Annotated in this window: 77 protein-coding genes, 2 tRNA genes and 1 other RNA gene; 31 read left to right on the forward strand and 49 right to left on the reverse strand. The window is 69.2% G+C overall.

From position 1 onward, the window contains the following. Positions 1 to 212 precede the first annotated feature (212 nt). Together D9T14_RS03610 and D9T14_RS03615 are read left to right on the forward strand one after the other, a co-directional pair. A complete protein-coding gene (locus tag D9T14_RS03610; protein ID WP_119160780.1) occupies positions 213 to 374 on the forward strand; it encodes a DUF5679 domain-containing protein in 162 nt (53 codons plus the stop codon). Positions 375 to 571: 197 nt separating this feature from the next. Next, complete coding sequence (locus D9T14_RS03615) at positions 572 to 1540, forward strand: hypothetical protein (protein WP_126464218.1); 969 nt, start codon at positions 572 to 574, stop codon at positions 1538 to 1540. Here the strand turns inward: D9T14_RS03615 and D9T14_RS03620 are convergent. Then, complete coding sequence (locus D9T14_RS03620; RefSeq protein ID WP_119160782.1) at positions 1537 to 3669, reverse strand: ATP-dependent DNA helicase UvrD2; 2133 nt, start codon at positions 3667 to 3669, stop codon at positions 1537 to 1539. The genes D9T14_RS03615 and D9T14_RS03620 overlap by 4 nt on opposite strands. A gap of 117 nt (positions 3670 to 3786) precedes the next feature. Here D9T14_RS03620 and D9T14_RS03625 point away from each other — a divergent pair, with 117 nt between their 5' ends. The 3 genes from D9T14_RS03625 to recD are packed head-to-tail and all read left to right on the forward strand — an operon-like array spanning position 3787 to position 12279. Further along, positions 3787 to 7077, forward strand: a complete 3291-nt coding sequence (locus D9T14_RS03625) for an exodeoxyribonuclease V subunit gamma (protein ID WP_170175689.1) — start codon at positions 3787 to 3789, stop codon at positions 7075 to 7077. Then, positions 7070 to 10474: a UvrD-helicase domain-containing protein gene (locus D9T14_RS03630; RefSeq protein WP_119160784.1), complete on the forward strand. Its 3405-nt coding sequence runs from the start codon at positions 7070 to 7072 to the stop codon at positions 10472 to 10474. Before D9T14_RS03625 ends, D9T14_RS03630 begins: the two co-directional genes overlap by 8 nt. Beyond that, complete coding sequence (gene recD, locus D9T14_RS03635; protein ID WP_119160785.1) at positions 10471 to 12279, forward strand: exodeoxyribonuclease V subunit alpha; 1809 nt, start codon at positions 10471 to 10473, stop codon at positions 12277 to 12279. Before D9T14_RS03630 ends, recD begins: the two co-directional genes overlap by 4 nt. Before the next feature lie 16 nt (positions 12280 to 12295). On the opposite strand, the gene nudC is transcribed toward recD, so the two are convergent. The 3 genes from nudC to D9T14_RS03650 are packed head-to-tail and all read right to left on the reverse strand — an operon-like array spanning position 12296 to position 19856. Beyond that, positions 12296 to 13204 carry an NAD(+) diphosphatase gene (nudC, locus tag D9T14_RS03640; RefSeq protein WP_119160786.1) on the reverse strand — a complete coding sequence of 303 codons (909 nt, stop codon included), beginning with the start codon at positions 13202 to 13204 and terminating at the stop codon, positions 12296 to 12298. Positions 13205 to 13215: 11 nt separating this feature from the next. After that, a complete protein-coding gene (locus D9T14_RS03645) occupies positions 13216 to 16545 on the reverse strand; it encodes an ATP-dependent helicase (protein ID WP_170175688.1) in 3330 nt (1109 codons plus the stop codon). After that, complete coding sequence (locus D9T14_RS03650) at positions 16542 to 19856, reverse strand: ATP-dependent DNA helicase (protein WP_170175687.1); 3315 nt, start codon at positions 19854 to 19856, stop codon at positions 16542 to 16544. The genes D9T14_RS03645 and D9T14_RS03650 overlap by 4 nt, the downstream gene beginning before the upstream one ends. Before the next feature lie 277 nt (positions 19857 to 20133). Between D9T14_RS03650 and D9T14_RS03655 the strand changes: the two genes are divergently transcribed. The 3 genes from D9T14_RS03655 to D9T14_RS03665 all read left to right on the forward strand — a co-directional run bounded on the left by D9T14_RS03655 (position 20134) and on the right by D9T14_RS03665 (position 21815). Further along, positions 20134 to 20340, forward strand: coding sequence for a cold-shock protein (locus tag D9T14_RS03655; RefSeq protein ID WP_119160789.1), 207 nt, complete (start codon positions 20134 to 20136; stop codon positions 20338 to 20340). Positions 20341 to 20550: 210 nt separating this feature from the next. Then, complete coding sequence (locus D9T14_RS03660; RefSeq protein WP_119160790.1) at positions 20551 to 21519, forward strand: PP2C family protein-serine/threonine phosphatase; 969 nt, start codon at positions 20551 to 20553, stop codon at positions 21517 to 21519. Between the two features lie 71 nt (positions 21520 to 21590). Then, on the forward strand, positions 21591 to 21815 hold the full coding sequence (locus D9T14_RS03665; RefSeq protein ID WP_119160791.1) for a DUF3107 domain-containing protein: 225 nt from the start codon (positions 21591 to 21593) through the stop codon (positions 21813 to 21815). A 20-nt stretch (positions 21816 to 21835) separates the two neighbouring features. Here the strand turns inward: D9T14_RS03665 and D9T14_RS03670 are convergent, their stop codons facing one another. Beyond that, a complete protein-coding gene (locus D9T14_RS03670; protein ID WP_170175686.1) occupies positions 21836 to 22582 on the reverse strand; it encodes a ferritin-like fold-containing protein in 747 nt (248 codons plus the stop codon). Positions 22583 to 22820: 238 nt separating this feature from the next. On the opposite strand from D9T14_RS03670, the gene D9T14_RS03675 reads away from it, so the two are divergent. Then, entirely contained in the window at positions 22821 to 24314 is a 1494-nt protein-coding gene (locus D9T14_RS03675) for a DEAD/DEAH box helicase (RefSeq protein WP_119160793.1), read from the forward strand. Positions 24315 to 24365: 51 nt separating this feature from the next. Here the strand turns inward: D9T14_RS03675 and trpS are convergent, their stop codons facing one another. Together trpS and D9T14_RS03685 are read right to left on the reverse strand one after the other, a co-directional pair. Further along, complete coding sequence (trpS, locus tag D9T14_RS03680; RefSeq protein ID WP_119160891.1) at positions 24366 to 25478, reverse strand: tryptophan--tRNA ligase; 1113 nt, start codon at positions 25476 to 25478, stop codon at positions 24366 to 24368. A gap of 229 nt (positions 25479 to 25707) precedes the next feature. Beyond that, positions 25708 to 26589, reverse strand: coding sequence for a PHP domain-containing protein (locus tag D9T14_RS03685; protein WP_119160794.1), 882 nt, complete (start codon positions 26587 to 26589; stop codon positions 25708 to 25710). Between the two features lie 101 nt (positions 26590 to 26690). Here D9T14_RS03685 and D9T14_RS03690 point away from each other — a divergent pair, with 101 nt between their 5' ends. Then, entirely contained in the window at positions 26691 to 27161 is a 471-nt protein-coding gene (locus D9T14_RS03690; RefSeq protein ID WP_119160795.1) for a DUF2505 domain-containing protein, read from the forward strand. 283 nt (positions 27162 to 27444) lie between these two features. On the opposite strand, the gene D9T14_RS03695 is transcribed toward D9T14_RS03690, so the two are convergent. Beyond that, the gene (locus D9T14_RS03695; protein ID WP_119160796.1) at positions 27445 to 27948 is read right to left on the reverse strand and encodes a hypothetical protein; all 504 of its coding nucleotides are present in this window, start codon (positions 27946 to 27948) and stop codon (positions 27445 to 27447) included. A 78-nt stretch (positions 27949 to 28026) separates the two neighbouring features. On the opposite strand from D9T14_RS03695, the gene D9T14_RS03700 reads away from it, so the two are divergent. Then, positions 28027 to 28491: an Rv3235 family protein gene (locus tag D9T14_RS03700; protein WP_119160797.1), complete on the forward strand. Its 465-nt coding sequence runs from the start codon at positions 28027 to 28029 to the stop codon at positions 28489 to 28491. A 66-nt stretch (positions 28492 to 28557) separates the two neighbouring features. On the opposite strand, the gene secA is transcribed toward D9T14_RS03700, so the two are convergent. The 4 genes from secA to D9T14_RS03720 form a co-directional block, all read right to left on the reverse strand. Further along, a complete protein-coding gene (gene secA, locus D9T14_RS03705; protein WP_445648494.1) occupies positions 28558 to 31353 on the reverse strand; it encodes a preprotein translocase subunit SecA in 2796 nt (931 codons plus the stop codon). A 198-nt stretch (positions 31354 to 31551) separates the two neighbouring features. Further along, a complete protein-coding gene (gene hpf / locus D9T14_RS03710) occupies positions 31552 to 32148 on the reverse strand; it encodes a ribosome hibernation-promoting factor, HPF/YfiA family (protein WP_119160798.1) in 597 nt (198 codons plus the stop codon). 159 nt (positions 32149 to 32307) lie between these two features. Continuing rightward, positions 32308 to 33063 (reverse strand): ComF family protein, encoded by a 756-nt coding sequence (locus tag D9T14_RS03715; RefSeq protein WP_126464216.1) that lies wholly within the window; start codon positions 33061 to 33063, stop codon positions 32308 to 32310. A gap of 252 nt (positions 33064 to 33315) precedes the next feature. Next, positions 33316 to 33882, reverse strand: a complete 567-nt coding sequence (locus D9T14_RS03720) for a YqgE/AlgH family protein (protein WP_232012499.1) — start codon at positions 33880 to 33882, stop codon at positions 33316 to 33318. A gap of 214 nt (positions 33883 to 34096) precedes the next feature. On the opposite strand from D9T14_RS03720, the gene D9T14_RS03725 reads away from it, so the two are divergent. Next, entirely contained in the window at positions 34097 to 35911 is a 1815-nt protein-coding gene (locus D9T14_RS03725) for a BCCT family transporter (RefSeq protein WP_119160801.1), read from the forward strand. 247 nt (positions 35912 to 36158) lie between these two features. On the opposite strand, the gene ssrA is transcribed toward D9T14_RS03725, so the two are convergent. From ssrA to prfB, 10 genes are all read right to left on the reverse strand, one after another. Then, positions 36159 to 36527: a transfer-messenger RNA gene (gene ssrA / locus D9T14_RS03730) on the reverse strand. A 90-nt stretch (positions 36528 to 36617) separates the two neighbouring features. Further along, complete coding sequence (locus D9T14_RS13840) at positions 36618 to 37052, reverse strand: excalibur calcium-binding domain-containing protein (RefSeq protein WP_119160802.1); 435 nt, start codon at positions 37050 to 37052, stop codon at positions 36618 to 36620. A gap of 232 nt (positions 37053 to 37284) precedes the next feature. Further along, positions 37285 to 37584, reverse strand: coding sequence for a PfkB family carbohydrate kinase (locus D9T14_RS03740; RefSeq protein WP_119160803.1), 300 nt, complete (start codon positions 37582 to 37584; stop codon positions 37285 to 37287). After that, a complete protein-coding gene (locus D9T14_RS13580; protein ID WP_170175685.1) occupies positions 37523 to 37705 on the reverse strand; it encodes a hypothetical protein in 183 nt (60 codons plus the stop codon). The genes D9T14_RS03740 and D9T14_RS13580 overlap by 62 nt, the downstream gene beginning before the upstream one ends. 68 nt (positions 37706 to 37773) lie before the next feature. After that, positions 37774 to 39723 (reverse strand): DUF2207 domain-containing protein, encoded by a 1950-nt coding sequence (locus D9T14_RS03745; RefSeq protein ID WP_119160804.1) that lies wholly within the window; start codon positions 39721 to 39723, stop codon positions 37774 to 37776. A 32-nt stretch (positions 39724 to 39755) separates the two neighbouring features. Next, on the reverse strand, positions 39756 to 41678 hold the full coding sequence (locus D9T14_RS03750) for a DUF2207 domain-containing protein (RefSeq protein WP_119160805.1): 1923 nt from the start codon (positions 41676 to 41678) through the stop codon (positions 39756 to 39758). Between the two features lie 23 nt (positions 41679 to 41701). Further along, positions 41702 to 42181, reverse strand: coding sequence for an SsrA-binding protein SmpB (smpB, locus tag D9T14_RS03755; RefSeq protein ID WP_119160806.1), 480 nt, complete (start codon positions 42179 to 42181; stop codon positions 41702 to 41704). 158 nt (positions 42182 to 42339) lie between these two features. Next, entirely contained in the window at positions 42340 to 43257 is a 918-nt protein-coding gene (gene ftsX, locus D9T14_RS03760) for a permease-like cell division protein FtsX (RefSeq protein ID WP_220451968.1), read from the reverse strand. A 48-nt stretch (positions 43258 to 43305) separates the two neighbouring features. Continuing rightward, entirely contained in the window at positions 43306 to 43992 is a 687-nt protein-coding gene (gene ftsE, locus D9T14_RS03765) for a cell division ATP-binding protein FtsE (RefSeq protein WP_119160807.1), read from the reverse strand. Positions 43993 to 44141: 149 nt separating this feature from the next. Beyond that, positions 44142 to 45260, reverse strand: coding sequence for a peptide chain release factor 2 (gene prfB / locus D9T14_RS03770; RefSeq protein WP_119160808.1), 1119 nt, complete (start codon positions 45258 to 45260; stop codon positions 44142 to 44144). Positions 45261 to 45595: 335 nt separating this feature from the next. On the opposite strand from prfB, the gene D9T14_RS03775 reads away from it, so the two are divergent. From D9T14_RS03775 to D9T14_RS03810, 8 genes are all read left to right on the forward strand, one after another. Continuing rightward, positions 45596 to 46492 carry a transporter substrate-binding domain-containing protein gene (locus D9T14_RS03775; RefSeq protein WP_126464215.1) on the forward strand — a complete coding sequence of 299 codons (897 nt, stop codon included), beginning with the start codon at positions 45596 to 45598 and terminating at the stop codon, positions 46490 to 46492. A 185-nt stretch (positions 46493 to 46677) separates the two neighbouring features. Further along, on the forward strand, positions 46678 to 47484 hold the full coding sequence (locus D9T14_RS03780; protein ID WP_374955771.1) for an amino acid ABC transporter permease: 807 nt from the start codon (positions 46678 to 46680) through the stop codon (positions 47482 to 47484). A gap of 16 nt (positions 47485 to 47500) precedes the next feature. Next, positions 47501 to 48268 (forward strand): amino acid ABC transporter ATP-binding protein, encoded by a 768-nt coding sequence (locus tag D9T14_RS03785; protein ID WP_147383045.1) that lies wholly within the window; start codon positions 47501 to 47503, stop codon positions 48266 to 48268. A gap of 645 nt (positions 48269 to 48913) precedes the next feature. Then, positions 48914 to 49726, forward strand: coding sequence for an ABC transporter ATP-binding protein (locus D9T14_RS03790; RefSeq protein ID WP_119160895.1), 813 nt, complete (start codon positions 48914 to 48916; stop codon positions 49724 to 49726). Then, positions 49723 to 50388 (forward strand): ABC transporter permease, encoded by a 666-nt coding sequence (locus D9T14_RS03795; protein ID WP_119160811.1) that lies wholly within the window; start codon positions 49723 to 49725, stop codon positions 50386 to 50388. Before D9T14_RS03790 ends, D9T14_RS03795 begins: the two co-directional genes overlap by 4 nt. Then, a complete protein-coding gene (locus tag D9T14_RS03800; protein ID WP_119160812.1) occupies positions 50385 to 51146 on the forward strand; it encodes an ABC transporter permease in 762 nt (253 codons plus the stop codon). Before D9T14_RS03795 ends, D9T14_RS03800 begins: the two co-directional genes overlap by 4 nt. Further along, positions 51101 to 52042, forward strand: a complete 942-nt coding sequence (locus D9T14_RS03805; RefSeq protein WP_119160813.1) for an ABC transporter substrate-binding protein — start codon at positions 51101 to 51103, stop codon at positions 52040 to 52042. Before D9T14_RS03800 ends, D9T14_RS03805 begins: the two co-directional genes overlap by 46 nt. A 203-nt stretch (positions 52043 to 52245) precedes the next feature. Further along, positions 52246 to 52319 (forward strand) — tRNA-Val (locus D9T14_RS03810). Between the two features lie 312 nt (positions 52320 to 52631). Here the strand turns inward: D9T14_RS03810 and D9T14_RS03815 are convergent. The 3 genes from D9T14_RS03815 to aceE form a co-directional block, all read right to left on the reverse strand. Continuing rightward, entirely contained in the window at positions 52632 to 53081 is a 450-nt protein-coding gene (locus D9T14_RS03815; RefSeq protein WP_119160814.1) for an Hsp20/alpha crystallin family protein, read from the reverse strand. Positions 53082 to 53315: 234 nt separating this feature from the next. Then, complete coding sequence (locus tag D9T14_RS03820) at positions 53316 to 53744, reverse strand: DUF3052 domain-containing protein (RefSeq protein WP_374955767.1); 429 nt, start codon at positions 53742 to 53744, stop codon at positions 53316 to 53318. A gap of 194 nt (positions 53745 to 53938) precedes the next feature. Beyond that, positions 53939 to 56692, reverse strand: a complete 2754-nt coding sequence (gene aceE / locus D9T14_RS03825; protein ID WP_119160816.1) for a pyruvate dehydrogenase (acetyl-transferring), homodimeric type — start codon at positions 56690 to 56692, stop codon at positions 53939 to 53941. 381 nt (positions 56693 to 57073) lie between these two features. On the opposite strand from aceE, the gene D9T14_RS03830 reads away from it, so the two are divergent. The 7 genes from D9T14_RS03830 to fabF all read left to right on the forward strand — a co-directional run bounded on the left by D9T14_RS03830 (position 57074) and on the right by fabF (position 64500). Continuing rightward, positions 57074 to 58276: an amino acid aminotransferase gene (locus D9T14_RS03830; RefSeq protein WP_119160817.1), complete on the forward strand. Its 1203-nt coding sequence runs from the start codon at positions 57074 to 57076 to the stop codon at positions 58274 to 58276. A gap of 143 nt (positions 58277 to 58419) precedes the next feature. Next, a complete protein-coding gene (locus tag D9T14_RS03835) occupies positions 58420 to 59493 on the forward strand; it encodes a sugar kinase (RefSeq protein ID WP_119160818.1) in 1074 nt (357 codons plus the stop codon). Next, positions 59468 to 60754 carry a PucR family transcriptional regulator gene (locus tag D9T14_RS03840; protein WP_119160819.1) on the forward strand — a complete coding sequence of 429 codons (1287 nt, stop codon included), beginning with the start codon at positions 59468 to 59470 and terminating at the stop codon, positions 60752 to 60754. The genes D9T14_RS03835 and D9T14_RS03840 overlap by 26 nt, the downstream gene beginning before the upstream one ends. A 146-nt stretch (positions 60755 to 60900) precedes the next feature. Beyond that, the gene (locus tag D9T14_RS03845) at positions 60901 to 61851 is read left to right on the forward strand and encodes an ACP S-malonyltransferase (RefSeq protein ID WP_119160820.1); all 951 of its coding nucleotides are present in this window, start codon (positions 60901 to 60903) and stop codon (positions 61849 to 61851) included. Between the two features lie 9 nt (positions 61852 to 61860). Next, entirely contained in the window at positions 61861 to 62862 is a 1002-nt protein-coding gene (locus D9T14_RS03850) for a beta-ketoacyl-ACP synthase III (protein ID WP_119160896.1), read from the forward strand. A 66-nt stretch (positions 62863 to 62928) separates the two neighbouring features. Continuing rightward, positions 62929 to 63177: an acyl carrier protein gene (locus D9T14_RS03855; RefSeq protein WP_259340961.1), complete on the forward strand. Its 249-nt coding sequence runs from the start codon at positions 62929 to 62931 to the stop codon at positions 63175 to 63177. A gap of 63 nt (positions 63178 to 63240) precedes the next feature. After that, the gene (gene fabF, locus D9T14_RS03860) at positions 63241 to 64500 is read left to right on the forward strand and encodes a beta-ketoacyl-ACP synthase II (protein WP_119160822.1); all 1260 of its coding nucleotides are present in this window, start codon (positions 63241 to 63243) and stop codon (positions 64498 to 64500) included. Between the two features lie 64 nt (positions 64501 to 64564). Here fabF and D9T14_RS03865 read toward each other — a convergent pair whose 3' ends face one another. The 6 genes from D9T14_RS03865 to D9T14_RS03890 form a co-directional block, all read right to left on the reverse strand. Beyond that, a complete protein-coding gene (locus D9T14_RS03865) occupies positions 64565 to 65551 on the reverse strand; it encodes an alpha/beta hydrolase (RefSeq protein WP_119160823.1) in 987 nt (328 codons plus the stop codon). An 82-nt stretch (positions 65552 to 65633) separates the two neighbouring features. Then, positions 65634 to 66134, reverse strand: a complete 501-nt coding sequence (locus tag D9T14_RS03870; protein WP_119160824.1) for a DUF3145 domain-containing protein — start codon at positions 66132 to 66134, stop codon at positions 65634 to 65636. A 168-nt stretch (positions 66135 to 66302) separates the two neighbouring features. After that, entirely contained in the window at positions 66303 to 66647 is a 345-nt protein-coding gene (locus tag D9T14_RS03875) for a cupin domain-containing protein (RefSeq protein WP_119160897.1), read from the reverse strand. 106 nt (positions 66648 to 66753) lie between these two features. After that, positions 66754 to 67800, reverse strand: a complete 1047-nt coding sequence (locus D9T14_RS03880; RefSeq protein WP_119160825.1) for an ABC transporter substrate-binding protein — start codon at positions 67798 to 67800, stop codon at positions 66754 to 66756. Beyond that, a complete protein-coding gene (locus tag D9T14_RS03885) occupies positions 67797 to 68648 on the reverse strand; it encodes an ABC transporter permease (RefSeq protein WP_119160826.1) in 852 nt (283 codons plus the stop codon). The genes D9T14_RS03880 and D9T14_RS03885 overlap by 4 nt, the downstream gene beginning before the upstream one ends. Next, on the reverse strand, positions 68645 to 69244 hold the full coding sequence (locus tag D9T14_RS03890; RefSeq protein WP_197720661.1) for an ATP-binding cassette domain-containing protein: 600 nt from the start codon (positions 69242 to 69244) through the stop codon (positions 68645 to 68647). The genes D9T14_RS03885 and D9T14_RS03890 overlap by 4 nt, the downstream gene beginning before the upstream one ends. 185 nt (positions 69245 to 69429) lie before the next feature. Between D9T14_RS03890 and D9T14_RS03895 the strand changes: the two genes are divergently transcribed. Continuing rightward, positions 69430 to 71400 carry a S9 family peptidase gene (locus tag D9T14_RS03895; RefSeq protein ID WP_170175683.1) on the forward strand — a complete coding sequence of 657 codons (1971 nt, stop codon included), beginning with the start codon at positions 69430 to 69432 and terminating at the stop codon, positions 71398 to 71400. Positions 71401 to 71410: 10 nt separating this feature from the next. Here the strand turns inward: D9T14_RS03895 and D9T14_RS03900 are convergent, their stop codons facing one another. From D9T14_RS03900 to D9T14_RS03920, 5 genes are read right to left on the reverse strand one after another with little or no spacing between them, the layout of a single operon-like run. Further along, positions 71411 to 72157, reverse strand: coding sequence for a YggS family pyridoxal phosphate-dependent enzyme (locus tag D9T14_RS03900; RefSeq protein ID WP_232012498.1), 747 nt, complete (start codon positions 72155 to 72157; stop codon positions 71411 to 71413). A gap of 13 nt (positions 72158 to 72170) precedes the next feature. Next, complete coding sequence (locus D9T14_RS03905) at positions 72171 to 73127, reverse strand: VWA domain-containing protein (RefSeq protein WP_119160829.1); 957 nt, start codon at positions 73125 to 73127, stop codon at positions 72171 to 72173. Beyond that, complete coding sequence (locus D9T14_RS03910) at positions 73127 to 74098, reverse strand: VWA domain-containing protein (RefSeq protein ID WP_232012497.1); 972 nt, start codon at positions 74096 to 74098, stop codon at positions 73127 to 73129. The genes D9T14_RS03905 and D9T14_RS03910 overlap by 1 nt, the downstream gene beginning before the upstream one ends. Then, positions 74095 to 75147, reverse strand: coding sequence for a DUF58 domain-containing protein (locus D9T14_RS03915; RefSeq protein WP_374955772.1), 1053 nt, complete (start codon positions 75145 to 75147; stop codon positions 74095 to 74097). The genes D9T14_RS03910 and D9T14_RS03915 overlap by 4 nt, the downstream gene beginning before the upstream one ends. Before the next feature lie 27 nt (positions 75148 to 75174). Then, entirely contained in the window at positions 75175 to 76203 is a 1029-nt protein-coding gene (locus D9T14_RS03920) for an AAA family ATPase (RefSeq protein ID WP_232012496.1), read from the reverse strand. A gap of 211 nt (positions 76204 to 76414) precedes the next feature. Between D9T14_RS03920 and D9T14_RS03925 the strand changes: the two genes are divergently transcribed. Both D9T14_RS03925 and D9T14_RS03930 read left to right on the forward strand, forming a co-directional pair. Next, entirely contained in the window at positions 76415 to 77386 is a 972-nt protein-coding gene (locus D9T14_RS03925; protein WP_374955768.1) for a hypothetical protein, read from the forward strand. A gap of 2 nt (positions 77387 to 77388) precedes the next feature. Then, positions 77389 to 78237 carry an HAD-IIB family hydrolase gene (locus D9T14_RS03930; RefSeq protein WP_119160832.1) on the forward strand — a complete coding sequence of 283 codons (849 nt, stop codon included), beginning with the start codon at positions 77389 to 77391 and terminating at the stop codon, positions 78235 to 78237. 49 nt (positions 78238 to 78286) lie between these two features. On the opposite strand, the gene D9T14_RS03935 is transcribed toward D9T14_RS03930, so the two are convergent. The 3 genes from D9T14_RS03935 to D9T14_RS03945 are packed head-to-tail and all read right to left on the reverse strand — an operon-like array spanning position 78287 to position 81125. Further along, a complete protein-coding gene (locus D9T14_RS03935; protein WP_197720660.1) occupies positions 78287 to 79111 on the reverse strand; it encodes an ABC transporter ATP-binding protein in 825 nt (274 codons plus the stop codon). After that, the gene (locus D9T14_RS03940; protein ID WP_232012495.1) at positions 79084 to 80064 is read right to left on the reverse strand and encodes a FecCD family ABC transporter permease; all 981 of its coding nucleotides are present in this window, start codon (positions 80062 to 80064) and stop codon (positions 79084 to 79086) included. The genes D9T14_RS03935 and D9T14_RS03940 overlap by 28 nt, the downstream gene beginning before the upstream one ends. Beyond that, positions 80061 to 81125 carry a FecCD family ABC transporter permease gene (locus D9T14_RS03945; protein ID WP_197720659.1) on the reverse strand — a complete coding sequence of 355 codons (1065 nt, stop codon included), beginning with the start codon at positions 81123 to 81125 and terminating at the stop codon, positions 80061 to 80063. Before D9T14_RS03945 ends, D9T14_RS03940 begins: the two co-directional genes overlap by 4 nt. A 227-nt stretch (positions 81126 to 81352) precedes the next feature. Here D9T14_RS03945 and D9T14_RS03950 point away from each other — a divergent pair, with 227 nt between their 5' ends. Further along, on the forward strand, positions 81353 to 82339 hold the full coding sequence (locus tag D9T14_RS03950) for an iron-siderophore ABC transporter substrate-binding protein (protein ID WP_119160834.1): 987 nt from the start codon (positions 81353 to 81355) through the stop codon (positions 82337 to 82339). Between the two features lie 150 nt (positions 82340 to 82489). Here D9T14_RS03950 and lysX read toward each other — a convergent pair whose 3' ends face one another. The 10 genes from lysX to D9T14_RS03995 all read right to left on the reverse strand — a co-directional run bounded on the left by lysX (position 82490) and on the right by D9T14_RS03995 (position 94283). Then, complete coding sequence (gene lysX, locus D9T14_RS03955; RefSeq protein ID WP_119160835.1) at positions 82490 to 85780, reverse strand: bifunctional lysylphosphatidylglycerol synthetase/lysine--tRNA ligase LysX; 3291 nt, start codon at positions 85778 to 85780, stop codon at positions 82490 to 82492. After that, positions 85777 to 86937: an alpha/beta hydrolase gene (locus D9T14_RS03960; protein ID WP_170175682.1), complete on the reverse strand. Its 1161-nt coding sequence runs from the start codon at positions 86935 to 86937 to the stop codon at positions 85777 to 85779. Before D9T14_RS03960 ends, lysX begins: the two co-directional genes overlap by 4 nt. A gap of 395 nt (positions 86938 to 87332) precedes the next feature. Continuing rightward, positions 87333 to 88088: a hypothetical protein gene (locus D9T14_RS03965; RefSeq protein ID WP_121592084.1), complete on the reverse strand. Its 756-nt coding sequence runs from the start codon at positions 88086 to 88088 to the stop codon at positions 87333 to 87335. Next, a complete protein-coding gene (locus D9T14_RS03970) occupies positions 88081 to 88812 on the reverse strand; it encodes an ABC transporter permease (protein ID WP_119160838.1) in 732 nt (243 codons plus the stop codon). The genes D9T14_RS03965 and D9T14_RS03970 overlap by 8 nt, the downstream gene beginning before the upstream one ends. After that, the gene (locus D9T14_RS13585) at positions 88809 to 88979 is read right to left on the reverse strand and encodes a hypothetical protein (RefSeq protein ID WP_170175681.1); all 171 of its coding nucleotides are present in this window, start codon (positions 88977 to 88979) and stop codon (positions 88809 to 88811) included. The genes D9T14_RS03970 and D9T14_RS13585 overlap by 4 nt, the downstream gene beginning before the upstream one ends. A 173-nt stretch (positions 88980 to 89152) precedes the next feature. Next, positions 89153 to 89734, reverse strand: a complete 582-nt coding sequence (locus D9T14_RS03975; protein WP_119160839.1) for an ATP-binding cassette domain-containing protein — start codon at positions 89732 to 89734, stop codon at positions 89153 to 89155. Between the two features lie 231 nt (positions 89735 to 89965). Then, on the reverse strand, positions 89966 to 90631 hold the full coding sequence (locus tag D9T14_RS03980) for a T6SS immunity protein Tdi1 domain-containing protein (protein WP_119160840.1): 666 nt from the start codon (positions 90629 to 90631) through the stop codon (positions 89966 to 89968). A 490-nt stretch (positions 90632 to 91121) separates the two neighbouring features. After that, positions 91122 to 91198: transfer RNA gene (locus D9T14_RS03985), tRNA-Ile, on the reverse strand. Between the two features lie 248 nt (positions 91199 to 91446). Next, positions 91447 to 92508, reverse strand: coding sequence for an NAD(P)H-dependent glycerol-3-phosphate dehydrogenase (locus tag D9T14_RS03990; protein WP_119160841.1), 1062 nt, complete (start codon positions 92506 to 92508; stop codon positions 91447 to 91449). Positions 92509 to 92585: 77 nt separating this feature from the next. After that, positions 92586 to 94283 (reverse strand): ribulokinase, encoded by a 1698-nt coding sequence (locus D9T14_RS03995; protein WP_119160842.1) that lies wholly within the window; start codon positions 94281 to 94283, stop codon positions 92586 to 92588. Positions 94284 to 94755: the final 472 nt, after the last annotated feature.

Consider the following 94755-nt stretch of genomic DNA (forward strand, 5'->3'; position numbering starts at 1 on the left):
CGCCCTGGAACGCACACCTCGGGCAGGTCTGCCGGTTGGCACGAATCAGCCCTCGGTGAAATCACCGAGACCCGGGCAATCCCGCGACCTTCCCTGACTAGGGTTCTGCACGCCTGGTTCGCTCCCAGGCTGTGACTACAGTTGTGGTCGCACGCCGGCCTCCGACGCTCAGCCTGGAGCTGGCCGGCGCGAACAACCAACGAGGAGGAAATATGGCAGACGAGACCTACGAGGGCGAGTACTACTGCGTCAAATGCAAGGAGAAGCGTCACGCCCGGGGTACGGTCGTCGTGAATGACAAGGGCACTCGCATGGCCAAGGCCAAGTGCCCCGAGTGCGGCACCAATCTGAACCGCATCCTCGGCAAGGCCTGAGTCTTCCGCCTGGTCCTGCACCGGGCATGATGAAGGGGCCGGCGCACGCAATGGTTGCGCCGGCCCCTTCATCATGCCCGGGCCCCGTCGGGCCCGGTGTTGTCCAACGCACCCGAGGTGTTGTCCGAACCGCCAGAGGTGTTGTCCGTTGTTCGCACACTATGGACATCGGCCCGTCCTCGGGCCACGCTATGGGCATGCCCACCACCCCCGGTCACCGCAACGAGGCGGTCCCGCAGAGGCAGCCGGGCCTGACGCCCCGAAGCCGTCGCGTGCCGCCCATGACGCTTCGTCTCGACGCCGACATCGTCCGCGTCTGCGCCAACTCGTACCAGCTGTACGGCCCTGGACGAGGTTGCATCGAGATCTCGGGACGGTTCACCGAACGCCTCGCCCAGGCACTGCGCAGGCTCGACGGTGACTGCACCCTCGACGACGCCTGCTGCTGTCTGCACCCCGACGAGCAGAAGATGTTCGAGGAGCTGTTGAGACGACTGCTGGTGTTCGGGATGATCCACAAGCAGGCGTACCGGCCCGGTGCAGCCCGGATCGGAGTCGTCGGCGAAGGCGTGTGCGCCGAGCGCATCAGGCACACCCTGGCGACGACGAACCGGGTCCAGGGCTTCACCGAGCCACTGCCGCCGCGCAGCGGCCTGGACGAACGAGGTACCCGGCAGGGGCCTGCACCGCGCATCGACAGGCTCAAGCACTGGATGAGCATCGACGACGCACGGCTCGACCTCGTCCTCATCGCGGTCTCCAGGCCCGCACCCGATCCGGCCATGTCGTGGCAGCTGAGCCGTCTGGGCATCCCGCACCTGATCGTCAGCGCCCACCACCGTGACGCCACTGTCGGGCCGCTGGTGAAGCCGGGCACCACGAGTTGCGCCTTCTGCGCAGCCGGACCCGCCGTCAACCGTGACCTGCGTTCCGTCGACGAGCCGGCATCCCCTGCTCCTGTCGTGCTCGACTGGGTGGCTGCGATCACCCGGTCGGTGAGCGCCGCCTACCTCGACGGCGGAACCATCAGCCCCACGGTGGAGTTCAGCGGCGGCTTCTGGCCCAGCAGGGCCCCGCAAGCGGGTTGCCCGGTCTGTGCTCCCGGCCATGGCGAGCTGCCCCCGACCGACGACAGCCGGGCCGGGCAGCACGCAGCGGCGTCCTAGTCGTCCGCCGGCAAGGAGGCGAGCACCTCGTCCACGTCAGCTCCCCCGAGGATGGCGAGCACGTCCTTCCCGTAACGCCTGGCCTTGGCGCGCCCGACACCACGGATCTCGAGCAGATCGTGCTCGCTGCGCGGCGCGTACTGGGCCATCGCCATGAGCGTCGCATCGGTGAAGACGACGAACGCCGGCACCGACTGGCGCTTGGCCACACCCAGACGCCAGGCCTTGAGACGCTCGAACAGATCCTCGTCGAAGGGCACCTCGCACTCTGCGTGGTGACCGAGCTTCATCTCGACGGCCTCGCTCAGTGCCCTGCCGCAGACCATGCAGGGGACGACCCGGCGGCGGCGTCGGGGGCCGGCCGCCGCGGCGGCACCGGAGTCCCCTGCGGCGGGGCCGACCAGCCCGCCGAGAAAACGCGAGGCCCGCCTGCGGCCGCCGTGCCCGGCCGTGCCTGCCGCCCAGCTCAGTCGCAACTCACGCCGGGCTCGGGTGAGGCCGACGTAGAAGAGCCGACGTTCCTCAGCGATCTCCCGCGTGGCCCTGGCCAGGGAGAAGGGCAGGAGCCCCTCCTGCACGCCGATGAGCGCGACAACGTCCCACTCCAGCCCCTTGGCCGAGTGCAGGGTCGACAGGGTGACACCGTCGGCCACCGGGACCTGCTGGTCGGCGGCACGTTGTTCCAGGGCTGCCACGGCCTGCCCCAACAACGCAGCGCCCTGCTCGCTGAGATCGCTCACCAGGTCGTGCAGCGCCTGCCAGGACTCCCAGCGTTCCCGAACGCGCCCCTGCCCGGCCGGCGGTTCCGGCGTCCAGCCGAGAGCGCCCAGCACCTGATCGGCCGCATCGACCGCCGGCGCTCCCGGCTCGGACTCGGCGGCGGCGTGCAGCCTGGCGAGTGCGGCACGGACCTCGGCACGATCGTAGAAGCGCTCGGCGCCCCGCACCTGGTACGGGATGCGGGCCTGGGTCAGTGCGGCCTCGACGACCGGTGACTGCGCGTTGACGCGGTACAGGACCGCCATCTGTGACCAGGGCGTGCCGCTGCGGTGCCGTTCGGCGAGCCATGCCGACAGGGCCGAGGCCTCCTCGTCCTGGTCGGGGCTCTGCGCGGTCACGATGGCGGGCCCATCGGGCCGCGTCGGACGCAGCACGACGCCTTGACCGACCGCGGCCCGCTGGGGCGGGTGCAGCAGATCGTTGGCTGCCCGGACGATCTGCGGCGTCGAACGGTAGTTGCGGTCCAGGTGCAGCACCGTGGCACCGGGGAACTCCCTGGCGAAACGGGTGAGGAAGCGCGAGTCGGCTCCGGCGAACGAGTGGATGGCCTGGTCGGGGTCGCCGACCACGCAGATGTCGTGACGATCGCCGAGCCACTGGGTGAGCAGGGTGTGCTGCAGTGGGCTGACGTCCTGGTACTCATCGACGACGAAGTGCTGGTAGGCGGAGCGGAACTCCTGGGCCACCTCGGGGTGCTCGTGCATGAGGGCGACGGCGCACAGCAGGATGTCGTCGTAGTCCATGACGCCACGACGGGCCTTCACGCGCTCGTACTCGGCCGCCACCCGGCCGACGGCCTGCGGGTCCGCCCCGGCGACGGTGCGGCCGGACCTGGTGGCCAGCACCGCATAGTTGACCGGCAGCACATTGGTTGACTTGGCCCAGCTGATCTCGCCCGCCAGGTCGCGGATGAGGGCGGTGTCGCTGCCGAGCTGCTCGCGGGAGGCGGCCTCGGCGACCAGGCCGAAGGTGGAGCCCGCGATCTCGGGCAGTTCGGTGCCCGTCACGCGCGGCCAGAAGTAACGGATCTGGCGCAGGGCCGCCGAGTGAAAGGTGCGCGCCTGGACGCGCGGCGCACCGAGAAGGCGGAGCCTGGCCCTCATCTCGCCGGCAGCGCGCGTGGTGAAGGTGACGGCCAGGATCGCGGAGGCCTTCTGCTGGCCGGTGAGCACGGCGTGCACGATCCGGTGCGTGATGGCGCGTGTCTTGCCGGTACCGGCGCCCGCGATGACGGCGACCGGCCCGCCGATGGTCGTGGCGACCTGCCGCTGCTCGGGGTCGAGCCCGCCCAGGACGGACTCGTCGAGTTCGGCGGACGAGGACGCGCTGTCGAACGGCTGGCCAGTCATGGAGGCAACCTTAGGACCGGCCACCGGCACTTTTGCGCGCCACCCGGCAGCGGCCCGGCCAATCGCCGGGATGGTCCACGGCACGAGATGTCGGCGGCCCTGCCTAAGGTGATGGGCATGACGAACTGGCGATCACCGGCTGGGCAGGGCGGGGCCGCCGTCATCGGCTGCCACAGCTGGACCGAGCTCTGTGCCCGGGCGGGTGAGTTCCTCGCCGCCCATGCCACTGATCCCTTCACCGTGCCCGTACTCGTCGCCCCCAGTGCGGCACACAGCCGCAGCATCAGGCAGACCGTCGCAGCGGCCCCCGGCGGACCGGGTGTCTTCGCCGGCGTCGACACCCCCTCCATGGGCGGGCTGCGGGCGCGCCTCGAACGTGACCTGCTCGGCCACGACACCGAGACCGATCCCTGGCGTTCGGCCGGCCTGGCCATCCAGGTCGCCTCCCTCATGCGGGAGTGCTCGACCGAACCATGGTTCGCGCTCGTCCAGCGCCACATCGAGGGTCACCCGGCCCGCGGGGAGGCGCCCCGGCCGGCGCCGGGACGCCTCATCGCCACGGCCGAGGGTTACGCCGGGCTGGTCAGGAACTACTGCCGCCACCGCCCCGCCATGCTCCGGGCCTGGTCGCAGGGCTCGCTGGTGGATCCGGCCGGGGACCGGCTGCCCGAACACGACCAGTGGCAGGCCCTGCTGTGGCAGCGGCTGGCCGCCTCACTGGACTGGCCCCACCCCGGGCTGCGCCACGAGCAGCTCTGCGCTGCGATACAGCGGGCCCGGCCTGACGCGCTGCCCCCTGCGCTGGGGGTGGCCTGTCTCGACGTGCCCTGCGAGACCGACGTCGAACTGCTCACCGCACTGGCAGGGCGGCTTCCGGTCAGTGTCTGGCAGCTGGGCTCCCCGGACTGGGCGGCCGCCGACTCCAAGGGTTCCCCGCTGCGCGAACGCTATGGTTCGGCCCGCCGCCTCAGCTGGCAACGCTGGATCGGCACCACGGCGGCCATCACCGCCCCGGCCGAACCGGACCCGGGGCCTTCGACCATGCTGGGCCGGCTCCAGCACCACGTGCGCATCGGCCGTCCTGTCGGCGAGCTGGTCGAGGCCGATGGCTCGGTGAGCATTCACGCAAGTCACGGCCCCGACCGGCAGGTCGAGGTACTGCGCGAGGCGCTGTGTGACGCCTTCGACCGCGACCCGGCGCTGCAACCTCGCGATGTCATCGTGCTGTGCACCGACCTGCCCGCCTACGCGCCGTTGCTCGAAGCGGCCCTCGGCCCCGTCGACACCCCCGGGCAGCACCCCGGCCACGACCTGCGGGCACGAGTGGCCGGCTCCGCCACCGAACGACCGAACCAGGTGCTCACCGTCCTGCTGACCCTGCTCGCCCTGCCGTCCGCACGCGCCACGAGCGCCGAACTGCTCGCACTGGCCTCGCTCAGTCCCGTCGCCCGCGCCTTCGGTTTCGACGCCGAGGCCCTGGACCGGATCGGGCAGCTCGTCGAGCGCTCGCAGATCCGCTGGGGCGTCGATTCCCGCCACCGTGCCGCTCACGGGCTGTCCGGTGTCCGGCAGGGCACCTGGATCACCGGCATCGACCGGCTGCTCGCCGGCCTCGTCATGGCGGACGACCCGCTCACCAGACTCAACACCGTCGTCCCCGTCGATCACCTCAGCGGCTCCGACGCAGAGCTCATCGGCTCGATGGCCGAGCTGGTCTCGCGCGTCCGCATGCACCTGCTGCGGTTCGACGAACCCGCCGACATCGTCACCTGGCGAACGCGTCTGCTCGAGGCGGCCACGGACCTGGCGGGCAACGGCCCGGATGACCAGTGGATGCTCAACCATCTCAGCAGCGCCCTGTTCGAGCTGTCGTGCGCGGCAGGAGCCGGTTCCCTGCTCGACGCCGGTGACGTGGCCGCGGCACTGCGCCACCTCGTGAGACCCCAACGCGGCCGTGCGGACTTCGGTGCTGGATCGATGACGATCTGCGGTCTCGGCGATGCGCAGGGCATCGACCACGAGGTGGTGGCCATCCTCGGTCTGGACGACGCCCATTTCCCGCCCCGCACCACATCGGCAGGAGGTGATCTGCTCGCCCGGGCCGGGATCCTCGCCCAGGACACCGCCGCTGCCGCCCGGCAGCAGTTGCTCGACGCCGTCCTGAGCGCCGGCAAGCGACTCATCGTCGTCGGCGCCGGGGCCGACCCGTGTACCGGGGAGATGCTGCCGCAGCCGGTCGTCATGTCCGACCTCATCGCGGCCTGCACCGGCCAGGAAGCCGGTGAACCGTGGAGGCAGGCCCACGCGCCGGACGCGGGCCGGGCACCGAGCCTGATCCATGTGCACCCCTTGCAGCCCTACGCCGCGGCCAACTTCGATCCCGACCGGGCCGGCGGCGCCTTCAGTTTCGACGCGGCCGCGCTCGCCGGGGCCCGCGCCGCGGCAGAGCACCCCAGCGCACGCCGGCAGGAACCCGTCTGGACGATCACCGGCGCGCCCCCGGGCGAGGAGGCACACGTGGTCGGCGTCGACGAGCTGGTCTCCTTCTTCCAGGACCCGATCCGGGCCTGGGTCCTGCACAGCTTCGGTTTCCTGCCCGGGGCCGAGGCCGACCAGGCGCCCACCGACCTGCCGATCACCCTGGACGGCCTCGAGAGCTGGGCCGTCGACGAGTCCATCACGACGGCGCTCATCGCCGGCCAGTCCCCCACGGCCGCCCTGGACGCAGCGCTGCTCGGGGGCCGGGTCCCCCCGGGCCGGCTCGGCACCACGCTGCTCGGGGAGCGCCGTGCCGCCCTTGAGGCCTACGCCACGACGGTCCGCGCACAGCTCACCGCGCCGGCCGAGCACGACGTGGCGTGGCAGGAGGGGCACTGGTCGGTCTCCGGCACCATCAGCTCCTACGCCGGCAGACTCGTGCACCACCGCTACGCTCGTCTGCGGGGCAGGCATCTCGCCGCCGCCTGGGTCGAACTCGTCTGCGCAACCGCGGCGGGCGCCGACGTCGACGAGGCCCTCGTCATCGGCAGGAACGACTGCTTCAGACTCGCCGCACCGAGCCCCGCGGCCGCGCAGTCGCTGCTGTCCCAGATGTGCCGCCTGCGGCGCACCGGACTCAGCCGGTTCCTGCCCATGCCGCCCGACACCTGCCTGAGCCACGCCCGGCGCGCGAGCCGCAACCAGCGCAGCGCCGCATCCTTCCTGCCACGCGACTACGCCCGTGAGGTCGGCTTCTCCCCCGTGCTGCAGTGGGTGGGCGCCTCCTGGCGCGACATCGAGGCCATCGATTCCGAACCGGAGGATCCCCTGACCACCTCCCCCAGCCGTTTCGTCAACCTGAGCCGCTGGTTCTACGGTCCCCTCGTCGGCGCCCTGAGCCCGTGGAATCCGGGGGCGCATCATGACTGATCTGTTCACGCCCGGCCCCGGCTCGGTCTTCGATCCCACCGCCGACCTGCCCGAGGGCACCACGGTCCTCGAGGCCAGCGCAGGCACCGGCAAGACCTACACCATCGCCGCCGCGGCCACACGATTCATCGCCCTGGGCCAGGGCCGCATCGACCGCACCATGCTCGTCACCTTCGCCCGCTCGGCATCCCTCGAACTGCGCTCCCGGGTCCATGAGCGGCTGCAGTCGAGCATGCGCGTTCTCGGCCAGGCCATGACCGGCCGCGGACCGCAGGACGTCGATCCGGTCGACGCCCAGCTGTGCACGGGCTCGGCCGATGAGCTGGCCCGGCGGCACGCGAATCTGCGGCAGGCGCTCGCCGACTTCGACCGGGTCGTCATCGCGACGACGCACGAGTTCTGCGCACGCCTGCTGGGCGAGCTGGGCACACTCGTCGACCACGACACCACCATGTGTTTCGTCAGCGACATGACAGCCGTCCGGTCCCAGGTCATCGACGACGCCTATCTGGCGCGCGCCGCCACCGGCAGCACGAGCCTCGGACACGAGCAGGCACGCGTCATCGGCGCGGCGGCACTGGCCCACCCCGCGCTGCCGCTCCTGCCGGGGCCGGGCTGCTCCGGCGACGAGCAGGAACGTCTTGACTTCGCCACCGAGGTCCGTGCGCGCATGGCCCGCCGCCGACGTGCGATGGGCATCTACGGTTTCGCCGACATGATCGAGCGAATCGACGAAGCCCTCGCCGACCCGTGCACCGGCGAACTGGCCGCGCAGACACTCGCCGCACGGTTCGACCTGGTGATGGTCGACGAGTTCCAGGACACCGACCCGCTGCAATGGCGCATCCTCGAACGGGCCTTCCACCACCGCACGCGCCTGGTCGTCATCGGCGACCCCAAGCAGTCGATCTACGGCTTCCGCGGCGCCGATCTGCAGGCCTACCTGGATGCCCGGTCCTGCGCCGACCAGTGCTTCACGCTCGGCCGCAACCACCGCAGCGACGCGTGCGTGGTCGACGGCATCGCACAGCTCTTCGGCCGGTCATCGCTGGGCGGCCCGGGCCAGACGATCTGCCTGACGCCGGTCACGAGCTCCCACGAGCAGTGCCGGGTCTGGCTCGACGACGCCGTCAACGCACCGGGGGTGCACGTGCGGGCCATCGCCCCCGACCAGGAGCTGCCGGCTGCCGAGGCCCGCAAGGCTGTCGTGGCCGACCTGGTGCGCGAGTTCGTCGCCCTGCTCGCCCGCGGCCGGATCGACGACGGCGGGACGATCCGCAACCTGCGTGCCGCCGATCTCGCGGTCCTGGTGCGCAGCAGAAGGGCCGGTGACCAGGTGCGGCGAGCCCTCACCCGGGCCGGGATCCCCGCGGTCTTCACCGGCGGTGAGACCATTTTCGGTTCCGAGGCAGCCAGGGCCTGGCTCTGCCTGCTCGACGCCATGTGCGATCCGCGGCCTCAGCTGCTGTTCGAGCTGTCCCTGACCGAACTGATCGGCTGGACCCCGGGACGTCTGGCCCGGGCCAGCGACGAGGCCCGCAACCAGCTGCTCGTCCTGGTCACCTCGCTGCGCGAGACCATGGACCGGACCGGCCCCACCGGTGTCCTGGAGCGACTGTGCGTCCAGCAGGACGGCGGGCGGCCCGGTCTCATGGCACGGCTGCTGAGCGATGACCGGGACGGCGAACGTGCCTACACCGACCTGCGTCACGTCACCGAGTTGCTCGAGTACGAGCGCCGGCGCTCAGGCCGGGACCTGGTGGGCCTGCGCGACTGGCTGGCCGGCTCGATCCGCGAGAGCGCCGAGCGGGCGGACGACGACGCGGTCCGTCGCCTCGAGACGGACCACTGTGCCGTCTCGATCATGACGATCCACCGGGCCAAGGGCCTTCAGTTCCCGGTGGTGGCGCTGCCCGACATGGCGAACAAGTACATCGGCGGCGAGGCCGCCGACCGGCTCGGCCGCAGCCTCGTCCACGCCGGTGGCGTACTCAGCCTCGACCTGTTCGGGGACCGGTCCCCCGAACGCCACCGGGCGAAGATCGCCGAGGAACAGGCTGAGGACCTGCGGCTGCTGTACGTCGCGGCGACGCGCGCCCAGAGCCGGCTCATCGCATGGTGGACCCGCACGAGGCACAACACATCCCGATCCGCCCTGCACCGGCTGCTGATGAATCCCCACGATCGCATCGAGCTCAGCTCCTCCTGTCCCGTCGGCACCGATGTCGTGGCGTCCTGCGCCGGCCGTGAGCTCGTGCGACTCACGCCCGTGCCCCGCCTCGCGGGGGCACCCGAGGCCCCGCTGCCGCCGACCGGTTCGCCCCGGCTCGCCGGGCGGGTCCTCACCAGCACCATCGACCACTCCTGGTCGCGTACCTCCTATTCGAGTCTCGTGGCCGGCATCCACGGCGCACCCGGCGGCCCGATCGGCCTCGACGAGCACGGCACCGACGACGAGCCCCAGCTCGAGGGGCGTCCAGCCGCACAGGCCGACGGCCCGGGGGCCGCCGGCGACGCCACGCCCCTGTCGGAGTTGCCCGGCGGCACCCAGTTCGGTTCACTGGTGCACTCGATCCTCGAGAGCGTCGACCCGGCAGGCCCGGACCTCGCCGAGCGCACCACGGCGGCGACCCGCCGGATGCTCACCCAATGGCCGGTGTCCGGGGTCCCCGCCGAGCAGCTGTCGCTGGGGCTGCAGGCAGTCATGGACACGCCGCTGGGCGAACTCACCGGCGGCGCGAGCCTGCGCCACATCGGGGCAGCGAACCGGCTGGCCGAGCTGAGCTTCGACCTGCCCCTCGGATCGGCGAATGGCTCCCGCGAGCTCGGGGCGATCGCCGAGCTGTGGGGCGACCGCTCCCTCGTCCCTGCCGATGACCCGCTGGTCGGCTACGGCCAGGTACTGGCGGACAGCGGAGCCGCCCGCACGGTCCTGCGCGGTTTCCTCACCGGCTCGATCGACGCCGTGCTACGCCTGCCATCCGCCGGCGTGAGCACCGAACCGGGACAACCGGTCGCAAGCGCAACGGCGCGTTACGTCGTCATCGACTACAAGACGAACCGGGTCCCCACGCTCCCCCACGCCACGCTCGGACCTCACGCCTACACTCCGGCCGCCATGACGAGAGCGATGATCGAGGCCCACTACCCGCTGCAGGCGCTGCTGTACTGCGTGGGCCTGCACCGGTACCTGGGCTGGCGCCTGCCCGGCTACGATCCGGTGCACCATCTCGCCGGAGTCGGCTACCTCTTCCTGCGGGGCATGTCCGGCCCCGAGGGCCCGGCCGACGCCGCCATGCCGCCGGGGGTCTTCACCTGGCACCCACGCGCCGAGCTGATCGAGGCCGTCTCCGGGCTCCTCGCCGGCGGCCACCACGCCGAGGGCGGTGCCGCATGAGCGTGATCGACGGCCGGGTCGTCTCGGCCACGGGTGTCCTCGCCCGGTTCAACGAGGCAGGCCTCCTGGAGGCGCCCGACATCCACACCGCCCAGCTCATCGCCAGGACCGCTGGGGAATCCGATCCGGCCGTGCTGCTCGGCGCCGCGCTCACCATGCGTGCGCTGCGCGCCGGTTCGGTCTGCCTGCCGATCCGCCAGGTCCACCGGCTGGCTCAGTTCTTCGACCGCGACGCCGACGCCCAGGCGGGCGTCGCGCCCCGACTCGATGCACTCCCCTGGCCCGCAGCCGACCAGTGGCTGGGGGCGCTCGCCGCCTCGGCTCTCGTCGGCGGCGAGCACGCCGAGGCCAACGAGCGTCCTCTCCGCCTGGTGGACGGGGCCCTCTACCTCGAGCGGCACTGGCAGGACCAGGAATCGATCACGACGACCCTGCTCGGCCGCTGCGGGCCGTTCCCCGGTGTCGACGTGCCCGTGCTCGAACGAAGCCTGGCCCGGGGCTCGGCGCGAGGCGATCGCCTCGACGCCGCCCAGCACCGTGCGGTGCGCACAGCAATCTGCGCCCGCACCACCGTCATCTGCGGTGGACCGGGCACGGGCAAGACGACGACGATCTCCAGGGTCGTCGCCGCCCTCAGGGACCAGGCGCAGGCCACCGGGAGCCCGGTACGCATCGCCCTGGCGGCACCCACCGGCAAGGCCGCGGCCCGGCTGAGTGAATCACTCGGCGAGCACGCGGACGAACTCGCAGGCCAGGTGCCGGCCGCGACGACGCTGCACCGCCTGCTGGGGATCCGCCCCGACCGTGCGCCCCGCCACGGCCCCGGCCACCGGCTTCCCTTCGACATGGTGATCGTCGACGAGATGTCGATGGTCTCGCTGCCGCTCATGGCCCGCCTGCTCGAGGCGCTCGGCCCGGACACGCGCCTGGTCATGGTGGGAGACCCCGACCAGCTGACTCCGGTCGACGCCGGCGCCGTACTCGCCGACATCACCGCCGCCGGACTGCCCGGTCCTGCGCCCGGCCAGCCGGGTGTCGTCGTCCTCGACCGCGGCTACCGCTTCACGAGCGGCATATCCGAACTCGCCCAGGCGATCAGGGACGGTGACCCCGACCGCACCCTGGAGCTGCTCGCCGGCACGGACGCCGTCGAGTTCCACGACCAGGACGCCGCCGGTCTCGACCTGGAGGCGACTCTCTCACTGCGCGGCGAGCTGGTCGAGCAGGCCCACGCCACCACGCAGGCGGCCCGCGAGGGCCGCGCCGGGGCGGCCACCGCTGCCCTCGGCGCCCACCGCCTGCTGTGCGCACACCGCACCGGCCCGTACGGGGTCACCACCTGGGGCGCCGCCGCAGAGCGGGTCCAGCGCGCAGCGGCGGGCCAGCTCGCGTCGGGGCAGTGGTACATCGGCCGGCCCCTGCTGGCCACGCGGAACCTGAGCGAACTGGGCATCAGCAATGGCGACACCGGTGTCGTCATCGAGACCGCCCAGGGCCTGCGCGCCGCGATGAGCAATCACCGCAGTTACCCGGCATACGTGCTGGAGGGCGTCGAGACGATGTACGCCATGACGGTGCACAAATCCCAGGGCAGCCAGTTCGAGCGGATCACGCTCGTCCTGCCCTCCCCCGACTCGCCGCTGCTCACGAGGAGTCTTCTCTACACGGCCGTGACGAGGGCGAAGACCGGTGTGCGGATCATCGGCCCGGCAGCCTCCGTGCGCAGCGCCGTCGTCACCGAGGCCCAGCGCGCGTCGGGCCTGACCGAACGGTTGTCGAGGGCGCCCGGCTGGCCCGGCAGCTGACCACGGCACAGGCCGGTCAGTCCTCGGGGCCGGGCAGCCGGTCCTCCAGCCACGCCCGGATGAGGTGGTGGCCGACCGAGGCGCCGGGCGGCAGCACCAGGGATCCGGTGCCGGTGAGACGGTTCACCTCACCACGGGTGTACCAGCCGCCCCACGAGAGCTCCTGCCCGTCGACCCTGCCGGGCGAATCGCTGCGCGCGACGAAACTGAGCATGAGGGAGCGGGGCATCGGCCATGGCTGGCTGCCGAGATAGCGCAGGGACGCGATGCGCAACCTGGCCTCCTCCGCGATCTCGCGGTGCACGGCCTGCTCCACGGTCTCGCCGGCCTCGACGAAACCGGCGAGCACCGAGACGCGGCCTCGTTCCCAGCTGCCCTGGTGCGCGAGGAAGAGACGGTTGTCGTAGTCGAGCACCGCGCAGATGATGGCCGGGTCGGTTCGGGGAAAGGTCTCATGGCCGCACTGGGCGCACTCGGCGGCGAACCCGCCCCGGGTGCGCACCAGCTCGCCACCGCACCTGACGCAGCGACGCGTCACGCGGACCCAGTTGAGGATGGCCTGGGCGGCGCTGGCGACCTCGCGTTCGCCCGGGGTGAGTCGGGCATTGCGGAGCACTGCCGTGTACGGACCGGCGTCGCGCCGGGCGAACCACGGATGGCCTTCGAGCCGGCCGAGGAAGACGTCGTCATCGCCGGGTTCCTCACCGTCGGCGGGCGTGATGGGCCGGCCGAAGGGTTCGTCCTCGAACCGGCCCTCGTCGTCGAGGCAGACGATGCGGGCGCCGGGTTCACGCCAGGCCTGTCTGATCCGCTGCGCGTCACCACGGATCTCGGAGGCATGATCCAGGTTCGGCGGCCCGCCCGAGGTGGCCAGATCCCACGCGTACGGGTCCCGGACTGCGCCGCGGCCCTGGCTCGATCTCATGAGAACACAAACTAACGCGTCCCCGAACGACCGCCAAGGGGGCGGCCCGGGTCAGGCCCGGCGCGGCCGGGATCCTCGGCGCGCAGCCCGGCGACCATCTCACGCAGCCCGTCACGGCCGGTGAGCCGATCGGGACGCTCGTCGGTGCCGCTCATGACATGGTGGAAGACCGCGTCGACGCGATCGGGCGGGACACCGGCGATGTCGGACCAGGCAAGCCGGTAGAGAGCAAGCTGGAGGGCGTCCCCCGGGCCGTCGTAGGTCTTCCAGTCGACCACTCTGAAGTCGTGGTCCGGATCGTCGTCGAGCGCGAAGACCGCGTCGATACGGCCGCGGATCTGCTGACCGTCGAGCATGAGGACGAAGGCCTCCTCGACGGCGCACGGTGTGCGCTCGGCGTAGGGACCGGCCTCGAAGCATTCCTTGAGCCGCTGCAGCCTGGCCAACGCCCGCTCGTCGCCACGTGCGGCGTGCGCGCCGAACCGGCCGTCGTCGGTGAGCTCATCGCCTCCCCCGGGCTCCAGCATCCGGTCGTCGATGAGCGGGCTGCCCGCACGCCGGAACCTCGCCTCGACCCACTCGTGGAAACTGGTACCGACACCGGCGCTGGTACTCGCCCGCCGCGGCATCGGCCTGGCGAGGGTGGCCATGAACTCGGCTCGGTCGCGCTGGGACTGGATGAGTGCCGTGGCCGACAGCGAGCCGGGCACCGCAATCGCAGTGCCGCCATCCTGGTGACGGGCCTCCTGGGCGAGGAGCAGTTCTGCCTCGCGCGTCCAGCGGTCGACCGTGGCCTGCTCGTCGAGGTCGAGTGGCTCGTCGCTGTCGAAGCCCTCCGCCTCGCCCGTTGGGGTCCGCCTGCCGAGGACGAAGGCGGCCAGCGCGTCGAGGCGCTGCTGGGCCGGCTCGTCGCCGTTGCTGGGCCAGCTGAGGCGCCGCCGGACCTCGCCGAGCGGGTTCTCGCCGGCGTCGGCCACCGGCTCGGCCACCACCTGCTGCGCCCCGGCGGCGAGAATGTCGTAGTAGGGCGAGGCCGCACGGGGCCTGGACCGGCCGGGTTCCCAGACGTGGCTGGTGGCGACGAGATCATGCCTGGCACGCGTGATCGCCACGTAGGCCAGCCGGTCCTCGGCGGAGGCGGCCGCCGATCTCAGTTCTTCGGCATGGGCACCGATGCCGTCCCGCGAGTACTCGCGCAGTGCCGGCAGGCTGTCGCTGTCACCGCGGAGCGGTCCCGGCAGGAGCCGGGCGGAGTTCACCCAGTTGTCGGCGCGGTGGTCCGGGAAGACCCCGTCGACGAGCCAGGGAAGATAGACACGACCCCACTCCAGGCCCTTCGCGCGGTGGATGGTGAGGAGTTTGACCGAATCGCTGGGCGAGACGATGGCCTGCTCCATGCCGTTCTCGTGGTCGATCTGCAGGTCGAGGTGGGCGAGGAAGGCACTCAGCCCCGCACCGGGGTCGGTATCGGAGAACTCGGTCACCACGTCGAGGAAACGCCGCACCTGCTCCCGGCGGCCCTGTCGGAAGAACGCCGGGTCGCCCTCGAGTTCGGCGTCGACCCCCGCGAGCAGGCAGATGCGCCGTACGAGCTCGGCGAGCGGTTCGCCGAGCCCGCGTCGTGCCCTCGCGAACTCGTCGGCGAAACGGCGCAGCCGCCGAGCGCCCTGCCCAGAGATGCCGGGGATGTCCCGGTCCAGCACGTCCAGGAGACAGAGCGGTGGGCGGGTGAGTCCGTCGACGAGAGCGGCCATGCCGTCAGCACCGTCATCCGCCGCCGGACCTCCCGGTCCGGGCTCCGGGCCGGTCTCCTGCTCCGCCGCGGCCCTGCGGGCCGCGGCGGCCAATGACGCCAGATCCGACGCACCCATCCGCCAGCGCCGCGACGTGAGCAGCTCGACGAGTGCGGGATTGTTCGTCTCGTCATCGAGCAGCCGCAGGGTGGCGACGATCTCACGTACCGGGCTCAGCGAGACCAGACCGCCGAGGCCGACGATCTCCACCGGCACGTCGGCCTCGGCCAGTTCGTCGTAGATGCGGCCCACCGCGGCATTCGTACGGCTGAGCACCGCGATGTCGGCCCACCGGCCCGGGCCGCCGTGTGCGGCGACGTCCGCGGCCAGCCACGCCATCTCCTCGTTGACGTCGTCGAAACGTCCGACCGTGACGGACCCCGGCGCGGTTCCCGCGGGGGCACGCAGCCGCGAACGTGTCCGGGCGGGGGCGGGCAGCGCCGGGTCCTCGTCCATGCGCGCCGCCACCTCGTTGGCGCATCGCAGGATGGCTGGGCCGCTACGCCGGTTGACGGTCAGGGCGAAGACCTCGGCGGGGCTGCCGTCACCGCGCCGGAAGGTGCGGGCGAACTCGTTGATGGTGTTCGCTGCGGCACCGCGCCAGCCGTAGATGCCCTGGCGGGGGTCACCGACCGCCATGACCGGATGGCCGAGGCCGTGCTCGGCGTCGGGACCGGAGAAGAGCCCGGCGAGCATCATCGTCTGGGCCGCCGAGGTGTCCTGGTACTCGTCGAGCAGGACGGCGCGGAACTGCCGGCGCAGCTCGTCGGCGGCCTGCGGCGCGCTCCGGGCGATCCTGGTCGCCAGGGCCATCCGGTCGCCGAAGTCCCCGGCGGCGAGCTGCTTCTTGCGCGCCCGGTAGGCCCGGACCAGCTCGAGCAGTTCGAGCCTGGCCTGGGCCACGTCGATGGCTGCGGCGACGTCATGGTAGGGCCTGCCACGGTGGAGCGGGGCCTGGGCCATTCCGGTGAGGAACGAGGAGGTGAAGGCCTCGAGCTGTTCGGGGTCGACGAGGTGACTGCTCATTTCGGCGTCGAGCGTGACGAGCTGATCCACCAGGCCCGCCGGCGAGAGCTCCTGGATGTGCTCCCAGTCGCCCTCGGCCTCCGACACGACCAGTCCGGCGAGCCGGTAGCGCATCGGCTCGCTGAGCAACCGTTCGATCGGGTCCTCGCCGATGCGCGGGGCGTGCTCGGCGACCAGGCGTCCGGCGAACGCGTCGTATGTCATGACGACCTGGCCCTGCATGTCGTGCATCGTCGATTCGTCTACGACGCCAGAACGTACCAGGGCTGCGCTGATGCGGGCCGACAGCTCGCCGGCCGCCTTGCGCGTGAAGGTCAATCCGAGCACCTGGTCCGTGCGCACGGCGCCCGTCCCGACGAGCCAGACGACGCGCGCCGCCATCACCGTGGTCTTGCCCGAGCCCGCGCCGGCGATGATGACGCCGGGGGCGAGTGGGGCGGTGATGGCCGCCAGCTGCTCGTCGGAGAAGGGGACGCCGATCACCTCGCACAGCTGACCTGGGTCCTGCAGTGGTGCTGTCACCGGGAGTCCTCCCGCGTCCAGACGGGGCATCCACTCCGGTGAGTGCAGGTCCGGCACAGCTCGCCCTGGACGGCGGACCAGTCGCCGCTGGCCGCGTGCGTCAGAGCCTCCGCCATGGCGTCATGGATCCACGTCGGGCCACCGCCGGGCGGCGGTTCGTCCTGCGGCGGGTACGGGTGGTCCGCGATGGCCGGCTGGGCGAGCACCTTGGGCTGCCCGGGCTCCCTGGCGCCCTGCGGAACACGGAGCTGGACGAGCTCTGCGCCGCCCACTGCGGGCCGAGGACCGGTGAGATCGGTGCAGGCCCCCTCGGCGACGACCAGCTGGTAGGCGCCCAGCTGCAGGTGGGCGGCCACCTGTTTCCTGGTGGGGACTCGTCGGCCGGTCTTGAAATCGACGACGTGAACGCGTCCGGTGTCCGGTTCGCGCTCGAGCCGGTCGATGGTGCCGCGCAGGATGACGGAGCCGCCGGGCAGGTGGAAACGGTGCATGATGGGCACCTCGGCGCCGATGACCTCACGGCCGCGTGGGGCGGCCGACCAGGCGCCGAGGCGGTCGATCATCTCGTGGGTGCTCCTCAGCTGGGCCCGGCTCTGCCAGGGGCTCTCGAAGCCGACGAAGGCCCAGCACTCCTCGATCCGCTCGTGCTGCCGGGCCGTGCTCCAGCCGAGGGTCACCGCGTTCTCGGCCATCTTGTGGACGAGTGAGCCGATCGCCGCCTGCGGGCCGGCAGGATCGGGGGCGCCGGCCCTGGCGTCGAGGAACCAGCGTCTGGGGCACTGGGAGAGCTTCTCGAGGCCGGTGACGCTGACGACGAGTTCCGGACGAGACTGGGACGGGGCGGAGCCGCTGAGGCCCCCCAGCCCCCACCACGTCGACGCATTCGCGGACCTGACGAGCGGTCTGCCCCGCGGCGAGCTGGCTCCGGCGAGCCCGGCGATGCGTTCGGCTGCCGCACGGCGCAGGGCCGGGGACCGGCCAGGGTCCAGCGCGGTTCGGCGCAGTTCACCGACGAGTTCGTCGAGGGTGTTGTTGCGCCGCGCACCACGGTGCTCGTCTCGTCGTGGTTCGACGCCGAGTTCAGCGATGAAACGGGACGGCGCCGCGCCCTCGGAGCCCTCGCCGGCGACCGCCGTGACCAGCAGCGAGTCGGCGGCACGGCTGGCCGCGAGAGCGACCAGCCGGCGCTCCTGCCGCACCCATTCCACGGCCGCCTCCAGCCCGTCGCTGTCCTGCCCCGTCGTGTCGGCCGGATCACCGATCGCCTCTGCCAGCAGCAGGCCCGCGCCGCCCCGTCGTCCGGGCCAGTCACCCTCGACGAGATCGATGAGGGCGACCCGGCTCCACTGCCGGCCCCTGGTGCGGTGCGCGGTGATGACCTGCACCCCCCTGCCCCGCGGATCGGACTCTCGGCTCCGGTCACCGGGGATCTCCTGGCCGTTGATCTCGGTCACGAGAGCGCGCAGCGCCTTTCCGCCCTCCAGGCTGTCGTGCCGGGCGGCGAGGTCGAACAGGGCGCACAGGGCATCGAGTTCGCGCTGGGCCGACGCGGAGCCCTCGGAGTCGCCGAGGGCCTCCTCGCGCAGGCGAGCGGGCCAGTCGGTGCCCTGCCACAGGTCCCACAGTACCTCGTAGACGCCCGAACCCTGCCGCAACCGGCGAGCCGAGCCGCCGAGGACCGCACCCAGTGCCTCGAGCGCCGCAACGGCCGCGTCGTTCTGCACCGCGACTGGGGCATCACCCCTGGCCGCGTCCTCGTCAGGAACGCCCACTGGCCGGCCGTCCCGTGCCCCGCGCGCTCCTCGCCGGCCCCGTCCTGGGTCCATCGCGGTGGCGGCGGATCGGTGGATCAGGCCGAGCAGCAACTCATCGGCACCGGTACCGCCGCCATCGCGCCACAGCCGGCGACGCAGCCGGCGCAGGTCCCTGGGTTCCACCAGGCACAGTGGCCCGCCGACCAGGGAGAGGACACGGGAGTGGTCGAACCGGCCACCGCTGGCCAGCTCGAGACAGGACTCGGCGGCGGCGACCAGGTGCTGTACGCAGCGCTGCTCGCCCAGGGCGATGTCATCGCCATCGACGTCGACGGGGACACCGAGCCCCGCCAGCGCCCTCGCGACGAGCGCCAGCTGGCTCCTCCCCGTACGCCCCACGACAGCCATGTCGGACCAGGCGGTGCCCTGCATGTGGTGATCGCGCAACCACCGTGCGACGGCATCCAGTTGCGCCGCCCAGGTCGGGCACAGGAGGGCGCTGACCCCGGGCTGCTCGTCGGCCGCGCTGCCCCGCAGGTGGTCCGGGCCCGTGACGGACACGGCCGATGGCGTCACCCTTCCCGGGTCGGACGCCCCCATCGGCTCAGATCCGGGCTCGGTGGGATTGTGCGCGAGAACGCCGCTGACGGCTGCCAGCACATCCGGGGCGCTGCGGTGGTTGGACACGAATCCGATGATCTGCGGCTCCTCCAGCCCTGGCACGGTGAAGCGCCGCGGGAAATCGGCGACCGCCCGCGCATCGGCGCCCCGGAAGGCGAAGACCCGAGTCCCCGGATCGGCGGTGGCGACCACTGGGACACCGAGCCCGTGCACCTGGGCGAGCAATCCGATCTGTGACCGGTCCAGTTCGGCGAACTCGTCGACGTGGACGCCCTGCACACGCGCGGAGATCGTGGCCGCGACCCGCTCGTCGAGCAGCAGGAGCCGTGTGCGGTGAACGAGCTCCGCATAGTCCCAGACGCCCTGGCTGTCGAGAACGTCGAGATATCTCTCGAAGAAACACCCGAGTCCGATCCACTGCGGACGGCCGGTGCGCTCACCCATCTCGATGAGGTCATCGGGGTCGAGACCGTGCTGGCGGGCGCGGGCCATACCGGTACGGACCTCCTGCGTGAAGGCGCGTGTGCGCAGGGCCGGGCGGACCTCTGGGGGCCACAGTTCCTCGCCGGCGCCAGTGAGCAGCTCACGCACCTGCATCTCCTGCTCAGGACCGGTGAGGACCCGCGGAACCGCACCGGGGTCGTCGTAGGGCCCGTACGCCGACTGGAGGGCCAGGCACCAGCCGGGCACGGTGGTCATGACCGGCGCCCGCTGGGTGCGGCCGATCCGTGCGATGATCTCGGCGCGGAGACGGTGTGCCGCAGGGCGTGACCAGGTGAGCACGACGAGCCGGTCAAGACCGGCGCCGGAGGCGACGGCGGCGGCGACGGACTCGACCAGTGCGGTGCTCTTGCCGGTGCCCGGCCCGCCCACCGCCAGGACGGCGGCATGCGGTCTCGCAGCGGCCTCGAGGAAGGCCCGCTGCCACCGATCCATCCGCGGCCCAGCCATGGCGACAATGCAAGCACAGACGACGGACATTTTCCCGTCACGCGCCCCCGTAGCACCACCGGATACCAGGATTAGCGCGGTGACAACGACTTTTTGAGACATCATCCTTCCCAGCACGGCCAGCGGTGTGGAAGGATGAGAGCGCTGTCCGCCCCCCGGGACGGCACCGGCTCCGGTCCGTCGCGGAGCTCAACCGGCCACGGACCACGGGACGAGCAGCGGCCCCTCGGCACGGGCCCGATAGCAACGATAGGGAGTTCACATGGCCATTGGAACTGTGAAGTGGTTCAACGCGGAGAAAGGCTACGGTTTCATCGCCGTCGATGGCGCTGGCGATGATGTCTTCGTCCACTACTCGGCCATCGAGACCAGCGGTTTCCGCTCGCTCGACGAGGGTCAGAAGGTCGAATTCGACGTCTCGCAGAGCCCCAAGGGGCAACAGGCCGAGCACGTCAAACCACTCAGCTGACCCAGCGGGTCCCGGACGGGAGGCTCCGCCCAGCCGGCGGGGCCTCCCGTCGTGCTTGTGGTGGGCCGCTCATCCTCTCGCATAGGATGCTGACGACTCATTCCGGGCCGGACCGGACCCACGGCACACCGGGTCGCCGCACCGCGGCGATTTCCCGTGGAGGTGCTGCGGGTGCTGAACTGGAGTGCACACGCCGATCAGGGAAATCAGATGACCACTGGACCGCGAGCCACAGAGCGCGATGACCTGCGCCGTGGCCCCGTGGTGTGGGCTGGCGGCGCCTCGCACGTCGGCACGAAGAATCCACCCAACCAGGACGCACTGGCCGTCGCAGCGACCAACACCGCAGCACACCACAGCGCGATCGCTGCCGTCTCCGACGGTGTCTCGACCTCCCCGCGTTCCGAGCTGGCCAGCCAGATCGCCGTCGACGCGGCCACCGACTCCCTGATCGACGCGCTCACGCGCCACCCGACCGCCAATGATCCCGATGACCTGTGCCTGGCCATGCGCATGGCCGTCCTCACCGCCCAGGACGAGATCGTCACGCAGGCGGGCAACGACATCGACGGCTACGCCTGCACGCTGGTCCTCTCCCTCTTCCACCGTGGCCTCATCATCGTCGCCAACGTCGGCGACTCGCGCGCCTACTGGTTCGGTGACGGGGGCACGAACATGATCCTCACCACCGACGACTCGATGGCCCAGCTGAGCATCTCGCTCGGCACGCCCCGCGAGATCGCCGAGGCGAGCGCCCAGGCGCACGCCATCACCAAGTGGCTCGGCCCGAGTTCCCCCGGGCTCGATCCCACCGTCTCGGCCTTCCGCGTCGCTGAATCCGGCTGGCTGATGGTCTGCACCGACGGTCTGTGGAACTACGCGTCAGACGCCGACGCACTGCGCCATGTCTTCAACCACCTGCCGGTCAGCGCTGACGCCAGCGCAGAGAAACTGTCGGTCGCGCTCGTCGACTGGGCCAACGAGCAGGGCGGTCACGACAACATCAGCGTCGGCCTCATCCGCATCGAGGAGGAGGACCTGCGCATCGCACCGGCCCGGGCCAGGCAGGAGACTCCCTCCCCCGCCCCGCCGAACAGCACCGAGGCCCCACCGAGCCGCGCTCAGGCCGTCGAGCCCGACCCCTACGACACGCCACCCCAGCCCGAGCTGCCCCTGTGAGCCCCGCCCCGCGTCGGTCCTGCGCGGGGAGCCGGACGACAGCCTTGAGGCGCGCCGGTACGGTTGAGGCCGTGGATATCAAGATCGGCATCGAGAACGTCACCCGTGAGTTGTCCATCGAGACGGACCAGTCCCGTGAGGAGATCACTGCCGCCCTCAGCCAGGCCCGCCTGAACGACGGACTGCTCACCATCGCCGACTCCAGGGGCCGCCAGGTCGTCGTTCCCGCCTCGCGCATCGCCTACGTCGAGTTCGGTCAGGAGCACGCCCGCCAGGTCGGTTTCGGCACGATGTGAGTGCCGGGCGCGGCAGCCGCTCAGCCACCCAGCCCGAGACGGGCGAGGCGCTTGCCGTGCTCGACCATGAGTTTTTCGAGCAGCTCGCTCACCACACCCAGCTCGTCGCCGGCGGATGCGATGGTGCCCTCACCGCCCGCCGCGCGGGCGACGAGAGCGGTGAGTTCGACCTGCCGTGCGACGAGGCGCTGGATCTGACCGATGGCCTCGGCTGCGAAACGCCGGCCGTACAGGGACAGGGCCCCGGTCGCCGTGGGATCGGCGTCGAGGGCCTCGGACAGGGATCGTCCGGCGAAATCGCTGACGCGCCACGCGGTGGGCCCGGGCTCGATGAGGGCGGCAAGCCGATCATCCAGTCGGCCGCCGATGGCGGCGACGAAATCGGCTCGCAGGCCATTGACGAGCAGTGCGCGCAGCACGCAGGTGTCCCAGGTACGCGCCCTCGTCGCGCGAGCGAAGGCGTCCAGGGCCTCGCGGTACGGTTCGAGGGCCTCGACGAGTGTCAGGCCCTGTGCGACGATCTGATCGGCGATGCGCTCGAAGCGCGTGAACTGGTCGGCCGCGAGCGTCGCCACGTCGATGCGCTGGGACAGCGTCGGGGCCAGCGGGGCAGAGGCCGTGAGCATCTCGAAGTCGACGAGATCGGCCTGGGCGGTGAAACCGAGGAGCTGGACGCCACCGGGAGGCAGCTCGAGGGGGGCCGGCGGACGGCCCTCGTCGAGTCGACGTTCCGCGGCATTTCGCTGATTGTCTGAGTTGGGGCTCACGGAGCCAACACTAGCGGCCCGGGAGTCAGCCGGGAGGCGTCGAGGGGTCGTCATCGGGTAAACTCTCCGTGGCGCACTCCCGTGCGCCGCCTGCGCGAAGCGCCCGGCGGTGCTGGTCGTTCTCATCAGGCGCACTTCCGGTTCGCACAGCGATCCCGGGCCCCCGGTTTCGCGACACGCTCATGCAGGCCACCGAACAGCTTGTCCTCCGTTGACGCGGGGGCGGAGAACCGAGTACATGACCCTTCCGATCACTGATCCCCCGGCCGAGAAGACCACCTTCGCCGAGCTGGGCGTGGAGCCCTCCATCGTCGCCGCACTCGCCGATGAGGGAATCGAGCATCCCTTCCCCATCCAGGAGATGGCCATACCGATCGCCCTGGGCGGCGCCGACATGATCGGCCAGGCCCGCACCGGCACCGGCAAGACCCTCGCCTTCGGCATCCCGATCCTGCAGCGCATCGTCCTCCCGGGTGAGGAGGGGGCCGAGGATCCGGGGACATCCGGCAAACCGCAGGCGCTCGTCATGACCCCCACCCGTGAGCTGGCCATGCAGGTCGCCGACGACCTGGCCACCGCTGCGGCCAGGAGCACGGTTCGCATCACCACGATCTACGGTGGCGTCGGCTACGACGACCAGCTCGCGGCGCTGGCGCGTGGTGTCGACGTCGTCGTGGGCACCCCGGGCCGCCTGCTCGATCTCGTGCACCGCCACGAGCTCGACCTGTCGCACGTGACGATAGCCGTCCTCGACGAGGCCGACGAGATGCTCGACCTGGGTTTCCTACCCGACGTCGAGGCCCTGCTGGACCGTGCACCGTCGAGCCGCCAGACACTGATGTTCAGCGCCACCATGCCGGCCGTCATCATGTCCCTGGCGCGCAGCCGTCTCAACCAGCCGGTGCACGTCCGTGCCGAGAGCCAGAACGCCCAGATGACAGTGCCGCAGACGACCCAGTTCGTCTACCAGGCGCACGAACTGGACAAGCCCGAGATCATCGCCAAGGCGCTCCAGGCCGAGGGCATGCACAAGATGATGGTCTTCACCCGCACCAAACGCGCAGCCCAGCGACTGTGCGACGACCTGCGCGAACGCGGCTTCGATGCGGCGGGACTGCACGGTGACCTGAACCAGGCCCAGCGCGAGAAGACCATGAAACGCTTCCGCGAGAACAAGATCACCGTCCTGGTCTGCACCGACGTCGCCGCCCGCGGCATCGACGTCGATGACGTCACGCACGTGGTCAACTACGAGGTGCCCGACAGCCCCGAGCAGTACGTGCACCGCATCGGCCGCACCGGACGGGCCGGCCACGAGGGCGTCGCCGTGACGCTCGTGGACTGGCAGGACGTCACCCGTTGGAAGGTCATCAACAAGGCCCTCGACCTGGGTTTCCACGACCCGGCCGAGACCTACTCCACCAGCGAGCACCTCTTCGCCGACCTGGGCATCCCGGCCGGGACCAAGGGGCGCCTGCCGGGGGCCGGCTCACGCGACGAGATCGAGCGCAGGCATCGCGCCGAGCGCGCCGAGGACAAGGGCCGGTCCGGCGCACGGGATCGCCACGGGCACGGCGGTAGGCACGGTGACGGCAAGAAGCACCGCGGGGACAAGAAGGATGGCGGGAAGAAGGACAAGGACCGCCCGCGCCGCAAGCGCCGCCGCACCCGCAATGGCCGCCCTGTCGAACGGCCCGGTGACGAGGGCGGCAAGCAGGCCGACAAGAAGTGATGACTCCCGGTCGTCACCGGTTCGGTCCCGGTGACGACCTCGGGGCCATCCTCAGTAGTTCATCTGCATGGCGGTGCGTACCTCGTCGAGCGTGGCGTTGGCCACCTCGTTGGCGCGCTCGTTGCCGGCGTGCAGCACCTCACGCAGATAGCCGGGATCGGCCACCAGTTCGGCGCGACGGGCCCTCATCGGCGCGAAGTACTCGTTGAGTGCCTCGGTGCAGGCCTTCTTCAGGCCTCCCCCGCCGCCGTCCCCGATCTGCTCGGCCACGGTCTGCGGGCTCTGGCCGGTTGCCAGCGAGGTGAGCAGCACGAGATTGGAGACCTCGGGACGGTTCACGGGATCGTAGGTGATGTGCCGGTCCGAGTCGGTCTTGGCCTTCTTGATGAGCCTGGCCGTCTCATCGGCGCTCATGCCGAGTTCGATGGTGTTGCGCCGTGACTTGCTCATCTTCTCGCCGTCCAGGCCAAGGATCGCCGGCGAGGCGCTGAGCAGGGCGTCCGCCTGCGGGAAGACGGGGGTCTGCGGCACGGCGCGGCCGTATCGCTCGTCGAAACGGCGGGCGATGAGCCGGGTGACCTCGATGTGCGGCAACTGGTCCTTGCCGACCGGGACGAGATTGGCCTTGCAGAACAGGATGTCGGCGGCCTGGTGGACGGGGAAGGTGAGCATGAGACCGCTCATGGCACGATTCCCCGAGCGCTCCAGTTCGTCCTTGACGGTGGGATTGCGGTGCAGCTCGGACTCGGTGACCAGGCTCAGGAAGGGCAGCAGCAGCTGGTTGAGGGCGGGGACGGCCGAGTGGGTGAAGATCATCGTGCGTTCCGGGTCGATGCCACTGGCCAGGTAGTCGGCGATGCCGCTGAAGACGTTCTCCTGGATGGCGCCGACGCCCTCACGGTCGTAGATCACCTGGTAATCGGCGATGACGAGCAGCGACTCGACACCGGCGTTCTGCAGCCGCACGCGGTTGGCGATCGAGCCGAAGTGGTGGCCGATGTGAAGCCGCCCGGTGGGCCGGTCCCCGGTCAGCACCCGGTAACGCTGCGGGTTCTTCTCGATGTCCGCCTCGATGGCGTCACTGCGCTCCTGGCTGGCGCGCAGCGACGCACCACCGATCGCACCGCTGAGCGGATCCGTCTCGTCCATGGTGGTTTCCGGCATGATGTCCTTTCCCAGCGCCCCGACCGGCGGCCGCCGAGCATGACGAAGAACCGCCTCGGGGCGGCCGTTGTCGTCAGTGGAGAGCTGCACGATGGCCGCGTCAGCGGCACCGCCAGCACCGCGCATGCGGCACCGGGGTGCTCGGGCTCATCTGCATGCGGTGCAGTCTACTCGTCCCGGCCCCGGCGGTCCGGCATCAGCCGGCTGGTGGGCACCCGCCGGACAGCGCTCACAGCCGGTTGAGGATCTGCTCGACGGTGCCGAGCTGGCCGCCACGAGCGATGATGCGCTCGGTGATCTCGTGCAGGGCCGACGGCCTGGTCGTCTCGCAGCCGATCTCGTGGCCGATCTTCCCCTTGCCGTGGTAGTCGGAGGATCCGGTGCGGAGCAGCCCCAGTCGGCCACCGAGATCGAAGAGCATGAGCCGGGTCTCCTGGTCCTGGTCTGGATGGTCGATCTCGATGCCGTCGAGGCCATGATCGCGCACCAGTTGCGTGATGAGCTCAGCGGTGACCTTCTCCCGGTTGCCGCGAATCCACGGGTGGGCCAGGATCGCCACGCCGTGTGCCTCGTGGACGAGATCGATCGCCCGCCCCAGCTCAAGCGTCTCGCGCTTGACATAGGCGGGGCCGCCGTTGTGGAGGTAGGAGGCGAAGGCCTCGGCGCGGTCTGCCACGTAGCCCTTGGCGACGAGCGCGTCGGCGATGTGCGGACGGCCGATCGCGGTGGCGGCCCGGGCCTGCTCTGCGACGTCGTCCTCGGTCAGGTGCATGCCGAGGGCGTCGAGCTTCTCCAGCATGTCGCTGATCCGCATCGCCCGGGAGGCGCGCATGCGCGCCAGTTCCCCGCGCAACGGCTCGGCCCACGGATCGCAACCGTAGCCGAGCAGGTGGACCTGGGCATCGCCGCTGTGGGTACTGATCTCGACGCCGGGCAGCACGGCGACGCCGAACCGCCGACCCGCCTCCGCGGCCTCGGTCAGTCCGTCGAAGCTGTCGTGATCGCACAGCGCCACGACCGAGACCCGGTTGTGCTGCGCCGCGCGCACCAGCATCGTCGGGCTGTCGGTGCCGTCTGAGACGTTGGAGTGGGTGTGCAGATCGATTCGCATGTCTCCATTCTGCCCTGCCCCGGCCGGTCACCCGGGCGCCCCGCCGGCTTCCGGCCGCGATGTGAGCAGCCCGTGACCGCAGAGCCCGGCACAATGGAGGCATGGATCTGAATGTTCGTCACGAGTACGCAGCCTCTCCCGACGCCGTGCACGCAATGCTCACCTCCCCCGAGTACTTCTCCCAGCTCGGCCAGCTGTCAGGGGCCAGTGTCCGGCTCGAGAACCAGGGCAATGCCAGCTCGCTGACGGTGCAGGCGAAGTCCCCCGAGCAGGTCAAGGCCATGGTCGGCGAGACCATCAGCCTCAGCACTCGCGTCCTGTGGGAACGCGACGGCGAGGGCTGGAAGGGTGTTGTCGAAACCGTCAAGCTCAAGGTTCCGGCACAGGTCTCTGCGCGCGCCGCGGTGCAGCCTGGCGGCATCGGCACCACCGTCGAGTACTTCCTGGCGGTCTCGGTGACGATCCCCCTTCTCGGCAAGAAGGTCGAGCAGATGGCCGAGCCGCGCATCCGAGCCGCACTCGACGCCCAGAAGCGCAGCGGCGACGCCTGGCTGGCCGAGCGCAGCGGCTGACCGCTCCAAGAACGGCCCCCGGCGGTGCGGGGCACCGGAACGAGGGCATACGCCACCGGCGCCCGCGGCTGCGGGCGCCGGGCGTTCGGTCGGGCCGGTTCACTCCCCCCGCGGAGCCGCGGCCGCCATCACCTGCCGCAGGCCGGGGGCGACCACGACGTGACGTTCAGTCCCCGGAGCCGACGGCCCCGAGGCGTCCCTTCCCGGCGCGGTGGCGAGCGCACCGCCCATTCCATTCATGGTCATCGCCCCGGGTGCCTGTCACCGGAGAGCCGCCCGCCGATCACCGGGAGAGCCAGTCGGCGAGTTCACTGATGTCGTGCCACAGCAGCGGCTCGGCGAGCAGCTCCTGCACGGCGGTCAGTCCCCATGCCTCGTCGACACCGAGCCCGGAGGCCGACTGGGCAGCTACCGTGGCGTCGACCCGGTCGTCGTCGGCGAAGAAGGCCTGGACCCGGTCGGGCGCGAGCCGGGCGAGTGAGGCGGCGCCATTGGCCACCTCGGCCTCGTCGATGGCCTCACCGATCATGGCCACCGGCAGCTGGGCGGCCAGCACGAGGCGGCGGCCGGTACGCGCCAGTGCGCTGACCGATGCCACCTGCAGGGCCGCGAGCTCGGCCTCCTCACCGCCGGGAAGCAACTCGAAGGTGCGGCACAGGGCCTGGTTCGCGACGAAGACTGCCAGCGGGCCGGACAGGACCTGGTGCTCCACGCCCAGTCGGCGCGCCTGGGCCTCGTCGACGGGCACGAGCACGATCTGCCGTGCCCCATGGCGCTCATCAGTCATTGCTTCCTCCTCACCGCAGTTTTCCACACCTTCTCAGATGGCTGGCACCGTGCCCGGTGAACCGGGCAGTCTTGACCCATGGCCCCCACTCCCACGGTCGACGGGCGCCGTACCATCTGGCGCTCCGAGAAAGGCACGCTGTCGATCAGCGAGAGGGCTGCGCGCCCGCAGATGAAGGCGCCCAACCGAGCCTGCGCCACGGCCGCGGCACGTTTCGCCCTCGCGCTCGCCGAGGTGCTGGCGGGTCGGCGTCCCGCAGCCCAGCTCGCGCACCTGAGCAAGCCGGGCACCATCGCCGAACTCGTCCGCGTCCAGGCGGAATCGCCGTTGACCGGCGCACGACTGCACTCCATCCACATCAGCGACTCCGTCTCGGCCGGTTCGGCCGAGGTCGTCGCCTGCTACGAGTGGCGTCCCAACGGGGGTCGCGGTGCCCGGCTCGTAGGCGTCGCCTTCCAGATGACGCGCACCGACAACGGTTGGGCCTGCCGCGCGCTGACGATCGGCGTGCCGAACGTCGAGAGCACCGACCGGCGGCGCTGACGAGGGCGGGGCAGGGCGACGGGGCTGGTCCGGGGTCCGGACCCCGGCGACCCATGCGCCCGGTCTTCAGCGCACGTTCGGGTTCTTGCCGTGGCAGTGCTTGAACTTCTTGCCGGACCCGCACGGGCAGGGCTGGTTGCGACCGACCTTGGCGTAGGGATCGGTTTCCTCGTCGTCGTCAGCGCTGCGCCGCTCGACCTCACCGCTCTCGCCCGGCGCGGAATAGGTCATCCGGCTCGGGCGCTGGTCCTCCAGGCCCTTGATGACGGCGCGGGCACTCGGCTGCTCCCCGTCCTCGCCGTCGTCGGCCCTGGCCGGCTTGTTCAGCAGCGCCGCGGCATCGACGACGTTGCCGTCGCCGTCACGTCGCTCGCCGACGACCGGGGAGTCCTGCTTCTCGACCTCGATGTTGAACAAGTAGCCGACGACCTCCTCCTGGAAGGCGTCGCGCATCGCGTCGAACATGTTGGCGCCTTCGCGCTTGTACTCGACGAGCGGGTCGCGCTGGGCCATGGCGCGCAGTCCGATGCCCTCTCTCAGGTAGTCCATCTCGTACAGGTGGTCACGCCACTTGCGGTCGAGCACGGTCAGCCAGACCTGACGCTCCAGTTCGCGCATGACGTCCTCACCGAGATCCGACTCGCGGGTGTCATAGGCCTTCTGGGCGTCCTCCTTGAAGTCCTCGACGAGTTCTGATGCCTCCTCGACGTCCTCGTAGTCCGCCTGGTCGAGGCCCACCGGGTAGAGCTGTTTCATGTCGTTCCACAACGCATCGAGGTCCCACTCGTCGGCGAAACCCTGGGTGTGCAGCTTGACGGTCGCGGTGACGACGCGGTCAACGGTCGACCGGAGCATGCCCTCGACATCGGCGCCCTCGAGCACGGTCCGGCGGTCCCCGTAGATGACGTGGCGCTGCCGGTTCATGACGTCGTCGTACTTGAGGACGTTCTTGCGCATCTCGAAGTTCTGGCCCTCGAGCTGCTTCTGGGCGCTCTCGATCGACTTGGTCAGCATGCGCATCTCGATGGGCTGGTCGTCCGGCAGGTTCATGGTGGTCATGACCCGCTCGACGGTGTCGGCCTTGAACAGGCGCAGCAGATCGTCCTCGAGGGAGAGGAAGAAACGGCTCTCACCCGGATCGCCCTGACGCCCGGAACGGCCACGCAGCTGGTTGTCGATACGGCGGGACTCGTGGCGCTCCGAGCCGATGACGTACAGGCCACCGGCCTCGATGACCTCCTCGTGCTCGTCGGCGACCTGCTCGTCGAACTCCTTGAGGACCTTGTCCCACTCCGCCTCGTAGCCGTCGGGGTCGGAGACCGGGTCGATGCCCCTCTTACGCAACTCCTGGTCGGCCATGAACTCGGGGTTGCCGCCGAGCATGATGTCGGTGCCTCGTCCTGCCATGTTCGTGGCGACGGTGACGGCGCCCTTGCGGCCGGCCTGGGCGACGATCGCGGCCTCACGTGCATGCTGCTTGGCGTTCAGCACCTGATGGTCGACGCCCGCCTCGCGCAGCCGCCGGGACAGCTCCTCGGACTTGACGACCGATGCGGTACCGATGAGCACCGGCTGACCGGCCTCGTGCCGCTCCACGACGTCCTCGATGATGGCGTCGAACTTGGCCTTCTCGGTGCGGTAGATCAGGTCGGACTGGTCGGTACGGATCATCGGCTTGTTCGTGGGGATCGGGATGACACCAAGTCCGTAGATCTTCTGGAACTCGTCCTCCTCGGTCTTGGCCGTGCCGGTCATGCCTGAGAGCTTGTCGTACATGCGGAAGTAGTTCTGCAGGGTGATCGTGGCGAGCGTCTGGTACTCGTCCTTGATCTGCACACCCTCCTTGGCTTCGAGCGCCTGGTGGAGGCCCTCGTTGTAGCGGCGGCCCTCGAGGACCCGGCCGGTGTGCTCGTCGACGATGAGTACCTGGCCCTTGATGACGACGTAATCGCGGTCGCGCTTGAAGAGCTCCTTGGCGCGGATGGCGTTGTTCAGGTAGCCGATGAGCGGGGTGTTGACCGACTCGTAGAGGTTCTCGATGCCCAGGTCGTCCTCGGTCATCTGGATGCCGTGGGCCAGCACCGAGACGGTGCGCTTCTTCTCGTCGACCTCGTAGTCCACGTCGGGCTGCAGGCGGCGGGCCAGGCGCGCGAACTCCGGGTACCAGCGCTTGTTCTCGGCGGCCGGCCCCGAGATGATGAGCGGTGTCCTGGCCTCGTCGATGAGGATCGAGTCGACCTCGTCGACGATGGCGAAGTTGTGCTCGCGCTGTACGCAGTCGGACAGCTTGAGCGCCATGTTGTCGCGCAGATAGTCGAAGCCGAACTCGTTGTTGGTGCCGTAGGTGATGTCGGCTCCGTACGCCTTGCGGCGCTCGGCAGGCTTCAGGCTCGACAGGATGACACCGGTGTCCAGGCCCAGGAAGTGGTGCACACGACCCATCTGCTCGGACTGGGACTGGGCGAGGTAGTCGTTGACGGTGACGACGTGCACGCCCCTGCCCTCGAGGGCGTTGAGATAGCTCGGGGCCAGTGCGACGATCGTCTTGCCCTCACCGGTCTTCATCTCGGCGATGTTGGCCTGGTGCAGCGCGGCGCCCCCCATGATCTGGACGTCGAAGGGGCGTTTGCCGAGCACCCGGTTCGTCGCCTCCCGGACCGTGGCGAAGGCCTCGGGAAGAAGATCATCGAGTGACTCGCCGTTGTCGAGACGCTGGCGGAAGTCGGCCGTCTGGCCGCGCAGCTCCTCGTCGTCCATGGCGAGGTAGTCCTCCTCGATGCTGTTCACCTGGTCGGCGATACGCGCCAGCCGTTTGAGGGTTCGGCCTTCACCGGCATGAAGCAGGCGATCCATGAAGCTCACGAGTCGGTTTCCTATCGTCAGTGCGGAGAACCGCGCACACAGGCGCGACCATTCCCACCCATCTTATGCATGACGGAACGACGAGCCACGGGCGTGCGGGGACAGCTGCGGGACCGGCGACGCTGATAAGAGTGCTGGCCCCGGGACCTGTCGGGTCCCGGGGCCAGCACTCGGTGACGATGTCAGTACAGCCGACGATCACTTCACCTCGATGTGGATGACACCGTAGTTGTACGCCTTGCGGCGGTACACCACGCTCGGCAGACCGGTGGCCGCGTCCTGGAAGAGGAAGAAGTCGTGACCGACCAGTTCCATCTCGTCAAGAGCCTGGGCAAGCGTGAGAGGGGCCGTCTCGAAGGTCTTCTCGCGGACGACCAGCGGGCCATCGCCCTCCACGGTCAGCCCGGCGACCTGACGGATCTCCGGCTCGGGCTCTGCGGCGGGAGCCGGTGTCTCGGCGACGGGAAGATCCTGGACACGCAGACCGCGACGGTTCTTGCGCCGGTCAGCAGCCCTGCGCAACTGGGCCCGCAACCTGTCAAGCGCCTTGTCGAAGGCGAGCATCTTCTCCTCGGCACAGCCGCTGGCCCGGACGACCGGGCCCTTGGCACGCAGTGTTATCTCGCAGCGGACCGCGGAGGACGGATCGCCCTTCGCCTCCTGTGCGGTGAACTCGACCTCGGTGCGGATCACGCGATCACGCAGTTTCGAGATCGACTCCTCGAGCCGGTGGGCGACCACTTCGCGTGTGTCGTCATTGATGCTGCAGCGACGTCCGGTGACGATGACATCCATGTCAGTACCCTTTCGGTTGCGGACTCAATCCCGCCTGTCCAGGGCCCGTGCCACGCCAGGACAGCCATGTCACCAGCCCGAGAATGCGGGGACACGCAGGCCGCGATTCGCGATCTGGAGCCGTTCCTCGAGGCCGCCCGTGTCATGCCCCAAAGCTACTCAGTTTCGTGACGGCGCGGGAGCGGACAAGCGGTATTTCTTCCCATTCACCCGTGATTCCTGCAAGGCCGTTTGCGCAACGGCGGCGCACCCGCGCACCTCAACCGCCGCCCGCGCCAGGACGCGCACCGCCTCGGCCATCGTTGCGCCGGTGGTGACCACGTCGTCGAGCACCACGACCGGCCCACCGGGCCGCGGGGCCCCGCGCCGGGGGCGTCCTCTCATCACCATGGTGCCCGCCTGCGCAGACCGTCGTTGTCCCGCGCCGAGACCGATCTGGTCCGGCGCAGCCCTGCCGCGGGCCAGCGCCGGCCAGCAGCGGATACCGGTCAGTCCCGCCACGGCGCGGGCCAGCGAGGCCGTGTGGTCGATCCCCCGCTCGCGGGCACGCCGCGGGTCAGCGGGTACCGGGACGACGAACATTCGTGAGGGGTCCAGCCCCGATTCACCGGCAACCGCCAGCAGGGCCCGCGCCGCCAGCTCGGCAAGTTGCCTGCGCAGCGTCCATGCGCCCCTGTCCTTGTAGGCGATGACGAGCCTGCCCGCGACGGGCCGATAGAGCGCGCCCGACCAGACGGCCGGGGCCGCCGGCCCCAGGCCCGGCAGCGGAGCATGCCGCCTGATGGGCTCGTCCGGGAACTGTGCACGGCAGTCCCGGCACAACACGACGCCGGGGGCGCCGCAGGCCGCGCACTGGGAGCCGAGCAGCAGGTCGAGCCCGGCGCCGGCCAGCTCGGTCAGCCATTCGATCCCCATGCCCTGATGGTGCACAGGCAGGGCCCGGTCGATCAGATGACCACAGGGCTCCTGCCGGCTGCGAGCACGCCCGCACCGTCCCGGGCGGGGCCGCCCATTGCCGTCCCCGTGCACCGCCTGGGAGCGCCCAGGGCACCCGACCTGGCCCACACACCGCCCTGCTCTCCCGGACCGCGTCATCTGGTCGGGCCAGCAGCACCATGTGCGCGCGAGAACCCGGGCACGACACCACGGCGCCGGGTCACGCAACGCCTAGTTGAGCTCGGGGTTCGCGGTGTAGGCGCTCAGCAGGGCGGCCTGGCTGCCCATGCGGCGCAGCACCCGGCGCCACAGGTCATCAGTGTCGGCGCCGAAGATCTCCTCCTCGCGGGGCGTCGTACGCAGCCAGGCGCCCTGACGGATCTCCCTCTCCAGTTGCCCGGCCTCCCAGCCGCTGTAGCCGGCGAAGACCCGCACGTCCGAGAAGGCGCCGACGGCGAGTTCGACCGGTGTGTCCAGGTGGAGCACGCCGATGTCACCGGTGATGCGCCGCCAGCCGAGCGGGTCCTCGCCGGGGTCCAGCACCTTCGCCAGGCACAGGGCGCCATTGGGCAGCACGGGACCGCCGGCGAAGAGCACCTGCGGAGGATTGAGCTGGGCCTCCCAGTCGGGCAGCACCTGCGAGACGGGCATCTGAGAGGGTTTGTTGAGCGCGATACCGACAGCGCCGTCGGTATCCGACTCGAGCAGCAGGATGACCGACTGGTCGAAGAAACCGGCCCCCACAGGGTGGGTGCTCACCAAGAGTTCTCCCCCACTGACGTGCTGCTCACTGGTCACGAATCCAGTCTGACACGCCTGTCCAGACCTGGCCCGGCCGCCAGCATGTGGATCGGGGAGAACCCGGGACACAGGCAATTGGGTAGGTTGATAAGCATGTCCGCGGGCGTATGTGCGCCTGCTGTGAGAGAACGGAGACCGCGTGGCGAGCGAGAACCAGGCGCCGGAGGGCGCCGACATAACCGACATAACAGCCGAATCCGTAACCGAATCCATGTCAGCGACCGAGCAGCTGTCTTCACTGCTGCAGGCGGGTGAACCGGCCCCCACCGACGAGTCCGTCGAGCTGGCCGCTGAGAATGACAACGCACCTGTTGACTGGTGGCTGGTCGCACCGGCCATGGTGGTCGTCGCCGGTATCGTGGTGTGGGGCCTGACCTCAAAGGGCACATTCAAGGCATTCGCCGACACCGCATTGGCCTTCATCGTCGAGAACTTCGGCTGGGCATTCATCCTGTGCGGCACCGTCGCCGTGTTCTTCGTCGTCGTGATCGCCGTATCGAACTTCGGCAGGATCCGGCTGGGCGCCGATGGCGAGGAGCCCGAGTTCCGGACCTCGAGTTGGATCGCCATGATGTTCGCCGCCGGCATGGGCATCGGGCTCATGTTCTACGGCGCCTCGGAACCCCTGACCTTCTACCGTCAAGGGGTTCCCGGCTATGAGGCGCACGACGTCGGCACGGCGATGGCCACCGCCATGTTCCACTGGACCCTGCATCCGTGGGCGATCTACGCGATCGTCGGCATGGCCATCGCCTACTCGACGTTCCGCGTGGGCCGCAAGCAGCTGATCTCATCGACCTTCGTCCCCCTCATCGGCGAGAGACGGGCCGCCGGCCCGCTCGGGCGGTTCATCGACATCCTGGCCGTCATCGCCACGATCTTCGGCACTGCGTGCTCGCTGGGCATCGGCGCCACGCAGATCAGTGCTGGACTTCAGGCCTCCGGCATCATCGAGAACCCCAGCACGGCGACTGTCACGACCATCGTCCTTATCCTCACCCTCGCCTTCATCGTGTCGGCCATGTCCGGGGTGAGCCGGGGAATTCAGTACCTGTCCAACACCAACATGACGCTGGCAGCGCTGCTGGCGATCTTCGTGTTCGTCCTCGGCCCGACGGTCGCCATCCTCGACCTCATTCCCTCCTCGATCGGCAGCTATCTGAACTCCTTCTTCGAGATGGCCGGCCGCAGCGCCATCTCGGCCGATGGCACCGCCGGCAGCTGGCTGAGCACGTGGACGATCTTCTACTGGGCCTGGTGGATCTCGTGGTCGCCGTTCGTCGGCATGTTCCTGGCACGGATCTCCCGCGGCCGGACGATTCGCCAGTTCTGCATCGGCGTCATGTTCGTCCCAGCCGGCCTGTCAACCGTGTGGTTCGCGATCTTCGGCGGTACCGCCATCCACTTCGAGCAGAACGGCAACTCGATCTGGGGCGACGGAAACGCGGAGTCGCAGCTGTTCACTCTGCTCCACCAGATGCCCGGCGGCGCGATAGCCGGTTATGTGGCGATGCTCCTGCTCGCCACGTTCTTCATCACCTCGGCGGACTCGGCGTCGACCGTCATGGGCTCGATGTCACAGAACGGGCTGGCCACCGCGAAACCCTCCCTGTCCGCGGCATGGGGCGCACTCACCGCCCTCATCGGCCTGATGCTCCTGCTGTCGGGCGAGAGCAGCACCGACCGCAGCGCCCTGTCGAACCTGCAGAATGTGACGATCATCGCCGCGAGCCCGTTCCTGCTCATCGTGATCGTCCTCATGTTCGCTCTGGTCAAGGGCCTGCGCAATGACACGATCTACTTGGAGTACCGTGAGCACCAGCGCTTCGCCCGCAAGCTCGCCCACGAACGGCGCCTGCACCGCGAGGAGATGGAGCGCAAGATCAGGGCCCGGCGCTACCGGGCAGCGGTGGCGGCGATGACCCCCCGCCGCGAGCACGGGCCCCACGGCGAGCAGAAGCACCGCGAACACAAGAAACCCCGCGGCGCGGCTCCTGGTCAGACCGACACCAGACAGCGGCCCTGAGCCGAGCCGGTCGTCGCAGGACCGGACGCCTGCGTGACGACCGGTCCGCTCTGACTGTGCGGCGTCCTGAGCGGGCGCCGCACAGTCTTTTTTCGTCGAGGCAGCTCGTTGCCCATCGGCGGGCACGGCACAGCGAGTCGACATCGCTACCCATGTACGCTGCGAGACCAGCCGCCCAACCGAGATCATTCGGATCCCCTCGTGAGCGAGAAAAACCCCGCCCGGGCAAGGGGCAGGGTTTTCCAGGTGGTGGAGGTGGCGGGAATCGAACCCGCGTCCTGACGAGGCGAACCAGGTCTTCTCCGGGCGCAGCCGGCTGTGACGGTCTGCTCGGCCCCCGCACTCACGCCGGCGAGTTGCGGCCAGGCCCAGTCCGGGTGAAGTCCCCAGCGGTCCCCCGGACACGAACCACTGAGCAAGCCTTCTGAATGAGGCCAGGGACCGGGCGGAAGGCTACACCCGGGCTGACCCTTCGATCACTGATCAGGCAGCGAGAGCGAAGTCAGTGCGATTGGTATCGGCACTTGTTGGTTCCCAGAGGACATTAACGAGTTGACTCTGGATTCTCGGCCCGCTTCCCCTGGAGCTACCACTCCAGTCGAAACCGATCACCCCCTGTTGAGTTGTCACCCGACCTGCGCACGGCGAACCGGCGAGGCGGGATCGTGCCTCAAGGCTACCCGCTCAGAGCCGTGAACCGAATCACTCACTCGCAGGCGATGCCGTCGCCGTCCCGGTCGAGCGCCGACCGGTAGCCGGGGTCACCGCGGAACAGCGGGGCCGCCCCGGCGGCTCGTGCCGTGCTGCAGTTCCGGTAGTAGGCGTAGCCGCTGTCGCCCTGCGGGGCCGCGTCGTCGCTGTAGTCCTGATCCGTCTCCATGCCGGAGCCGGCGTACTCGACCGGCACGGTGACGGTCGCCGTCACCTGCTCGGTCACTGTGACGGTCGGCGCTGGGCTGGGGGTCTGGCGAGGCGTCACTGTCGTCGTGCTCGTGGCCGTGGTCACGGTGACCGCGGACACGGTGACGGTCGGCTCTGTCACCGTCGAGACGCGCACCTGTTCTCCCACCACGCCCAGGGCCATGCTGCTCAGGCCGACGACGATGACCCAGCCGAGTGGATGACGGCGAAGAGAACTCATACAGACTCGCTTTCCGCTTCCGGTCGCCATGGCGGTCCGGCCGGTCCTGCCATCGTCGGCCAGCACGGTTCCGGACGAGGAGGGCGCCAGGATGCGGGCATGAGCGATTCACCACGACACCGCTCACCGATCACGAACATTCCCGTCCCGACGGGTGGCCACCCACCACAACCGCCAAGAGGAACTATAGGGGAAATAGGGGTAATTCTGGATATCTCGTCAAGGACGATCGTCAGTTGCTCGTGGCAGACCTGATCGGTGCGGTAGCAGGGCCCTCGATGGTGACGGAGATGCCCGCAGCATCATGGGCGGCTGCCAGCGCCTCCTCGGGACCGGAACCCTCGGCCAGGCCGGTGGCGGGCACCCCGGTGTGGGTGTTCCCCGGCCCGGTCATGTCGACCGCCTCGACGGCGTCGACCGGGACCGCGACGAAACCGTCCAGTTCTCCACCGCTCGCCGTGCAGCCTCGCTCACCGGCCCGGACCGACGGGCATGGTCGTGTCCCGGAACCGCAGGCGCCGGCGCACGGCACGGTGAAGGTCCGCGCCCGACAGCTCGGCGTCGGCGATGAGCAGCGCCTCGCGACTGCTGACCGTCAGCACGTCGAGCACGCCGACGAGGGCCCGCATGGTCGGCGCGGGGATGTCCAGCACGAGCGGGCCCGGGTCTCGATACGGCCGACGCCGCTGGGCGTCCGTTCACTCACCCGGCACGATCCCTCTCACCAGCTGCTGGCACCGCCGCCACCGCCGCCACCGCCGGAGAAGCCGCCGCCACCGCTGAAAGCGGAACCGCCGCTCGAGCCGAATCCACCGCCGGAGCCGCCACCGCTGGACGATGGGACGGGACTGGCGCCGGTGTTCATGGAGTGCACCATGGAGCCGACGAAGTAGCCGTAGTGGAAGGAGTATGGGTCGCCGTAGTACCAGGACGGCGGCGTCGAGGGGATGCGTCCGGTTGCGACGAGCTGCTGGCAGATGGTGGACCAGCGGTCGGTGAGGTCGAAGGCGATCGCCCAGGGCAGGTACTGGCTGAAGATGTCCTGGCCCTCCTCGAACTGGATCTGGTCGGCCTCGGCGGTGGACAGGTACTCGTAGAAGCCGTCGACCTGGTCGGTGAAGGCCCGGCCGAGGGCCGTGCGCTGGCCGCGCCGCTGGATCAGCCAGGCCCCGACGCCGAAGATGACGGCTGCGAAGATCAGCCCGACGAGGACGCCGACGCCCGGCCCTCCGGTCTTGAACATGCTCAGCAGCCCGGACATCACGATCCCGAACGCGCCCATGCCCCAGATGAGGAAGAAGACCGCGTACAGGAGCGCACGGATCGGGATGTTGGAGTCCCCTCCCCCGACCTTTCCGGTGTGCTTCATGAGGCCGAGGCTCGTCGCCGAGTCGTTCACCTGGCGGCTCAGTTCCTCGCTGGCCTCGAGCAGTTTCCCGGGCTTGTGCAGGGCCACCTCGTAGCCCGGCGGGGCGCCGGACAGGCCGTAGTCACTGAAGACGTCGCGCAGGAAGCGCTGTTCGAACGGCTGGGTGGCGCGGGAGGCGTCCACGAGCCGCGCGTACGTCTTCTTGCCGTCGTCCTCGGCGCGCAGCTGGATGGCGCCTCGGACGGCCAGGTCGATGAGGACGGCGGAGGTCTCGCGCACGCCGATCTGCCCGTCGATGAGCAGGCCGCCGACCGGGACCGGCAGGTCGGGCGGGGTCACCCGTACCGGGATGGTGTCGCGGTCGGCCTTCGTGTCGGCACGCACCCGGACGGTCTCGGGACTGGTCGGCACCGTGCCGGGCGGGATGCCGTCGAACCGCTCATCACGGCGGCGACGACGGTAGGCCGCCAGCCCGCCGGCGGCGGCGAGCGTGCCGGCGCCGCCCACACCGAGGCCGGCCCGCAGCGCCTTCGTGGTGTTCGACACCGCGGCGTTCTCGAGATGGGGCTGGTTGTCGCTGATCAGGCCCGCGGTGATCTGGACGGAGATCGTCATCATCTCGCCCTTGGCCTTGTCGCGCTGGGTGAAGACGGCCTTGCCGCCGGTGATGGTCGAGCTGGTGCACTCGTCGGTGGATCCGGCCCGGCCCGCGTAGCAGCGGGTGTCCTGCGCGCCGCCGGGCACGTCGACGGTGACGGTGAGCAGATCGGTCGCCGGGGTCTCGGTGCCGACGACGTCCCAGTAGAGCTCGTCGTAGTCGCCCGAGCTGCGCAGCGCCCCCGAGACCGTGTAGTCGATCGTGTAGGTCGCGGTGGCCGTGGTGATGCGCTTGTTGGCGTCGCCGATCTTGATCGTCTCCTGGCAGTCCCGCGGATCGTCCTCCTCGCAGCTGGTGCTCGTGGTGAACGCCGCCGAGGCGTCGGGGCTCGACACGGAGATGTCGGAGATCTCGTAGACGGCGTCCTTCTTGTCGTTCTTGTTCCCGTAGGGCTCGCGGGTGGGCAGGGTGCGGATGATGCCGTGCCGGCCCGAGCTCGAGCCGAAACGCCACACGAGCGTCTCGGACACGTGCAGCAGGCCGCTCGTGTCCACGGTGTAGGTGACCTTCCACGAGTCGACGCTGTCGGCCGTCTGGGCCTGCGCGACGCCGGGCACGAGCAGCCCGGCGAGCACGAGCACCAGCGCGGCGAGGGACGTGCCGAAGCGCCGCCTGGCGGTGGTACCTGTGGGGAAATGGCTCATCTCATCGCTCCTGTCCTTCTCGTCCGGTGTGCTCACCAGCCACGCGCTCCGCCGCCGCCACCGCCCCGGCCGGCCCGGCCGCCGCCGCGGAACGAGGAGCCGCGGCTCGTGCCACCGCCCCGGCCACTACCGTATCCGGTGCCGCTTCTCGTGTAGCCGGTCCTGTTGACCCGTCCCACCGAGCGGGCGAACGTGGTCCGGCTGAAGCCGGCCGGGTTGCCGTAGTACCAGGACGGGACGGCGGGTGCGATGCGGCCGGTGTCGACGAGTCGTTCGCAGATCTGGGCCCAGCGGTCGGTCAGGTCGAAGACGATCGCCCAGGGCAGGTACTGGCCGAAGATGTCCTGGCCCTCCTCGAACCGGATCTGGTCGGCCTCGGCCGTGCCGAGGTACTCCCGGAAGCCCTCCGCCTGGTCGGTGAGTGCACTGCCCAGCGCGGTGCGCTGGCCGCGCCGACTCACCACCTTGCGTCCGATGAGGTACACGACTGCCAGTGGCACGACGGCGCTGCCGACCAGGAACGGATAGCGCAGACCGGGCAGGACCGTGAGCACATTCATACCCTGGAACAGCGCCACCCCGAGGATCCACTGCAGGCACATGACGCACACCATCACGGCGGCGGCGATGGCGATGTCGGTGCGGCCGGTCTCCCCGACGACCCCGGCGTGCTTAAGCAGGCCCAGTGTCCTCGCCCTGCCCGCCACGGACAAGGAGAGCCTCTTGTTGGCCGCCTCGAGCTGGCCGCTCTCGTCGAGGCGCTTCTCGAACACCCATCGAGGATCGGTCGTCTGGGCTGCCGTGCCGAAGACGTCGGCGACGAGTTGGCGCTCGTAGTCCTCGCGCAGCAGGCCGGGGTTGACCAGTCTGGCACGGATCCCATCGTCGCTGCGCAACTGGAGGACACCGCGCACGGCCAGGTCGACGATCGTCGCCGTCGTCTCGCGCGCGCCCACGCGACCGTCGATGAGCAGTCCCGCCATGGCGACCGGCATCTGCGGCGGAGCGAACTGGACCGGTATCACGGCGCTCCTCGCCCGCCGGGACAGCTTCTCGGTGGCTGCCCGCTCGGGGGCCTCGGGTATCGCGCCGGGCGCGGCGCCGGTGAACCGTTCGTCACGGCGCTTGCGCGCGAAGCCGTACACGCCGAGTGCCCCCAGTACCGAGGAGAGTGTGCCCGCCAGGGCCATCTGCCATCCGGTCCTCGTGGCCGTGCTCACCGCGGCCTTCTCCAGGTGGGGCTGGTTGTCGCTGACCCGACCGGGGGCGATCATCACGCCGATGGTGAGGTTCTCGCCGGAGGCCTTGGCCCGGTGGGTGAAACGCGCGGTGCCGTTGCTGATCGTCGCCGCGTCGCAGGCATCGGCCGAGCCAATCGGTCCGGCGAAGCAGACGACCTGCTGGGCGCCGCCTGGCACGTCCACGTTCACCCGCAGGTCGTTCACCGGTGGCGTGTCCGGGCCGAGGGCGTCCCAGTAGAGCTCGTCGTAGTCACCGGATGTGCGCAGTGCCCCGGCGACGGTGTAGCTGATCGTGTAGGTGGCGGTCGCCGAGGTGATCCGTTTGGCGCGGTCGCCGATGGTGACGACCAGGTGGCGGGTCCGCTCGCCCTCACGCTCGCCGCTCGTCCTCGTCGTGAACCGGGCGGAGGCGTCCGGACTCGACACGGCGATGTCGCTGATCTCGTAGACGACGTCCTGCTTGCCGTCCTCGCCCCAGGGCTCGCGGACGAGCAGGTCACGTTCGATGCCGTGACGTCCCGAGCCGGAGCCGAAGCGCCATACGAGCGTCTCGGAGACGTGCAGCAGCCCGTCCGGGTCGACCGTGTAGTCGATCCGCCAGGAGTCGACCCGGTCGCTGGTGTCGGCCACGGCGGCCTGCGGCGCCGACCACGAGGCAACGAGGACGAGCAGTCCGAGGACGAACACGACCAGCGCCTTGGGAGTCCTCCGCATGGCGCTACCAGCCGGCCGGCGGCTCACCGTTTCCTTCGGGTGCGCTCGGCGAGTTCGCGCTGGGCCTCGCGGTTCATGTCGCGCTCCCGGATGGCCTGGCGCTTGTCCCACTCGCGCTTGCCAGTGCCGACGGCGAGTTCGACCTTGGCCCGCCCGTCCTTGAAGTAGAGGGACAGCGGGACGAGGGTGCGGCCCGGGGCGTCCAGCTGGCGCTCGAGGCGTGCGATCTCCTTGCGGTGCAGCAGGAGCTTGCGTTTGCGCAGTGCCGTGTGGCTGCGCCGCCAGCTGCCCATCGAGTACTCGGGGATGTTCGCCTGGTGCAACCAGACCTCGCCGTCGTCGATGGTGGCGAAGGCATCGGCGAGCGAGGCGTGCCCGTCGCGCAGCGACTTGACCTCGGTGCCGGTGAGCACCAGGCCTGCCTCCAGGCGTTCGCCGATCGTGTAGTCGTGCAGGGCTCGCCGGTTGCGGGCGACGACCCTCTCACCAGTCTCGCGCGGCATCCTCACTCCCTCCACCGTCGTCGTGCAGTGTCCGAGCCGTGCCGACCAGAGCCGCCCGGAAACTGGGGTCAACCTTACAGGGACAGCACGGGCCGTGGTCCGCGCCGTGAGACCGATCCGGCCGGTCCCTGACGGATCGGGACACGGACCGGCCGGGATCAGACGCGCAGGTACTTGCGGGTGACCACGAGCGTCGGGACGATCGACAGCACCACGCCGACGACCAGGACGACGAGCATCGCCTGGAGGGTCTGGGTCCAGCCGATCCAGCCGAATGAGGACAGGGTCAGGTGTGAGCTGAGGGCGTCCACGACGAAGGACTGCAGACCGGCCATGACACCGCACGCCAGGAGCGAGCCGATCACGCCGGAGAACAGGGCCTCCAGGAGGAAGGGCAGCAGGATGTAGCTGGTCGACGCGCCGGTCAGGCGCATGATGCCGATCTCGCGGCGGCGCGTGAAGGCCGACATGCGGATCGAGTTGGCGATCTGCAGGCTGCCGGCGAGCAGCAGCACGCAGGCGATGCCCATGGTCCCCCACTTGAGCGCGTTGATGACGCGGAAGAACGGATCGAGGATCGTGTGCAGGTCCTGGACGTTCTGCACGCCCTCCAGCACCGAGAGTTCGGAGATGACGCCCTGGTACTCCTGGGGGTCCTTGAGCTTGACCCGGAAGACCTCCTGCATCTGCTCGACGGTCAGCGAGTCCCCGACCGGGTTGTCGCCGTAGGTGGCGCGGAACTCCTCGTAGGCCTCCTGCTTGGTCTGGTAGTAGATGGTCTCGACATTGGGGTCCGCCTCGAGGACCGAACGGATGGCCTCACGCTGCTCGTCGGTGACGTTCTGGCCCTCGGTGCAATTCCCGCCGAGGCCATTGGCGGCGGAGTCCTGGTTGCACAGGAAGGCCGAGATCTCGATCCGGTCGTACCAGTCGCCCTTGAGCTCGTCGACCTCGGCGATGATCATCAGGCTCGCCCCGAACAGGGCGAGCGAGACCCACATCGTGATGATGACCGAGATGGTCATCGACATGTTGCGACGCAGACCCGACCAGGTCTCACGCAGGGTGTGACGCATCGATGGACTCCTGTTCTGTCTGTGCGAGTGGCTGTGTCCTCGTGAGGGTCATGCGGTGCCGTAGGCGCCGGTGGCCTGGTCGCGGACGACCCTGCCGGCGTCGAGCTCGATGACGCGCCGGCGCATCTGGTCGACGATCGTCGCGTCGTGGGTGGCCATGAGCACCGTGGTGCCGCGACGATGAATGCGGTCGAGCAGTTTCATGATGCCGACGCTGGTGGCCGGATCGAGGTTGCCGGTGGGCTCGTCGGCGGTGAGGACGAGTGGGTCGTTGACAACGGCGCGGGCGATCGCCACCCGCTGCTGCTCGCCGCCGGAGAGTTCCTCGGGCAGGCGGTCTCCCTTGGTGGACAGGCCGACCAGGTCGAGGGTGGCGGGCACCCGCTCACGGATCTCCGTGCTGGACCGGCCGATCACCTGCAGGGCGAAGGCGACGTTCTCGTACACCGTCTTGCCGGGCAGCAGCCGGAAGTCCTGGAAGATCATGCCCACCTTGCGGCGCAGTCTCGGCACCCGGAACTGGCCGAGCCTACCGACGTCCTGCCCGTCGACGAGGACGCGACCCGAGTCTGCGCGCAGCTCGCGGGTGATGAGACGCAGGAAGGTGGACTTTCCCGAGCCCGAGACGCCGACGAGGAAGGCGAACTCGCCCTTGTCGATGTGCACGTCGACGCCGGAGAGCGCGGGGGCGGTCTGGTTCGGGTAGACCTTCGTGACGTTGTCGAATGTGATCACAGCTGTTTCCTGCCGGGTGGACGAAGGGGGAAGCGCCGGCCGGCCACTGGTGGCCGCCACCGGTCGCCCACGAGTCTAGGTGGCGACCCGAGACGACGTCCTGACTCGGCTCCCGGCGTGTCTCGGCACCGGCTCATCCGGCGGGGCGATCAGGCCCCCTGCTCGGCCTGGCGACGCCAGCGGATGCCGGAGTCGATGAAGGCGTCGATGTCCCCGTCGAAGACGGCGTCGGGGTTGCCGGACTCGTGGTTGGTACGCAGGTCCTTGACCATCTGGTAGGGGTGCAGCACGTAGGTGCGCATCTGCGAGCCCCACGAGTTCCCCTCCGATTTCAGGGCGTTCATCTTGGCCTCGCGCTCGGCACGGGCCTTCTCGAGCAGCTTGGCCTGGAGCACCCGCAGGCAGGCGGCCTTGTTCTGGATCTGGGAGCGCTCGTTCTGGCAGCTCACCACGATGCCGGTGGGCAGGTGGGTGACGCGCACCGCCGAGTCGGTGGTGTTGACGCCCTGACCGCCGGGGCCGGAGGCGTGGAAGACGTCGACGCGGATGTCCTGCTCGGGAATGTCGATGTGGTCGGTCTCCTCGACGACGGGCAGCACCTCGACGCCGGCGAAGCTCGTCTGGCGGCGGCCCTGGTTGTCGAAGGGGCTGATGCGCACCAGACGGTGCGTGCCCTGCTCGACGGAGAGGGTTCCGTAGGCGTAGGGGCACTTCACGGTGAAGGTCGCCGACTTGATGCCGGCCTCCTCGGCGTAGCTGACGTCGTAGACCTCGTAGGAGTAGCCGTGACGTTCGCACCAGCGCTCGTACATGCGCAGCAGCATGGCGGCGAAGTCGGCGGCGTCGACACCGCCCGCCTCGGAGCGGATCGTCACGAGGGCGTCCCGTTCGTCGTACTCGCCGGACAGCAGGGTACGCACCTCGAGGGCCTCGATCTCCTCGGACAGGGCCTCGATCTCCCTGGCCGCCTCGTCGGCGGTGTCGCCGTCCTGCTCCTCGGCCGCGAGCTCGACGAGCACCTGCGCGTCGTCGAGGCGACCGCGCAGCCCCTCGACGCGCTCGACGTCGGACTGCAGGCGTGAGAGCCTGCTGGTCACCTGCTGGGCGTGCTCCTGGTCGCTCCACAGATCGGGCGCGGCGGACTCCACCTCGAGTTCGGCGATCTGCTCCTTCTTGGCGGGCACGTCGATGACGGCCTCGATCGACGTGAGCGAGGCGTCGAGCCGTGCGATCCGTTCTCTCAATTCATCCAGGGCCACGTCGAACAAGTCTACGGCACCACCAAGCACTCCCCCGGGGACACGGCCGGTCAGCCGGTGACCGAGCACCTGCCCGTCCCGGCCGGCTCTCAGGAGATCCCCCAGGCGCTCCCGGTGGGGCGACGACGATCTGCTGAGCCGTCTGCGGCGGGGAGTCACCTGCCATCCTGCCCGGCGGACTGCGCACCGTCGTCGCCCCGGCCGGGAGCCGACATCGACCGGCAGCGACCGGGTCACATCGGCGACCATGAGTTGATAATTATTGACTATTGCGCATAATTAATGGGTGCTTCAGGGCCCCAGGATCCTGGAGCCTCGTCTCGGAGCAACGTGAAGGAGGGTTCGTGCGTGCACGAGGAGCGATCGCCGCGCTGGCAGCGGCGTGCGCGGTGTCACTGACCGCCTGCCAATCGGCCGAGGAGGTCATTGCCGAGTACAGCCGCACCGATGTCGCGGGCTACGACACGTCGACCGTGCAGGTCGACCCGCAGGTCCAGGCCCTCGTCCCCGAGACGGTCTCGGCCGACGGGATGCTGACCATCGGTTCGAACCTGTACTGGGCCCCGGCCGAGTTCCAGGTGGGCGGCACGCCGGTCGGCTACGAGATCGACATGATGAGGGCCGTCGCGCGGCGCATGGGGCTGGAGCTGAGCGTCGAGAACGCCGAGTTCGACTCGATCATGCCGGCCATCGGCACCAAGTACGAGGCCGGCGCCTCGTCGTTCACGATCACGGCCGAGCGCGAGGCCAACTTCAACATGATCCAGTTCTACTTCGGCGGCATCGCCTGGGCCACCCAGTCCGGTAACCCGACCGGGTTCGACCCGTCCGACATCTGCGGCCGTTCGATCGGCGTGCAGACCGGGACGATGGAGGACGATGCGGTCAACGAGATGGCCAAGAAATGCGACGTCCAGCCCTCCGTCCTGCGCTACGACAGCCAGGACGCCGTCACGCAGGCCCTGACCGGCGGGAAGATCGAGGCCATGTCGTCGGACTCCCCCGTCATCGACTACGCGGTCGCCAAGACCGACGGCGCGATCGCCACGGTCGGCGAGGTCACCGCGATGGCCCCGTTCGGCGTCGTCGTCCGCAAGGACGACCAGGCCATGACAGATGCGATGCAGGCCGCCCTGCAGTCCCTCATGGACGACGGCACGCTGGAGCAGATCTTCGCGGCGTGGGGAATCACCGAGAACATCGCCGAGCAGGCGATCGTGAACCCGGAGGTCGACGAATGAGCACCGAGTCACCCGGCACCGCAGTGAACGCCCCGGCCATGGACGAGCCGCCGGAGCTGATCCGCGCGATCCCGCTGCCCCACTACGGACGCTGGGCCACCGTCGCGGTCCTCGCCGTCCTGGCCGCCATGGCCGTCCACGGCCTGGTCACCAACGAGAACTACCACTGGGACCTCGTGTTCCCCATGCTGTTCACCTACGAGATCGGCAGGGCCATCGGCTGGACACTGATCCTGACCGTCGCCGCCATGGCGATCGGCATCGTCCTCGCCGTGACGCTGGCCGTCATGCGTCGCAGCGACAACCCGGTGATGCGCGCGGTGGCAACCTTCTACATCTGGTTCTTCCGCGGAACCCCGATCTACACCCAGCTGATCTTCTGGGGCCTGATCGGCGTGCTCTACCCACGGCTGAGCCTGGGCATCCCGTTCGGCCCGGAGTTCTTCAGTTTCCGCACCTACGACGTCTTCACCGCCGGTGTCGCGGCGATCCTGGGGTTGGGGCTGAACGAGGCCGCCTATCTCGCCGAGATCGTCCGCTCGGGACTGGGGTCGGTCGACAAGGGCCAGGTGGAGGCCGCTCAGGCGCTCGGCATGGGCCCGCGCACGATCCTGTTCCGCATCGTGCTGCCTCAGGCCATGCGCGTCATCGTCCCGCCGACCGGCAACGAGACGATCTCGATGCTGAAGACCACCTCCCTGGTGACGGCCGTTCCCTTCACCCTGGAACTCACCAAGGTCGCCACCGACTACGGCTCCCAGACGCTGCTGCCGATCCCCTTCCTCGTGGTCGCCGGCATCTGGTACCTGGTCATCACCTCGATCCTCATGTTCTTCCAGTCGAAGATCGAGGCCTACTACGGCCGCGGCGACTCCAAGGCCCCGGCCCGGTTGTCGCGCCGCAGTAGGCACAGGCAGCGCACATCACGTCAGGCCGCCATCAACGCGGCACACACGACCCCGGACGCGACGGCGGCAGAGTGGACCCCGTGAGGAGCAGGACATGGCAATGGTTGAGGTGCGCAATGTGCACAAGTTCTATGGCGATCTGCACGTCCTGCGGGGCGTGAGCCTTCAGGTCGAACGCGGCCAGGTCTGCACGATCCTCGGTCCGTCCGGCTCGGGCAAGTCGACGCTGCTGCGGTGCGTCAACGTGCTCGAGGAGATCCAGTCCGGCTCCATCACGGTTGACGGCACGCTCATGGGCTACGCGAAGGACGACCAGGGCAGGCTGCACGAGCTGCGCCCCAGGCAGCTGGCGGCCCAGCGGTCGAGGATCGGCATGGTCTTCCAGCGCTTCAATCTCTTCCCGCACATGTCCGCCCTGGGCAATGTCATGACCGCGCCGGTGCTGGTGGCGGGCAAGCCGAAGGAAGTGGCCAGGACGCAGGCCATGGAACTGCTGGCGCGCGTCGGCCTTGCCGACCGGGCCCATCACTTCCCGGCCCAGCTGTCCGGCGGCCAGCAGCAGCGGGTGGCGATCGCCCGCGCGCTGGCCATGGAGCCCGATCTGATGCTCTTCGACGAACCGACCAGCGCCCTCGACCCTGAGCTGGTCGGTGAGGTGCTGGCGGTCATGCAGGACCTGGCCGCCTCGGGCATGACGATGATGGTCGTCACCCACGAGATGGGCTTCGCCCGCGAGGTCTCGGACCTGGCCGTCTTCATGGACGAGGGTGTCATTGTCGAGGCGGGCTCCCCCGCCGAACTCTTCGACAACCCGCAGCAGGACCGCACCAGGGAGTTCCTGCAGAAGGTGCTCAGCCACACCGAGTGAGCGCACCAGGAGACCCGTGGACGCCGCGATCCGGTGATGTCCTGGTGGGGGGTGGGGGCCTCGGAGCGCGCGTGGAGCACGAGGCCAGCGTGACGATGATCACCACCCGATCTACCCCACCGGCCTGTCGCACAGTCAGCGGACGCTCCGGTCTCCCGCTTCGCGGGCGAGCACCCTCCACTCCCGATGAGTGCCTCATTCGGTTCCTGCCGGGACTCATGACGTCGTAGGGGTGAAGCGTCCCGGGAAGCCGCACGACACGCCCAGGACAGCGACGCGAACAGCGGCGAGTATTGCCCTTGCCACTGGGCTGAATTGTTCGTGCAAGTCCGAAATCAGCAGTCCAGATTCCGTCAGCGCACAGGGGAGCGCCACACCGGCCCTGCGGACAGTATCGGCACTGGGCACTCGCTCTCGGCGGAGCGTGAGTGCCGCCACAATACTTGATCATTCATGTAATATGCTCACCGCTGATCGTACGGGCATACCCCAAAGCTGCACGCCCCATTCATCGCAGTTCTCACCTGTGCGCTCAGTTTCTCAGTCATAAACCCGGCACTGCACTCATTGAGAGTGACAGTCATTTCGTTGGAGAAGCACGTCAGCTCGACCCTTACGTCGGATCGAGCGCGGGAAAGCGGCAATGTGATCGAGTTCGAGCAAGTGACGAAGACCTATCCCGATGGCCCAGTCGCCGTGGAAGGATTCTCCCTAGTGGTGCCCTCACACCACACGGTGGCGTTGGTCGGCTCGTCGGGCTCAGGGAAGACGACCCTGCTGCGGATGGTGAATCGGATGGTTGAGCCGACGTCCGGGCGGGTGCTGATCGACGGGCACGACGTACAGGACCGTAATCCGGTCGAGCTGCGCCGCTCCATCGGGTACGTGCTTCAGGCCGGTGGACTGCTGCCGCACCGCACCGTGCTCGACAACGTCGCCACCGTCCTGCGCCTCAACCATGTCCCTCGCCATACCGCTCGCGCCCGAGCGGCAGAGATGCTGGAAAGAGTCGGGCTGGATCCCACCCTTGGCTCCCGCTATCCGGGACAGCTCTCGGGCGGACAGCAGCAGCGTGTCGGAGTCGCCCGCGCGTTGCTGCCGGACCCGAACATCCTGCTGATGGACGAACCCTTCGGGGCGGTCGACCCCATCGTGCGACGTGAACTACAGGACGAGCTGACCCGGCTGCAGACGGAATTGGGCAAGACGATCGTATTCGTCACCCACGACGTCGACGAGGCGTTCCGGCTCGGCGACGAAGTGGTCGTGCTGCGGGAGCGAGGCATGATTGCCCAACAAGGAGCCCCCGCCGAGATCCTCGCCGCGCCCGCGGACCAGTTCGTGCATGATTTCGTCGGTGCCGGACGAGCAGAACGTATCTTGCACACGCAGACCGTCGACGGTCGACGAATCGCCGTGGACGAGACCGGGATACCTGTTGGAGTACTGACGGCATGACCTGGTTTTTCCTGAACTGGTCGATGGTGCTCGAGCTGGCCCGCGACCATCTGCTGCTGAGCGTCCCGCCCATCGTGCTGAGCGCCGTGATCGCCGTCCCCCTGGGACGCCTGGCATACCGGCGCCCTCGGATCGGCGGGCCGCTGCTGGGGGCGGCATCGCTGCTCTACGCGATCCCGGCGCTGCCACTGCTCATCGTCATCCCCGTGCTACTGGGCACCCCGCTGCGCTCGGCAGCGACGATGATCGCCGCACTGACCGTCTATGGCGTCGCGCTACTGGTGCGGACCGCCGCCGACGCCTTCACCGCGGTCGATGCCCGCACCCGCGACGCCGCAGTCGCTGTCGGGCACTCGCCCCGGGCGGTGTTCTGGCAGGTCGATCTTCCTCTGGCGGTTCCAGTGCTGCTCTCCGGGGTGCGCGTGGTCACCGTTTCCACGATCGGGCTGGTCACCATCGGAGCGCTCATCGGGGTACCGAGCCTGGGAACTCTGCTCACCGACGGCTTCCAGCGAAGCATCCCCGCCGAGGTCCTCGCCGGGGTGATTGCGACCGTGCTGCTGGCCCTTCTGCTCGATGGGGTGCTCCTGCTCCTCGGTCGCGTCGTCTCACCCTGGACACGTGCCCCTCGACCGACCCGAAGCAGGACGGTGACCTCATGAACCTGCTCTCAGACGCACTGGCCTGGCTGATCGATCCGGCGAACTGGACCGGGCCGAGCGGAATCCCCACCAGAGCCGGGCAGCACCTCGCGATCACCGCGCTCACGATCCTCCTGGCTGGACTCATCGCCTGGCCCGCGGGAGTGCTCATCGGACACAGCCGACGCGGTTCGGGGATCATCGGCGCACTCACCGGCGCCGCACGGGCGATCCCGACGCTCGGCCTGCTCACCCTGTTCGGCCTCGCTCTGGGCATCGGCCTGGAGGCCCCCCTGCTGGCGCTCATCGTGCTGGCGATCCCGTCGCTGCTCGCCGGCGCCTACGCCGGTATCCAGGCCATCGACCCCGCCATCGCCGCAGCGGCTCGTGCGATCGGGATGAGCCCGGCTCAGGTGATTCTCACCGTCGAGATACCCCTGGCTCTGCCGGTCATCATAGGCGGGCTGCGGTCAGCGACACTGCAGGTCGTCGCGACTGCGACACTGGCCGCCTATATCGCCGACATCGGACTGGGCCGTTATCTGTTCACGGGACTCAAGTCCCGTGACTACTCCGAGATGCTTGGCGGCGCGCTCGCTGTCGTCGTCCTCACCCTGATCCTGGACGTCGCGCTGGCCGGATGCCAGAGACTCGCCACGCGCCGCATCATCGATCCCGCTCCGAGGGCTCGACTCTCCACAACCAGAACCACCGGGAAGAACAGGAACCACCCATGCCCAACCGCGCCATCTCCCGTCGCCTCATCCTCACGGGACTGACCGCCCTTGCCACCGCTGGTGCGCTCAATCTGACAGGCTGCACCCGCAGCGACCCGCTCAATCAGGCCGCCGGTAAGGGTTCCGGTTCTGCATCGTCGAAGACGATCGTCATCGGCTCGCAGGACTACTACTCGAGTGAGATCATTGCCGAGATCTACGCCCAAGCCCTCGAAGGCGCCGGCCGCACCGTCGATCGGCAGTTCCGCATCGGCCAGCGCGAGGCCTATCTCCCGGAAATCGAGGCAGGCGCGATCGACCTGTTCCCCGAGTACACCGGCCCGCTGCTCCAGTACTGGAAGCCCGACGCCGGCTCCCGGCTGCCGGATGACGTGTATGCCGAGTTGTCCGAGACGACACCGGATGGCCTGCGCGTCCTCGACCAGTCGCCCGCAACGGACCAGAACGCCTACACCGTGACCCGGGAGTTCGCCGACAGGTGGAGGCTGACCACGCTCGGCGATCTCTCGAACGTCACCGTTCCACTCACGCTCGGCGCCAACTCCGAGGGCGAACACCGTCCCTATGGCCCCGCAGGGCTGGCCGAGACCTACGGCGTGAATGTCGCCTTCACCCCCATCGAGGACGGTGGCGGCCCGCTGACCGTCAAGGCGCTCAAGGACGGCGACATCCAGTTCGCCATCATCTACACCGCGGACCCCTCCATCACCGAGAACGAGCTCGTCTCCTTGGAGGACACCAAGGGCCTGTTCCTCGCCTCCCATGTCGTGCCCCTCGCCAGTGGCAACGTGGACGACTCCGCCGCCGCGATCATCAACAAGATCAGCGCTGCGATGAGCCCCGAGGACCTCATCGCGCTCAACGCCCGCAGTGTCCGGGAGGAGCTCCCCGCGGCCACCATCGCCGCGCAGTGGCTCGCGCAGCAGAATCTCGGCTGAACGATGGCGGGCCGAGACGAGCGCAGCGGGCGCCCTGCCCCGCACCACGGGCAACCGGAGGGGAGACGCCATCATTCCTCGACACTCCGGTCCTGCCCGGGAACGCGGCGCACGAGTGATGCTCACGGCCCTGTCGTCGCTCTGCCGCAAGGGGCTCCGGGCGCGACAGCGGATTCGGAACCATCGCTACAATCGCTGGGCGAGGGCGCATAGCTCAGTTGGTCAGAGCGCATCCCTTACAAGGATGATGTCGTCGGTTCGAGTCCGTCTGCGCCCACCCGCTCGTCAGCACCGATTTGGTGCTTGCCGGTGGCCCGCTGGGGTCTTCTCGCAGAGCTGGCACCGGATTGCATCGGAGGGACTGGAAGTTTTCGCCCTGTACCCGGTACAGCCGTGGCAAGGGCGCCGCGACACTGGTTCTGGGGAATGTTCGGCCTGATAGACGCCAGAGCACAGTCTCCTCAGGGCTGGCCCACGGCGTCTCGGGCGACGCACACGGCAGTGGCCCCGTCGATCACTCGACGGGGCCACCATTCATCACCTCATCCCAGCGGATGTCCCGCCGGGCGGTCCTTCATCCCGTGGAGCCTCAGGCCTCCTCGGAACCCTCGACCTGGATCGGGGCGTCCACACCGCTGATGGCGATCTTGCGCGGCTTGGCCTCCTCGGCCACCGGGATCGTCAGTGTCAGCACGCCATCGGCGTAGTCGGCGTTGACGTTGGCGAGGTCGAGGCCGCCGCCCAGTGTGAGCTGGCGGGCGAAGCTGCCCGTGGTGCGCTCACGGCTCACCCAGCGGTTCTTCTCGCCGGACTCGATCTCGACGGGCTTGCGTTCTGCGGTGACGGTCAGCGTGCGGTCGTCGATGCCGACCTCGATGGTGCTCGGATCCACACCCGGCAGGTCCAGCTTCGCGATGAAGTTGTCACCCTCGCGGTAGAGATCCATCGGCATCAGTCGCGCGTCGCGGGCCACTGTCCTGGCGGCCTGCTCGAAGAAACGATCCAGCTCATGGAAGGGGTTGTACAACATGGTGCTCATTGTGTGCCGTCCTTAGTGAATCCTCGTGGCCCGGGAGTCTCCCTGGCCAACAGCTTCCGCGCGATAGCCCAATCATCGCGCTCACCTTGAGTAACCTGGACTCAACTCTGATTATTCCCCTTGAGTCGCTCCGACTCAACTTTTTTCGGAAGGAATCCAGGGCAGCCGGCGGACACACGGAGGGGTCCTCCAGGCCATGGCCTGGAGGACCCCTCCTGTCTCGTGCGTATCGTCTCAGGACCGGTGCGCCGTGTGCGAGCGGACGATCCGGCACGCCTGCCAGTCCGGGGACACCTCGACGACCCCCGTGGCGGTGAGCCCGGCGACCGAGGCGCCCTCGGAGACGTCGATCGGCTTGACGTACCCGGGCCGGCCGATCTTCGGGGTCAGCAACCAGATGTAACCGGTGTCGGACAGATCACGCAAAGCATCGACCAAGGCGTCGGCGACGTCGGTGTCGTCACGCTGCCACAGGATCACCGCGTCGACGGCTTCGACCGCGTCCTCGATCAGATCCGCATCAATCTCATCCATGATGTCAGCGCGCAGATCCTCGTCGACATCATCGTCCCAGCCCAGTTCCTGAACGACCATGCCGGGACGCAACTTGAGTAGTTCGGCTCCCCCCATCGAGGTGGATGACTTGTCAGTACTGCCTGCCATGGCACTACTTCACCACATGTGACCTTCCCCGTGCTCACCGGGACGCGCTCTGACTGGCCTTGCGACGAGGAGAGCGCCGGGGACCTTCGCGCCGCCCCCGGAACACCCTCCGAAGAACGCGCGGTGGGCACGACCGACGCCGGGAGGGGTCGGTTCGGTGACCCCTCCCGGCGCGAACAGCCCGGCTCGCGAGGTCAGTCCTCCTCGCCGGGGACGACGGCAGCGGCCGAGACGTCGAGCAGCCCGTACCGATCGGCTGCCTGCTGAGCCCACTCGCCGGGCGCCTCACCGCGGCGAGCGAGCGCCTGCAGGGTGGCCACCACCATCGACACGGCGTCGATGTGCAGGGTGCGGCGGGCGGCGGCACGGGTGTCGGAGAAGCCGAAGCCGTCGGCGCCGAGCACGGTGTAGTCGGTGGGCACCCATTCGCGGATCTGGTCCTGGACGGCCTTCATGTAGTCGCTGGTGGCGACCACCGGACCGGGCCGGCCGGACAGTTTCTGGGTGACGAACGGGACGCGCTGGGCGAGCTCGGGGTGCAGGAAGGCCTGTTCGTTGCACTCCAGGCCGTCACGGCGCAGCTCGCCCCAGCTGGTGACGCTCCACACGTCGGCGACGACGCCCCAGTCGTCCCTCAGCATCTGCTGGGCCTGCAGGGCCCACGGGACGCCGGGCCCGGAGGCGAGCAGCTGGGCCCGCGGCGCGGCCGGGTCGACACCCTCCATCGAGCCCTCGCGGAGCAGGTACATGCCCTTGAGAATGCCCTCGACGTCGACGTTCTCGGGCTCGGCCGGCTGCTCCATCGGCTCGTTGTAGGTCGTGATGTAGTAGGCGATGTCCTCCGGCTCGTCGCCGTACATGCGCCGCAGGCCGTCCTCTACGATGTGGGCGAGCTCGTAGCCGTAGCACGGGTCGTAGCTGACCAGCGCCGTGTTGGTGCTGACCAGGATCGGCGAGTGACCGTCCATGTGCTGGGTGCCCTCACCGGTCAGGGTGGTGCGGCCCGCGGTGGCGGCGATGTAGAAACCCCGGCCCAGCTGGTCGGCGGCGGCCCACATGGCGTCACCGGTGCGCTGGGCACCGAACATCGAGTAGAAGATGTACACCGGCACCATCGGCTGGCCGTGCGTGGCGTAGCTGGTGGCGGCGGCGGTCCAGGCCGCCACCGAGCCGGCCTCGTTGATGCCGGTGTGCAGCAGCTGACCGTTGACGGCCTCGCGGTAGCTCAGCATGAGGTCGTGGTCGACCGGCGTGTAGTTCTGGCCATTCGGGTTGTAGATCTTGCTCGTGGGGAAGAACGAGTCCATGCCGAAGGTACGGGCCTCGTCGGGCAGGATCGGCACGACGAACGGACCGAAGTCCCGCTCCCGCATGAGATCCTTGAGAATGCGCACGAAGGCCATCGTCGAGGCGATCTTCTGGTGGCCCGAGCCCTTCTTGATCGCCTTGTAGGCCTTCTCACCCGGCAGGACGAGCCTCTTGCCGTCGGTACGGCGCTCGGGCAGGAAACCGCCGAGTGCGCGGCGGTGCTCGAACATGTACGACATGGCCGGGGAGTCGTCGGGCTCCTTGTAGTACGGCGGCAGATAGGGATCGGCCTCGAGCTGGGCGTCGCTGATCGGGATGTTGCAGCGGTCGCGGAGCGCCTTGAGGTCGTCCAGGGCCATCTTCTTCATCTGGTGGGTCGCGTTGCGCCCGGCGAAGTGCGTGCCCAGCGCGTAGCCCTTGATGGTGTGGACGAGGATGACCGTGGGGGCGCCATTGAACTCCATGGCCGCCTTGTAGGCGTTGTAGATCTTCTTGTAGTCATGGCCGCCGCGGCGCAGCGCCCAGATGTCGTCGTCGCTCCACTCCTCGACCATGGCCGCGGTACGGGGGTCCTTGCCGAAGAAGTGCTCGCGCACCCAGGCCCCGTCGTTCGCCTTCATGGTCTGGTAGTCGCCGTCATTGGTGACGTTCATCAGGTTGACCAGGGCGCCCTCGGTGTCCGCCTTGAGCAGCGGGTCCCAGTTCTCACCCCAGATGACCTTGATGACGTTCCAGCCGGCGCCGCGGAAGAATGCCTCGAGCTCCTGGATGATCTTGCCGTTGCCGCGGACCGGGCCGTCCAGACGCTGCAGATTGCAGTTGACGACGAAGGTCAGGTTGTCCAGACCGTCATTGGCGGCGAGCTGGAGGGCGCCGCGGGACTCGACCTCGTCCATCTCACCGTCGCCGAGGAAGGCCCAGACGTGCTGGCGGCTCGTGTCCTTGATGCCGCGGTTCTCCAGGTAGCGGTTGAACTGGGCCTGGTAGATCGCGTTGATCGGGCCGAGGCCCATCGAGACGGTCGGGAACTCCCAGAAGTCGGCCATGCGACGCGGGTGGGGATAGCTCGGCAGGCCCCTGCCGCCGCGGGGCCGGGAGTACTCCTGGCGGAAGCCGTCGAGATCGGCCTCGGTGAGACGACCCTCGAGGTAGGCGCGGGCGTACAGGCCCGGACTGGCGTGACCTTGGAAGAAGATCTGGTCACCGCGGTCCTCGGAGTCCTTGCCGCGCCAGAAATGGTTCATCCCCACCTCATAGAGCAGCACGGCACTGGCGTAGGTGGAGATGTGGCCGCCGACACCGAGCCCCGGGCGCTGCTGACGGTGCACGGTGACCGCGGCGTTCCAGCGCAGCATGTGGCGGATCCGCTGCTCGAGCTTCTCGTCACCCGGGTAGGGCGACTCCAGTGCGGCGGGGATCGTGTTGACGTAGTCGGTGGAGACCAGTGAGGGCAGGCCGATGTAGCGTTCACGGGCCCGCTGGTTGAGCCTGAGCATCACATAGCGGGCCCGGTTGTGACCGTCCGCATCGATCATCGCGTCGAGGGAATCGACCCACTCACGGGTCTCCTCCGGATCGGTATCGGGCAGATTCGTGGGCAGACCGTTGAAGATGGGGCCACGTTCCTGGCGAGGAATCACGCTGTCGTCCTTTCACCTCAGCTGTTCGACGGCGAACAATGCCGACGGGTTGTCCCTATCTTCCAACCCGCAGGTGACCCCACGTACCAAAACGCAACCAGCCCTCAGCGTAATTGGCCCGACCAGCACTGCATCACGCCTCACCGACCTGGACCGACAGCCGGCGTGGGCACGGGCGCGGTGACCCGCCGCAGGGCTGTCAGGGCACATCGATCAGGGCCGTGGCACCTGACCCGAGGATGCCCCCGGATGGCTCGACCGGTGCGACCACCACATGACCAGTGGCCGACCGGTCCGATGCCGATCTCACGACAGGACCGCCCGTCAGGAAGCTCTTCGGGGCGTCGTTAACATACCGCGCGACAAGAAGGGAACTCAGACATGTCCATCTTCGCCGAACTCGAAGCGGCCCCGTACGATCCGATCTTTCACCTGACCGATCTGTTCAAGCAGGACACCGATCCTCGCAAGGTGAATCTCGGCGTGGGCGTCTATCAGGACGACAACGGCAAGGTGCCGCTGCTCAAGTCGGTCGAGATCGTGCAGAAGCAGATGGCCGATGACCCCGACCCGTGGACCTATCTACCGCTGAGGGGCTGGGAGCCCTTCAACGAGGCGACTCAGAAACTCGTCTTCGGTGCCGGCTCCGAGCCCGTGACATCCGGCCGGATCGCCACCGTCCAATCGCTGTCCGGCACCGGGGCGCTCCTGCTGGGCGCGGACTTCTATCATCACCAGGTCAACCGGGACGCCGGCATGATCGCCTCGGACCCGACCTGGACGAACCACCACGCGCTGTTCCGCTACGCCGGCTACCGGACCGGCTCGTACCGCTACTACGACGCGACCAACCACTGCATCGACGTCGACGGCATGCTGGCCGACATCAGGGCCGCCGAACCCGGCACGGTCGTGCTGCTGCACGCCTGCTGCCACAACCCCACCGGCTACGATCTGGACCCCGACCAGTGGGCCCCCCTGATCGAGGTACTGGCCGAGCGTGAACTGATGCCCTTCGTCGACCTGGCCTACGAGGGCTTCTCCCGTGGTCTCGAGGAGGACGCCGGCATGGCCCGGGCATTCGCCGAGGCCGGCCTGAGCTTCTTCGTGGCAAGCTCCTTCAGCAAGAACATGGCCATGTACGGCGGTCGGACCGGCGCGATCCATGTCGTGTGCGCAAACGCCGATGAGGCGTTCCGGGTCAAGAACCATCTCGCCCGCACCGTGCGCAGCCTCTACTCGAATGCACCGTTTCAAGGCGCCACGATCGCCGCGACGATCCTCAACGATCCCGAGCTGCGCGCCACCTGGGAGGAGGAGGTTGCCGTCATGCGCGTCCGCATCGCCACGATGCGCGCCCGCCTGCTCGAGGCCCTCGAGGCCAGGGGCATCGAGGACATGGGCTTCATCACGCGCCAGGCCGGCATGTTCAGTCTGTCGGGCCTGACCCCTCAGGAGATGGTCCGGCTGCGCAAGGAGTTCCACGTCTACGGGCTCGACAGCGGCCGGCTGTGCATGGCCGCTCTGAACAGCCGCAACGTCGAATACGTCGCGTCCGCGATCGCCGAGGTCCACGGGCACTGACATGGGACCGGGCCGGCCGGCCCGGCAACACACGGCACTCGCCGGGCCGGCCGGCTCGCGCCGATTAGGCTGGCGTCACTCGGGCGCTCCCCTCAGGGAGTCTTTGGCACCGAGGTCTCATTCATTAAGAAAGGCACAACGCAATGCAGCTGCGCAAGGACGCCCAGTGGAGCCTCGTCACCCCGACCAGCATGGGGGTACGGATCAGCCCGGCCTCCGGTCAGCCGGTCCAAGCCGCCGATCAGTTCGCGCTTCACGTGACGAGCGCCGAGACCAATGTCGGCTCGATCCCGAGCCATCTCGGCGAGCCGGTGAAGGTTCTCACGAATTTCGTGGCGGGCTCCCCCATCGCCCAGCTCATCAAGGCGAACCTCGCCAGCCGCCACATGGCCTACGAGGGCCCCGACGTGCCGCAGGGCGGCGCCTGGGGCTACCGTCACCAGTTCAACATCGCGGACTCGGGCTACGGCAACCGCGGCGCCCGCGTCTGGAACGACCGCGCCGGCGAGGTCGGCCGCATCCTGGACGCCAAGGACTTCGACCTGGACCGCATCTTCGGTTCGGAGGGCGTCAAGATCGTCCACATGTCCGGGCTGATCGCCTCGCTGAGCCCCCAGACCTGCCAGTTCTGCCTCGAGGTCGCCCGTACCGCCAAGAAGTACGGCACCGCCGTCAGCTTCGACCTCAACTACCGTGCCTCCTTCTGGGAGGGGCGGGAGGCCGAGCTGCGCGCGGCGTTCACCGAGATCGCCGAGCAGTGCACCGTGCTCGTCGGCAACGAGGAGGACTTCCAGCTGGCCCTCGGCCTGCAGGGTCCTGAGGCGGGCGGAAAGGGCCTGGCCGGCAAGATCGACGCCTTCAAGGGCATGATCGAACAGGCCCATGAGCGTTTCAGCGGTGTCGAGTACTTCACCACCACGCTGCGCGAGGTCGTCAACACCAACGAGCACATGTGGGGCGCCATCTTGTGGAATGACGGCACCTTCCACGTCGCAGAGCCCCGCCCGATCGGCGTCCTCGACCGTATCGGCGGCGGCGACGCCACCGTCGGCGGCATCCTCCACGGCCTGCTCCGGGACTGGGACGCCGAGAAGTGCATGCAGTTCGGCTGGGCCAGCGGAGCCCTGGCCACCACGTTCCTCACCGACTACGCGATCCCGGCCGACGAGGATCAGATCTGGGCCATCTGGAATGGCAACGCCCGCATCAAGCGCTGACGACGAGCCGGCCGGGCCGACTGACGGGCGTTCCCCGGAACCGCCGCCCCACGAGCGGCCCGGCGCGGGGCTGTCGCGCGCACTGCCCCCGCAGCGTCGTGACGAAATCGTCACGACGCTGCGGGGGCACGTCGGCTCACTGACGACGAAGGTGGTCGAGGCCATGGAGGCCCGCCACAGCTGGTTCCGCCGGCTCGGGGCCGAGGACCGCAGTTGGATCACCATCGTCGCCCGCGCCGGCATCGACAACTTCATGGCGTGGTTCGCCGACGCCGGACGGGCCGCCGATCCCGGTACCCTGTTCAACGCCGCCCCGCGAGCGCTGACCCGCAAGGTGAGCCTGCACCAGACGGTCGACCTGGTGCGTACCACGATCAACGTCGTCGCCGAACAGGTCGGCGAACTCGTCCCCCCCGATGACCGACCCGCCCTTGAGCTCGCGATCACCCACTTCTCCCGCGAGGTGGCCTTCGCCACCGCCGAGGTCTACGCCAGAGCGGCCGAACTGCGCGGAGGCTGGGACGAGCGCATGGAGGCCCTCATCGTCGACGCGATCGTCCGCGCCGAGACCGACGACCTGGTCGTCTCGCGCGCCTCGGCGCTCGGATGGAACACCCTCGGCCCCGTCTGCGTCATCGCCGGGCCGCGCCCAGCAGAACCCGACCTCGAGTCCCTGCGCACTGCGGCCAGCGCCCGGGACCTCACCGTCCTGGCCTCGGAGCAGGGCGGACGCATCATCGTCATCGTCGGCGGCGCTCTGCTGACGGACACCGCCGCCTCGGTGCGCCTCGCACAGGACCTCGAGGAATACTTCGGCGCCGGGTCGATCGTCGTCGGCCCGCTCGTCAAGGCCCTGCCCCAGGCGACCGACTCCGCCCAGAACGCGCTGTCCGCCTCACGAGTCGCCCATGCCTGGCCAGAGGCCCCGCGGGTCGTCGCCTCGTTCGAGCTGCTGCCGGAACGCGCCCTGGCGGGGCACCCCGCTGCGCGACGCAAGCTGGTCGATGACGTCTACCGGCCGCTGGTCGCGGCCGGCGGCGAACTGCTCGCGACGACCATCGGCTTCCTCGACAACGGCTGTGCCATCGAACCCACCGCACGGGCCCTGTTCGTGCACGCCAACACGGTGCGTTACCGACTGCGCAAGGTCGAGGAGATCACGAGGGTGAATCCGCTCGATCCGCGTCAGGCTTATGCACTGCACCTGGCGATCACCCTGGGACGCCTCATGGTGACCGATCCCGCATCTGGTTCACGGTAAGGAAGAATGTCCCGGTCTCCATAAAAAACGGGCCGATTCGGCCCGATCATCGCGGCCCGCTTTGTATACTTCCCACAATGACTCACCGACTTTTTTCGTCGGGATGACATCCGCTCGGCACCCCGCATCCGGGGCAGGATGGTGTCATGCTTGTGATCGTCGCCCCCGGGCAGGGCGCTCAGACGCCCGGATTCCTGACCCCATGGCTCGAGATCGATGCCTTCGCACAGGGACTCTCCCAGCTCTCGGAGGTCACGGGGCTGGATCTCGCCGAACTCGGCACCAGCGCCGACGCCGACACGATCAAGGACACCGCGGTGGCCCAGCCGCTGCTCATGGGCGCGGGGCTGTACGCGGCCCGCGTGGCGGCCCCTCAGTTCGAGCTCGGCCTGTTCTCCCTCGCCGACGCAGCCGCCGGCCACAGTGTCGGCGAGATCACCGCAGCGGCCGGGGTGGGTGTCCTGGACCCGAAGCAGGCCGCGCTCTTCATCCGTGAACGCGGCCGGGGCATGGCAGAGGCCTCCGCGGTCCGGCCCACCGGGATGACAGCGGTCGTCTCCGGTGACCGTGACGAGGTCCTGGCGCGCATCGCCGAGTGCGGTCTGACGGCCGCCAACCACAACGGATCCGGCCAGATCGTCGCCGCCGGAACACTCGAGCAGCTCCAGGCCCTCCGCGACGAGCCGCCGAGCCGCGCCCGCGTGGTCCCGCTGGCCGTCGCAGGCGCCTTCCACACGGACCACATGGCGCCGGCCCAGCCGAGGCTGGCGGAGTTGGCCGCCACGATGACCACCGCCGACCCCGCCACCAGGCTGCTCAGCAACCGTGACGGCCGGGTCGTCGCCTCCGGCGCCGAGTACCTGCAGCGCCTGGTCGACCAGGTCACCACACCGGTCCGCTGGGATCTGTGCATGGACACCATGCGTGAACTCGGCGTCACCGGCCTGCTCGAACTGCCCCCGGCCAAGACCCTCACGGGGATCGCCAAGCGCAACCTCAAGGGCGTCGAGCTCTTCACCTTCAACACACCTGACCAGATCGACGAGGCGCTGGCCTTCTGCCAGGAGCACGCCGGCACCGCGGCCCAGGAGGCCTGACCCATGACGATGACACTGAACACCACGACCGGCGCCCAGTACGCCCGCATCCTCGGCACAGGTTCCTACCGCGGTTCCCGGGTGGTGACCAACGAAGAGATGTGCACCATGATCGACTCGACCCCGGAGTGGATCGAGCAGCGCACCGGTATCAAGGAGCGTCGCTGGGCGACCGAGGACGAGACGCCGCTGTCGATGTCGGCGCAGGCCTGCCGCAACGCCATGGAGATGGCCGGCGTCCGCCCCGAGCAGATCGGCGCCATCATCTTGTCCACGGTCTCGCACCATCACCCGTCCCCCTCCCTGGCCGACTATCTCGCCCGCGAACTCGGCTGCCCCAACCCGGCGGCCTTCGACATCTCGGCGGCCTGCGCCGGCTTCTGCTACGGCGTCGGCCTGGCGGATTCGCTGATCCGCGCCGGACAGGCCGGGGATGACGGCCTGGTCCTCGTCGTGGGGGTCGAGCGGCTGTCCGACATGATCAACATCAACGACCGCGGCACCGCGTTCATCTTCGGTGACGGCGCCGGAGCCGCCGTCATCGGCCCATCGCAGACGCCCGGCATCAGCCCGACCGTCTGGGGCTCGAAGCCGGAGAACGTCGAGACCATCGAGATCGAGAACTGGCTCGCCGGAGCCGGCCACGACACCGGCTACCCGTTCATCACGATGGATGGCCGCACGGTCTTCAAGTGGGCCCTGGCGGAGGTCTCCGGGCACGCGGCCCGCACCATCGAGCTGGCCGGCATCACGCCCGAGGAGCTGGACATCTTCCTGCCTCATCAGGCCAACGACCGCATCACCGACGCGCTCGTGCGGCACCTGCACCTGCCCGAGAACGTGACCGTCGGCCGTGACATCGCCGAAATGGGCAACACCTCGGCCTCGTCCATCCCGATCGCCTTGGACCGCATGATCCGCGAGGGCAGGGCGACGAGCGGCCAGACCGCGCTGATCATCGGTTACGGCGCGGGTCTCACCTACGCTGGTCAGGTCATCGTCATACCCTGATCTGGCCGGCACCCAGCCGTACGCAATCTCCAATCCGACACTCACCACGAGAAGAAAGGGCCGATCATGGCTACCAACGAAGAGATCCTGACCAAGCTTGCCGAGATCGTCAACGACGTCGCCGGTGTCCCGGTCGAGGACATCCAGCCCGACAAGAGCTTCATCGACGACCTCGACATCGACTCCCTGTCGATGGTCGAGATCGTCTACGCCCTCCAGGAGGCCTTCAACATCGACATCCCGGACGAGGACGTCAAGGGCCTGAGCACCGTCGCCGAGGCCGTCGACTACGTCGAGAAGGCCCAGAAGGCCTGAAGACAGCACCTCGGCAGATCCACGTCACTCACCCACATCATTCGAAACCCACATGGAGGACCAATGAGTACCATCGTCGTCACCGGACTGGGGGCGCTGACCCCGCTCGGCAACGACGTTGCAAGCACCTGGGAGGGGCTCCGCAACGGCCGCAGCGGCATCAGCACGATCGAGCAGGAGTGGGCAGCGGACCTGCCCGTGCGTTTCGCCGGGCAGGTCGACGTGGACGTCGATTCCCTGCTGCCCCGCGTCGAGGTCCGTCACCTGGACCGCTCCAGCCAGCTGGCCGTCATCGCGGCCCGCCAGGCCTGGGAGGACGCCGGGCTCACCTTCAGCCCCGAGAACGAGACCGATCCCGATCGCCTCGCCGCTGTCGTCGGGACCGGCATCGGTGGCCTGCAGAGCACGATCTCGCAGTGGGAGGTCATGCGGACCAAGAGCTCGCGTCGCGTGAGCCCCTTCACGGTCCCGATGCTCATGTCCAATGCACCGGCCGCCAATGTCGGCCTGCGGATCGGCGCCCGCGCCGGGGTCCACACCACGGTCTCGGCCTGCGCCTCCTCGAACGAGGCCATCTCCCTGGCCCTCGACATGCTGCGGGCCGGCCGCGCCGACATCGCCCTCACCGGCGGAACCGAGGCGGTCATCCACCCACTCACCATCGTCTCGTTCGCCCAGATGCAGGCGCTGTCCAAGCGCAACGACGAGCCGCAGCGGGCCTCCCGCCCCTGGGACGGGGGCCGCGACGGCTTCGTCATGGGTGAGGGCGCCGTCATGCTCGTCCTCGAGACCCTCGACCACGCCCTGGAGCGCGGCGCCACGATCTACGGCACCCTCGCCGGCTCGGGCATCAGCGCCGACTCCTACGACATGGTCAAGCCCGACCCGAGCGGTCAGGGGCAGAGCGCCGCCATGCGCAAGGCCCTCGCAGACTCCGGCCTGACCCCTGCCGACATCAACCACGTCAACGCGCACGCGACCTCGACCCCTGCCGGTGACACGACGGAGGCGCACAGCATTCGCGCCCTGTTCGGTGAGGACACCGACCACGTCATCGTCACGGGCACCAAGTCGATGACCGGCCACCTGCTCGGCGCCGCCGGCGCCCTGGAGACGATGGCCACCGTCCTGGCCCTGCACGACCGGGTCGTGCCGCCCACGATCAACCTGGATGACCCGGAGGACGACCTGCGCGTCACCATCGCGGCGAACACCGCCGCCGAGCTGCCAGCGGAGGGACGCCTGGCCGCGCTGAACAACTCGTTCGGTTTCGGCGGGCACAACGTCGCCCTGGCCATCACCAACGATCACGTCTCCAGGTGATCCGACCGAATGGCCCCATCGCGGCGGGGGCGGAAGGTGACGAACCCTTCCGCCCCCGCCGCGTTCAGTCGAAGATCCTGCCGGTACGGCGGCGTTCCAGCCAGTCGACGAGATGGTCGGTGATCTCGTCCCGGTTCGTCTCGTTGAGCAGTTCGTGGCGGGCGCCCTCCCAGACCTTGCCGACGACGTCGGTGAGCCCGGCGATGCCGTACTCCCCCACGATCTCCTCGACCGCACCGTCCCGGCAGCCGACCGGGTCGGCGCTGCCGCCCATGACGAGCACCGGGAGTTCCCGGCTCACCAGGGCGACGTGGCTGCGTGAGTGGACCCGGGACTGGTTCGTGAGGATCTCGTCGAAGAATCCGTCGCTGCAGTCGAAACCGCACCAGGGATCGGCGATGTACTTGTCGACCTCGGCCTCGTCCCTGCTCAGCCAGTCGTACGGGGTGCGGGCCGGTTCGAAGGGCCGGTTGTAGGTCTTCGTGTTGACGCGGCTGATGACGGCGCTGATGTGCTCGCGCCCGCGCAGTCTCGCCTCGGCGCGGGCCATCCGGCGGCCCACGGCCGCCGTCGCCTCCCTGTTGAGGACCGGCCCCGACAGGACGAGCCCGTCGATGCCCTCGGACCAGCGCATCGCGTACTCGCGGGCGAGCATCGAGCCCATCGAGTGGCCGAAGAGGAACTGCTTGACGCCTGGGTGGCGGCGGACGGCCAGCTCGTGGACGGCGTGCAGGTCCTCGACGACGACGGACCAGCCGTTGCGGGGCCAGACGCCGGCCCGCTCGAGGTGACCGGCGGTGCCGCCGTGACCGCGGTGGTCACTGGCGTAGACGCCCCAGCCCGCCGCCGTCAGGGCGCGGGCGAACCGGTCGTAGCGCTTGGAGTGCTCGGCCATGCCGTGGCTGATCTGCAGGACGGCGAGCGGCTCGCCGGCCGGCAGCCAGGCACGCACGAGCACGCGTTCCCCGTCGGGGCGGGTGATGCGTCCCGCTTCGACGCGCGGCCCCTCGGTGCGGGGCTCGCCGGGATCGTGCTGCTGGGTGCTGACCATTCCCCGAGCATAACGGTGCCGGGCCTGCTCGGGAACCCGGCTCCCGCCGGCCGTGGGCACCGGGGAGGCGGACCGCCGGGGCTCAGACGGCCCGGTGGAGCCACCGCACGGGCGCGTCCTCGCCGGCGTGGCGGAAGATCTCGAGTTCGTCGTCCCAGGCGGTACCGAGCAGCTCGCTGATCGCCTCGTGAATGCCCTCGCCGCCGAGGGCCTCCTTGGCCACGGCTGCGCGCAGCCTGTTCTCGCTCACCTGGATGTCGCCGAACTCGTCGGTGGTGGCGCGGAAGACGCCGAGCGAGGGCGTGTAGCAGTACCGCTCGCCGAGCCCATCCGGCCTGGCCTGGCTCGTCACCTCGAACCGGAGCGCCCGGCAGCGCATGAGGGCCGAGACGATCTGGGCGCAGGTGCCCTCGTCGCCCTCCCAGATGCTCTCGGCGCGCATCGTTCCGGGCTGGGCGCCCTGAGGGGTCCACTCCAGTGTCACGGGGGTGCCGATGACGGCGCTGATGGCCCACTCGATGTGCGGGCACAGCGCGGCCGTGGCCGAGTGGATGAAGATCTCGCCACGTGCGTTCCGGGCCATGTCGGCTCCTCTCGTCGATCAGGTGTGCCTTCCCCAGCAGCCTGTGCGAGACGGTCCTCATGGCTTCGTGTTGTTCGCCGGCCGGTGGCCGGTGCTTGTCGGTGCGATTGTGCCCCAGTTCCAGCCGACACGCCAAACCGGGACGGATCGGGTGTCACCGGTACGGGTTCACCCGACCGGTCCGGGGGACACGATGATCTGCTGCAGGCGGCTGGGCTTCGTGGCGATCCAGCCCTGACGCTCACCGGGCGCCAGGTAGACGACGTCACCGGCGATGACGGTGCAGGTCCGCTCCCCCACCGTCAGTTCGAGTTCGCCGTCGAGCAGGGTGATGACCTCGGCGTCGGGTTCCCGGTGGGGGTCTATCGACTGGCCCTCGTCGAGGGTGAAGCAGACGACGCGGACCGCCGGGTTGTCGACGACGACGCGGGACAGCGTGGACTTGGTGAGCTGCGGCAGTTTCGCGGCCAGCCCCAGGCTGGTGACGCTCTGCGTCACAGGTGTTGCCTCCATGATCCTCATCCTTGTCATGACGAGGTGACCGGTCAACGACCGGCGGCCCGGGCCGCCCGGTTCTGCACCGTGCTGTACGGCCGATACCGGTCGGTCGGGCCGGGACTCACTCGCGCGGGTCGGCGAGGAAGAAGGCATCGTCGGGCACCCGGCCGCCGATGATCTCGGAGTTCACCGTGGACAGGCGCTCGTAGAAGTCGGTCAGCTCGTCCTGGCACTGGACCGCCGGCACCATCTCCAGTTGCAGGCGCGGGATGACCTGCTTGACGATGGCGGCGTCGACCTGCGTTGACTCGTTGATCCTGGCACAGATCGCGTCGTCGGCGGCATTGACCGTTTCCACGGCCTGTTCCATGTCGTCGAGGATGGCGCCGAGCAGCGCCGGGTTGCTCGACACCGAGTCCGGCACGGCGATGCCGGCCATCGGGAATCGGGCGTCCGAGCCGGTGACCTCGGCCCACACCTGCTGCATGTCGACGACCCGGCCGACCTCGCGGCCCTGCTGCGCCGACTGGGCGGTGGCCACGGTGGCGAGATGCTCCGGAAGCACCGCCCAGTCGAGCTGGCCGGATACGAAGGCGTTGAGAAGTTCCTGCGAGTCGTTGTACTGGGCGACGTCGATGCTCTCGACGTCGATGTCCTTCTGGGCGAGCAGATAGCGGAAGATCAGGTCGGGCGTGTTGCCCGGCATGGGCACGCCGACCCGCTGGCCGGTGAACATGCTGAGGTCGTTGGATCCCTCGTTCTGCTTCGGGCCGAGGACGTAGAGCATGCCCCACACGGTGATCGCCGCGAGCCTGATGTTGGCACCCTTGTTGTAGAGATTGGCGCTCACGTACGAGGGTGTCGCCGCGACATCGGCCTCGCCGTTGAGCAGCAGCGAGGTGAGCACGTCGACGCTGGCCCAGTTGTCGATCGTAACCTCCTGGACGGTGCCCTCGCTGGTGAGCCGGTCGCCGAACGCCGCCATGGGCGCCATGAAGGCCAGTGTCGTCGGCACCCAGACCCGCAGGTTCTCGATCTGGGTGGCCGAGGCCGGCTCCGAGGCGGTGGCGGAATCCGTGCCGCCGCTCTCGCTCGTCGAGCAGCCGGCCAGGCCGAGGGCCGCCGCCGCGGCGCTCCATGCGATGATCTCTCGTCGTGTCGTTTTCATTGGTGCATCTCCTTCGATGGGAACCGGATGAACCGGATGGTGTGGGGCGGTGAGAGGGAGCAGGCGGCCGGCGCGGGCGCAGCGTCACGTTGGGCGCGGTTGACGCGCGAACGCACCGGGGCCAGGACGACCAGCTCGACGAGGAGCGAGAAGGCGGCGAGCACGACCGCCAGCGCGAAGACCTGGTCGGTGTTGATGGCGGTGCGGGCCATTTGCATGCGGGCACCCAGACCGGTCGAGGTGGACAGCAGTTCGGCCATGACGCACACGCGCAGGGACTGGCCCGCGGCGACGGTGACGGCCGAAAGGACCGGTGGGACGACGGCCGGGCCGATGACGTGGCGGCCGCGCCAGGCGGGGCCCCGGTCGAAGGCGTGGGCCATCTCGAGCAGGTCCGGGTCGACCTGGCTGATGGCGTCGCGGGTCGAGGTCGTGATGAGCGGCACAGAGACGAGGACGACGACCAGTAGGACGACGCCCGCTGTCGGGCCGAGGGCGAGCATGCCGATGACGACGATGACGATGGGCGGCACCGCCATGAGCAGGGACAGCCACGAACGGGTGAAGGCGTCGAAGACCTGGCTGGCCGCACTGAGCGAGCCCCAGCCGATCCCGATGAAGCAGGCCAGGCCCAGCCCCAGGAGCGCGCGCCACAGTGTGACGCCCAGCGGCCCCCACAGGGTGCCGGTGCCGGCCATGGTCACCAGCGCGCGCCAGGTGTCGGCCGGGCTCGGCAGAACATAGGCGGGCTGGTGCCCCGAGGCCCAAGCCCACAGTCCGAACAGACAGCAAAGACCTGCGAAACCGGCACCCAAGCGGGCGAGTGGGTTCAGGCGCTTTCGTCTCATGCGACCATCCAGCCCCCGTTCTTCCCGGTCAGGTGCAGTCGCAGGCTCGAGACCGTCTCGGCCTCGAAGGGGTCGTGCGTCACCCAGACGGCCGCGATGTGCTCGGCGGTGATGATCCCGGTCAGCTGGCTGCGCAGGTCCGCGGCCAGGTTCTTGTCGAGGGCCGAGAAGGGCTCATCGACGAGCAGCAGTTCCGGGGCACTCACCATGGCACGGGCGATGGCCACGCGCTGGCGCATGCCACCCGACAGCTGCTGCGGGTACAGGCCCTTCGCGTCAGCGAGCCCGACACGGTCGAGCCACTCGCCGGCCCGGTCCGCGGCGTGGTCCTGGTCGGCGGCCATGAGGGCGACGTTCCGGTGCGCGGTGTACCAGGGCAGCAGGCGGGGCTCCTGGAAGACATAGCCGAGCCTACCGGCCCGCTCGACGGTGCCTCCGGTGATCACCTCAGCGGCCGTCCCGGCGATGGCTCGCAGCAGGGTTGTCTTGCCGGTACCCGAGACGCCGGAGACGGCGAGCACCTGGTCTGGCCGTAGTTCCAAAGACAGTCCGCGCACCAGCGTCAGCCCCCGCCGAGACAGGCTCAGTTCACTCACCCGAAGGGGGCAGGCACCCGTGGCGGTACCGTTCACGCGCCCATTTGGCCGAGGATTCACAAAGGTTAGGCTAATGGAAGGTAAAGTCGTCGCTCAAGCATTTCTCCTATATGAGCCTTGCATTATTCTCAGGTGCTGTGCGGGCCGCTCGAGGCCGGGCACCGGCACTGCGTACCCTTGAGCCCATGAGTTCACCGGCCACCAGCGACGTGACGACCGCCCCCTACGGATCGTGGGCCTCCCCCATCGGCCTGGACGACGTCCTGGCCGCCGGTGTCACGCTACGCGAGCTCGGCAGCGACGGCCGCCGGGCCTACTGGCTGGAGTCCCGCCCCGGCGAGGACTCCCGCATGACCCTGCTGCGCCGCGACCAGGACACGCCGACCGAGTTGACGCCGGCACCGGCGGACGTCCGGGCACGGGTCAACGAGTACGGCGGCGGGTCCTGGGCCGTCGGCGACGGCGTCGTCGTATGGGCCGATGCGACGACGGGGCAGGTGTTCGGCCTCGCCGAGGGCCACGATCCCGCACCGCTGACCCCGGCCGGCTCCCCCATGCGGTTCGCCGCCTTCGCGCCCTGCGCGGCCTTCGGTGCGGTCCTGGCGGTCCGCGAGGACCACACCGACCCCGGGAACGTCGTCACCTGCCTCGTCGCCCTGCCCTGGCCGGGCCAGCGGCCCGGCACGGGTGCGGTCCTGGCCTCAGGCCATGACTTCTACGCCGACCCCGCCGTTCGCCCCGACGGCCGCTGCGCCTGGATCTGCTGGGACCAGCCCGCCATGCCGTGGGACGCCACCCGGCTGGTCGTCGCCCGCCTCGACGACGAGGACGGGCTGCGTCTGGTCGACGAGCAGGTGCTCGTCGACGGGTTCTCGGCGGACCCGGCCCGGGGCACCGCGGTGCAGCACCCGGCCTGGGCGCCCGACGGCTCGCTGCTGTTCATGAGCGATACGGGCGGCTACTGGAACCTGCACCGCTGGGCAGAGGACGAGCACGGCGCACCGCGGCCGGTGTTCACCGAGGCCCACGACGCCGACCTGCCCGTCTGGCAACTGGCGCGCCGCGCCTACACGGTGCGTGACGGGCAGGCCTGGTTCGCGCTCTACGTCGACGGCGCCGCCCAGCTCGCCCGCTGCCCGCTGGGCGGCGGCCCGGTCGAACGGCTCGCCGCGGTGGCCGATCTCGAGCAGATCACGACTACCGACGAGGGGGTGCTCGCACTCGTCCACCGGGTCGACGCGCCGCCGGCCATCGTCGACCTGACCGACGGCCTGAGAGTCGTCCACTGCCCCAATGCCACGCCTGATCCGGCGCTGACCAGCGTGGGCGTGTCCCACGTCGTCGAGGAGAACCGCCACGGCCGTTTCCAGTGCATCTACTGGGCGCCGCACAACCCTGCCTGGCGGGCCCCGGCCGGCACGATGCCGCCACTCATCATCACCGTGCACGGCGGCCCGACGGGAATGGCGGTCAACGACTACTCGGTCGCCACGCAGTTCTGGACCAGCCGTGGCTTCGCCGTCATGGCGGTCAACTACTCCGGCTCGGCCGGTTTCGGACGCGCCTTCCGGGAACGACTGCGCGGCCAGTGGGGCATCGCCGACGTGGACGACTGCATCGACGCGGCCCGGTACGCCATGAGCGCCGGTCTGGCGGACATGGAGCAGGTCGTCATCACCGGTGGCAGCGCCGGCGGTTTCACCGTGCTGCGAGCCCTCGAGCGCTCGGCCATGTTCTCCGCGGGCGTCTCACGCTACGGCGTGGCCGATCTTGTCGCGCTGCAGGCCGACACCCACAAGTTCGAGGCCCGCTACAACGACGGGCTCCTCGGCCCGTGGCCCCAGCAGCGCGCCCTCTACGAGGAACGCTCCCCCATCAATCACCTCGACGAGCTCGACACGCCGATGCTCATCTTCCAGGGCACCGACGACCCGATCGTCCCGCCGAACCAGTCACGGGCGCTGGCCGACGCGATCGGTTCGCGGGGGCTGCCGGTGGCGCTCGTGAGCTTCGAGGGCGAGGGTCACGGTTTCCGCCTGCCGGCCACGAATCGCCGTGTCCTGGAGTGCCAGCTGAGCTTCTACGCCCAGCTGTTCGACTTCGAGCCCGCCGACGACATCGAGACGCTGCGGATCGAGAATCTCGACACCTGGTGAGCGTGCCGGATCAGCGCTCGGGCCGCGGCCCGAACAGGGCGGTCCCGATGCGTACCGTCGTGGCGCCGTGGGCGATGGCCAGCGGGAAGTCACCACTCATGCCCATCGACAACTCGCACCAGGTCGAGCCCAGCACCGCCTGCCCGCGCAGCCGGTCGCGCAGTTCGACGAGAGCGTCGAAGCAGGCCGCGACGCGCTGCTCGTCGGAGCTGTTCACCGCCACTGTCATGAGGCCCTTCACGTCGAGGGTCTCGTAGTCGGCCAGCGCCTCGCAGAAACCGAACGCCTCGTCGAGCCCGACACCGTGCTTGGCCGGTTCGCCGGAGGTGTTGACCTCGACGAGCACGTCGAGGGTGCGGCCCAGCTCGGTGAGCCTGCGGTCGAGCCTGGCGGCCAGCCTGAGGGAGTCGAGCGCCTGGAACTCGCTGATGTGCGGCACCACGGCATTGACCTTGTTGGTCTGCAGGTGGCCGATGAGGGCGAAGTCGATGCCCTCCTCCGGCTCGAGCTGCCCGGTCTTGGCGACGATCTCCTGCACGTGGTTCTCGCCATAGGCCCGGCGCCCGGTGTCCCCGCTCACCTCGGCCAGCGCGGCGTGGACGGCGCGGATCTGCTCGACGGTGTGCAGCTTGCTGACCGGCATGAGGCGCACCTCGTCGCGGTCGCGCCCGGCTGCATCGCAGGCCGCCCCGAGCCGATCCCAGACCCGGCGCACGCGCTCACGGACCGCTCCCTCGACCTCTGTCACCGAACTCACCCCCGTCACATCATCATGGCCACCGTGCAGCCAAGGATATGACCCCCGCCGAGGTGAGCACGGCGAAGATCAGCGCGATGCCGGCGAAACGCGCCGTGATCTCGTGGTACTCCTCCACGTAGCCGATCTGGTGCGAAATGGTCTCGTACACGGCCTGCAGGCTGCTCAGCGAGTCGGCCGAGTACTTCTTGCCGCCGGAGGCCTTGGCCACCCCGGACAGCTCGGCGTGGTCGACGGCCACCGACTGGCGCTTGCCGTTCTCGTACACGTAGCCGCCCGAGGTGCCGTAGGCGATCGTGTAGACCGGCACGCCCTGGTCCTTCGCCTCGGCGGCGGCCTCCGTGGAGGAACGGCCCATGTTCGTGGCGCCGTCCGAGAGCAGGACGATCGCACCGGGTGCCGTCTCGTCCGGGTCCTGTGGGTCCTTGGGCGCCAGCTTGAGGGCGTCGAGCGCCGTGTAGATGCTCTCGCCGATGGCCGTCGAGGGTGCCAGCTCGAGGGCGTCGATGGCGTTGGCGAGCGCCGAACGGTCGGTCGTGGGCGGCATCTTGATGTCGGCGGTCGCCGCGAAGGAGACGAGCGCCACGTTGAAGCTCTCGGGCAGCGAGTCGACGAACTCCTTGGCTCCCTCCTTGGCCGCGTCGAGTCTCGTCGGGCTCACGTCGGTGGCCATCATCGAGCGCGACACGTCGATCACGACGACGACGGTGGCGCGGTCGCGCGGCACCCGCGTCATGGCCTGGGGCTGGGCATAGGCGATGACGAGCATCACGAGCGACACGATCGCCGCGCCGACGGCGACGTGTCGTTTGATCTTGGTGTCCTTCGGCAGGATCGCGGACAGCAGGCTGTTCGATGCCTCGCCCGAGCTGCGGCGGATCAGCAGCAGCAGGTAGAGCCCGACCACGATAGCGGGCACGACGAGCCACCACAGCCGCTGGGGGCTCATGAAACCGAGCATCGCGACCATCACGACCACCTCACTGCCATGCCCACGGCGCCGAAGGCCGCGACGACACCGAACATGAGCGAGACGAGCACCCACCGGGCGGTCACCTCGGTCTTCTGCATCTCGTAGCCCATGTCGGTGCTGAGCTCCTTGTAGACGTCGTTGAGCTCGTTCGCGCTGGAGGCGTCCAGTGCCTTGCCGCCGGTGGTGGAGGCGATCTGTGCCAGCAGATTCGTGTCCGGCGCCACGTTGTACCGTTCGCCGTCGAGATCGACGTAGCCGTTCTGGGTGCCGAAGGCGATCGTGTAGATCGGAACGGAGGCGTCGGCGGCCTGCCGCGCCGCGGCCATCGGATCACCGCCGGAGGTCTCCGAGCCGTCCGAGAGCAGCACCATGAGGCCCGGCGCCTGGCTGCCGTCGTCGCCGGCCGGGGCCTGCTTGAGTGCGGCCAGCCCGTCGGTGATCGAGTCCGCGATGGCGGTGCCGTCCTGGAGCGTCAGCGACTCGATCGCCTGGATGAGCACCCCCCTGTCGACGGTCGGCGGCACGAGCGTGTTCGGGTGCCCCGACAGGGTCACGAGGGAGACGTTGTAGGCGGCCGGCAGGCTCGTGACGAAACTCACCGCAGAGCTCTTCTCCGCCTCGAATCTGCTCGGGGAGACGTCGGCGGCCATCATCGACTGGGAGACGTCGAGCACCAGCACGATGGTCGCCCGCTCACGGGGCACCCGGGTGTCCCCGACGGGCGTGGCCCAGGCACCGGTGATCGTCGCCAGCGAGCAGAGTGTCAGGGCCACGCAGACGTGCCGGTGCCACTGGCGCTGGGGCGGCACGACGGCGCCGACGACGCCGGTGTTGGTGTACCGGATGCCCCGGCTCTTCCCGAACTGCAGGACGATGATGTAGGCGATGAGGAGCGCCGGGACGATGAGCAGCGCCCACAGCCGGTCCGGCTGGGCGAAGTCCCACAGCAGCACGTGCGTGGTCGTCACGATGCGCCCCCTGCCCGCTGCGGCTGCGAGATGACGGCGGCGGTCCGGCGGTAGGTGAGGACGAAGCGGGCGATGTCGGAGACCCAGTCCCGATCGGTGCGCAGTACGACGTGCCCGGCGCCGGCGCGACGGATCGCGGCGGCGGTGCGCTCACGCTGGGCCCTCGTCGCCGCGTTGACCGCCTGCCGGGCCTTGGCGTCGCCCGTGTTGATGAAACGTGAGAAGTCCGACTCCGGGTCGCTGACGAGCACCTCGCCGATGTTCGGGAAGTCGACCTCGGCCGCGTCGATGACCTCGACGCAGATGACCTGGTTGCGCACGCCGAGGCGCCGCAGCGGACGTTCCCAGGCGGGCGGTCGGGTGATGCTGATCTCCGAGTCCCCGGCGGTGAGGAAGTCCGAGACGACGACGCGCAGGCCGCGGCGCTGCTGGGTGCGGACCATGGCCTCAATGCCCTCGGCCAGGTCGTACTCCCCCTTGGGGCGGTCCGTCTCGATCGGGTCCTCGAGCATCTTCCTGAGCAGCGCGTAGAGGGCGTTGCGCCCCGAGCGGGCCGGCATGCGGATCACGCCGTCGCGGTGGAGCATCATGCCGCCGAACCGGTCACCCATCTTCTGCGAGACGAAACCGAAGGTGGCCACCGCGGCAATGCCCAGGTCGCGCTTGGTGACGGCCCCGGTGCCCCAGTTCATCGAGGGAGTGGCGTCGAGCAGGGCCCAGACCTCGAGTTCGCGGTCGGCGATGGTGTCGCGCACGTGCGGCACGGTGGTGCGCGCGGTGACCGCCCAGTCCATGCGGCGCACATCGTCCTGGCCGGGGACGTACTGGCGGGCGTCGTTGAGGTCCGAACCGGGCCCGGGCATCAGCCCCAGGTGGTCGCCCTGCAGATAGCCGTCGAGCCGGCGGACGATCGTCAGTTCCAGGCGCCGCAGCGCGGCCTCGGGCGCCAGGTGCCGCAGCGACAGGGTCGGGCCGATGGGTTCCTTGACGACCGAGAGCACGGCCGCCGCCTGCCGGGAGGGCGCCGGGGAGCCCGGCTGCGGCGGCAGGAACTGAGGTGCGGTTGAGGCCACTGCTCAGCGGCCTCCCGGGACAGCGGCCTGCTTGTTGTTCCAGACCGGGGTGGGTGCGGGCACCATCGCGAGGATGCGTTCGACGACCTGTCCTGCGCTGACGTTGTCGGCGATGGCGTCGAAGCTCAGCACGATGCGGTGGGACATGACATCGGGGGCGATCGCCTGGACGTCGGTGGGCAGCACGTAGTCGCGGCCGTGGATGAGCGCAACGGCCCGGGCGGCCGAGACCAGGCCCAGGGTGGCTCGCGAGGAGCAGCCGATGGAGATGACCTGGGTGAGGTCGGGCATGTTGAAGTCGGCCGGGTTCCGGGTGGCCAGGACCAGGCGGACGATGTACTCGGCCACGAGGTTGTGGACGAAGACGTTCGACGCCTGGTTCTGCAGCGACTTGGTCAGTTCGGGGTTGAGGATCCGGGTGGCGACAGGGGCCTTGACCGACATGCGGCGCAGGATCTCGAGTTCCTCGTTGCCCTTGGGGTACGGCACATCGACCTTGAGCAGGAAACGGTCGCGCTGGGCCTCGGGCAGCGGGTAGACGCCCTCGGACTCGACCGGGTTCTGCGTGGCGATGACGATGAAGGGATCCTTCATCGGATAGGTCGTCCCGGCGATCGAGACCTGCTTCTCGGCCATGAGCTCGAGCATGGCGGCCTGCACCTTGGCGGGTGCCCGGTTGATCTCGTCGGCGAGGACGAAGTTGGTGAAGACCGGGCCGAGTTCGACGTCGAAGATCTCCCTGCTGGCCTGGTAGACGCGCGTGCCGACGATGTCGGAGGGCACCAGGTCGGGGGTGAACTGCACGCGGGAGAAGGTGCCGCCGACGACGGTGGCGAAGGTCCGCACGGCCAGCGTCTTGGCGGTGCCGGGCACGCCTTCGAGCAGGATGTGGCCCTTGGCGAGCAGGCCGACCATGAGCTGTTCGACCATGTGCTCCTGGCCGACGATCACCTGCTGGACCTGGCTGATGGCTCTGCCCAGAAGCGTCGCCGTCTCCTCGGCGCTCGAGGGGGCCTGGGTCTGTTCACTCACGCGTCGTCTCCTGCACAGCTCGATACGGGGTGCGGTGCACCTCAGGGCGTCGGGGGCCACCTTACCCCCGGCCGCGCAGCCGTCCCGGTTCTCCGTGGCCAGCACGTCCCGTACTGTCCCCGGAAACGGACGGTACGCCGAGGGATCGCCGGCCGCCCGGTGCGGCACCATTGCTTCGATGCTCGGCCGTTTTGTGGTGAGATGGTGCGCGATGTCCGAAGACCAGCCAGCGCAGGGTCAGCCCGTGGGCGCGCAGCCGGCCGCGGCGCCGCTGAGCGTCGAGGCCTTCCCCCTGCTGCCCACCGATCCTCCGAAGATCGGTGATTTCTGGATCGACGCGCGGCTGACCGCCACCGAGGCCGGCGTCGCCTATCTTGCGCACTCCGACGCCGAACACCAGGTGATGCTCATCATCCTCGCCGCCGGAGCCGCCGGCGACGCGGCGGCTCGCGATCGGCTGGCCGGCGAGGTCAACAAGATGAGTGCCGACACCGTCGTCGCTCGCGGGGGCCAGGACCAGGACGAGGGTCGTCTCGGCCACCTGTTCCGCAGCGAGGACGACGACCCGGTGGGGCCCGACCACGCACCGCTTGCCCCCTGGGTGGCGCTCGTGTGGGACGGATCGACGCACGCCCTGGCCGAGGCCGACCGGCTGCTGCGCAGCGTCGACCTGTCGGCCAGCCCGCAGCTCGGCCCCAGCCGCGGCCCCGGCTTCTCCATCCCCTGGTCCTCCGACACCCGCCCCGGTGCCTGGCGGTTGTGGCCGCTGCCCTGGCCGGGGCGGCGTGACCGCGCCGGCTGGGTGCCGGTGCTGGCCAGCTGGCTGCTCATGCTGCTCCTGGCTTCGACCGCCCTGCTCATCACGGTGCTGCTGTTCCAGAACCAGCCACCGGAGTCCCCGCAGGCCCCGGTCACCGGTTCGGCCAGCTCCTCCTCCGAGTCGAGCGAGTCGTCGGGCTCGGGCTCGCCGAGCGAGTCCGACGAGTCGAGTCCCGGTTCACCGAGCGAGTCCGACGAGTCGAGTTCCGGCTCGCCGAGCGAGTCCGACTCGTCCGCGAGCGGAGGAAGCTCCGACACCCCTGGCAATGACGGCTCGCCGACGAAGACCCCGTCGATGAACGTCTCCGGCTCGGGTACGGCCACGGCGACCGACGAGCCGACCCAGCAGCAGACGAGACTGTAGTCATGACCGAGCGTTCCCTGCAGACCGGCGGTGAGCGGCCGATCCGTGCGATCGCCACCGACCTGGACGGCACCTTCCTCAAGAGCGCGAGCGAGCTGCACCCGCGCAGCGTCGAGGCGTTCCGCCGTGCCGCGCGAGCCGGCGTCGGCATCGTCTTCGCCACCGGCCGCCCGCCCCGCTGGGTCGGCGTCCTCGACCCGCTGGCGAACATCGAGCCGGTGGTCATCTCGACCAATGGCGCCGTCCTCTACGACCTGGCCCGCCGCCAGGTACTCGACCACCACGACCTCGACGTCACCGACACCCTCGACTTCGCCGCGGAGCTGGCGGACCGGATACCCGACGTCTGTTTCGCCGTCGAGTACGTGCACGCCGAGTGGGGCACCGACCCGCGCTACGAGACCCTGCTGGCCGAGGGCCGGGTCCGTCCGGCGAGCATCGCCCCGCTGGACGAGCTGCTCGGGATCGACGCAGCGGTGAAGGTGCTCGTCATCTCGCCCGGCACCGACACCGAGGCCCTGGCCGCCGCCGCCCAGGACATCGCCGGTGACCGCATCACCGTGACCTTCTCGATGATGCGCGAGCAGGGACTCATCGAGTGCAGCGCTCCGGGGGTCAGCAAGGCCGCGATGCTCACCGAGGTGCTGGCGCGCATGGGCGTGGATCCGGCCGAGGCGATGGCCTTCGGTGACATGCCGAACGACACGGACATGCTCGACATGGTCGGACACCCCTATGTCATGGCGAACGCCCACCTGAGCCTGCGGGACGGGCGCTACCCGATCGCAGGGGAGAACACCGAGGGCGCGGTCGGCGCGGTCGTCGAACGCGAGGTGCTCGACCTGCTCTGAGTCACCGGACGCCCGGCCGGTCCCGCCGTGGGTCCGGCCACGGCGGCCGTCAGATCCTCGCCCGGGGCACGATCATCGGCGTACCGGTCACCGGGTCGTCGATGACGAGCACGTCCAGACCGAAGACGTCCGCGACGGTCTGCGGCGTGACGACCTCGGCCGGGGCGCCCCGGGCGATGACGGCGCCGTCCCGCATCGCCACCAGGTGCGTCGCGTAGCGGGCGGCCTGGTTGAGGTCGTGGAGCACGGCCACCATCGTCCGGCCCTGCCTGTTGAGTTCGGCGAAGAGTTCGAGCAGGTCGATCTGGTGGGCGATGTCGAGGTAGGTGGTGGGTTCGTCCAGGAGCAGCATGGGTGTCTCCTGGGCGAGGGCCATGGCCACCCAGACGCGTTGACGCTGGCCGCCGGACAGCTCTGCGACGACGCGGTCGCCCAGTTCCGTGGTGCCGGTGGCCCGCATCGCCTCCTCGACCGCGGCCCGGTCCGCGGCCCGGGTGTCGCGCAGCAGCTGGCGGTGCGGGAACCGTCCCCGGGCCACCAGCTCGGTGACGGTGATGCCGTCGGGCGTGGTGGCCCCCTGCGGCAGCAGGCCGATGGCCTGGGCGGCTGTCTTGGGCGCGATGCGGCGCAGCGAGCGCCCGTCCAGCAGAACGGCGCCGCCGACCGGTACGAGTAGGCGGGCCAGCGCGCGCAGCAACGTCGACTTGCCGCAGCCGTTGGGCCCCACGATGACGGTGAACGAGCCGTCCGGGACGTCCAGGCTCAGTCCGCGGCAGATCTCGTGTCTGTCGTAGGCGAGCGTCAGGTTCTGGGCGCGGAGCCGGGAACCGTCCGCGGGCCCCTCTGCTACGTGTTCCGGGCCGTGAGCATCCACAGCAGGTATCCCCCTCCGAAGACGATGGTGACGACTCCGGCAGGAAGCACTGCCGGTAGCGCGTACTGGGCGGCGAGGTCGGCGGTGAGCAGGATGACGGAGCCGACGAGCGCCGTGTCGGCCAGTGGCGGACCGGCCCCGGCGCGCAGGGCACGGGCGATCTGCGGGCTGACGAGCGCCACGAAACCGATCGGCCCGCACACGGCGGTGACGGCGGCGACGAGGACCATGCCGACGACGATGAGGGCGAGCCGGGTGGCCTCCAGCCGCACGCCGTGGGACGCCGCCGCGTCGTCGCCGAGCTCGAGCTGGCGCATATGGGGTGTGAGCGCGCCGAGGGCGGCCAGGCCGGCCAGCAGCACGAGCACTGCCGGAAGAACCGTGCTCCATTTCACGAGTTCGAGCGAGCCGGCGCCCCACATCGACAGCGTCATGGCCAGCTCGGTCCTGGTGCGCAGCAGGAGCCAGCTGTTGAAGGCGGTCAGCATGGCGGTGACGCCGACGCCGACGATGATGAGCCGGAAGCCCTGGATGCCGCGCCGGTAGGCGAGCAGGTAGACGCCGAGGGCCGTCACGATCCCGCCCGTGAGCGCCCCGGCGGTCGTCGCTCCGGCCCGGGCGCCGAGCACCGTGACGGCGACGATGACGCCCGTGTAGGAGCCGGTGGTGAATCCGATGACGTCGGGCGAGCCGAGCGGGTTGTCGGTGAGCGACTGGAAGATGGCGCCGGACAGCGCGAGCGCCGCGCCGAAGCAGATCGCCGCCACGACGCGCGGGGCACGCCAGTCGCGCACGATCGTCCCGGCGAAGCCGTCGCCGGTGACCAGGGCACGCACGACCTGCAGCGGGCTCAGCGGGTAGTCGCCGAGCGAGAGGGCGAGCATCCCGAGCACGACGACCACGACGAGCAGGCCGGCGAGCACGCCGGCCCCGCGGGCGGACCGGACGCTCACAGCGCCACCGTCCTCGAGCGGCGCACCAGCCAGATGAGCACGGGCGCCCCGATGAACGAGGTGGTGATCCCCACCGGCATCTCGCCGGGCCAGACCGCCACGCGCGCGACGACGTCGGCGGCGAGCATGAGCACCGGCCCGTGGACGATGCCGTAGGCGACGATCCAGCGGTAGTCGGGTCCGGTGAACCAGCGCACGACGTGCGGCACCATGAGGCCGACGAACATGATGGGCCCTGCCATGGCTGCTGCCCCGCCGGCGAGCGCCGCGATGGTGACGACGCTGGCGGCGCGGACGAGCACGAGATTGGCTCCGAGCGCGGTGGCGAGGTCGTCGCCCAGGGCCAGCGCGTTGAGCTGGCCCGACAGTGCGCAGGCCACGGCCAGTCCGGCGGCGACCACCGGGGCGCAGGCCGCGACGACGTCCATGCCGCGCTGCTGGAACGAGCCGGACTCCCAGGCGAGCATGGCGCTGAAGCCGGCCGGGTCGAGCAGCTCGAGCGCCTTGACGACACCGGACCAGATGGCGCCGAAGGCCACCCCGACGAGGGTGAGGCGTGCGGGATCGGATGTGGATCCGGTGCCGTGGCCGATGAGCAGGACGATGCCGGTGGCGGCGAGAGCGCCGACGGCAGCGAAGATCACCTGACCCGCCGGGGAGCTCACCTGGCCGAGCGAGATGGCCAGTGCGACGGCGAACGAGGAGCCGGCGTTGATGCCGAGCACGCCGGGCTCGGCGACGGGGTTGCGGGTGACGGCCTGGATGAGGGCGCCTGCGACCCCCAGGCCGGCGCCGACGAGCAGCCCGAGCAGGGTGCGCACGAATCGCAGTCCGGCGATGTTCACCACCTCGGGCGCCGGCGCCGTACCGGGTTCCCGTCCCAGATAGGCGGACAGTCCCGCGCCGATGTCGCCGGGGGAGATCGGCTGCGAGCCGACGAGGAGACTGGCCAGGACCATCGCCGCGAGGCCGGCAAGACCCACCACGAGACCGGCAACCCTGCGTGCAGGGACGCTCGTCGGGAACGTCGCAGAGGGGGCGCGGCGCTGCCTCGTCTCCACCCGGCCCCTCCTCTCCTGTCGTGACGCCCCGCCATGGTGCGCGCGCAGCCCGGGCTCATCCGTCCCTGCACCATCAATAAAGGCGAGCCTTGGCTTCATTCTCAGCTATTGTGCATCATGATCGACGAGTTGAGCGGGCTCACGAGGGCGCCCGGCCGCGCGCCGGGCGCGCTGCGTGAGCGCCATGACTCCACGGGATGCCGAATCCTACGAACGAAGGAACCCACATGAAGCGCTTCCGCGTCCTCGCCGCGGCGATGGCCCTGCTGACAGGCGTCCTCACCGCCTGCAGCGGCACGTCGTCCTCCGACTCCCAGTCCTCCGGCCAGTCATCGGCCGGCTCCTTCCCCGCGACCGTCCAGACCTATTTCGGCGATGTGACGGTGGAGTCAGCCCCGCAACGCATCGTCGCCCTCGGCTGGGGCGACGCTGAGACGGTCCTGTCCCTCGGGTACGAGCCGGTCGGCGCCTCCGACTGGCTCGCCTTCGGCGGTGACGGCGTCGGACCCTGGGCCGCCGGCCAGTACACGACCAGCCCCACGATCCTGGGCACCACGGAGCTGTCCTACGAGCAGGTGGCCGCTCTCGAGCCCGATCTCATCCTGGACGTCAAGAGCGCCGGCGACCAGGACCGCTACGACCGGCTCTCTCAGATCGCCACCACCGTCGGCGTCCCCGACGCCGACTCGCTCAACTACCTGACGAGCACCGAGAAGCAGCTGTCGACCATCGCGGCGGCACTCGGCGTGCCGGAGAAGGGCCAGCAGCTGCAGTCCGAACTCGACCAGGCCATCAGTGACGCCGCCGACTCCGGCTGGCAGGGCCGGACCGTGTCGGTGGCCGCCCTCACCAGCACCGGCTGGGGCGCCTACGTCGACGGCGACACCCGCCTGGAGCTGCTCAAACAGCTCGGTTTCACCCAGAATCCGGACATCGCCGCGCTGCCCACCGCCAGCACCGGTTTCTCGGTGGACCTGTCGACAGAACAGCTGAGCGCCCTGGACGCCGACCTGATCGTCGCCTTCCCGATCTACGTCGAGACCAGCCGGCTCACCGGCGACGCCGCGTGGCAGGCGATCCCGGCCGTGCAGGCCGGTCACGCCGTGGTCGTCGACGGCGACCTGTCGAACGCCTTCTCGCTCGGCACGGTCGGCTCGATCCAGTACGCCCTGCAGAACCTGACCCCGAGGATCAGCGAGGCGCTCGCCGCCTGACCGGGCCACGACGAGGGCTCCCGCGCACACCCGTGCACGGGAGCCCTGTTGCTTCGCGGAGGCCCCTCGGCAGCTGGACCCCGCTCATCTCGCCGGTGCGCGGAAGCCTTGTCGTAGGCGGCCAGGAGGGATGGGATGGCCCGCACGTCCTCAGCGCTGGGGGCGGACGAAGGGGAAGTTCAGCACCTGTCGGATCGTGGCGCCGGTGAGCGCCATCACCATCCTGTCCAGGCCGATCCCCAGCCCGCCCGTGGGTGGCATGCCGAGTTCGAGGGCGCCGAGGAAGTCCTCGTCGACCTCCATCGCCTCCGGATCGCCCTGGGCGGCCTGCCAGGACTGCTCGACCAGGCGTGTGCGCTGGATCAGCGGGTCGGCGAGTTCGGAATAGGCGGTTCCCAGCTCCATGCCGCCGGCGACCAGGTCCCAGCGCTCCACCAGTCCGGGCTCGCTGCGGTGGGGCGCGGTCAGGGGCGAGGTCTCGGCGGGGAAGTCGAGGTAGAAGGTGGGCATCACGGTCCTGGGCTCCACGAGCTCGCCGTAGAGTTCCTCCAGCACCTTCCCGGGCCCCCAGGTGGCCCCGGTCTCGATGCCGTGGGCGCGGGCCAGCTCCACCAGCTCGTCCAGATCGGTGCTCGGTGTCACCTCCCGGCCCAGGGCCTGCGACAGCGCATCGCAGACGCTCACCCTGGGCCACTGGCCGGAGATGTCCGTGAGCCGCATCGTCCCGTCGGCATCGGGCAGCGGCATCGCCTCGCGGCCGTGCACGGCCGCCGCGGCCCGCTGGATGATGCGCTGGGTGAGCAGGAGCATGTCGATGTAGTCGGCGAAGGGCTGGTAGGCCTCCACCACGGTGAACTCCGGGTTGTGGGAGGCGTCCGCTCCCTCGTTGCGGAAGTTCTTGCCGATCTCGAAGACCGCGCCGAAACCGGCCACCACGAGCCGCTTCAACGCCAGTTCGGGGGCGATGCGCAGCACCAGATCGGTGTCGTAGGCGTTGATGTGGGTGCGGAAGGGGCGGGCGCTGGCTCCGCCGTGCACGGTGTTGAGCATGGGCGTCTCGACCTCGTGGAAGCCCGCCTCGGTCAGGCAGCCCCGGACCGCTGCGATGGCGCGGCTGCGGGCGGCCAGCAGTTCCAGCTGGTCGGGGTGGACGATGAGGTCGAGGCTGCGGTTGCGTACCCGCGCCCGGGGATCGTCGAAGCCGCCCCACGGGATCGGCTGCAGGGCCTTCGCCAGCACCTGCCAGGAGCTGACGAGCAGCGAGGGCGTCCCCGTGCGGGACCGTCCCGCGGCGGCGTGCACGCCCACCAGGTCGCCGCGGTCGAGGAGCCTCGCGGCCCTCGCCACCTCGGCACGGCCCAGGACGTCGGCCTCGAGGATGAGCTGGCGCGATGCCCCGGCGTCGACCAGGTCGACGAAGCAGACCCCGCCGTGGTGCCGGATGGCCCGCACGCGCCCGACGAGTTCGACCCCGGCCTCGGGGGCCGTGTCGCCCGGCAGATCGCGCAGCCACACCGCGTTCCGACGTCCGACCGGATAGCCCGGCTCCCCGCCGGCACGCAGCGCCTCCAGGTGCGCGAGTCGCTGCTGTGACTGGTCGCTGCGGCGAACGGGCTCGATCTCGGGGGGTCGTGGTTCGGTCAGTTCCCTCAGTTCGGCCAGCTCCGCCGGCCCGAGCGTCGCGGACGACGGCGCGTCCCGGTGCAACCAGAACAGGTCCGGCAGATAGCCCTCGGCCAGCGCGGCGGCCCCGGCCACCTGTGGCGTCGTCAGCGGGGTGGGCAGCGCCAGATAGCGCGGCTGCCAGTCGGGCCGGTACTTCGCGTTCGAGCGGTACAGCCGCTGGATCTGCCAGAACCGGTCCATGGCCCCCAGCAGCCTGGAGCCGGCCTGGTTGATCGGCGCAGTGGCCACGTCCTCGGCCTGGGCGAAGACGTGGCGCAGGAAGGCGAAGTTGAGCGAGAGCCGGCGGATCCCGTGCCCTCTGCCCCATGCCATGAGCTCGGCCAGCAGGAACTCGTTCACCCCGTTGGGGGCCTGCCGATCGCGGCGCATGAGATCCAGGGAGAGGCCGTACCGGCCCCAGGGCAGGAAGGTCATCATGGCCTGCGGCCGGTCGGAGGCGTCCCGCACCATGGCCACCACGATGCGCGGATCGGCCTCGTCACCGAGTCGCCCCAGCTCCATCGAATAGCCGCGCTCGGCCTCGTCCCCGCGCCACCTGTCGGCCAGCGTCACTGCCTCGTCGACCTGCTCGCTGGTCAGCTCGTGCTGGAACCGGATCTCGGCGTGCAGACCATCGCGTCTGGCCCTTGTCCAGGCGCGGCGTACCTCGCTCATCGCGGTGGAGTGCAGCTGGAAGGCCGCCGTGTCGAGGACGGCCTCGTCTCCCAGCCGCAGCACGGTGAAGCCGAGTGCGCGGGCGTAGGCCCGTGCGCCGGCCTCGCTGCACGCCAGCACCGCGGGGGTCCACCCGTAGCGGCGGGTCTCGGCGTGCCAGGACTCGATCGTCCGGCCCCAGCAGGCAGGATCACCGATCGGATCGCCAGAGGCCAGGGCGACCCCGCCGAAGACCTGGTAGCCGATCGCGGCCCGCTGCGACTCGCCGAAATGAAGCAGCCGGTCGCGGCGCGTGCTCACGTAGCCGAGCGAGTCCTCCTCGCCGTGGTCGCGCAGCAGCCTGCGCAGTTGCAGTTCGTTCCCTGGCTCCCAGGAGTCGGCGGGACGGGTCGTCCGGGTGAAGACGATGACCGAGCCGATCATCGAGGCGCCGAGGATGAGTGAGGAGACGAGGGGCACGACGTCGCGGACCTGAACGGCCTGCCAGGACGGCGGCAAGGTAACGTCCATCGATATCGCGAGCGCAGCGATGGTCTGTCGCCAGGGTTCACCCGAATCATCGTGCAACGCCAGAACAAGTAGATAGGTCACCACAATGGTCAAGAGGCCGCCGCACAGCAGAACAAGAGTGGCTCGCCACCATGAACCGGGAGCGAAACGAGCAGGAAACGCCGGCCACAGCCAGATCACCAGCGCACAGGCCGCAGCCGAGACGACCACGAGGACAACAGACAGCACCAGGGTCGGCACGAAGAGCACCGTGGATCCATCGGCGAGATCGAGGGAGTCCCCGAATCCGGCCATGAGGGTGAGAATCGCGATCGCCTGCAGGACGCCGAGCAGCTGGAACACCAGCACGAGCACGAGGGCCAGCCGCTTGCGGTGCACCAGGCCGTGGGTGACGACCGCCATGAACAGCACCGAGACCAGGGAGGCCCCCACTGGCAGGTTCAGCAGGGCAACCGTGAAATCCAGCCACCACGGCACAGCATCGCGGTAGAAGAACCGGTATCTGCACCACATGAGTAGGGCGCAGATGGTGCCGATCGCGTAGACCCAACTCAGCGCGTTCGCGGCTCGCTGTCGCCGAAGGTCCCTCATGCCGCCACCCCGGAGAACTGCGCGGACTCGCCCAGCCAGGCGAGCCCGACCGGGAGTCCGGTCTCCCATACCGATGGGGCGTGCCCGCCGCTTTCCAGCAGTGTGCTGGTCAGTGATGTCGGTGCCTTGACGCGCGGTTCGAATTGAGTCAGCTCTGCGTAGGGCCTCTCGTCATCCTTGGCGGTCCACACCCACAGCCGCACAGCGGGGGCATTCTGCTCGGCGATGCGCGCCAGGTCGTACTCGGGGTCGCCCTCGGGCCGGTAGGCCTTGCCGTCGAAGAGCGGTTTGAAGTAGCCCGCCATGGAAATGCTGTGGCCGAACAGTTCGGGATGGCGCATGGTGAGCATCGTCGAGCACCAGCCACCGGCGCTCAACCCGAGAGTCGCCCAGCCCTGGCGGTCCCCGATGGCCCGCAGATTGGCCGTGATCCACGGCACGACGCTCGTCGTCAGCCAGCTCTCGGTTCGGATGCTGCCGTCGGAGGCGTCAACGCACTCCGTGTCGAGGTTGTCGGGGAAAACGTCGGGCACCACGACGATGGCCTCGCGCATCTTGTGCTCGCCGACCAGTTCCTCGATCCGCTGCCCGATCGCCATGTCGCCCTCCTGGTAGGTGGAGATCGACCCTGGCACGCCGGCGAAGGCGAGGATCACCGGGTAGAACCGCTCGGGCTGGGACAGATAGCTGGCCGGCAGCCAGACGAGGGCCCGGTGTCCGGTCTCACCCTGCTGCCCGGGGATGGTGACGGTGAGATATCTGCTCTGGCCCGGATTGCTCCAGTCCTGGGATCCGAGAGCCGGGTTCTGCCGGGGGTCCGCTTGCAGGGCGCTTGGTTGTCCCGTGGCCCAGGGCGCCGTCGTCGACGTCTCGGCCTCCACTCTGCCAGATGTCGAGACGTCGACGACCTTGCCGGCCCCTGCCAGGCTCGCCCAGGTGGGGTACCAGCCCTGCGCTGCGTTGAGGCCGAGGGCGAGGACGAGGATGCTCAGCAGGATGCTGGACAGCACCCCCACGACCTGCCGGGCGACCGCCCGCCAGGGTTTGGTCGCTGGCCGCAGGGGGATTCGGATGAGTGTCCAGGCCAGCACCGCTGCCAGCGCGACACCGGCGAGCACGGCGGGTACCGGGCTGTTGAGTTGCAACCATTGAGGCATTGCGTGTCTCGTTTCGGTCACCTGGGTCACGCGCGACGAGCGGTTTCCCAGCATTGCGTACTAGGGCGACAATGGAAGGTACCTTCGGGGCGGGCGATTCCCCATGATTCGATGCCTCGTTCAGGGAGAATGAGGGGCCGGCCGCGCCTTTTTCAGTCGGCCGGCGGAGGCCCTGGTCAGCCAGGTGGCGGACCGCTGCGTAGCCGTGCAGCCCTCGGCACGGGATTCCGGGTGCGGGCTCGACGCGGTCCGACCGCGGAGGCACCCGGATCGCCAAGATTCCTCGGGCCTGCTCCATGGTGCACAGGGGGCGGAGCGATGAGAAGAACCAGCCGATCGCCCGAAGCGGAACACCGCAGATACGGAGCGAGCCCGGCCACTCCGCTCCCCAGGCGTCACACCGCGATCGTGCGCGCCCTGCGGAAGGCCAGAACGACGACGGGCGCCGTCCAGGAAACGGCCAGGAGATAGCGCAGCCACAGCTGGGACAGGGGCCCCGGAGACGGCATCGCCTCCGTCCCCATGAGGAGGGTGAGGGCGGAGTGGGGCAGGTAGTCCAGCAGCATCGACGACTGGAACAGCAGCCAGCCGACCGGCTGGATCGCGAGGATGAACACCGACCACATGACGACGGCGCGGACGGCCGATCGCATGAGCACGCCGAGTCCGGCGCCGACGAGGTTCGAGAGCACGAGGGCAGTGATGGTGCCGCAGATCATCGCGACGACCCCGGGGCCCGCCATCGGTTCGAGACCGGCGTCGATGAAGGGACTGGCGATCAGCTGCACGAGGAGCAGGGTGCACCCTGCGGCACAGCCGACGGCGAGGGTGCTCGCCGTCATCTTGGCGAGCAGGAGCCGCGCCCGGCCGGGCACCGCGCTGAGAGTGGTGACGATGGAGCCGTGTGAGTAGTCCTCGCCGGTGAGCAGCGCCCCGACCATCCCGGCCCAGATCACGGCGGTCTGGACACCGGTGGTTCCCGAGACGAGGACGGAGAACACGCCCAGGGTGGCGCTCACGACGGCCAGGAGGAACCAGAAGCGCGGGCCGACGGCCATCTTGTACAGCTCGGCGCCGAGAACCCGCGGGAAAACTGGTCCTCGGTGCCGGGCCATCGCCGGCGGTGCCTGCCGGGGAAACGCATCAGGCATGACGGCTCCTGCCTCCGGCCGCGGCCAGCAGCGCCACGGACCATGCCAAGGACGCCAGCCCAGACACCGGCCGTGCCCCGGACTCGCCGACCATCAGATGGGTCAGGCCGGCCGCGGGGTTCAGGGCGAGACTCCAGGGGGCTCGAACCGGGTCGAACCATGAGCCGTATGCGGTTCCCGCGCTGAAAACCGCGACGCAACCGGCCCAGAGAGCGGCCGCACCGAGCCCTGTGCGCGTGAGATCCCCGAGGGCGCAGCCCATCACCACGGAGAGGAGCAGTGCGGCGACGGTGGCGGCGATGACGGTGCGGGCGTCGCCACCGGAGCGGACAGCGCCCTCTGCCGTGCGCAGGGGCCGGGCCGTCACGTGGAGGACGACGGCGGCCACCGCCGTGGGCACGCAGCTGCACAGTGCACACGTCACGATCTTCGCGGCGAGGAGCCGGCGCCTGCGAGCCGACGCGACCAGGGTGAGCGCAAACAGGCCGTCGCTGTGCTCCTGACCGGTGGACAGTGCTCCGATCAGCCCGGCGAGCAGGACGATCAGGTAGCCGCCGAATGCCCCGGAGATCAGCGGCATGACACACACGCACAGGAGCAGCAGTCCGGTCAGGATCCGGGCAGTGCGGTCGTGGCCGAGCTTGTACAGCTCTGCGCAGATCACGCGCACAAGACTCGGGCCGACAACACCGCCCGCTCCGGCGGTCTCGTCCGCTGCCCTCATGACGGCCCCGCGCAGTCATCCGTGCCACTGCTCGCCTGGTCGGACGACGCGGTGACCCGGAAGAAGATGTCTTCCAGCGAAGCGCCCACAGCGCGGATCTGGGAGAACTCGAGTCCGACATCGAGCACGGCTCGGTTGACCTCGGCGATACCGGCGCCGGCGATCACGATCGCACCATGTTCCTCACCCGGGCGGGTCCTCCACCCGCGCGCAGCGGCCAGGGCTTGGACCTCATCCGGTGATGATGCGCGGATCAGGACGCCGCCGCTTCTCCCGGCCAGCCCGGTCAGCGGCCCACAGGCCCGAACCCTGCCCCTGTCCAGCAGCACAACGGTGTCGATCAGGGATTCGAGTTCGGCCAGCAGGTGCGACGAGACGAGTACCGCGCAGCCCTGCCGGGCACGTTCCTCGAGCAGGCCCCGCAACCACCGGGCCCCTCCGGGTCCAGGCCGTTCAGCGGCTCGCCGAGAACGAGATTGCCCGGGTCCCCCAGCAGCATGGCCGCCAGGGAGAGCCGCTGACGCATGCCGAGCGAGTAGGAACTCACGCGCTTGCCCCGCTCGCCTTCGAGCCCGACCTGCTCGATGCACTCGTCGACGCGCCAACGGGGCACCCCGCCCGCGATGGCGAGCGCCATGAGGTTCTGTCGGCCAGTGCGGCCGCCGTACCAGCCCTCCGGGCCATAGGCCACGCCCAGGTGCCGCATCGGCGCATCATGATCGCCGTAGCGCCGTCCGTCGACGAGAGCGCGCCCGGCCACGGGAGACACGAGCCCTGTCAGGCATTTGAGCACGGTGGTCTTTCCCGCGCCATTGGGCCCGACGAGCCCCGCGATGTGCCCGGCCTCGACCGTGAAATCGACGTCGTCCAGGACGGCGCTTCGCGCATACCGCGCCGTCAGATGCTCTGCGACCAGCACCATGAGCCGGCCTCGCCTGTTCTCTCGGGCCCGAGGACAGCCCTCTCTCGTGGAGCATCTACCTCGGGACTGGTTGGTACCGCTGAGCCGATTGTCCCCACGGCAGGCCCCCTTGACCGGGCGCCCCGACGGAAACAGCGACGACCCTGTCGGAACGATGAGTCTTGCGTCGCCTGCTTCGACAGTTCTTCGCCATGTCGGCCCAGCCCCGATCGAACGACCCCCGCAACGGCTTCAGTTTCCGAGTTGCAACAGCAACTGATGATGGACATCGGCCTTCCCCTTGTCGACATATTTGATGTCCTCCAATCCCCCGATGACCAGTCCCGGCACAAAGAAATAGATCTCATCCGCCCCCAGGGGGCCGCACTTCTCCCTTGCCCTGTCGAACAGACTCCTCCTGAAGACTTTTTCCTCCACCTCAGGGTCCAACAGATAGGCCAAGAACTCAACGATCGTGTACGCCGGAACGGTTGCCCTGCGATAATGGATGTCCAGCAGCGAGACATCGTAAATTCCATCGCCCAGATCACGGAAATAGAAAATGTCCCCGAAACCGGTCATCATGAATGGAATCCTCGAAGCATCCCGACTCCCGAGCCACGAGTACAAGCTCTCCGCGTAGCCTTCGGGGTCTATCAGTTTGACGATGCCGCCCCCATAATTTCCAAGGCCATACCGTTTCATGAAGTCGAGCAGTTCACCTGGGAGGCCGGCAGCCTCGCACGCCTGTATTGTGTGAGCTGAGGGCTTCACCAGGCCATCCGAGGGCTCGTACTTCTCGACGAACGACTCCCACATCTCCTCGGGGGGTGGGTTGTCATTATTGACAAGCGCCTCCCAGATCTCCTCCGGAAGTGAGTTCTCACCATTTCTCCTGGATCTGTCAATAAGTCCCATGAATCCTCACCTTGACGTTGCTTTTGCTGCCACCCCAGGAGGGCTACGCAAAGCTCTTTGATTTGACAGGGTTGTCGCCGTTTCCGCCCGGGCGCCCCGGGCAAGGGAGCCGGCCGTGGAGATGACTGGGTCAGCAGTGCTCGCAAATCCCGGGGGCAGGCCACCATGCATGTCATCGTACAGCAGGTTTCCCGTCAACCGCACTGACTGACCGGTGCACGATCCTCACCGAAATCCACTTCCGCCCCGCCGGGAACGAACAGTCGCCAACCCCAGAACCCGGCGAGCACTCCACACCCAGCCGCAATTCCTCCACATCTCCATCGAAACCAGCACAGCGGCCATCGCACCAGAATTCTTCAGCACCAGTTCTGCATAACCCTCGTTCCATCTGATGCAGAACAGCCGAGGCAATCCGCCGGCATCGGCCGCCCGTTGAGTCACTCGCCCGGCTCAGTTCTTGAGCACGGAAATCAGAGCAACGAGTTTCTGGTGGGGCGTGTGGGGTTCGAACCCACGACCCAGGGATCATGAGTCCCCTGCCCCGATCTGCTGAGCCAGCGCCCCTGCCCGGCGCATCACCGGGCCATCATGGGCCTCACCGCCCTCATGGACTCGCCCGCCGGCGAACTCGGCGTCAGCACATGCATGGCTGAGAACCGCCGGCCCCGAGGCGGTCGCCGATGCCCTGGCCCGACGACCTGGGTCGTCTACGAGGGTGCTGGTATCGCCCTGCACCCCGGGGTGACGACCCGCAAGCTGGTCGTGCGTGGCGAGCACGCAAGGGACTCCCCCGCCTGCTCGCCACGCACCGGTCACTTCAGATCGCGGAAGAACTGATCCCAGGGCATCCCGAGGGGAGCATCCTTGGCGACCACCGAGTAGAGGAAACGGCACAGCGGATACTCGTCGGCACCGATGACACCCCGCTCGGTCAGCGGTTCGAGTGCCTTGCCGATGACCTTGATGGCCGCGACACCCTCGAGCGTCACGTCCTTCATGCGTTCCTCCTGCACCTGCGAGAAGGGGATGCCCTCGCCGACGAAACCGCCGGCCTTGACGTTGCGTCCGCCCATCGATGTGACGAACATGTCGCCCACTCCGCCCAGGCCGTCCCCGGTCTCCGGGTTACCACCCATGAGCTTGATGAAGGAGCGCAGCTCCTTCTGCCCTTGGGCGAAGACCGCTGCGCCGTAATTGTACATGACGTAGCGGTCGTCCTGCTTGCCGGCCTTGCGCAGCAGGCCCTGCGCGAAGCCTGCCGCGAAGGCGTAGATGTTCTTCGTTGCCGCGCCGGTCTCGTGACCGATGAAATCCGTGGACGTCCACACGTGGTAGTAGTCGGTGCGGAAGAGCTCCGCGATGTACTCGAGGTCCTGTTTGTCCTGGCCGCAGAAGACCACGCAGGTGTCATGGTGAACGGCCACCTCACCTGCGATGGAGGGGCCGACGACGGCGTTCCACGAGACCTGCTCGGCCAGCCGGGGATCGAAGTAGGAGCGCAGCACGTCGGGCAGGATGCGCATCGTGCCGTCCTCGTCGGCCCGCATGCCCTTTGTGACGCACAGGAGCTTCTGCCCCGGCCTCATCAACCCGGCCAACTGCTCACCGGCCCACTCGACGCCGAAGGAGTTCACGCCGCACATGACGACATCGGCGTCGGCGATGGCCTCGGCCGCATCCTCCAGCTGGTAGGCGCGGACACCGTCGTTGACCTTGAGCCCAAGGTCGGGGTGCACGCCCGTTCGTTGAATCGAGTCGATGATCTCCCGGTCGAGGAAGGTCCCGACGAGCCGGACGTCATTGCCGTTCTCGGAGGTTGGGAAGGACAGGGCCGTGGCCATGATGCCCGAACCCAGCGCAGCGATTATTGCCATGTGAGTGGTTTCCCTTCAGTTCGGTTGTCCGATATCTCAGTTGCGTGATCTCCAAGTCGTACAGGGCCGCGGGTGGGTCATGCCCGGGGTTGTCCCGCGGCCTCGGCACGGTTGCGAAAGATGCGTGCCCGGATGTCCTTGAGCTGGTGCATCAGGGAGACGCCGTTGTAATGGCCAAAGAGGTCGTGAAGTTGCTTGTAGATGCCGTACAGGATGTCGTACTGCTCGGCGATCTCCTCGTTCGGCACGTAGGCGCTTCGCTCGACCGAGGTCATGGCATCGGCCGCGGCGAACACGTCCGGGTACACGTCGGCCGCCACGGCGGCGAAGACAGCCGACCCGAGAGCACCGGTCTGCTCGACCAGTGAGACGGAGATGGGGCGGCGTGTGACATCGGCAAGCAGCTGCATGTAGTAGGCGTTGCGCAGCAGACCGCCTGCTGCGACGATCTCGTCGACATCGATGCCGTGTTCCTCGAAGTTCTCGATGATGACGCGACAGCCGAAGGCGGTGGCCTCCAGCAGCGCCCGGTAGACGTCCTCGGGACGGGTCGCCAGCGTCTGGCCGAGGACGAGGCCGGAGAGCCGGGCGTCGGCGAGAATCGACCGGTTGCCGTTGTGCCAGTCGAGCACCACCAGGCCGTGCTCGCCGACCTCCTGGCCCCTCGACTTCTCGACGAGGAGCTCGTGCACCGTGACTCCCCGCTCGGCCGCCTCGTTCTCATAGGCCGCCGGTACGCAGTTGCCGACGAACCACGCAAAGATGTCGCCGACAGCGGTCTGGCCGCCCTCGAAACCCCAGTAGCCGTCCACGGCGCCACCGTCGACGATCCCCAGGATGCCCGGACAGTCGTGGTACTGCCGGTCATTGATGATGTAGCAGGAGGATGTGCCCAGAATCGCCGTGAGCTGCCCCGGACGGACGGCGTTGGCACCGGCGACGACCACATGGGCGTCGATGTTCCCCGCCGCCACCGCGATACCGGCGGGTAGTCCCATGAGTTCAGCGAACTCCCTGGTCAGGCCGCCGACCCGGCTGCCGAGCGGGACGATCGGGTAGTTCATCTTCTTCTCGTAGACGTCTCCGAAACCGGGTTTGACGGCCTCGAGGTATTCCCGTGAGGGGTACGCGCCGTCCTGCAGCATGCGCTTGTAGCCGGAATCGCCGGCGGCGGCTGTGAGCCTGCCCGTCAAGCGCCAGGTGAGCCAGTCGACCAGGTCGACGATGACCTCGGCGGCCTCGTAGGTCGTGGGGGCCATTTCGACGACCTCCAGCACCTTGGGCAGCAACAGCTCCGAGGAGAGCACACCGCCGTATCGGGCGAGCCAGGGCTCGCGACGGGCCTCTGCGACCTTCACAAGGCGGGTGGCCTGGTTCTGAGCGCCGTGGTGCTTCCACAGTTTCGGGTAGGCGTGAATGTCGTCCTCGAACCCGGGTTTCTCGCACAGCGGCGTACCGCTGGCATCGGTGAGGAGCACCGTCGCCGAGGTGGCGTCGAGGCCGATCCCGACGATGTCGCCGGGGTCGACCCCCGCGTCCGCGATGGCGGCGGGAACGGACTCGCGCAGCACCTTGATGTAGTCGCCGGGGCTCTGCAGGGCGAACTCCGGCGGCAGGATCTGGCCGTCACCGGCAGTCAGCGTGTGGTCCATGACGCCGTGGGGGTACTCCGTGACATGCGTGCCGAGCTGCTCGCCGTTCGCGGCGTCCACGACGACGGCTCGACCCGAGAGCGTCCCGAAGTCGATGCCGAGAATGTATTTCCGGTCAGACACTGGCCCTGTCCTCCTTCTCGCGGTGAGCGGGATCAATTCCGGACACACTCCGGGAATGGAGCCAGCAGGGCGAAGGCTGTGACCACGATTCTCATGACTCACGGGCCCGCCGGCGCAGTGAGCATGTCGCATCCGACGGTATCAGTCGGAGGCCGGCTGCGCGAGAAGAGCCGGATCACCAACCCAGCCCTTGTCGCGAAATCAGGGTTTACCCGAGGGTAACCCTGATCTCCACTGGTGGTTGCCCGCCACTGGTCACAGTTCTTCCCGAAGTGACTCGATCATGAGGCTTATTCATAGGGTGTAGGTGAAGATGATTCCGAGTATTGCTGTGATGGTGTTTGAGAGGGTGTCGGCGGGGCGTCTGTAACCGATTTTGAGGGTGTGCCAGGTTTTGAGGTTGGCGATGGCCTGTTCGATCTGCCATCTGATTTTGTTGATGGCCCGGTTGTAGTTCTCGTGGGTTTCTGGT

This window comes from Propionibacterium australiense (assembly GCF_003666605.1).
Taxonomy (GTDB): domain Bacteria; phylum Actinomycetota; class Actinomycetes; order Propionibacteriales; family Propionibacteriaceae; genus Propionibacterium; species Propionibacterium australiense.

Coding starts and splice junctions, on each gene's coding strand:
- D9T14_RS03610 (WP_119160780.1), top strand. CDS start 213: ATGGCAGACGAGACCTACGAGGGCGAGTACTACTGCGTCAAATGCAAG.
- D9T14_RS03615 (WP_126464218.1), top strand. CDS start 572: ATGCCCACCACCCCCGGTCACCGCAACGAGGCGGTCCCGCAGAGGCAG.
- D9T14_RS03620 (WP_119160782.1), bottom strand. CDS start 3,669: ATGACTGGCCAGCCGTTCGACAGCGCGTCCTCGTCCGCCGAACTCGAC.
- D9T14_RS03625 (WP_170175689.1), top strand. CDS start 3,787: ATGACGAACTGGCGATCACCGGCTGGGCAGGGCGGGGCCGCCGTCATC.
- D9T14_RS03630 (WP_119160784.1), top strand. CDS start 7,070: ATGACTGATCTGTTCACGCCCGGCCCCGGCTCGGTCTTCGATCCCACC.
- recD (WP_119160785.1), top strand. CDS start 10,471: ATGAGCGTGATCGACGGCCGGGTCGTCTCGGCCACGGGTGTCCTCGCC.
- nudC (WP_119160786.1), bottom strand. CDS start 13,204: ATGAGATCGAGCCAGGGCCGCGGCGCAGTCCGGGACCCGTACGCGTGG.
- D9T14_RS03650 (WP_170175687.1), bottom strand. CDS start 19,856: ATGGATCGGTGGCAGCGGGCCTTCCTCGAGGCCGCTGCGAGACCGCAT.
- D9T14_RS03655 (WP_119160789.1), top strand. CDS start 20,134: ATGGCCATTGGAACTGTGAAGTGGTTCAACGCGGAGAAAGGCTACGGT.
- D9T14_RS03660 (WP_119160790.1), top strand. CDS start 20,551: ATGACCACTGGACCGCGAGCCACAGAGCGCGATGACCTGCGCCGTGGC.
- D9T14_RS03675 (WP_119160793.1), top strand. CDS start 22,821: ATGACCCTTCCGATCACTGATCCCCCGGCCGAGAAGACCACCTTCGCC.
- trpS (WP_119160891.1), bottom strand. CDS start 25,478: ATGCCGGAAACCACCATGGACGAGACGGATCCGCTCAGCGGTGCGATC.
- D9T14_RS03685 (WP_119160794.1), bottom strand. CDS start 26,589: ATGCGAATCGATCTGCACACCCACTCCAACGTCTCAGACGGCACCGAC.
- D9T14_RS03690 (WP_119160795.1), top strand. CDS start 26,691: ATGGATCTGAATGTTCGTCACGAGTACGCAGCCTCTCCCGACGCCGTG.
- D9T14_RS03695 (WP_119160796.1), bottom strand. CDS start 27,948: ATGACTGATGAGCGCCATGGGGCACGGCAGATCGTGCTCGTGCCCGTC.
- D9T14_RS03700 (WP_119160797.1), top strand. CDS start 28,027: ATGGCCCCCACTCCCACGGTCGACGGGCGCCGTACCATCTGGCGCTCC.
- hpf (WP_119160798.1), bottom strand. CDS start 32,148: ATGGATGTCATCGTCACCGGACGTCGCTGCAGCATCAATGACGACACA.
- D9T14_RS03715 (WP_126464216.1), bottom strand. CDS start 33,063: ATGGGGATCGAATGGCTGACCGAGCTGGCCGGCGCCGGGCTCGACCTG.
- D9T14_RS03725 (WP_119160801.1), top strand. CDS start 34,097: ATGTCAGCGACCGAGCAGCTGTCTTCACTGCTGCAGGCGGGTGAACCG.
- D9T14_RS13840 (WP_119160802.1), bottom strand. CDS start 37,052: ATGAGTTCTCTTCGCCGTCATCCACTCGGCTGGGTCATCGTCGTCGGC.
- D9T14_RS03745 (WP_119160804.1), bottom strand. CDS start 39,723: ATGAGCCATTTCCCCACAGGTACCACCGCCAGGCGGCGCTTCGGCACG.
- D9T14_RS03750 (WP_119160805.1), bottom strand. CDS start 41,678: ATGCGGAGGACTCCCAAGGCGCTGGTCGTGTTCGTCCTCGGACTGCTC.
- smpB (WP_119160806.1), bottom strand. CDS start 42,181: ATGCCGCGCGAGACTGGTGAGAGGGTCGTCGCCCGCAACCGGCGAGCC.
- ftsX (WP_220451968.1), bottom strand. CDS start 43,257: ATGCGTCACACCCTGCGTGAGACCTGGTCGGGTCTGCGTCGCAACATG.
- D9T14_RS03780 (WP_374955771.1), top strand. CDS start 46,678: ATGCTGTTCACCTACGAGATCGGCAGGGCCATCGGCTGGACACTGATC.
- D9T14_RS03785 (WP_147383045.1), top strand. CDS start 47,501: ATGGTTGAGGTGCGCAATGTGCACAAGTTCTATGGCGATCTGCACGTC.
- D9T14_RS03795 (WP_119160811.1), top strand. CDS start 49,723: ATGACCTGGTTTTTCCTGAACTGGTCGATGGTGCTCGAGCTGGCCCGC.
- D9T14_RS03800 (WP_119160812.1), top strand. CDS start 50,385: ATGAACCTGCTCTCAGACGCACTGGCCTGGCTGATCGATCCGGCGAAC.
- D9T14_RS03805 (WP_119160813.1), top strand. CDS start 51,101: ATGCCCAACCGCGCCATCTCCCGTCGCCTCATCCTCACGGGACTGACC.
- D9T14_RS03815 (WP_119160814.1), bottom strand. CDS start 53,081: ATGAGCACCATGTTGTACAACCCCTTCCATGAGCTGGATCGTTTCTTC.
- D9T14_RS03820 (WP_374955767.1), bottom strand. CDS start 53,744: ATGGCAGGCAGTACTGACAAGTCATCCACCTCGATGGGGGGAGCCGAA.
- D9T14_RS03830 (WP_119160817.1), top strand. CDS start 57,074: ATGTCCATCTTCGCCGAACTCGAAGCGGCCCCGTACGATCCGATCTTT.
- D9T14_RS03835 (WP_119160818.1), top strand. CDS start 58,420: ATGCAGCTGCGCAAGGACGCCCAGTGGAGCCTCGTCACCCCGACCAGC.
- D9T14_RS03840 (WP_119160819.1), top strand. CDS start 59,468: ATGGCAACGCCCGCATCAAGCGCTGACGACGAGCCGGCCGGGCCGACT.
- D9T14_RS03845 (WP_119160820.1), top strand. CDS start 60,901: ATGCTTGTGATCGTCGCCCCCGGGCAGGGCGCTCAGACGCCCGGATTC.
- D9T14_RS03850 (WP_119160896.1), top strand. CDS start 61,861: ATGACACTGAACACCACGACCGGCGCCCAGTACGCCCGCATCCTCGGC.
- D9T14_RS03855 (WP_259340961.1), top strand. CDS start 62,929: ATGGCTACCAACGAAGAGATCCTGACCAAGCTTGCCGAGATCGTCAAC.
- fabF (WP_119160822.1), top strand. CDS start 63,241: ATGAGTACCATCGTCGTCACCGGACTGGGGGCGCTGACCCCGCTCGGC.
- D9T14_RS03865 (WP_119160823.1), bottom strand. CDS start 65,551: ATGGTCAGCACCCAGCAGCACGATCCCGGCGAGCCCCGCACCGAGGGG.
- D9T14_RS03870 (WP_119160824.1), bottom strand. CDS start 66,134: ATGGCCCGGAACGCACGTGGCGAGATCTTCATCCACTCGGCCACGGCC.
- D9T14_RS03875 (WP_119160897.1), bottom strand. CDS start 66,647: ATGGAGGCAACACCTGTGACGCAGAGCGTCACCAGCCTGGGGCTGGCC.
- D9T14_RS03880 (WP_119160825.1), bottom strand. CDS start 67,800: ATGAAAACGACACGACGAGAGATCATCGCATGGAGCGCCGCGGCGGCG.
- D9T14_RS03885 (WP_119160826.1), bottom strand. CDS start 68,648: ATGAGACGAAAGCGCCTGAACCCACTCGCCCGCTTGGGTGCCGGTTTC.
- D9T14_RS03895 (WP_170175683.1), top strand. CDS start 69,430: ATGAGTTCACCGGCCACCAGCGACGTGACGACCGCCCCCTACGGATCG.
- D9T14_RS03905 (WP_119160829.1), bottom strand. CDS start 73,127: ATGGTCGCGATGCTCGGTTTCATGAGCCCCCAGCGGCTGTGGTGGCTC.
- D9T14_RS03925 (WP_374955768.1), top strand. CDS start 76,415: ATGTCCGAAGACCAGCCAGCGCAGGGTCAGCCCGTGGGCGCGCAGCCG.
- D9T14_RS03930 (WP_119160832.1), top strand. CDS start 77,389: ATGACCGAGCGTTCCCTGCAGACCGGCGGTGAGCGGCCGATCCGTGCG.
- D9T14_RS03950 (WP_119160834.1), top strand. CDS start 81,353: ATGAAGCGCTTCCGCGTCCTCGCCGCGGCGATGGCCCTGCTGACAGGC.
- lysX (WP_119160835.1), bottom strand. CDS start 85,780: ATGAGGGACCTTCGGCGACAGCGAGCCGCGAACGCGCTGAGTTGGGTC.
- D9T14_RS03960 (WP_170175682.1), bottom strand. CDS start 86,937: ATGCCTCAATGGTTGCAACTCAACAGCCCGGTACCCGCCGTGCTCGCC.
- D9T14_RS03965 (WP_121592084.1), bottom strand. CDS start 88,088: ATGCCTGATGCGTTTCCCCGGCAGGCACCGCCGGCGATGGCCCGGCAC.
- D9T14_RS03970 (WP_119160838.1), bottom strand. CDS start 88,812: ATGAGGGCAGCGGACGAGACCGCCGGAGCGGGCGGTGTTGTCGGCCCG.
- D9T14_RS03975 (WP_119160839.1), bottom strand. CDS start 89,734: ATGGTGCTGGTCGCAGAGCATCTGACGGCGCGGTATGCGCGAAGCGCC.
- D9T14_RS03980 (WP_119160840.1), bottom strand. CDS start 90,631: ATGGGACTTATTGACAGATCCAGGAGAAATGGTGAGAACTCACTTCCG.
- D9T14_RS03990 (WP_119160841.1), bottom strand. CDS start 92,508: ATGGCAATAATCGCTGCGCTGGGTTCGGGCATCATGGCCACGGCCCTG.